Here is a 115,343-nt window from a genome sequence, read left to right on the forward strand (position 1 = left end):
GTTTTAGGCTCAATCGCCAATATCTTTTTTTGATCAATATCGTAAATCGGATGATAATCTATTTTAATCTGTTGTTGGCTAATCGCCAGCTTTAGCTGCTGGTCTAGATCATATTGTTGCTCAGACTGATAGCTGAGTTTACTGTCGAAAATGATATAGCAGCCCTTGCCATTTGATTTAGCTTTATACATGGCTTTGTCAGCATCACGCAATATAGACTCGCTGGTTTCTAACTGGCTGGTATTACTGAACGCAATGCCGATACTGGCACCCGATACAAAGTCTTGATTTGCTAACAAGTATGGTTGACTGATTTGATGTAAAATTCGCTCACTCACTTCTACCGCATCTTGGGTGCCATGAATGGTATCAAGCAATATCACAAACTCATCCCCGCCCATTCGAGCTAAGGTGTCGTTTTCACGGATGCAGCTTTTTAAACGCTTAGCCGTTTCAATTAAAAACCTGTCACCTTCAAGGTGGCCGAAGGTATCATTAATCACTTTAAAGCGGTCTAAATCAATGAACAGTAATGCAAACTGGTCTAAGCCATGGCGTCTCACATGCTTTAATGCCTGTGATAAGCGTTCCATTAGGTAATTACGATTAGGTAACCCCGTTAACCCATCATGCTGCGCATCGTGTACCAGTTGCGCTTCAATTTTACGGCGCTGATTAACTTCTTCTTGTAGGTTGATATTCATTTGCGCCAAAGCTTGGGTACGGGCAGTTACTTTTTCTTCGAGCAATTCATGGCTGCGTTTTAATGAATCAACCGCATGTTTGCGTTCAATCGCATTGGAAATATGTTGTGAAACGAAAGTCAGTAGTTCAAGATCTTTTATTTGGTAATTTTGTTTTTTATCTAAACTGTAAATCGTTAGCGCACCGACAACCTTGCCATTAATAATTAAAGGTATGCCTATCCATTGATGCATTAGTTCTGTTTTATTCAGTGCAGGTGATTGAGCATAAATATCACCATGCTTAATCAAGGTTTTAATATCTTCACTACTGAGTAACCTTGGCTGCTTATGTTGTAAAATATATTCGGTTAAACCATCTTGCATTGGGCGGCTTGCTGGATATTCACTGGCCACTTGCGACACATAAAACGGAAATGACAAAGTATTGTTGTTATCAATGAATGAAATAAAACAATTTTGTGCCGGTAACAGTTGGCTAATAATTTGATGAATACGATTATAAAAATCATGTTGAGCAACATTTGAAGCGGACAAATCAGCTATTTCGAATAATGATTTCTGCAGGTTTTCTGCTTTTACCCGCTCTTTCACTTCTGATTTAAGGCTGTTATACGCTTGGCTTAATTCTCGAGTACGCTCTTCAATCGCTAATTCAAGTTGTTCATTATGCAGCAGGCGCTCCATCACACCAGAAATATGATGGCTAATAAAGCCCATTAATTCGAGTTCAAGTTCACCGTAGTTGATTTTCTCGTTATAACTTTGGACAACTAATACACCGCTGACCATATCTTGATTTTTAATCGGCACCCCAAGCCATTGATGGCATGGAGAACCTAAACCTTGAATTTCCCCTTGAGCGATAAGTTGATCAAATCCAGCATCGTCACACAGTAAAGGTTGACCTGTGCGGAATACATAACCCGTTATGCCGCGCTTTAAAATGGCAGAGATTTCTTCATCAGGGTATAACTCAGTTGGGTGTGGGTCTTTCTCATCGGCAAAAAAAGGCAAGCTCATCATGCCTGTTTTGGGGTTTTGCGATGCGATAAAAAAGTTGTCAGCAGGAATTAAGCGTTGTAAATGTTGATGAACTCCAATGTAGAAGTCATCTAAAGAGGCTGCTTTAGTCGCAATATTAGAAATGCCTAATAAAGCGTTTTGAATGATTTCCGCCCGCTTATATTTAGCGGCCAAACGCCTCAGGCGCATCACACGGCGTTGAAGCAATTCAACGTTATCGGTTAACTTTAAATCATTAACGTCCTTATCTATCATCAGCAGTTGCTTTATCCCATTAAATATAAAAAGAAAACCATTATCTCAACCCATATAATTAACATAGTTTATTATGTGATCCAAGTAATATTATGCTGCGTATAATGATGACAATTACAGCGGATTAGTCAAAAGTTAATCAGTCAGTTAAAAAAAGTGAATCAGGGCTAGACGTGGAGGCAATTTATCCTTAGTATATGCGTCGCTAACCAAGGCGAGCGCCCATAGCTCAGCTGGATAGAGCGTACCCCTCCGGAGGGTAAGGCCGAAGGTTCGAATCCTTCTGGGCGCACCATTCGGTAGTATGTTTTGTCGAATTTGGTTAGTAAGATTGAAAGTCAGTGGTGATTGTAGCTCAGTTGGTAGAGTCCTGGATTGTGATTCCGGTTGTCGTGGGTTCGAACCCCATCAGTCACCCCATTCAATCTAAAAGCGTTGTTGATAACGCAAATTGTTAAATATCTATTTTCGGTGATTAGCGCAGCCCGGTAGCGCATCTCGTTTGGGACGAGAGGGTCAGAGGTTCGAATCCTCTATCACCGACCACATTTCCGCTTTCTTATAGCGAGTTTAACCTCAACGTTAAATAAATATCAGACTTGTATTCAAGTAAAAATCTCGGTGATTAGCGCAGCCTGGTAGCGCATCTCGTTTGGGACGAGAGGGTCAGAGGTTCGAATCCTCTATCACCGACCACATACAGCCAAAAGCCACTCTTATGAGTGGCTTTTTGCTTTTTGCAATAAAATCATCAAATACCTCTTTAATAAGCTTAAATGATTAACCGACTTTAACTGATAGCGGCTTAAGCGATTGTGACTTAATTGATTGTAGCTTTACTGAGTGTGACGGCCATAAAAAATGCCAGCGATTAAGCTGGCATTATTATCGTGATTTAGTGACCGATTAGTCTTCTACGCGAACGCCCCACACATCATGTTCGTCGGCGTGAATAATTTGTACCCAAACTTGGTCGCCTGGTTGTACGTCAAACTCGTCGGTTAAGTACACTTTACCGTCAATTTCTGGCGCGTCCATGTATGAGCGGCCAATTGCGCCTTCGGTGTTCACTTCATCAATTAAGATTAAATACTCTTGGCCAATACGCGCTTGCAGCTTGTCGGCGCTGATTTGTGCCTGTAAAGCCATAAAGCGTTGTAGTCGGTCTTCCATAACATCGTCAGGCACATGGTCTGGTAAGTCGTTGGCTTTAGCGCCTTTTACTGGCGAGTATTTAAAGCAGCCTACGCGATCAAGTTGTGCTTCTTCTAAAAAGTCGAGTAACTCTTCAAACTCTTCTTCGGTTTCACCTGGGAAGCCAACAATAAAGGTTGAACGAATAACTAATTCTGGGCAAATCTCGCGCCATTTAGCAATGCGCTCTAGCACTCTGTCTGAGCTGCCTGGGCGTTTCATTAATTTAAGGATGCGCTTGTTAGCATGCTGAAACGGAATATCTAAATACGGTAAAATGCTGCCTTGTGCCATTAATGGAATAATGTCATCCACATGCGGGTAAGGGTATACATAGTGCAGGCGTACCCACACACCTTGTTTGGCTAATTCTTCACAAAGCTGCTGCATATGGGTTTTGATTGGCATGCCGTCCCAAAATGCGGTCTTGTGTTTTACGTCGACGCCGTAAGCTGAGGTGTCTTGTGAAATAATCAGTAATTCTTTTACACCCGCTTTAACTAAACGCTGGGCTTCACCTAATACATCACCAATGGGGCGAGAGTCTAAGTCACCGCGCATAGAAGGAATAATGCAGAAAGTGCAACGGTGATTACAGCCTTCTGATATTTTCAAATAGGCGTAATGCTTAGGGGTCAGTTTAATACCGTGATCGGGCACTAAATCGATTAATGGATTGTGTTTTGGCTTTTCAACATGTTGATGAACTTGTTTTAGCACTTCATCATAGGCATGTGGGCCCGTTACACCTAAAACGTTAGGGTGTAGCTCAATAATTTCATCTTTCTTAACCCCTAAACAACCGGTTACCAAGACTTTACCATTGGCAGCTAATGCTTCGCCGATAGTGTCTAACGATTCTTGTACGGCACTGTCAATAAAGCCACAGGTATTGACGATAACCATGTCTGCATCAGCATAAGTAGAGACTACGTCATAGCCTTCAGTACGCAGCTGGGTCAGAATACGCTCTGAATCGACAAGGTTTTTTGGGCAACCAAGACTGACAAAACCAATTTTAGCTGCACTAGCTTGCATTGGACTATTTGAGCTTAATGCTGATTTGGCTTGTTCCTCTATGACCTTCTTGGGTGTCGCTAGGGTAGTGGTTTGTTTAGGGTCATAGTGATTAACAGTCATAGTGCCTCTATAAATAGGTATAAAAAACGAGTAGCTAACAGCCAAAATTGGAGTGGCGGAATTATACAGCAGTCTTTTTGCTATTACAGCTAATGAAAGCCACGTGGGGAAGTTTTTATTTAACAGAAATAGAGGTTCGATTGAACCTCTATAGTGGAATGTGAGTTAACGTCGTCTTTTTGTTAACTAAATAACCTGGTATAAGATTTGTTGGCTTTTTTATTTTGACTGCACTTTAGATTGACGTCGTTGCCAATATAAATAGCGTCCAGTGAAGGCCAAAAATACCGGCATCAAGCCTAACAAACGCCAAATTACCCGCTGCAGCCTTCAGAGTTTCTAGCATTGATATAGCGAACATCTTTCACTGTGTCATAGTCGACAGGATCGAGCGTGTTATGCTTTTTGATGAACTGATAAAGCATATCTGCATCAATAAAGCCGGTGTCTCTGGCCTGTTCCTTCAACTTAGGGTATTTGTTACCGCCGGCAGCGTTATAGCTAGGGAGGGTAAATCGATAGTTATCCTCTAGTTTGAAAGGCTTGTTACCCACAGTGCTGATATCAACATCTTTAGCTTTACAGTCAACAGTCATCTTGATGCCGCTGAAGTGGGCAAAGCCGCCAGAGCCTTGAGTCATAAGCGCAACCTTAGACAAATACTTTTTCAGTTCGGCACCATTCATCTCTGTCACAGTCACACTGTTGGAAAAGGGCAGCACCTCAAGCACATCACGATAACGAATCGGGCCTTTCTTTATGCTGGTGCGAATACCGCCAGAGTTCATGATACCAAAATCTGCTGGCGCAGGAAGCTGGGTCTGAGCATGGGCTATCATAATCCCTAGAGGTGTCGCTTGGTAACGAACAGCCTTACGTTCACCAATGAAATCAGCCTTTGCAATGCCAATCTCCTCCCGTAGCTTGACCTGACCATTGCGCTGATATGGACGCAGCAATTCGAGGGTTTCTGGATCTTTGGGGGTGAGCATTGAAGAATGCTGCATGAAACCATACTTGGTTTCAGTGTTCACTGGAACCAGCTCGTAGTTTGCCAGATGAAGCTTACCACCGAAGTATTCAAAGTCAGCACGGCCAACATATTTACCCCACTCGTAGGCCTGCATGATCCAAGTGCCATTTTGACGATCAGGCTTACAAGGCTCATCTCGAGCATATTTTTTTACGTACTCACCAGTATCTCCTTCCATACAGACAGGCAACTGTGAGTGCCCGCCAATGATAGCCTGAACCTGACCAGGTTCAAGGCTGCGAGCCAGCGCTACATCACCAGGAGCATTACTGCCATGTCTACCATTTTCATAGTGACCCATGTGGGTGAGACCAAAGACCAGATCTGGTTTATGCTGCTGTTTAAGCTCTGCCAAAACCGCTTTTGCCTCAGCTTGAGCTGAAGTGAATTTTAGGTTTTCAACATACTCTGGATTGCCTATCTCTGCGGTCTGCTCGGTCGTTAGACCGACTACGGCTAACTTTAAACCTTGAATCTCGAATAGCTTGTAGGGCTCAAAGTAGCGTTGCCATTCACCATCGACTTGGCGATAGATGTTGGCTGATAACCAAGGAAATTTTGACCAGTTCCTTTGCTTATCCATCACAGTCGATGGATTATCAAACTCATGGTTACCCACGGCCATGGCGTCATAACCAAGGTGGTTCATGCCGATAAAATCTGGCTCGGCGTCTTGAAGGTCAGATTCAGGAACGCCAGTATTGATGTCGCCACCGGAGAGCAGTAAAACCTGGCCGCCTTGCTCAATCACTTCTTTGCGGATTTGATCAAGGATGGTTTTACGTGCAGCCATGCCATAACCACCATTTTCACTATGCCAAAAACGGCCATGGTGATCATTGGTATGTAGCAGGGTGAAGCGCTTGCAGTCAGCGCCTGCAGCGATACAGGCGACAGAGGCTGTCACCTTCGGTGCTTTAGGTGCTTCTTCCAGCTTCTTCTTACCACAGCCGCTCAATGTCAACGCAAGTGCGATAGCTGAGCAGGTAACAAGTAGGCTAGAGTGACGGTGTGAAGTATTCATAATAATCCTTCAGAATTAGACTGATAAACCTTGCCACTCGCTTTAGGAACTCGCTTTATCATCATGAGGAAAGGCGCCAATATGAGATATAAGGCAATGGCGGTATCGCTAAAAAAACAGCACCCAGAGCTATCCAGGTGCTGCTTATTATAGGCTTAACAGATGATTAGCTTTGGCGACGACGTAACCACATTAGCGGTAGCAGTAGCGCCATAAAACCACCTAAGCTACCCGCGCCATCAGGCTGAGTCCAACCAGTATCTTCGGTGTTTATCACCTCAATGCTAACAGGCTTACTGAAGCTTTCTTCGTCAACTGTTACCGTAAGCTCAAACACAAGAGCTTGATCGATATTGACGCTAGGCGCTGTAACATCAAGTGTCAGACCTGAAGCCGTAAATACTGCCGAGTCACCAAATACCTGCTTCCAGCTATAGCTAGTCCCTGTTGGCGCATCGGTAACCGTCGCTGTGATGGACGTTTTATCACCTTCGGTCACTTTTGTTGTTCCTGTAAACTCTACATTCAGAGTTAAAGGCACGTTAATCACGTTCAGGCTAACAGCTTGAGTTGTTTCCAACGTACCGTTGCTGATGGTCAAGGTGAAGTGTAACGTCTCATCGGCTTTAATCTTTGGCGCAGTTAGAGACAATATAGCTTGGTCGCCAACGAGGGTCTTCTCTTCAGCAACAATTTGCTCCCATTTATAAGTAAGAGCAACACCTTCGCCAGCGCTGATTGCAGAGGCATCTATAGTATATGCTGCGCCTTCAGTGACACTATCAGGAGTAACAATATCACCTTCGACTGCCAAAACAGGATTTGGATCGTCACCACAGACTGCACCATACACTTCTTTTACTAACTCAGGGCGGTCAATGAAAGGGTTACGGTTACCCTGGTATTTGTATATCTGGTTGTTACGATTTTGCTCGTATGTATCAATAGTATCTAACTGGTTCCATGCATACAGAGTACAAAGTGTACCAATCAGCGGATCGCTATCCTCGGCTGCAGTCGTCAGACGATCTACCACAACGAGATCAGGCATTTGAGTCGTCGCAGTATCTGTTCCTTGATAACGAGTATCCATATACATGATCATACGCGCGACATCGCCTTTCACCTCATCGCGAGGTTCCCAGCAGTCTGTAGTTTTGTCTAGGTAGTTGCCAGTAGCGACACCGTTGAACAGCACCTCTTCGCCTGTATCCTTACATGCACCAAAGTCATTGTTGCTTCGTGCAGAGTTAATACCAGGATCTGATGGGCGTAGGTGATGGGCATCGGTATAACCCCACTGAGACTCGCTTGGGAAGCCATGGCTCTTGGCCCAAACGTGCTCACGGTTCCATTTACCTACACCGCTACCACCACCTAGATTGTCGTACTTAGAAATAGAATTACCTGTATAGATCTCAATAACATTTTTATCGTTAGTGGGATCTTGGTCTGCGTAGGTCAGTGTGCTCCAAACCTGCTTATAGGTCAGTTGTTTATGATTTTTCGCAATGATAGTAGACAGGGCATTCTTCAGCTCATCTGCAGTATTAAACTCGCCACTCAGTACATCTGAGTAATAGATTTCAGCATTGAATGTAGTCGGATCGGCAACCGGAGTCAGCGTCTCGCAACCAGTACAAGGACCTGTTTCTGGCTCTGGTGCTGGCGGGGTGACTGAACCATCACAGATACCCTCACCAGCACAACCTAAGCCATCAGCGGTATCAATATCGAATACGGCCCATTGGTTGTTGGTACCAGGAAAGTCAGCTTCGGCAACAGTATCCCCAGCAGTGACACTGGCTTTACGACGTAGGGTCTTATTTGCAGTGGAGAAATTTGCATCGTTTGGATCAGTCCAAGCAGACCCGGGTCTTCGCCGCGCTTACCGAAGCGATCGATAACCACATCGTCTTTGGTCAATACCAGAGCATCATCACCGTTGAAGAAAGTTACCGTAGAAGCGTTGCCGATTTTAAACGCATCAGCGGCACCAGAATTATGGAATACCAGACTTTTTCCAGGGGCTAAAGTACCTGTTAAGGTCTCAGCATTACCTGGATCCGTACTACCATTTCCAAACAGAGTCAGCTTATAAACATTAGCATCTAGGTCGATGGCGGTGCCACCTAGGTTGGAAATTTCAATCGCTTTGTTGTTACTGCTGCCTTCGATGTATTCGGTTAACAGCAGAACACCAGGTGTCGCTTCAGCACTACAAGTGCCTTCACCTGGGCAGCCAAGGCCATCTGAAGTGTCTGTATCAAACACTATCCACTGATTGACAGCGCCAGGGAAATCAGCCTCGGCCACGGTATCACCCGCAGTGACACTGGCTTTACGGCGCAGTGTTTTATTCGCGGTGGAGAAATTGGCGTCGTTTGCATCAGTCCAAGCAGACCCTGGTCTTCGCCACGCTTACCGAAGCGATCGATAACCGCATCGTCTTTTGTTAATACTAGGGCATCATCACCGTTGAAAAATGTGACGGTTGAAGCGTTGCCGATTTTAAACGGATCAGCTGCACCAGCATTGTGGAAAACGAGGCTCTTTCCTGGCTGTAGAATACCGGTTAAAGTCTCAGTATTACCAGGATCTGTACTGCCATTGCCAAACAAAGTCAGCTTATAAGCGTTAGCATCCAGATCGATGGCACTGCTACCTAGGTTAGATATTTCAATCGCTTTGTTGTTGCTGCTACCTTCAATGTACTCAGTAATCAGTAAGTCAGCATTCGCCGCAGCAGAAAAAGTGCCCAGAACTATGGCCGTTGCGGTGGCAACTGCACTCATTGTAATTCTCATAATGTTATCTCTTTAGAATCTTTGATGAAAAGCGCACTGCCCGAAAGCAGGCGCTTCATTATTGAGATCGACGCTTATTTGCGAAGACGACGGCGAGTTGCTGCCAATCCGAGTAGGGATAGCAAGCTGATGAAGCCAGTGCTGCCTGCACCACCGTCACCACCAGTACCATCGTTCTCTTCTTCTACAATGTCAGCAATCAAGGTGTCGCGGTTAGCTACCTTGGCGAGGAAATTTTGCTGAGATCCTTCAACAAGTTTGCCGTCACGCATTAAGCTTACGGTAACCTTGTAGATAGCTGATGGTGCACCGAATACCTCGAAATTCACCAAAGTTGTCGTGTCATTAGCAAGGACTACATTTGGCTGTACCATTTGGGTCAAATCTAAACGCAGGTCATCATCATAAGGTGTCATATTGACAGTGGCTACATCGCCAACTTGAGCCGCAATACCTGTAGGTATCTGGTAAGGAACCTTGATCAGTTTTCTCAGTTTTGTCAGGTTTAGAGGCACGTTAGCATCCGCATCACCAGGCTTATAGCTAAGGGTAACTAATGCAGGATCGTGATCCGACGCGCGATAGATGTCCGCTTTGTAAAACTTGTGCGCGCCAGTACCGTCGATACTACCTTTAAAGCTGTTTTGGTAGTCATACAAGCCTGTCTCTGCCGCATTAACATGCCAGTCAGTGGCATCAATCACACGATTTTTCAGTGAGGGAGAAATCAAGATGTGATCAAGCGATCCTAATTCGTCACTGAAAGAGTAACTCCAAGGTGTCTTGCCTTTCTCTTTGAACTTTTCACCGACGATATCGATATAGCCATACGTCTTAGTGATAGTGACCGGTGAGCCATCTTGGTTAAACTGCGGCTTAGGTCCAAGGAAAGTATGGCTAGCGGTAACGATAGTCTTATTACGTGGGTTCTGGGTAAGAACCAGCACAGGATCTTCTTTACCATAGGCGTTCAAATCACCAAGGATGATTTTATCCCCAGGAATGTCTGCCATCTCTTCACCTAAGTGCACGGCGCCGGCTACGCGGAACTCAGCACAAGCACCTTGGTAGTCTAGATCGGGTGCTTCACGGTTATTCCAAGTCGTGGCATTGCCAAACTCAACATCTTGCCATTCTTCCCAACAACTAGAGCCTTTTGACTTAAGGTGATTTACAGATAGCGTTAAGCGCTTGCCTGTTTGGTTAATGATAAAGGTTACCACCAAGGCATCGCGGTGGTAGTTTTGACCGTCTTCTAAGATCTCTTGGTTTTGATCTTTGATCACCTCACCTAAGTCGTTGACGATAGTCGGCGCTTTTTGTTGAGGCATTTCGATCACGCGAGTGCGCTCAATGCTCATCTTGCTTGGGCGATACATAATACCTGTAGCAATAGCGTCAGAACCAATGGCGTCTAGGTTATCCAGCATTTGATTACCGTTGTTGTCAAAACCAACAAACACATAACGGTTCTCAGTAGAGTTAGGGCCATTGTAATCCTGGGCGCGCTCATCCACATACTTGATATTAACTTGGTTCACAATTTCAGCAATAGCACTGTCATCGCCAAAACCATTGTTTTCAATCTCCATCAGGGCCATTACATCTGCATCCTGAGCACGAATAATTTCTACCAGCTTGGTTCTCTGGTGAATGTATTCATCGTAGGTCTCTGCACCTCGGCTTTGGCCATAGTTGTTATTGTCCCCACCGAAAGGAGAGTTAAAGAAGTTAAACAGGTTCTGACTGGCAATGCGGATAGCAAAATCATCTTTTGCCACAGTGTCATTCAGATCAGGCTTCTGGGTACGCGGTAGATTGTGAATAAAGTTATCACTTGCCAACTGATTGGTTATCGTCAGGCTGTAGTCCTGATCAAACTTATCAGTGCCTGGAATCAACTCTGTTTCGTATTGGCTAATCACACCTTGTGCATTAACGAGACTATCGTCGATACGGATGTAGTTAGTGTGTGGGTCGCTGTTAAAGCCTGCGTAGTAAGGTAACTCGGTACCGTTTGATTTAGGCGAGCTTTCAATCACTAAACGATAGTCATTGTTTTGCTGATAGGCCGCTTTAGACTCTGGGCTGCCAGCAACATGCAAGTGGTTAGGCTGTAAATTTGGGCGCTTATAAGCCGCCACCATGTTGTTGCGACCGTTAGGAGACGACAGGTAGTTGTAGCTGAAGCTACGAGTGATACGCATATCTTGATCGCCATCAGTCTGAGGATCCAGATCGGTAGGCAAATTAACCAACATACCTTCATAACGCTCTAGGGTCTTATCGAAAGAGCCGTTATCAGCGCTAATCACCTCAATATCTGTCGGGCTGGTTGCTATGTCAGTGTCAGTCACATTCCAGCTAAATGCCGTATCTGCAGACAGTTGAGTTTGACCTTGGTATTCAGCTACTTTACTGCCGATACAGATAGTTTGACCAACCTTCAGATTACCAGCAGCACTAGAGCTAACAAAGATGCCATCTGAAGTCTCTGGATTGTTATCAGAAACAAGATTGCGAAGATAGAAGCCTTCATTAGGGATAGATACCTTAGCTGAGATGATGCCTTCTACGGCAACTATTTCAGCTGATTCGGTTTCACCATCAGCAATCAGAGGCGATGTAAAGCCTGCACCCTGAACTTCGCTAGGAGACATGATTTCACTTTGATTAGTTGGACAAGTGAAAATATCCATGATGTCGGCAGCATCCGCTGCGGGCAGCTCAGATTTACCTAAATCATCAAATCTCATGGGTAAGATGTTCTGCCACTTAGTTGCATCGAACGTACCTGATTGAGCGGGATTGTTGCCGTCAGCAGCTTTTTTGCGACGCAAAGTGGTGTTAGGGGCCCAATTGCTACCGTCATTCACTCGTCCGACGCGATCGATAACGGTATCGCCATTTTTCAGGAAAAAACCGTCATTGCTGGTCATGAACAGGTTGTTATACCTATTACTGGAATCATATGTAGAGATAACAACGGTGCCACCTTGAGTCACAACCGTTTTACGAAACTCTTCACTCGACCTACTATTGACAATAACCATAGACGCGCCGGATGCAAGCGTCTGACCACTCAGCAGCGGCTTAGCATCCGAGTTGAGCAACTCATTGTCATACTTACCGTCAGAGCGTTGGTAAGCTTTAATATCATCGGTAAAGGTAAAGGCATCAGAGCCTGTATTAGTGATTTCAACCGCGCCAACATTGGCATCGGTACTTTGGATCATTTCGGTGATCAGCAGATCTTCAACGCCAGCGAAGGCGCTAAGGCTGATGGTGCTGGCAATGGCCAGCGATAGGAAACTTTTTTTCATAGTAAACTCTATAAAATTGAATTCGTTACAGACTAGAAGTACATACGCGCATAAGCGTAGGCTGCTTCAGGGGCTTCGCCAACTCGGCCTTCTAGGGACAGCACGATGTCACGGGCAGGACGATAGTTGAAACCTAAACTGGCCCAACGACGCTCTTTTCCGTACTCAGGTGGCAGTTCGGTGTAGTCGTAGTTAGGACCAATTAAATCCCAGCCCTCATACTCTTCGTGGTTTGCCGAGCCGATGATTTCCCAGTGTTGATTCAGGTCGTACTTGGCACTGAGCGTTAGCCCTTGGTTGCGGAAAGTTTGGTAATCTAGGTATACATCACCACCCTTACGTGTAGACAAGTCTTCATCTTCTACAAAACCATTCAAACCAAGAGATAAATCTGGCATCAGTTTCAGGCGTGCACCCAAACCTATCTGTTGCTGCTCACCATATTTGCTGACGCCGTTAGAGCCTCCGCGCGTTTCTAGCCCAACAACTACAGAGAGTAAATCAGACATCCATCCCATGTATCCGTTAATAATGTCACCTTGCAGCGCACCACTCTTGTGTTCACCATCGTAAGAGTAAGAAGTACCGAAAATAAGATGTTCAAATTCAGCTTGATACTTAATAGTGTTCTCTTGGTCGCCCGCTTCACCGGTTTCAACGGACTTGTTGAAGGTGAAGTCACCGAAGTGGTCGTAATCGTCGAATGCGGTATCGGTCAAGCCTAGCTCGATCCACTGCTGTTCGGTGAAGGCATAACCTACGTACAACTTGTCGATAGCTAATTCAAACTCACCGTCGCCGCCAAGCCAGTTACGGCGTTGGTAATCGAGCTCAAGACGGTAGGTAAACTGTTGACGTTGCCCCGTTACGCCCATGGTGGCGAAACTATCATCTACATAGCCTTTGGTGTCGTAGAACTCATCGTGGTTGTAATCTGGATGAGTATCAAAATGCCCACCGACACCCACTTCGCCATATAAGCGAATGTGGTCGCCTTGACTTTCACCATCTAGCATTACAGCGCTCACTGAACCAGCACTAAACATAGTGACGATAGCGATTGCAATTATTGATTTATTTAACATTGCTGTTACTTCCGGTTAGTAATTTGTCAGCCTATATTTGAAGGCTAAACTCAAAATTAAAAATATTTATGAATAAATTCGTAAACTGCTAGCGGCTCAGAGAGGTGGAGCATTAGATGGTGAAATCGCCAATACCTTTGTTACATATTTCATATATCGACCCCATTTTTATAATATTATTGTTAATTTTTATTAACCTGGGTTGCGATTGTTACAGAGTTAAGCAACAAAAAAAAGCAGTTATAGTCACATTTTTAATACATAAGTGTTTGTCAAACAAAGAAAAATTGAATATTATTAACCTGTGTGAAGAACAGTGTTGCTCATTTGGTGTTTATGATTCTAAAAATCAACCGCTTAGGGCAGAACGTTGTGGTATGTATTTTGTATGAAATGATGTGGAAATGAAGGGTTTTTTTATGGGCAACGAAATTTAGATCATTAATCTGCTTCTACAAACTAAAAAATAGTCAGTCAGCCTCACTTAAAAGCTTTAGAAATACTTTGATATGGATGAAAAGCGGACGCGAATAACAATTCAATAAAAAAGGATGACATTACGTCATCCTTTTTATTGGGTTGAAATCTAAAAGTTAGTGCTTAAAAAGCTAGTCGATAAGGTCGTACTGGCTTTTTAAAATGTCAATAATGTCGGCTTTGGGGTTAGACGATAAAGTGATTTTTTTACCGGTCACTTTCTCTGCTACGCCAGTGTAGGTTTCTGACACCAACATCATTGCCGCTAACGGTAAATCGTTATCACGAGCTAAGGCTTCGCGCTCAGGCATTCTGTCTTTATTTAATAAAATGTCGGCATCGTCAAAATGGTTTAATAAAAATTGGCGGAAACCTTCTTTTGAGTTTTCGACAATTTTGCCGTCTCGGTAAGCTGGGCCGTCCCAAATACGTGACGAGTCTGGAGTGCCAACCTCATCCATGTAAATCAGTTTTGATTGACCATCTTTACCCGTGACATAACCAAATTCAAACTTGGTATCGACAAAGACTTGATCTAACTTGGCCAGTGCATCTGAAATGACATTGAAGCCTTGCTTAAGCAGGGTTTCATATAAGTCGATGTCTGAAACTTGCTCAAAACCAAATGCCTGATAATTGGCTTCAATATCACTGCGGCTAATATTGACATCATCTTGGGCTGGCACGCCAGGAATGCCGGTTAAAATACCTTTGGTCGACGGGGTAATTAGCAGCTCAGGTAATTTTTGATCTTTGGTTAATCCCTCGGGCAGTGTGATACCACAAAATTCACGCTCACCTTTAGCGTATGCACGCCACATAGAACCAGTGATGTACTGGCGACATATGGCTTCAACTTTAATCGGGCGGGCTTTTTGTACAATCCACACAAATGGATGCGGGATATCTAGAATATGGCTGTCTGCTAAGCCATTTTCAGCAAATAATTTAAACCAGTTATTTGAAATGGCGTTCAGTGCTGCGCCTTTACCGGAATGCCTTGTAAATTACCTTCACCATGAAAAATACAATCAAAAGCGGAAATACGGTCGCTGATCACCATGATAGCAAGTGGGGTATTTTCAGGAACATCATAGCCTTTGTCTTTAATTAAACGACGACTATCAGCTTCAGTTAGCCAGTAAACACTGCGTACTTTACCGCTATGCACGGGTTTGTCTGTGCGAATAGGTAAATCGTTATTAACGGCTAAAACGGAATCGGCAAGACTCATAACGAGTATTCCTCTAATTGAAGGTGTAAGGGCTATTTTTGATGGCGGCTATTTTACCCGTATTCCTCAGTTTTGCCACGTAAAAAGGCTAGGGTTAAATAGGCTTTTTTGATAACAGAACAATCATGAGCATAATTTCGGCACCAATAAGTGATCTTTTGGTGACTGATAATATTAGCTGACAGCTATTCGCATATCAGGCAGTATTCAATTCTTTAAAATAAAGAGTCAATAACGTGAGCAAGGTCCAAGTCGACAATACTGCCAAATTAGGCCTAATTTTTGTTTCTGTTGCGGTCTTTTTTTGGGGTATTTTACCCATAGCACTGAAGTTATCAGGGCAGTTTATAGACCCAGTAACCTTAACCTGGTTTAGATTTGTTATGGCGTTTGTGGTGACATTTTTACTGCAATGGCGACTTGGTAAGCTGAAACAATTTATTGCCTTAGTGAGTAGCGACTGGCTTAAACTAAGTCTTGCTGGCATTTTGTTGATGTTCAATTACGTCTCGTTTGTTTACTCGCTCGACTACCTTGCTCCTGGCACAGCGCAACTTAACTTTCAAACTGCGCCATTCTTCCTTGCTTTTGGTGGGGTGTTATTGTTTAAAGAACGCCTAAATGCGATGCAATTAAGTTGTTTTGCAACGTTAGCTATTGGGATGTTGATGTTTTTCCACCCGAATTTAAACTTGGGCAATAGCGATAATCATCAAATAGTGATAGGGGTAATGATAGTGCAGTTTTCGGTATTGTCGTGGACCAGCTATGCGTTGTTGCAAAAATCATTAGGCAGTAAGTTGTCTCCCAGCAATGTGCTGTTGTTTATTTATGGGTCAGGTATTTTGGCTATGGCACCGTTCAGTGACTTTAATCATTTTGCCCTTATGGAGTCATCTGATTGGACAGTGGTTATTTTTTGCGGCGCTAATACCTTAATAGCCTATGGCTGTTTTGGACAGGCAATGAAGTATTGGCCTACGGCACAGGTTAGTGCCATGTTAGCCTTAACGCCTGTGTTGAGTTTCAGTTCAACTGCGTTAGTGGTCAGCCTTGGCTGGTGGAATGGGGTATTTAGTGCAGATAACTTAGATGCTTTATCGTTAATGGGCATAGCGTTAATTATTGGTTCGGTGTTTGCCGTGCAAATATGGCCGTTGTATTTGAAGCGTAAAGCGGCAAAATTACGATGAAGCTAGCGCTACACCTGCACCTTTAGGCACTGTGTAGCAAGAACACCGAGACGTGCGATTGATGCAGGCGTTGCCTCTTTTTGTCATGGGGGATAGCGCCAATTCAGTGCAGTTTAAAACTTAGGTTTGTACTCAAACTCAGCTTGGGCTTTACTATCAGTAAATATTTCAATAGCCTGTTTTTTGTTAAAAAAGCGATTAACAAGGTTGTTTGGAAATGATTGAATATAAGCGTTGAAATTAGCCACGTTTTGATTGAAAATTCTTACCGCTGCGCCAACATTGTCTTCTTGTTCGGTTACTTCATACATAAATTTAGCAAATGATTCCGATGCCCTTAATTCAGGGTAAGCTTCAACAGCGACATGAATACCTTTGATTAATGCTTGCGATGCTTGATCGACTTTACTTTGTAATTGAGTGTCAATGGTCGAGTCTTGCAAGGCATTAATCCCTTGACGTAAAGCGGTAATCTTAGGCAATAACTCTTTTTCATAATCTTGGTGTTGCTGCAGTACGCGGTCAAGTTCAGGCATGATACGACCACGCTGTCTTTCTTGAGTTAATACATCGGCCCAACCTCGTTGCACCGCGTTGTGCTCTTTGACAATACCATTATAAATACTAAAAATAGCAATGGCTGTGACAACCAGAACCACGATGATAATGAAAGACGATTGCATAATTATTCCTTAATGTAATGGACTAGCGCTATGTTTAATAATTTGATTCACAAAGCCAAAAATACGGTTTACGGTGAATAATGAAGTTTCATTGAGCAACTCTTGTTTAAATTTTTCCGGTGAACTAATGTCATAATCCATGGGTGGATTAAGCAAGTTAGTATTTTTTTGGTTGATCAACATACTGCCATCATAGGCGAATTCAATGGTTAAATCATCGAGCTTATTGGCTAATTGCTCGCAGGCAACCACTACCGCGGGTTCTAAAAACTTCGCTGCATTAAATTCAGAATCCGTTTGCAGGTAAAATTTTTTCTCAAACTCCCTTGAGGCTGGCATAAAGTGTTGCTGCCAATGCTTAGGTAACCTAGTGTTGCTCATCACTAAGTGACTCGTTTGATTGACCGCGGGAAAGATTACTCCTTGGCGGTAGTAGTGATCATAAACGGTGCGAGTGCGCGTTCTGCTTCCGCCTTTACCGTCAGACTCCTGGTAAGTTTCCGTTCTCTTATTCACATAGTGATGATAAACCACAGAAGCACGCATTAAGCCTAATTCAGAATTAAAATCGATTTCTTTGCCCCATTCAATATTTTGAGAATAATTACCGCGGTTAAAGTCGACAAATTTATGCTCGACATGATTCAGAAATGTTGTCCCACAGTCGGTCATGTTGTAGAGATGTTTTAGGGTTTCATCCCTAATTAAGTTAGACAGCATTGCCAATCTTTTTTGACGCTGAAACACAGTAAAAATACAGGAAAAAAGCGTTAACAAACACAAGGCGAAGATAAGTAAGTCACTGTTTGCATAACGGTAAAACTGACCTTGAGTGTCAAGATAGAACCAATAGCCGATACTCGTCACAATCGCGGCTATCATGCCAAGATATAGAGGAGTATGACGGTATTTAAGTTGATGTGGATACGCGATGGCTTTATCTAAGCATTCTGTAACAACCTCTATAGACTTAGAGTTTGACACCTTTGCCTGAAGCTTTTTAATAAACTGAGTTAGTCGTTTGTTATTCATGCTTTTTTTAACTGAACGAGTCTTAAGCTCAGGGCTAGATACTGGCATAGGGAGGAATTAATATACTGTTTAGAGGATACGGATATATTACAACGCATAATCAATCTGTAAAGCGTTAAAGGTTAGAGTATCAGTTGTCGTTATAGTGAATTAGATGGATATAGTGAGGATAATTTATGGTGTTGCAGCGTTGATATATTGTAGTGCTTTTTGCTAGGCAAAAACAAGAATGGAGCCATTTAGGCTCCATTCTTTATGCAGACAATTAAATGTCTTACGCGTGATTAACGGCTAGTGATTAGCCATTGTCACGTGGTTTACGTGGACGACGTTCTGCACTTGCAGGACGGTCACCCGCTGGGCGGTCAGTACGTGGGCGACGGTCACCAGATGGACGGTCACCACGTGGGCGACGAGGTGCTGCTGCACCACGACCAGAGTCAACAAAAACTTCATCACCAGCTTCGCGAATGTTAAGTGGACGACCACAAACACGCACTTTTCTTAAGTGAGTTAATACGTCTTTTGGCATGCCATCTGGCAAATCAACGGTAGTCACTTGATCATATAACTGGATTTGACCAATGTAACGGCTGTCGATGTTAGCTTCGTTAGCAATTGCGCCAACGATGTTACCCACACCTACACCATTCTCACGACCCACATCAATGACATAGCGGTTCATTTTCACATCAGGATTATCTTTCAATCCTTCAGGTTGACCAAATGTAGTTGGTGTTGACGGACGGTTGCTACGCTCACTGCGTTCACGACGTGGGCGATCGCCACCATCACGAGAACCACGGTCATTACGTTCGCTGCGCTCATCACGTGAGTCACGTTGACGTTCTTGGATCGGCGGTAACTGAAGTGGACGCTCTTGCTGCACTTGCTGTAATAACGCAGCAGCTAATAAATCGGTATCGATTTCTAGCTGAGTACATAATTCTGCAACGGCATTTTTCATGAAATCTAAGTCACCGTTTAAGGTTTCTTGAATTTGCTCACCTAAACGAGATAAACGGCGCTCAGCAACCGATTCAGGTGTAGGAATTTTCATTGGTGCAATACGGCTGTTTGTGGCGCGCTCAATGGTGCGAAGCATACGCATTTCACGGCTTGTTACAAACAGAATTGCCATACCTGTACGACCAGCACGGCCAGTACGGCCAATACGGTGAACATAAGCTTCTGTATCATAAGGAATATCGTAGTTAACTACGTGTCCAATACGTTCTACGTCAAGGCCACGGGCCGCAACGTCAGTCGCAATTAGAATATCTAACTTGCCACTTTTTAACTGTTCAACAGCACGTTCACGCGCTTGTTGGTTCATGTCACCGTGTAATGGTGATGAAGCATAACCACGTGCTTCTAATTTTTCTGCTAACTCAACACAGCTATTACGAGTACGGACGAAAATGATCACACCTTCAGTGTTTTCAACTTCTAATACGCGTACTAATGCTTCTAGTTTATTGTGCTGTGATACTTGAACATAGCTTTGCTCAATTGATTCAACTGTTGCTTGGCTAGATGCAATACTGATATTAACTGGGTTGCTTAAATGCTTGCTAGCAACACGTTTAATTTGCTCAGGCATAGTAGCTGAGAATAAAGCAAGTTGGCTGTTAGCTGGCTTATGCTCTAATACCCATTCGATATCATCGATAAAGCCCATTTTTAACATTTCATCAGCTTCATCAAGCACTAAGGCTTTTAATGAGTCTAACTTTAATGTGCCACGACGCATGTGATCCATTACACGACCAGGTGTACCCACAATCACTTGTGGTCCACGCTTAAGGGCGCTTAATTGTTGCTGCATGCTTTGACCACCATAAATAGGCAGTACGTGGAAGCCTTTCATATGTTTGGCATAACTACCAAACGCTTCAGCTACCTGAACCGCTAGTTCGCGGGTTGGTGCTAAGACTAATATTTGTGGAGCATTAAGATTAATATCTACTTTGTTAAGCAGTGGTAATGCAAAAGCACCTGTTTTACCAGTACCTGTTTGCGCTTGACCGATAATATCTTTACCTGCCATAAGCGGGTCGATACTAGCTGCTTGAATAGGTGTTGGGTTCTCATAGCCTAATTCGTCTAGAGCACGCAACAAGTTCTCAGACAGGCCGAGTTCGCGGAAAGTTCTTTCATTGGATGACATTGGGTTGTAGCCTTGTGGATGTGCACGAAATTCGGATGCTCGTGCTAAGTTTCACAGACAGAAAATCAACCCCGTGTCGATTTCCCGCGCCGAAAGGGCGATATTATAGCAACCATTTTTCATTTTGACTATATAAAATATGATAAATAATTCAATGTGGCCTGATTATTGCCTTATTTTAACTTGAGTTATTCAATGGTGACTTACCGTACAAGCGAGGTTATTTCTCTTTTAACTGTATGTTAGTTTGAGTAATAAAGCTAAATGCCATTTCAGTTACACTAGTGAGAAAATCAATGTTTAGCGTGTCTATGGTGTCATCGACCGTGTGATATTTGCTATGTGGCGGCACGCCAAAATATATCCACGCAATACCCGCTCGGTGAAAAGGGTAGTGGTCGGATGCTTTTAACCAGTTCATGCGTTTTATGCCATTAGTGTTTAACTTTGAATAACTTAATCGAATACACACTTGATGCTGTTGGCTTAGCCAGGCTTGTGTTTTTTTGAAATGACTGAAATTTTGCTCACCTTCTATATAGATTGCCCGCGGTCTTGAAGGGTGGCCAATCATGTCTAGGTTCATTGCCAGTTCAACCTGCATTTCCGCTGTTGCCTTAATCTGCTCAACTAATCCATAGCTACCGTAAAGTCCTTGTTCTTCAGCGTCTGTGGCAACCAACATGAGATTAATATCTTTTAAGCCGGTTAATTGCCATTGTTGTGCTATTGCCAATAAGCCCGCTACACCAGAAGCATTGTCGTCAGCACCATGAAAAATACGCTTACCCTGTTGGCCTAAATGATCATAATGGGCGGTAATCACTCGCCAACGGTTTGATGGCGTGCTGCTAGGAATAATACCAATCATATTAACCCCAAGTTGCTGGCTAAATTGATGTTGGTATTTAAACGTCACTTTAAAAGATTGCTGCCAAGGGATTAAACCTATGTCAGTAAAACGTTGTGCTAGGTAGTTTTGTGACAAAACAGAGCCTTGAGTGCCAGTTTTACGGCCGCTAAATTCTGTGGCGGTAAGCGTGCGGATATCTTCAATAATTTGCGTTTTATCGGCCCATTGATGTTGCGGCGGTAAATTACAATCGATTGAAGCGGTATTTACGCAGCCAGTTAGCATTATTAATGCGATACAAGATAACTTAGTTAATGACTTAGCTTGCGCGAGGACCTTGATGTTTTTTGGTAAAAGGCGAGAGTATCCCTTTAACGGAAAGGCAGATTTAAGCGTGCTTGTCATCTGATACTCTCCGTAAAGGGAATAAAGGGATATTTACTATTTAGGCGTACTTTTTTTAGTTTTAGCTTTGCTAATTTTATTACTTGCTGCGCGTTGTTTATGTAATGCCAGCATAGGTTTTAAAAAGCGCGCCGTGTGCGAAGTTGGGTGCTCGGCAACATCTTCTGGGCTGCCAGCCACTAAAATAGTCCCGCCTCCCGAGCCGCCCTCGGGGCCTAAATCGATAATCCAATCCGCCGTTTGAATCACATCTAAGTTATGTTCTATTACCACAATGGTATTGCCGTGGGATTTGAGGCGATGCAATACATCTAACAATAGTTGAATATCAGCAAAATGCAGGCCTGTAGTTGGCTCGTCGAGAATGTATAAGGTTTTGCCAGTGTCGCGTTTAGACAACTCTTTGGCCAGTTTGACACGCTGGGCTTCACCGCCGGATAAGGTGGTTGCGCTTTGCCCTAGGCAAATATACGACAAGCCTACATCCATTAACGTTTGCAGTTTGCGTGCAATGGCTGGAATCGCATCAAAAAACACGCGGGCTTCTTCAATGGTCATTTGCAGCACTTCGTGAATGTTTTTGCCTTTGTATTTTACTTCCAAGGTTTCACGGTTATAACGTTTCGCTTTACACGCATCGCAGGGAACATAGACATCGGGTAAGAAGTGCATTTCGACTTTGATTAAACCATCGCCCTGACACGCTTCACAACGGCCGCCTTTAACGTTAAACGAGAAACGGCCGACTAAATAACCCCGGTGCGGGATTCTTGAGTGGCGGCAAATATTTCTCTTATCGGTGTAAAAATACCGGTATAAGTAGCAGGGTTTGAGCGTGGTGTGCGGCCAATTGGACTTTGATCAATATCGACGACTTTATCGCAGAGCTCCATGCCTTTAATTTCTTTATAAGGCGCGGGCTCATCAACCGTGGCGCCATTAAGCATGCGATGGGCAATTTTGAAGAAAGTATCATTAATTAGGGTCGATTTACCTGAACCTGACACACCGGTTACGCAGGTCAATAGACCTACTGGAATGGTTAAGTCGACATTTTGCAGGTTATTACCGGTAGCGCCAAACAGTTCGATGACGTTACTTGGGTCGATAGGAGTACGCTGGTCACTAATGTGAATTTGTTTTTTGCCCGACAGATACTGACCTGTGACCGACTCTTCACAATTAAGAATATCGTTTAAGGTGCCCTCAGCAATAACCTCTCCGCCATGAACCCGGCACCTGGACCAATATCAATCACGTGGTCAGCCATGCGTATTGCGTCTTCATCGTGTTCAACCACAATAACAGTGTTACCCAGATCGCGAAGGTGCATTAAGGTGTGCAGCAGGCGTTCATTATCACGTTGATGAAGGCCGATTGAAGGTTCATCAAGTACATACATGACCCCAACCAACCCGGCACCAATTTGGCTGGCAAGGCGAATACGCTGTGCTTCACCGCCTGATAAGGTATCGGCTGAGCGTGATAAGCTTAAGTAATTAAGGCCGACGTTGACTAAAAATCCTAAACGCTCACCAATTTCTTTTAAAATTTTATCGGCAATCTGTGCGCGCTGACCATCAAAGGTTAGCTCAGCAAAATAGCTTTTAGCTTCACCAATTGACCAAGTGGTCAGTTGGGGTAGGTTGAGATCACCAATAAATACATTACGGGCTTCTTCACGTAACCGTGAACCGCCACAGCTATTACAAGGCTGCATGTTGATAAATTTAGATAACTCTTCACGTACCGAGTTACTTTCTGTTTCGCGATAGCGGCGATCCATATTGTTAAGAATGCCTTCAAAGGGATGGTTGCGTACCACCACATCACCACGGTCGTTGATATATTTAAAGGCAATGTTTTGTTTGCCTGAGCCATATAACACTAACTTTTTAACTTTATCATTGAGCTGCTCAAAAGGCGTTTCAACATCAAACTTGTAATGTTCAGCTAATGAACTGAGCATTTGGAAATAATAAAAGTTACGACGATCCCAGCCGCGAATTGCTCCGCCAGCTAAAGATAATTCGCTATTGGTAATCACTCTATCAGGATCAAAAAACTGTTGTACGCCTAAGCCATCACAGGTTTGACAAGCTCCAGCTGGATTATTGAATGAAAAAATACGCGGCTCAAGTTCGGTCATCGAATAGCCACATTGGGTACAAGCAAAGTTGGCAGAAAAAATCAGTTCTTCAGTATTGTTATCTTCCATTGAAACAATTTTAGCGATACCACCAGACAGCTCTAATGTGGTTTCAAATGATTCGGCTAAACGTTGTTTTAAGTCAGGACGTACTTTAAAGCGATCGACGACCACTTCAATGGTGTGTTTTACGTGTAAATCAAGGGTGGGTGGATCCGTTAAGTCGCAAACTTCGCCGTCAATTCGCGCGCGGATATAACCTTGGGCAGCTAAGCTTTCTAATAATTTTACGTGCTCACCTTTGCGATCATTAACCACGGGTGCCAATAGCATTTGACGGCTATCTTCAGGTAGCGCCAGTACTTTATCGACCATTTGACTGACGGTTTGAGCCGCTAAGGGCTGCGCATGCGTAGGGCAACGCGGTTCACCTACTCGGGCAAATAATAGTCGCAAATAATCGTAAATCTCGGTGACAGTGCCAACCGTTGATCTTGGGTTGTGCGAGGTCGATTTTTGTTCAATCGAAATTGCTGGGCTTAATCCTTCTATATGATCGACATCAGGCTTTTCCATCAAGCTTAAAAATTGGCGCGCATAAGAGGATAAAGACTCAACATAACGGCGCTGACCTTCTGCATACAAGGTATCGAAGGCTAATGAAGATTTTCCTGAACCAGATAATCCTGTGATAACAATTAGCTTATCTCTAGGGATGGTTAAATTAATGTTTTTAAGGTTGTGGGTTCGGGCACCGCGGATTTCAATATTGTCCATTTACTCGCTCTATGTTCGCTATGGGGCAAAATGGGTTTTAGTATCGCACATTAAGCACAAGCTGTAAGGGGCTGTTAATCTTTCTCGGTGATTTTGACCTTAAAGGTTCAACAGACACAGATTATTTATCATAGTGATATGTGGTCTTTACCTGTACGAATAAAACCCAAAAATAGATTAGTAATATTTTAAATTCAGCTTTAACTCTCAAACTGTGATTTCCTTTTGAGCATGTGATTCAGGCTATGGTAATATGCGCGACTCGTAGAATTGCTAAAAAGGTATTTGAATGGCCAGTAATGGGCTGTCGGGCATGGAAAAAAAGGTCGCGTTTTCGTTAGCCAGTGTATTTGGTTTACGGATGATGGGGCTATTTATGATCATGCCGGTATTTGCGTTATATGGACAACATCTTGAAGGCTTTTCACCGCTTTGGGTTGGTATTGCCATTGGTGCCTATGGACTTACCCAAGCCATGTTACAAATTCCTATGGGTATACTGTCTGATAAGTATGGTCGTAAACCGATTATTATGGCTGGGTTAGTGGTATTTGCCATTGGCAGCTTAATTGCCGCATCATCTGATCATATTTATGGCGTAGTGTTTGGCCGAGCTATTCAAGGAATGGGCGCCATAGCTGCGGCTGTTTTAGCGCTTGCCGCTGACTTAACCCGTGATGAGCAGCGTACCAAAGTGATGGCTGTTATTGGTATGTGTATTGGTTTTTCCTTTGCACTGTCTCTTTTGCTTGGTCCTTTAGTCGCACAACACCTTGGCTTAACGGGTATCTTTTTATTGACGGCAGTATTAGCCGTTGTCGGTATTGTGATTGTGCAATTTTTGGTGCCAAACCCAATAAGTCAGGCACCAAAAGGTGATACTTTAGCGGCACCCGCCAAACTTAAAAAAATGCTGTTAGACCCACAGTTGTTTCGTTTAGATGCAGGTATTTTTATTTTGCATTTGGTGCTAACTGCGGTGTTTGTTGCATTGCCATTAGATTTGGTCGATGCAGGCTTAGTGAAAGAAAAACATTGGATGTTGTACTTTCCCGCGTTTATCGGCGCATTCTTTTTGATGGTGCCATTGATCATCATAGGGGTGAAGAAAAATAATACCAAAACCATGTTTCAAATTTCGCTGTTACTGATGATGGCATCTTTAGGTGCTATGGGTATTTTTGCTGATAATTTATGGGTATTAAGTGGTGCAGTGGTACTATTTTTTACCGGTTTTAACTATCTTGAAGCTTCATTACCTAGCTTGATCGCCAAGTTTTGCCCTGTGGGCGATAAAGGCTCTGCGATGGGGGTGTATTCTACCAGTCAGTTCTTAGGCGCATTTTGTGGTGGTATGTTAGGCGGTGGAGCTTACCAATTAGTCGGTGCCTCTGGGGTATTTTTTGTGGCGTTAGGGCTAATGACATTGTGGCTATTTTTGACTTTAGGTATGGCTAAGCCAGTGCTGCTAAAAAGTTATACCCTTGAAGCAAATATAAAAGATAGACCCCATGCACAAACAATGGCCACACAGTTATCAAACTTGACCGGTGTAGCCGAAGCAATAGTGGTACTTGAGGACAAGGTCGCCTATTTAAAGGTGAATGACGATTTCAATTTAAGCGAAGCCAGAGCTGTGTTAGGCTCTGTCAATTAGATCATTTTGATCAACCGAATACGTATATAGAAAAGATAATCGCAGGAGATTTCGATGGCCAGTCGTGGTGTGAATAAAGTCATTTTAGTGGGTAACTTAGGTAAAGATCCTGAGGTACGTTACATGCCAAATGGTAATGCCGTTGCCAATTTTACTGTCGCGACAAGTGAGTCGTGGAAAGACCAACAAGGTCAACTACAAGAACGAACGGAATGGCATAACATTGTTATGTACCGTCGTTTAGCTGAAGTGGCTGGCGAGTACCTTAAAAAGGGCTCTAAGGTTTACCTTGAAGGAAAATTGCAAACCAGTAAGTGGCAAGACCAAACTACCGGTCAAGACCGTTATAAAACTGAAATCAATGCGATGGAAATGCAGATGCTTGATAGCCGCAATAGCGGTGCAGGCCAAGATAATACTCAATACGATCAAGCGCCACAGCAACGTGCTCCACAAGCACCACGCCCAGCGGCTCAACCTCAGTACAATCAAGCGGGTGCTAACCAAGGTTCAAGCCAGGATAGTCATCAAAGTTCAGCTGGTGGTTACCAACAAGCGCCTGCTCAAGGTGGCTATACTCAGCAAAATAAGCCAGCACCACAGCAAGCTGCTTATGCGCCTAAGCCACAAGCACCGCAAGGTAATTATCAGCCTCAGCAAAATGCAGCACCGGCACAGCGCCCTGCACCGCAACCTGCACAAAACTTTACTCCTGATTTGGATGAAGGTTGGGATGATGATATTCCATTCTAATGCTTATGCTGTTAATGCTTAACGCAAGTTAACTGAACTTTAAGGCCTGCTTGCAGGTCTTTCTCATTTATATGCTTGGTCTGATAAACTCTGTTAAGAGAATTTAGGCAATCTGACAAAGAAGATAATGATGGAAAAAATTCTGTTCATTCGTCATGACAAGATTGGAGATTTTATTCTCACATGGCCTGCTTTTTATATCTTGAAAAAAGCGCTGCCTAATACGCGCATTGAAGTGTTCGTGGCACCAGTGATGAAAAGCTTTGCGCTGACTTGTCCTTATATTGACGATGTGGTGGTAGATACCGGCGATGATGCTCAATTAGTCGAGCAAATTAAGGCGAACAATTATGATGCCGTTATCGTGTCGCATTCTGACTTACGTATTTATCGTTTATTAATCAAAGCGGCTATTCCATACAAAATTGCACCTAATCATGGCTGGTTTCAATACTTTTACCCCCATCGCGCTAACACCCAATATAAAAAAGGGGAGCCTTGTTGGCGTGGTAGCTACATGTTGGCGGAGCAATTTCTAAATAATCATCAAATAGCGATACCTGCGTTACCGGCTCAATTATGGGATGTTAACTCTGAACGTGAGCAGTGGCGAAAGTACTATCAGCAACAAAATGATGAAAAGTTGATCTTCATTCATCCTGGTACTGGTGGATCATCGGGTAGCTTACCGGTTGAGCATTTTGCTCAACTTATCAAACAAATTGATCAGCTTACAAAAACAGACTGCCGATTTGTATTAACTTACAACGGTGATGAGAAAGCACTGGCGCTTAACATTCAATCTATGTTGAGTAAGACTAAAATTAAAGTTGAGCTAGCGACCCCACTGAAAAGTTTGGCTGATTTTGCCCGTTCAATCGTGGCTGCCGATATGTTTATCGCGGGTTCAACTGGGCCACTGCATATTGCTGGGTTGCATAATATTCCGACGGTAGGTTTTTATGCTGGGCGACGATCTCAACCCAAAGTGAAATGGCAAACATTGACAGAGCAAGCTAAAAGGCTGGCATTTACGCCACCTGTTGGCCGCCGTACAGGCCGAAATATGGCCTTAGTTGATATTGATAAAGCGGCTGAAGATATCAGTGAATTTTTAAATCGACATTATGCTAAATAAGCCGAACTCGAATAGTTTGTTTAAACAAAATTAATCCAACTTAGTGGAAGCAAAAATATGATCGTAATTACTGGAGCCGCAGGCTTTATTGGCAGTAACTTAGTTAAGACATTAAATCAATTAGGCAGAACCGATATTATTGCGGTAGACGATTTAACTGATGGCACCCAAATGTTCAATTTGGCAGATTGCGAAATTGCTGACTATTTAGATAAAGATGCCTTTCTTGCTCAAGTAAAATCAGGCCAGTTAGGTTATGAAGTTGAGGTGATTTTTCATCAAGGTGCTTGTTCATCCACCACCGAGTGGAACGGCAAGTTTATGATGGAAAATAACTTCGAATACTCAAAAACCTTACTGCATTTTTGCCAAGCTAATAATGTGCAGTTTATCTATGCATCATCCGCATCGGTATACGGTGGCAGTGAAACTTTTGTTGAAAAACGTGAAGTGGAGAAGCCACTGAATGTGTATGCCTATTCTAAGTTTTTATTTGATCAATATGTCCGTCAGCAAGAGTTAACCACACAAGTGGCGGGATTACGTTACTTCAATGTGTATGGCCCGCGTGAACAACATAAAGGCGGTATGGCCAGTGTGGCATTCCACTTTAATAATCAAATAAAAGCCAATGGTGTGTGTCGTTTATTTGCTGGTGTTGATGGTTACGGCGACGGCCTGCAATTGCGTGATTTTGTGTTTGTTGAAGATGTGGTACAGGTGAATTTGTGGTTATGGAAAAATGCCAAAGTATCAGGTATTTTCAATTGTGGAACCGGTAAAGCCCAAAGTTTTAATGACGTGGCTAATGCGGTAATTGACTACCATGGCAAAGGTAAGATTGAGTACATTCCGTTCCCAGACAAGCTAAAAGGTGCATACCAGAGTTACACTCAAGCTGATTTAACCCAGCTTCGTGCGGTAGGCTGCCAACACCAATTTAAGACAGTAGAACAAGCTGTGCCTGAGTATTTAGATTGGTTGAAATCACAGCACTTTATTGGGCAGTAAATTGTTTTTAATTGTTTGATGTTATCTGGGAAATTAAATGAAAAAGGCTATTTTTACGCTGGCGATTGGTGATAGCAATCCAATGTATAACGCAGCGCTACTTGGGTTTAAACTTTATGCTGAAAAAGTGGGCGCTGATCTGATTGTTTCAGATCAATTTCATTACCCGATCAACATAGAAAACCCTCAGCATACGGCAAGCCCAGCTTGGACCGAAAAGCTCTACATCAAAGAGTTGCTAAAACAATACGATCGAGTTCTGTATGTCGATGCTGATATTATTATCACTCCGCATGCAAAGGATATTTTTGAACAATATGATGACCTCGAAACCATTTATATGTTCAACGAAGGTGCTTTGTTAGAGCGCCAGCCTGTACTCGACAAAATATTTACCATAAAAGGACCCGTCGCTAACTGGCCACAAGTTAATGGCCGTCCAGTATATTTTAACCTGGGCTGCATGTTGATATCGAATCAAAGCAAATTATTCGACATCGCTACTTTAGAGGACTTACAGCAGGTTTGTAACCATATTAAATATTATGAGCAAACTTACATCAATTACCTTATTCAGCGAGACGGGTTAAAGTATCAAAGCATTGATGCAGAATTTAACCGCATGGATGTGCTAGGGCAAGATGGTTATCGCGATGCTAGCTTCATTCATTATGCTGGGCGTGGGTATACTAACTCTTCTTTGAAGCGTGAAGTGCGATTTGTGAATGACTTTTGTGAATTGAATCAAGATCTGATTGCCAGTGAAACATTAGCGCAGATTAAGCAAAGCGGTTGGCAGCTTTTTATAAATAAAGCCCATAAACGCTATAAGCTGCCTAAATTTATAGTGAACTATCTTGCTAAGAAATTTGTCACTATATAGTGTTTTGCAGCGTCCAGCCGCTTGATAGTGGCTAGATTGGCGTTAGTGGTGAGTTGCCTACGTCGAGCCGCTCGACAGTAAATAGCAATAGAGCAATGTATCAGGAGTGGTCAATTTTGCTTAAATATAAAGTCTTTGTCATTAACCTTAATCGCTCGCCAAAGCGGTTAGAGGCCATTTCTGCTCAGTTACACCAGCAAGGCATTCCTTTTGAGCGTATTGAAGGGGTGGATGGTGCCACATTAACTGCTGAACAAATTGAAGCCGTTTCGCCACGCTTATTAGCGCAAAAAAGCTACCACAGAGATTTAGGTAAGGGCGAAATTGGGTGTTCACTGAGTCATAAGCGTGCTTGGCAAAAAATTATCGATGATGATGTTGATTTCGCATTTGTGCTTGAGGATGACATTGGTTTAGAAGACAACTTCGCTGACGTGGTTAATTTAATGGCAAACTTGCCCCATGCTAATTGGGACTTTATTAAATTGTATCCACTACGTCGTGGTGGCGGTAGCAATATTAGAGATTCATTTGATTATCAAGGCCACCAATTTGTAAGCTATCATAAGTTTCCGATAAGCGCGGTTGCGCAGGTGATTAGCAAGCAAGGTGCTAAGTCGCTATTAAAAAATATGCCTTATATTGTTGAACCAGTGGATGGACATATTAAATCGTGGTGGTCATTGGGTATATATCCATTTGGACTCATCCCTTATTGTGTGTCAGTCGACTTAGCAGGGCTTTCAGATATCAACCCTGTGGGTAATTTAGAGAAAATGCCGCAACGTAAGCTCACAAAACTGCGTTTGAATTGGTCTAGAGCCTTTAAACGTATGCTAGTGACACCATCATTAGATAAGCATTTTAACCAGTTTAAAGATAGTTTGAAGTAAGGAATAATGTGAGCGGATTAATCAGCCATCAGCAGCTACTTAATGCTAAAAAAGTGCTTTATATGACCCACTTGGCCATAGGTGATTTTGTCTATCAAGGTGTTTGGTTATCTGCGTTAAAAGCGAAATACCCCCACTTAATCATTGATATTTGGTTTGACGATTGTCGACGTAGTCCACACGAATGGGCGGGTGGGCGTAATCAAATTTTAACCGAGTGGATCAATGCCATTGGTGACTTTGGTGATATATATCCAATTGTGTCCAATATTGCTGAGCGTGAGCAATACATTACCAAAGCTCAGCAACAAGATTATGATGTAATTGTATTTGTGGGTAAAAATCGTTCGACTCAGTATGCTAAGTTAGCGCGCACTATTTCGAAAAAAGCATTCAGTGTTGCGACTACCAGTGGGGCAAACTTTTTCAGTAACTGGTTATATTTCAATAAACTAACTGGGGTGGTTAGTTACGATGACATTGCTGACGCTACCCAACATATTACAGAGTTATATGCTGAGTGTTTCAAGCAGCTTTTAGGGTTAACCACATCTGATTTAGTGTCTGGCTATACCCAGTTAATGATCCAGCCGGAAGATAAATATACCCAGCAAGCTCAGCAACTTATTGATGATTTAACTGGCAAAGATAGTACAAAACTTATTTGTTTTATGAATCACCTATCGACTGCTGATAAGAAAGATTATCCCTGGGAACAACTAAAGACGGTTATGTTGTCATTAGCTCAGCAGTATCCACAAGTGGTATTTATCATTAATACCCCGCCTAATAAGTTAATGTCAGTCCGGCAGGATGTAGAGGCTGATACAGAATTACTAGCGTTAAAAATTCAGGTTTTTACTGCGTTAGAAAACTTTTTTCAATTACCCGCCTTAATGGCAAAATGTGATTTTTGTTTGAGTGTAGATACCGCAACGGCACATTTGGCTGTGAGTATGAAAGTACCCCAAGTGACTATTATGGCGAGTGATTTTAAACTTTGGCAGCCATTAGGTGACAGTCTGATTTTAGAGGGGTCAGGCAAAGCCAGTTCAGTGTCTACTGATGCTGTTATTGATGCCTGTAAGATTCAATTGAATAAGCGTATAAACTAACAATTTTTATATAAAAGAGACTGATGAAATGTTCAAATTGCTATTGAACATTGTTGTTTAAAGTCGATTGATTGTAATCAGAGGTTATCTGGTATTTATCGAGAATTTGTTGATATTCTCCTGTTGTTTTAAGTGTCTTTACACCGAGATCAAACTGGTGCATTTTACTCAGTTTATCCTGATTAAAGGCTACATATAAATTGATTTTTTCAGGCATAGCACCAGCATATTTTATTTGGTCAGACACTGCTAATTGCTTAGCAGTGTATTGAATCACATATCGATTACCAATAATAATCTGATGCCTCCCTCTGAGCATTCTTATAATATTCATCGACAACGGTTTGTCGCCAACAGCCCAATACACTTGTTGATTATTGGATAAATAAGATGCTAATACTTCGCCGTAATCGTACCCCTTAATGACCGCGATAGATTGTGATGAAAGGTCGCTCAATTTTTCGTATATCCAGGGATTATTGTGAACAGTAAAAAAATCATTACTTATCTCACCTACGATGGTTTCCCCTGTTAATAAACTTTGTTCGATTGCGATACTTTTTGATACCGCCAAGACGGCGTCAATATGACCTGCTTGCGCTTCTTTTAATGCACGGTTAAACGGCATGGGCACAAAAATAACGTGTTCACCTTGGGTTTCAAAAGCGCGCTGTACAATTTCAACTAAATAACCTGGTTGAGTGTCACAGATATAAGGACACCACACATCAGAGGCAATATGGATAGTCTTTGCGGAAACTGGAAAACAACATATTATCAATATAAAAGCTGTTCTTAATATAACCGTTATTAACATATAGGCCTCGGTGATGATGGGCGATATTTTAGCCATTTATCATGTTTGATCAAGTTTTTTGCTTGTAAATTAAACAATTTCATCTTTAGCTGTATAAAAATAAGAGAGATGCTATTAATGTTAGTTTCTATTTTCCACATTGTTACTAAATTTTTGCTAGTCGTTAGTGTTTAAATTATAGGATGAGAAAGTATGCTTCAGAATAAAACAATACAGCAGGTGGTATTTGATCAACCCGGTGATGCTCATGTTATGCAGCTGGGAAGCGGTACTCTAGGGCCTTTACTGTCAGGTCAAGTTTGTATAAAAGTACATGCTGCAGGCGTTAATGGCCCCGACATTAAGCAACGTATGGGAGCTTATCCTGCACCTGAAGGGGCAAGTCCTATTCTTGGTTTAGAAGTGGCCGGAGTGATCATTGCCAAAGCAGATGATGTTACCCAGTGGAAGATTGGTGATAGAGTCTGTGCCCTAGTGCCTGGTGGTGGCTATGCAGAACAGGTCAATACCTTTGCTGCACATTGTTTACCTATTCCAACCGACTGGAGTTTTATTCAAGCAGCGGCATTGCCTGAGACATTTTTTACGGTGTGGGGCAATGTGTTTATGCGGGCTGGATTAAAAGCGGGTGAAACAGTGTTAGTACATGGAGGTTCAGGCGGTATTGGTAGCACGGCGATTAAGCTTGCCAGTCAGCTTGGTGCCACTGTTTTTGCCACTTCAGGGACAGATGATAAATGTCAGTTTTGTCTTAGTCAGGGGGCAAAGCATGCGATTAATTATAATAACCAGTCTTTTACTGAGTCCATTCTAGCGCTGACTAACCATCAAGGTATTGATGTCGTCGTCGATATTGCCGGTGGTGATTTTATTAATGAAAATTTAAAAGTCCTCGCAGTGGATGGACGAATGGTATCCATTGCGATGCAAAGAGGGCCTAAAGCAACGGTTGATATTTTCAGGTTAATGGCAAAACGTATTGTATGGACTGGATCAACGTTACGGCCGCAAAGTGTGGGGGCAAAAGCGCAGATTGCAGCAGAGTTAAAGCAGCATGTTTGGCCGCTACTTGACAGTGGTCAACTTATTCCAGCCATTGACAGAGTGTTTGCTTTCAATGAGGTGGTTCAAGCTCATCAGTACATGGAGTCGGGAATGCATAAAGGAAAAATAGTTTTAAGCCTGTGTGATTAAAACTCAGATAAATGTAATAAAAACTTGATGCATGAAAAATTTAGGCTAATCTGCAGTTATCAAATATAAATTGGATAATTTTTAAACGAAAAAAGTGGGTTTATCCGTGTCTAAAGTGAGAGTGTTTGAGCTAAGTAGCCTGACATATACGCAATAAATGCCCTTTTTTTAAGGTGATTACACTGACGAATAGGTATTGGTAAATTATTTTCGGGTATTTTTGCCAAAATTTGAAAATTAACTAAATTAGGCATTGATTCTCTGTATTTTTCTGTTTAAATACCCACATTATTGAAGCTTAATAATATTGAGCCAAGGTTATTAATAGTTCATCGAGCATATCTTTTTGGTATATGTGTTGATTTAAGGGCGTTAGCATATGTATAACACAGTAAAAAAACAATTATGGGTTGGTGAGTTAAGAACCGCTAGAGGGAATACCATTGTTATTCACGACGGCCAATTACCGGAAGCATCCAAAGGACGTATCTATTTATTTAATACTGTACGCAATATTATTATTGAGTATGTAGAAGATATAGTGAAAGTAAACTTGCATGATCTTGATGAGGCACAAACCAAAGCCGCTATGGCTGAGTTTGGTGATGCTTGGCAGGTTGCACGGGCTGAGTTTATGGCCAAACAGCAAACTCGCATTGATTTGTCTAAAGTACCTGACACAGCGCCGCCAAAGAAAGTTAAGCCAGCGCCTGAGCCTGATGAGATTGCCGATGGTGATGATATTGATGACTTTGATGACACAGATGATTCAGATGATGATTTTGACATGGACGACGGTGTTGACGACTAAGTGTTATTGAGTTGTTATTGAGTTGTTATTGAGTTGTTATTGAGTTGTTATTGAGTTGTTATTGAGTTGTTATTGAGTTGTTATTGAGTTGTTTTAGTTAAATAAGCCAATAAAAAACCAGTAGCTCGCTACTGGTTTTTTATTGATGGTACATAATGATAATTAACTAAGCTTGATATCCACAGGTGGGACGATATAGCCTTGGTGTGCATCTAAACGTAAATCATTGAAGCGGCTGAGCTGCTTATTCTCTTGAATACCCGTCACAATAACTTGAATATCTAGCCCTTTAGCCACATTAACTAAAGCACGACACAGTTCACTGTTGTGTTGGTTCTCTTCAATAAAGGCAAAGGATTGATCCAATTTTACATAGCTAGGTCTTAAGTTTTGTAAATAGGCCATGGAACCGAACTGGCGGCCGAAATGGTCAATTCCAAAATGGGCACCACAATCACGAATAATATTACACAAGTGTTCACATGAGCTTAAATCGCTATACACACTTGCTTCAGGGATCTCAAAACAAATACGTTCAGGTGTTTTATGATTTCTAAGAAACTTCTTAATCCAAAGATGAAACTCGCGATCACCAATACTTTGATAAGTTAGGTTGATGGCTACAGGTTCAAAATTACGGTCAAATAAATGATGACTATTAACTGTTTCAATTAAGCAGCGATCTAACATAGTGCCTAGTGATAACATTTCCACAAAAGGCATAAATTGACCTGCATGCAACACATTGTTATCTAATGTGAGTTGGCAATACAATTCGCGCTGACACACTTCATTGTTTTCATTTAGTAATATGGGTTGCCAACGGAATTGGAACTGATTGTTATTGATAGCATGGGTGAGCTTTTGTCGCCACTCATCACGGCTGAATAATTGCTGTTGTGTATTTTCATACCAATGAAAGATTTTATGCTCTTTAATCGATTTTTGTAATGCATTGTCAGCTTGAGCCAGTATGTCCGATACCGTCATTTGACCTAAACGCTCAGCAATACCAATATTGAATTTTTCATTGGGATTGCAGCCTGCTTTCGACACTTCTTTATTAATAGTCCGGATCAAACTCTGTAAATATTTACTGATTTGTTCGTGTTCACTTTCCTCAATTAAGAAGGCGAACTCATATGCTGCTATACGGGCAATGACAGAAGGGCAGATTGGATCCAAATTGAAATGCAATTTGTTGGCAAGTAGCTTAATGGTTTCATCTCTTACTTGATAACCATACTGGCTATGCACATCTTCAAGCCAGTCCATCTTAACTAAGAATAATGCACCTGAACTAGGTTCACTGAGCCAACCATTAATACGGCTTACCATATATTGACGGTTAGGCAGATTAGATACTTGATCAACTAAGTTTTTCTTGCGTAAAGCAGAGACTTCTTCGTCTAGTGAATTAAACACCTGCTTAAGTTGGCTCGACATACTGTTAAATGCTTGAACCAACTCTTTTAACTCTGTGGTTTTAGGCGTTGGCATATCAGGGCCAAATTGGCGATTGGCAATTTTTTGCGCATGCACTGATAACGAGTGTAGTGGTTTTAAGATCATCCCAAGACCAACACGGGCAAAGATAATAGCGATTAAGAATAAAAGTGAAAAAATAATGATGGTATTGGTTATTATCCGCCACATTTCTTGGTAACCAAACCCTGGGTGCGCAGTAATTTCAATTTTAGCGAGCTGTAACCAGCCGGAGGTGATAATACTTTCTTTTGCGATAGGTTTAAAAATTTCAAGGTCAATAAACCATTGGGGCACATTTTGTACGCGAATGGCATTATTCCAAACTTGCTGTTTACCATCGACTAACCAAGTAAGCTTAATTTGTTGATAATACCCACCTTCAAATAAGACATTAACTAAGGTTTCTGTTGTGGCATAGTCACCTGCTTCTAAAGCTGGTACAAGCATTAGCCCTAATGAGTTACTGGTGTTATTCAGGTCTGACTCCATTTGCTTGGCGAGAAAGCTCTGAGTCTCGTTAAATTGCACGTAAGCTAAACTGGCTATTGTGAGCAAGAATAGTACGAAAAGTAACGCATAAATCTGTCGGAACAGGGTCATGTGGTCACTACTCCATTTTAAGTTTAGGTTGACGTAAACGGTCAACACCTAAGCGATGTGTTAAATCATTCCATTTTTTTAGTCGTGATGATGAGCCTGCTAACACCCCTCGACCTTTTTCTTTATTTAGCCATAACTGCTTACCGTTAAAGCTATACACAGGGAGTAGATCGCGTCGCTGTGTGGCAAGTTTAATTTTTTTGTCTAAATTATCTAATACTAATGGTACCGAACTCGGTGTTTCATAGTAGGCGAGTACCATGTGGTATTGATTCATTGAGGTCGCTTTTACCATAGTAATGCGCAGTTTATCTTCTGAGACACCCAACTGAAGTAAGGTAAAATATTTGGCAATAGAGAAGTCTTCACAATCACCACCATTTACACCGATAAACTCCATTGGTGTTGCCCAGTAATTAGAGTCACCCCAAAGTACTTTGTCATCCACAAATCTGAATAAATTAAAAAATTGATTCACTTTTTCTAATTGTTGTTTTTCGGGTAAAGGTTGTGCTTCATCAACCACTTTAAACCAAGCTTTTGCGCGTAAGCCTGCACGTTGGCCATAATTCTGGCTAAGGGTAGAAATAATTTTGTCAGCATTTAGCGTTTGCGTGGGTGCCGCAAAAAGTGTCGAAATAGTCAAAAGGGCTGCCACCATTAAAATGTGACAGCCTCTCTTTGTTATGGACTTATTGCATCTCGATAGAGTCAAACGCTGCTAGCCCTTCTGTTTATTACGACTTTGTTTATCGCTATTCAGTTTGTTGATCAACAGTGTAAATATGCCACTTCAAATTTGGAATCGTATCTTCACTTTGCACTTCAGCAATGACGCGACGATTCACTTTTTCTGCTTCAGCAGTGCCACTTGTGTCTATAAGATGATCAAAACTATAGCCTATAGATTTGAGACGTGATGCTTCAATACCAAAAGTATCTTGCAGTATCGTGGTAACGGCTTTAGCTCTATTTTGTGATAAAGCTAAGTTCAGCTCATAGCTACCGCGATTACTACAATGCCCTTCAATGGTCACGACCGTTGAAGGATACAGTGTCATCAAGCTGGCAACTTTTTCTATCTGTGAGTAATATTGGGGAGCGATATAGTCAGAATTGTTTTCAAATAAAATTTTAAGTTCTTGGCGTTCGTTAATGTTTTTAACTGTGCCGCAACCATAATTATCAACTTCAGATCCTATGATTGTACCCATACAGCGTTCTCTGGCCGCAATAACACCGTCACGATCTTGATCGTTTAGATCAAATTGCTGTTTAGTGGGTTGATCCATAGAAATAGTATCATTCATAGAGCAAGCACTGGTTAAGCTGACCATTAATAATAAAATGAAGTAGCGCATTAGTTTGCTCCTCCTTGGTAATTACGTTCACCAGACCATACATCTGGACGAGTTACTCGTAATGATTCTAATAACCTACCCGTGGAGTTTAGTACGCGGTATTGGGCAATAATTTCATCATATTCAGTCTGTAAATAATCTTTACGTGCTTCAAATAGTTCGTTTTCGGTATCAAGTAAATCCAGTAGGGTGCGTTGACCTAGGTTGAACTGTTGCTCATAAGCGACTTGAGTTTGTTTAGCTGCAACAACATGCTCACGAATGTACATTTTTTGTGGTGATAACATTTCAAAAGCATTCCATGCGAGCGAAGCACCTTCAACAACTTGACGATTTGCGCGCTGTTGAATTTCTTTCGCTTCACTAATTTTGTAGGCTGATTCTCTGTCGCGGGCGATATCTTTGCCGCCAGCAAATAGGTTGTAACGCATTCTTACCATACCAACTAAGTCATTGCTGTAACCATTGACATTTTGATTGGTAATTTGGCTGTAGCCGTCTTCACCGTTAACATCATTATTCCAGTTACCACTTAGCTCAAGATTGAATTTAGGGTAATAGTTCGATTTAACAGAACTGCGTTCCTGTTTCGCTGCATTGATGTCATTTTCTGAAGACTTCAAAATAGGATGACCAGAAGAAGCCAGTTTAATACTTTCAGTTAAACTTTTTGGCAGCATGTCGGTATCAGGTACAGGTAAAATTAAATCATCCAGGGCAACTTCTACAATACGCATATATTGTGCTTTAGCGTCATGGAGATTATTTTTAGCAGACACCACATTGGCATTTGCCCGTGCCAAACGGCCACTGATTTGTGATAAATCTGCTATAGATCCTAAGCCAGAGTCAGTACGCTGCTTAATTTGATCATATATTTCTGCATGGCTTTCTAAGTTTCTCTGAGCAAGGGTCAGGACTTGTTCTGCCCGAATAAAGTATAAATACACTTTAGCCACATCTAATGCCATATCTTCAGCAGCAGCAAATAATGCCCACTGCTCTGCACTGGCTTCAAACGAGTAGCGATCGACTTCGCTACTGGTATAGAAACCATCAAATAACATTTGTTTGATACTGAAGCCTGCTTCACCACGCTCAAGCTCCATAACCCCTTCATCTAAATTATCATTTAGAGGTTGTATTTTTCGACGTGAGGATGGGCTGTCAGTTTGCTCCCAACCATAACCTGCAGTGATATCAACCGTTGGCATATATCCTGATTTGGCTTGGTTAACTTGTTCTTCTCGCGCTTTAAAACGGTTGAATACAATACGTAGCTCTGGATTAGTATCTAATGTATGTGCAACAGCTTGTTCTAGTGTTTGGCTAGATGCTGCAGGTGACATTAATACCGACATGGCCAATGCAAGTGCACTAAACCTTAGTTGTCGATTTGTTGTATTGATCATTTATAAAAAACCCTCCCTGGTTCTTTAGCGCTCTCTCAGCGCAGTATCTTTTGCTCTTAAAATTGGATTTAATATGTACTCAAGTATGGATCTTTTCCCAGTAATTACGTCCACCGAGGTGAGCATACCGGGAATTATTGGCATCTGTGTGCCATCGTCTTTCACTAAATTAGATTCTTCAGTTCTTACTTTGATTGTATAAAAGCTGTTGCCTTCTTCATCTTGCGACGTGTCAGCGCTAATGTGTTCAACTGTGCCTTTTAAACCACCATAACGGGTAAAATCGTAGGCGGTAACTTTTACAATAGCGGGCAAGCCTGGATGTAAAAATGCAATATCTTTAGGGGTGATTTTAGTTTCAATCAATAAGCGGTCTTCTGATGGAACAATTTCAATAATTTCTTGTCCTGGCTGAACAACGCCACCCAATGTATTAATATGAATTGATTTTATTGTCCCAGCCACTGGTGAGGTAATAACTGCTTTGCTGACCTTATCAAACGCGCCAATTTGTGCCTGGTTCATCCTTGAAAGTTTGGTTTGCATCTCATTGAGTTGAGCACGTAAATCCGCCGCATAAATGAATACCGCTTCGCGGCGTTTTAAAATGGCTTCGTCCATTGAAGATTTTACTTTTGGACGCAATAATCGTACCGATCGAAGTTCACCTTGGATATCGTTAACAACACGTTCTAATTTTAACAGCTCAACTTCAGGAACAATTCCTTTTCGTGCTAACGGCTTAGTGAGCTCTAGTTCTCTCGAGATAAGTTGGTAACTTTTGGTTAACGTGGCAATTTTAGACGATAGTTCTTCCGTTTCTTGCTGACGTTGCTGTATTTGACGGACTAATATCTCAAGTTGGTTATTGAGGTTATCTAAACGACCTGAATACTCTTCCTGCTGACGTTTAACCAGTGCAGGCTCTTGTTCAATGAGTTCTGCTGGAAAGATTAAAGACTGCTTGGTTATTTTAACCTGTTGACGCCAGTCAGCTGACATATCTGAAATTACAATACTGTCTAACTCTGCTCGCATACGAATAACATTGGTTTGCAGCCCATATACTTCTTGCTCTTGTTGAGCAAAGTCAGATCGAAAGCGAGTATCATCAATACGTGCTAGTGGTTGATCTTTCTCGACGTGCATGCCTTCCTGAACAAAGATTTCTTGTAAAATACCGCCATCTAAACTTTGGATAAGCTGTACTTGCGATGATGGAATGACTTTACCCATTCCGGTTGTTACTTGATCTAGTTCAGAAAAATATGACCATATGAAAAAACATATCATCATGGCTGCCATAGACCAAATAATCAGTCTATGACCCGATGGTGCATCGGTCATCATGGCGCCATAAACGTCATCGACCATTTCTAAATCTTTAGCGGTTAAGTGTTTACTCATGTAATTTGGCCTCCCGCAAGCAGGCCGTTGTTAAGTTTTTCTAGCACTTCTTTCTTTGGACCATCGGCAATAATATGGCCACGATCTAAGATAATAATGCGATCGACTAAATTAAGTAAATGCATTTTATGGGTAATAAGCAGCAAAGTACGATTTTTACTGACCTGTGCCATTGAGTTGACAAATTGTTTCTCAGCTCGAGCATCTAAGCTTGCAGTTGGCTCATCCATTAGCAAAATTGGAGGGTCATTGAGTGTTGCCCTTGCCAAAGCGACACTTTGACGTTGCCCTCTGCTTAATGATAATCCACCTTCACCCACTTGCTGATCGAGTCCTTCAGACTCTAAGTGAGTAAACTGACTCACACCTGACAATTGCACCGCTCTAATAAGTTGATGTTCACTGACTTGACGGGTGCCAAATAAAATATTGTCTCGAATACTGCCGTGGAAAAGTGTGACATCTTGAGGTAAGTAACCAAAATTACGGCGTAAATCACTGGGATGTATTTGACCTGCGTCGATACCATCATAACGAAGGCTACCTTGTGTCGGCTTGTATAGACCGAGTAACAATTTAGCTAAGGTGCTTTTACCCGATCCATTTCTGCCAATAATAGCCACCTTTTCGCCAGGCTCAATATTTATCGACATCGGGAAAAGGATCGGCTTTTCTGCCGCAGGGAAAGTAAAGCTGACGTTATCAGCGGTTATTCTGCCATTGATACGTTCTTTACTAATGAGCTGACCTTTGTTTTCAAATTCGTCTTCTTGATCCATTATTTGGTTAAGCTGACGTAATGAACTCATGGTGTAATTCCCTCTAGTGATGAGGGAGGCCAATTGTGCCATGGGGGTGACAGCTCGGCTGGATAACATAACTGCAGCAATAATGCCGCCCATAGAAAGCTCATTTTCTGCTAAGCGATATACCCCGAAAATAACCACGCAAATTACGCTAAACTGCACGGAGAAATTGGCAAAATTAGCTAAGTAATTAGCCAGTTTTTTAGTTTTTAATTCCCAATTTGCGGTATGACCAATCATTTGCTGCCAGCTTTTTTGCACGATCCCTTCCGCGCCATTGGCTTTAATCGATTCAATAGCAGTTAAACTTTCGACCAAATGACCATGCTTTAAACTGGAAAAACGATTACTTTCTTCAATTGCCGCTTTAAGTTTAGGTTGAACATATAAGGTTACTGCAATAATCAATAAGCTAGCAATAACGGGGATTGCCGCCAGATCACCGGCAACGATATAAATAATAACTACAAATAGAATTGCAAATGGCAGATCAACGAGTGAGGTAATAGTCGCTGAGGCTAAAAACTCTCGAATACTTTCAAATTCACCTAGTTGCCGAGCCATGCCGCCAACACTAGGAGATCGCTGAGACAATGGAATGCCGATAGCTTTAGCAAATAGCTTTGATGAGACAATAATGTCAACTTTTTTTCCTGCAATATCAATTAAATAACTTCGAAGTTGTCGCATGATGAAGTCAAAAATATATGCAATTGCTGCACCAATAGCAAGTACCCAAAGTGACTCAAATGCTAGATTTGGCACCACTTTATCATAAACATTCATGATAAATAATGGTGACACTAGTGCAAATAAATTCACTAAAACAGATGCTATTAACGCATCTCGATAAATGGGAGCTGAGTCGACAATACTTTGTTTGAGCCAATGTACGCTACTGTCATGAATGTGAACATCAACAGCAGCATCACCACGATAATGTTGTTTTACCAAGAACAGATAACCGACATAAAGAGTTTCCAGTTCTTCCAGAGTAAGGATTTCTTCGCCACCTGTTTCTGGAAGCTGGATAACGGCTTTGTCTTGCTCAATATTGATTTCACGTAAAAGGCAGGCTTTTTTATCTTTGAGTAAAAGTACGCAAGGTAATAAAATCGGTGTTATTTGATTAAGATCTTTTCTTGAAAGCTTTGCAGATAGACCAGCACGTCCAGCCGCCTGTGGCAGTAAATCTGGCGTTAGCACCGCACCAGTTAGCGGAAGTCCTGCCGCAAGTGATTCACTTGAACATGGGCTGCCGAAATGCTCGGTCAATAGGACAAGACAATCCAGAAGTGGGTCGACAGTCACTCTTTGTGAGGCCGAAATAGTCCACTGTTCCTGAATTTTGGAAGCAGTTGCTGGCACTGTGGTGATATCCTTATTATTCTTTTTGTACTTATTCTTATTATTAGTGTTTGGAGCATTTCTACGCCCCCATATTACTATGGGGGGAAATAATTTCCTAAAATTAAGGGATCATTTGTCCATCAGGTTTATCAACAAATGGGTCTATTCCCTGTCCATTAGGCGCCGGTGTTGGGTTGGTATCAACAATTAGTGCACCATCCTTGAGTAACCCATTAATAATAACGCCTTCTACTGAACTGCCATAAATGCCAGCTAAGTCAACACCATCAAGTGTAATCGTTTGTTCGAAAACACCATCGCCGTCGGCATCGATTTCTATAATACTTGAGCCTTTAGCGTTGTAGCTAAAGTTAAGTAAATTCTCAAGATTGTTATATTCCTCATTGATGAGTAAGTCTCTTAGGTCAATCTTATCTTCCAGGCGGTTAAAGTCGGTAATAATATCATTACCAAACTCACCTTTTTGCCAGACGAAAGTATCATTGCCGCTATCGCCGCGTAATACGTCATCGCCTAAGCCACCGATTAGTGTGTCATTACCTGCACCACCTCGCAGACCATCATTATGACTACCACCATCTATATGGTCATTGCCTGTATGGCCATAAAGGATATCTGAACCAGATTGGCCATAGATATAATCGTTACCGCTACCACTATTTACCACGTCAGCTTTTTGTGATGCAACATCATTGGCTAGTAATAAACCATCAAGATCTATCATGCTATCGGCCCCTGATAGGGTACCTGTCATAATATGATGATTTGCAATAGTACTAAGGTTTAATTCTAACTCATCATCTGATTTATACCCAAAGGCGCCAGTTTCACCAGCGTAGATAATATCGCCACCACGACCCGTTTCAATATGATCATTACCAGCGCCACTACTGATGACCTGTGAGCTATCTTTACTATAGCTGGTTAAATTAGCACCTGAAGCTGAAGTAGAATTGTTATTAGAGTCAGTAATTTGCCCTGTTAACCCGCCGCCAAAGTTGACGTTAAGTTGTTTCTGAGTAGTACCATTCTCGCCATTCAACACGATAAAACTGTCGTTAAGGCTTGTGCCCGTAGTGGTGACCTTAGCCGCATCTTCAACAGGGACGTTTTGAGCATTCACTAAGTTTACATTGATAGCCAATGTTGCACTTGAAGTATCACCATCAGCATCCCTAATCGTGTAGGTAAATAAATCTATAGCCCTGGCAGGAATTGATTCTGTAGTACTTGTTAGCTCGTAGGTATAGGTACCATCATTATTGATGATTAATGTACCATATTGTCCTGTGATTATTGCGCTGACATTACCCGTTACGCCTGTGCTGGTTTGATCGCCAGCGGCTACGCCAATCACTAAACTGATATCCGCACCACTAATATCATTATCCATAACGTTCCCTTCCACTGAAGGTAAGTTATAGCCATTGCCTGCGACCATACGAATCACTAAATCGTAACTGGTAGAAGCATTTTCATCGGTATAAATGGATGAAACCACATTACCATTATTATCTCTAAAGCCGATGACTTGAATGGTATAGACATCACCTTCATAGTTGAAGGTCACGTTAGTTTGGCCAATAGTTACAATGTCACGTGGATCTGGACCATTATTAGGGGTTTCGTTATGGCTAAAGTTCAGTTTCAATGTTACTGCTGTAACATTACCAAATGAATCAATTACATTAAATACGACATCCATAGTCGCAGCAGTAATAGAGGAGCCACTGCTAATTGGGTAGTTATAGTGAGTAAATGTACCTAGTACAATATCTTGGTTTAAGGTCACTTCGCCATTGAGTTCAGCATCATTATCCATAAATCCATAGCCAGATTGGGCACCATTGGTGGTTCCCCAGCGTACTTGATCTAATGCTGAATCGTTATCTTCACCACCGCTGCCAACATCACCATCGAATCGTCTAACACCCGTACCACCAGTGACGGTTTTCCATTCCGCTTGCACCCCCCCAATAATAGCAAATGAGTCCTGGATAACGGTCAATGAAACAGTGTCGTTGGTTGCGATAGATGCATCATCATATACAGTTGCATTCAGGGTAGTACTGGCTTGATCACCATCAATATCAAATGCGGTAATTTGGAATGCATCAGTTAATGAGTCTGAATTAGCGCCAGTGTGGTTTTGAGCATTGGTTAACGTATAAGTATATTCCAATACACCATCGTTATACCCCGTAATGGTAAGTTGACCGAACTCCCCAGCAATAACAAGTGGCGATGCCGCAGAAGCTGCAATCAATGCCGCTAATGTCAGTGTGTTAAGGGTACCACCGACTTGAATCTCAAGTCTGTCTAAACCATCTTTGGCACCAATGATCATACTTCCTGAGCTTGCTATATCCGCTGCACTATTTGACCCATTATTGAGCCCCGCTTCATACACAGAAAGAATGTCAGGTGTACTAATAGTGACAATATCGTTCACTGGGGTCACTGTGATGGTCAGTGTTGAGGTGTCCGTCGGGCCTGAGCCATCGGTGACGATATAAGTGATCACCGGCACTGCGCCATTGTAGTTGGCGACCAGGGTAAAGCTGTAGTTACCGTTGGCACTTAAAGTGAAGCTGCCAACACCGGCAATGGTCACAGGCTGCCCTAAGGTAAAGGTGCCCGTTACGCCGGCAATGCTGAAGCTTTCAATACTGACAGGACCATCAACAGAGCTGGTGCCGGCTAAGACGCTACCAGTGGTGGCGCCGCTGTCTTCAGCAACTGAAATCACTTCGTTTGCATCAGTGAAGTTATCGTTCACTGGGGTCACTGTGATGGTCAGTGTTGAGGTGTCAGTCGGGCCTGAGCCATCGGTGACGATATAAGTGATCACCGGCACTGCGCCATTGTAGTTGGCGACCAGGGTAAAGCTGTAGTTACCGTTGGCACTTAAAGTGAAGCTGCCGACACCGGCAATGGTCACAGGCTGCCCTAAGGTAAAGGTGCCCGTTACGCCGGCAATGCTGAAGCTTTCAATACTGACAGGACCATCAACAGAGCTGGTGCCGGTTAAGACGCTACCAGTGGTGGCGCCGCTGTCTTCAGCAACTGAAATCACTTCGTTTGCATCAGTGAAATTATCGTTCACTGGGGTCACTGTGATGGTCAGTGTTGAGGTGTCAGTCGGGCCTGAGCCATCGGTGACGATATAAGTGATCACCGGCACTGCGCCATTGTAGTTGGCGACCAGGGTGAAGCTGTAGTTACCGTTGGCACTTAAAGTGAAGCTGCCGACACCGGCAATGGTCACAGGCTGCCCTAAGGTAAAGGTGCCCGTTACGCCGGCAATGCTGAAGCTTTCAATACTGACAGGGCCATCAACAGAGCTGGTGCCGGTTAAGACGCTACCAGTGGTGGCGCCGCTGTCTTCAGCAACTGAAATCACTTCGTTTGCATCAGTGAAGTTATCGTTCACTGGGGTCACTGTGATGGTCAGTGTTGAGGTGTCAGTCGGGCCTGAGCCATCGGTGACGATATAAGTGATCACCGGCACTGCGCCATTGTAGTTGGCGACCAGGGTAAAGCTGTAGTTACCGTTGGCACTTAAAGTGAAGCTGCCGACACCGGCAATGGTCACAGGCTGCCCTAAGGTAAAGGTGCCCGTTACGCCGGCAATGCTGAAGCTTTCAATACTGACAGGACCATCAACAGAGCTGGTGCCGGTTAAGACGCTACCAGTGGTGGCGCCGCTGTCTTCAGCAACTGAAATCACTTCGTTTGCATCAGTGAAGTTATCGTTCACTGGGGTCACTGTGATGGTCAGTGTTGAGGTGTCAGTCGGGCCTGAGCCATCGGTGACGATATAAGTGATCACCGGCACTGCGCCATTGTAGTTGGCGACCGGGGTAAAGCTGTAGTTACCGTTGGCACTTAAAGTGAAGCTGCCGACACCGGCAATGGTCACAGGCTGCCCTAAGGTAAAGGTGCCCGTTACGCCGGCAATGCTGAAGCTTTCAATACTGACAGGACCATCAACAGAGCTGGTGCCGGTTAAGACGCTACCAGTGGTGGCGCCGCTGTCTTCAGCAACTGAAATCACTTCGTTTGCATCAGTGAAATTATCGTTCACTGGGGTCACTGTGATGGTCAGTGTTGAGGTGTCAGTCGGGCCTGAGCCATCGGTGACGATATAAGTGATCACCGGCACTGCGCCATTGTAGTTGGCGACCAGGGTAAAGCTGTAGTTACCGTTGGCACTTAAGGTGAAGCTGCCGACACCGGCAATGGTCACAGGCTGCCCTAAGGTAAAGGTGCCCGTTACGCCGGCAATGCTGAAGCTTTCAATACTGACAGGGCCATCAACAGAGCTGGTGCCGGTTAAGACGCTACCAGTGGTGGCGCCGCTGTCTTCAGCAACTGAAATCACTTCGTTTGCATCAGTGAAGTTATCGTTCACTGGGGTCACTGTGATGGTCAGTGTTGAGGTGTCAGTCGGGCCTGAGCCATCGGTGACGATATAAGTGATCACCGGCACTGCGCCATTGTAGTTGGCGACCGGGGTAAAGCTGTAGTTACCGTTGGCACTTAAGGTGAAGCTGCCGACACCGGCAATGGTCACAGGCTGCCCTAAGGTAAAGGTGCCCGTTACGCCGGCAATGCTGAAGCTTTCAATACTGACAGGACCATCAACAGAGCTGGTGCCGGCTAAGACGCTACCAGTGGTGGCGCCGCTGTCTTCAGCAACTGAAATCACTTCGTTTGCATCAGTGAAGTTATCGTTCACTGGGGTCACTGTGATGGTCAGTGTTGAGGTGTCAGTCGGGCCTGAGCCATCGGTGACGATATAAGTGATCACCGGCACTGCGCCATTGTAGTTGGCGACCAGGGTAAAGCTGTAGTTACCGTTGGCACTTAAAGTGAAGCTGCCGACACCGGCAATGGTCACAGGCTGCCCTAAGGTAAAGGTGCCCGTTACGCCGGCAATGCTGAAGCTTTCAATACTGACAGGACCATCAACAGAGCTGGTGCCGGTTAAGACGCTACCAGTGGTGGCGCCGCTGTCTTCAGCAACTGAAATCACTTCGTTTGCATCAGTGAAGTTATCGTTCACTGGGGTCACTGTGATGGTCAGTGTTGAGGTGTCAGTCGGGCCTGAGCCATCGGTGACGATATAAGTGATCACCGGCACTGCGCCATTGTAGTTGGCGACCAGGGTAAAGCTGTAGTTACCGTTGGCACTTAAGGTGAAGCTGCCGACACCGGCAATGGTCACAGGCTGCCCTAAGGTAAAGGTGCCCGTTACGCCGGCAATGCTGAAGCTTTCAATACTGACAGGGCCATCAACAGAGCTGGTGCCGGTTAAGACGCTACCAGTGGTGGCGCCGCTGTCTTCAGCAACTGAAATCACTTCGTTTGCATCAGTGAAGTTATCGTTCACTGGGGTCACTGTGATGGTCAGTGTTGAGGTGTCAGTCGGGCCTGAGCCATCGGTGACGATATAAGTGATCACCGGCACTGCGCCATTGTAGTTGGCGACCAGGGTAAAGCTGTAGTTACCGTTGGCACTTAAAGTGAAGCTGCCGACACCGGCAATGGTCACAGGCTGCCCTAAGGTAAAGGTGCCCGTTACGCCGGCAATGCTGAAGCTTTCAATACTGACAGGACCATCAACAGAGCTGGTGCCGGTTAAGACGCTACCAGTGGTGGCGCCGCTGTCTTCAGCAACTGAAATCACTTCGTTTGCATCAGTGAAATTATCGTTCACTGGGGTCACTGTGATGGTCAGTGTTGAGGTGTCAGTCGGGCCTGAGCCATCGGTGACGATATAAGTGATCACCGGCACTGCGCCATTGTAGTTGGCGACCAGGGTAAAGCTGTAGTTACCGTTGGCACTTAAGGTGAAGCTGCCGACACCGGCAATGGTCACAGGCTGCCCTAAGGTAAAGGTGCCCGTTACGCCGGCAATGCTGAAGCTTTCAATACTGACAGGACCATCGACAGAGCTGGTGCCGGTTAAGACGCTACCAGTGGTGGCGCCGCTGTCTTCAGCAACTGAAATCACTTCGTTTGCATCAGTGAAGTTATCGTTCACTGGGGTCACTGTGATGGTCAGTGTTGAGGTGTCAGTCGGGCCTGAGCCATCGGTGACGATATAAGTGATCACCGGCACTGCGCCATTGTAGTTGGCGACCAGGGTAAAGCTGTAGTTACCGTTGGCACTTAAGGTGAAGCTGCCGACACCGGCAATGGTCACAGGCTGCCCTAAGGTAAAGGTGCCCGTTACGCCGGCAATGCTGAAGCTTTCAATACTGACAGGACCATCGACAGAGCTGGTGCCGGTTAAGACGCTACCAGTGGTGGCGCCGCTGTCTTCAGCAACTGAAATCACTTCGTTTGCATCAGTGAAGTTATCGTTCACTGGGGTCACTGTGATGGTCAGTGTTGAGGTGTCAGTCGGGCCTGAGCCATCGGTGACGATATAAGTGATCACCGGCACTGCGCCATTGTAGTTGGCGACCGGGGTAAAGCTGTAGTTACCGTTGGCACTTAAAGTGAAGCTGCCGACACCGGCAATGGTCACAGGCTGCCCTAAGGTAAAGGTGCCCGTTACGCCGGCAATGCTGAAGCTTTCAATACTGACAGGACCATCAACAGAGCTGGTGCCGGTTAAGACGCTACCAGTGGTGGCGCCGCTGTCTTCAGCAACTGAAATCACTTCGTTTGCATCAGTGAAGTTATCGTTCACTGGGGTCACTGTGATGGTCAGTGTTGCAGTGACATCGGTATTGGTTGTATAGGTAATAACAGGGGCAATACCATTCCAGTTTGCATTAGGTGTAAAGGTATAATTACCATCAGCTAATAGCTCAAAAGTGCCCATTGATAGTGTTACTAGAGTGCCTGCAGCGTAGACCGTACTGCTTCCATCAACAGTAAAGCTTGCGATAGATAAAGCAGAATCTATATCAGTATCGTTATCGAGTACATTACCTGTTGCGATATGATCTTCGGCAATAGTGTTAGTGTCATTGACAGCATTGGTCGCATCATCAACATTTGATAATTTGACATTAACTATGGCGGTGTCTGTTCCACCATTTAGATCTGAGACAACAATATCTAAAGCGTAATCACCTAAATCGGCATCATCAATGGTTTGGTTAAGTGTAATTTCACCGGTAAGGACATTAATGGTAAATACACCAAATGTTTGTAAACCATTTGCAAAGCTATAAGTTAATTGATCGCCATCTATATCATCTGCAATAACTTGACCGACGATTGTTCCTGCGGTGCTGCCTTCTGCGATATTGTTAAAATCATAAATGTCATTATTGGCTGGGCCATTAATCGTATCTAGGCCTGAGCGGAATTCAGGACCATCATTTGTTCCGACAATGGTAATGGTCACAGTGTGAGTGGCCGTGCCATCGGCGGAGGTGACGGTGATGTCACGGGTCAGGGTTTGACCGGCCGTTAATGACTGCACATCAATGTGGCTGTTGTTTAGGGTATAGCTCCAGTTACCGCTCGCATCAATCGAGAAGCTACCAAAGTTGCCGTCGGCGACATTGGTTTGCACCTGGAATACCGCTTCGCCGGCATCCACATCGGTGACGGTTAAGGTGCCAGAGACCATTTCAACGGTGGCATTATCTGTATCGGTTGTCCCATCTTCAGTGACGGTACCCGCATCGCTGTCGCCATTACCTAAGTTAACGGTAATGTCAGCGGGGTCGTTGGCGCCGACAATGGTAATGGTCACAGTGTGAGTGGCCGTGCCATCGGCGGAGGTGACGGTGATGTCACGGGTCAGGGTTTGACCGGCCGTTAATGACTGCACATCAATGTGGCTGTTGTTTAGGGTATAGCTCCAGTTACCGCTCGCATCAATCGAGAAGCTACCAAAGTTGCCGTCGGCGACATTGGTTTGCACCTGGAATACCGCTTCACCGGCATCCACATCGGTGACGGTTAAGGTGCCAGAGACCATTTCAACGGTGGCGTTATCAGTATCGGTTGCCCCATCTTCAGTGACGGTACCCGCATCGCTGTCGCCATTACCTAAGTTAACGGTAATGTCAGCGGGGTCGTTGGCGCCGACAATGGTAATAGTCACAGTGTGAGTGGCCGTGCCATCGGCGGAGGTGACGGTGATGTCACGGGTCAGGGTTTGACCGGCCGTTAATGACTGCACATCAATGTGGCTGTTGTTTAGGGTATAGCTCCAGTTACCGCTCGCATCAATCGAGAAGCTACCAAAGTTGCCGTCGGCGACATTGGTTTGCACTTGGAATACCGCTTCACCGGCATCCACATCGGTGACGGTTAAGGTGCCAGAGACCATTTCAACGGTGGCGTTATCAGTATCGGTTGCCCCATCTTCAGTGACGGTACCCGCATCGCTGTCGCCATTACCTAAGTTAACGGTAATGTCAGCGGGGTCGTTGGCGCCGACAATGGTAATAGTCACAGTGTGAGTGGCCGTGCCATCGGCGGAGGTGACGGTGATGTCACGGGTCAGGGTTTGACCGGCCGTTAATGACTGCACATCAATGTGGCTGTTGTTTAGGGTATAGCTCCAGTTACCGCTCGCATCAATCGAGAAGCTACCAAAGTTGCCGTCGGCGACATTGGTTTGCACCTGGAATACCGCTTCACCGGCATCCACATCGGTGACGGTTAAGGTGCCAGAGACCATTTCAACGGTGGCGTTATCAGTATCGGTTGCCCCATCTTCAGTGACGGTACCCGCATCGCTGTCGCCATTACCTAAGTTAACGGTAATGTCAGCGGGGTCGTTGGCGCCGACAATGGTAATAGTCACAGTGTGAGTGGCCGTGCCATCGGCGGAGGTGACGGTGATGTCACGGGTCAGGGTTTGACCGGCCGTTAATGACTGCACATCAATGTGGCTGTTGTTTAGGGTATAGCTCCAGTTACCGCTCGCATCAATCGAGAAGCTACCAAAGTTGCCGTCGGCGACATTGGTTTGCACCTGGAATACCGCTTCACCGGCATCCACATCGGTGACGGTTAAGGTGCCAGAGACCATTTCAACGGTGGCGTTATCAGTATCGGTTGCCCCATCTTCAGTGACGGTACCCGCATCGCTGTCGCCATTACCTAAGTTAACGGTAATGTCAGCGGGGTCGTTGGCGCCGACAATGGTAATAGTCACAGTGTGAGTGGCCGTGCCATCGGCGGAGGTGACGGTGATGTCACGGGTCAGGGTTTGACCGGCCGTTAATGACTGCACATCAATGTGGCTGTTGTTTAGGGTATAGCTCCAGTTACCGCTCGCATCAATCGAGAAGCTACCAAAGTTGCCGTCGGCGACATTGGTTTGCACCTGGAATACCGCTTCACCGGCATCCACATCGGTGACGGTTAAGGTGCCAGAGACCATTTCAACGGTGGCGTTATCAGTATCGGTTGCCCCATCTTCAGTGACGGTACCCGCATCGCTGTCGCCATTACCTAAGTTAACGGTAATGTCAGCGGGGTCGTTGGCGCCGACAATGGTAATAGTCACAGTGTGAGTGGCCGTGCCATCGGCGGAGGTGACGGTGATGTCACGGGTCAGGGTTTGACCGGCCGTTAATGACTGCACATCAATGTGGCTGTTGTTTAGGGTATAGCTCCAGTTACCGCTCGCATCAATCGAGAAGCTACCAAAGTTGCCGTCGGCGACATTGGTTTGCACCTGGAATACCGCTTCACCGGCATCCACATCGGTGACGGTTAAGGTGCCAGAGACCATTTCAACGGTGGCGTTATCAGTATCGGTTGCCCCATCTTCAGTGACGGTACCCGCATCGCTGTCGCCATTACCTAAGTTAACGGTAATGTCAGCGGGGTCGTTGGCGCCGACAATGGTAATAGTCACAGTGTGAGTGGCCGTGCCATCGGCGGAGGTGACGGTGATGTCACGGGTCAGGGTTTGACCGGCCGTTAATGACTGCACATCAATGTGGCTGTTGTTTAGGGTATAGCTCCAGTTACCGCTCGCATCAATCGAGAAGCTACCAAAGTTGCCGTCGGCGACATTGGTTTGCACTTGGAATACCGCTTCACCGGCATCCACATCGGTGACGGTTAAGGTGCCAGAGACCATTTCAACGGTGGCGTTATCAGTATCGGTTGCCCCATCTTCAGTGACGGTACCCGCATCGCTGTCGCCATTACCTAAGTTAACGGTAATGTCAGCGGGGTCGTTGGCGCCGACAATGGTAATAGTCACAGTGTGAGTGGCCGTGCCATCGGCGGAGGTGACGGTGATGTCACGGGTCAGGGTTTGACCGGCCGTTAATGACTGCACATCAATGTGGCTGTTGTTTAGGGTATAGCTCCAGTTACCGCTCGCATCAATCGAGAAGCTACCAAAGTTGCCGTCGGCGACATTGGTTTGCACTTGGAATACCGCTTCACCGGCATCCACATCGGTGACGGTTAAGGTGCCAGAGACCATTTCAACGGTGGCGTTATCAGTATCGGTTGCCCCATCTTCAGTGACGGTACCCGCATCGCTGTCGCCATTACCTAAGTTAACGGTAATGTCAGCGGGGTCGTTGGCGCCGACAATGGTAATAGTCACAGTGTGAGTGGCCGTGCCATCGGCGGAGGTGACGGTGATGTCACGGGTCAGGGTTTGACCGGCCGTTAATGACTGCACATCAATGTGGCTGTTGTTTAGGGTATAGCTCCAGTTACCGCTCGCATCAATCGAGAAGCTACCAAAGTTGCCGTCGGCGACATTGGTTTGCACCTGGAATACCGCTTCACCGGCATCCACATCGGTGACGGTTAAGGTGCCAGAGACCATTTCAACGGTGGCGTTATCAGTATCGGTTGCCCCATCTTCAGTGACGGTACCCGCATCGCTGTCGCCATTACCTAAGTTAACGGTAATGTCAGCGGGGTCGTTGGCGCCGACAATGGTAATAGTCACAGTGTGAGTGGCCGTGCCATCGGCGGAGGTGACGGTGATGTCACGGGTCAGGGTTTGACCGGCCGTTAATGACTGCACATCAATGTGGCTGTTGTTTAGGGTATAGCTCCAGTTACCGCTCGCATCAATCGAGAAGCTACCAAAGTTGCCGTCGGCGACATTGGTTTGCACCTGGAATACCGCTTCGCCGGCATCCACATCGGTGACGGTTAAGGTGCCAGAGACCATTTCAACGGTGGCATTATCTGTATCGGTTGTCCCATCTTCAGTGACGGTACCCGCATCGCTGTCGCCATTACCTAAGTTAACGGTAATGTCAGCGGGGTCGTTGGCGCCGACAATGGTAATGGTCACAGTGTGAGTGGCCGTGCCATCGGCGGAGGTGACGGTGATGTCACGGGTCAGGGTTTGACCGGCCGTTAATGACTGCACATCAATGTGGCTGTTGTTTAGGGTATAGCTCCAGTTACCGCTCGCATCAATCGAGAAGCTACCAAAGTTGCCGTCGGCGACATTGGTTTGCACCTGGAATACCGCTTCACCGGCATCCACATCGGTGACGGTTAAGGTGCCAGAGACCATTTCAACGGTGGCGTTATCAGTATCGGTTGCCCCATCTTCAGTGACGGTACCCGCATCGCTGTCGCCATTACCTAAGTTAACGGTAATGTCAGCGGGGTCGTTGGCGCCGACAATGGTAATAGTCACAGTGTGAGTGGCCGTGCCATCGGCGGAGGTGACGGTGATGTCACGGGTCAGGGTTTGACCGGCCGTTAATGACTGCACATCAATGTGGCTGTTGTTTAGGGTATAGCTCCAGTTACCGCTCGCATCAATCGAGAAGCTACCAAAGTTGCCGTCGGCGACATTGGTTTGCACTTGGAATACCGCTTCACCGGCATCCACATCGGTGACGGTTAAGGTGCCAGAGACCATTTCAACGGTGGCGTTATCAGTATCGGTTGCCCCATCTTCAGTGACGGTACCCGCATCGCTGTCGCCATTACCTAAGTTAACGGTAATGTCAGCGGGGTCGTTGGCGCCGACAATGGTAATAGTCACAGTGTGAGTGGCCGTGCCATCGGCGGAGGTGACGGTGATGTCACGGGTCAGGGTTTGACCGGCCGTTAATGACTGCACATCAATGTGGCTGTTGTTTAGGGTATAGCTCCAGTTACCGCTCGCATCAATCGAGAAGCTACCAAAGTTGCCGTCGGCGACATTGGTTTGCACCTGGAATACCGCTTCACCGGCATCCACATCGGTGACGGTTAAGGTGCCAGAGACCATTTCAACGGTGGCGTTATCAGTATCGGTTGCCCCATCTTCAGTGACGGTACCCGCATCGCTGTCGCCATTACCTAAGTTAACGGTAATGTCAGCGGGGTCGTTGGCGCCGACAATGGTAATAGTCACAGTGTGAGTGGCCGTGCCATCGGCGGAGGTGACGGTGATGTCACGGGTCAGGGTTTGACCGGCCGTTAATGACTGCACATCAATGTGGCTGTTGTTTAGGGTATAGCTCCAGTTACCGCTCGCATCAATCGAGAAGCTACCAAAGTTGCCGTCGGCGACATTGGTTTGCACCTGGAATACCGCTTCACCGGCATCCACATCGGTGACGGTTAAGGTGCCAGAGACCATTTCAACGGTGGCGTTATCAGTATCGGTTGCCCCATCTTCAGTGACGGTACCCGCATCGCTGTCGCCATTACCTAAGTTAACGGTAATGTCAGCGGGGTCGTTGGCGCCGACAATGGTAATAGTCACAGTGTGAGTGGCCGTGCCATCGGCGGAGGTGACGGTGATGTCACGGGTCAGGGTTTGACCGGCCGTTAATGACTGCACATCAATGTGGCTGTTGTTTAGGGTATAGCTCCAGTTACCGCTCGCATCAATCGAGAAGCTACCAAAGTTGCCGTCGGCGACATTGGTTTGCACCTGGAATACCGCTTCACCGGCATCCACATCGGTGACGGTTAAGGTGCCAGAGACCATTTCAACGGTGGCGTTATCAGTATCGGTTGCCCCATCTTCAGTGACGGTACCCGCATCGCTGTCGCCATTACCTAAGTTAACGGTAATGTCAGCGGGGTCGTTGGCGCCGACAATGGTAATAGTCACAGTGTGAGTGGCCGTGCCATCGGCGGAGGTGACGGTGATGTCACGGGTCAGGGTTTGACCGGCCGTTAATGACTGCACATCAATGTGGCTGTTGTTTAGGGTATAGCTCCAGTTACCGCTCGCATCAATCGAGAAGCTACCAAAGTTGCCGTCGGCGACATTGGTTTGCACCTGGAATACCGCTTCACCGGCATCCACATCGGTGACGGTTAAGGTGCCAGAGACCATTTCAACGGTGGCATTATCTGTATCGGTTGCCCCATCTTCAGTGACGGTACCTGCATCGCTGTCGCCATTACCTAAGTTAACGGTAATGTCAGCGGGGTCGTTGGCGCCGACAATGGTAATGGTCACAGTGTGAGTGGCCGTGCCATCGGCGGAGGTGACGGTGATGTCACGGGTCAGGGTTTGACCGGCCGTTAATGACTGCACATCAATGTGGCTGTTGTTTAGGGTATAGCTCCAGTTACCGCTCGCATCAATCGAGAAGCTACCAAAGTTGCCGTCGGCGACATTGGTTTGCACCTGGAATACCGCTTCACCGGCATCCACATCGGTGACGGTTAAGGTGCCAGAGACCATTTCAACGGTGGCATTATCAGTATCGGTTGCCCCATCTTCAGTGACGGTACCTTGATCATTTACCGGAGTAATAGTTGCTTGATCTGGTTCAGGGGTAACAGTAATGGTCAGTGTCGCGGTGACACCTGTATTGGTTGTATAGGTGATAACAGGAACTTGCCCATTCCAATCAGCGTTGGGTGTGAATGAATATGACCCATCTGAATTTAGGGTTAATACACCTTCTAATAAAGCAACACTACTACCTGCTTGGTAGATTGTTTGATCACCAGCTAGAGTGTAACTTTGAACGGTTAACGTTGAATCAATATCAGTATCATTATCGAGAACATTACCTACCGCAACAGTATCTTCTTTTACAGAAATAATATCATTAACTGCTGTTGTAGGATCATTTTCAGGGGTAACTGAAATTGTTAATGTAGCAGTTGCACCTGTATTGGTTGTATAAGTAATTATCGGCAGCGTGCCATTCCAATTTGTTGCAGGAGTGAAGCTATAACTGCCATCTGCATTTAGCTGTAAAGTGCCATTTTCTACAGTGACAGATTCACCCGCGGCATAAGTCGTGCTATCACCTTCAATAGAGAAGCTTATTACAGTTAATGTCGAGTCTGGATCGCTATCATTTAACAATACATTACCCGTTGCAATAACGTCTTCTTCAACAGAATTTGTGTCATTTAAAGCAATGGTTGGATCATCAACAGGTACAACATTGATTGTTAATGTTGCAGTATCACCTGTATTTGTAGTGTAAGTGACAATAGGAAGCTGACCATTCCAGTTCTCATTTGGTGTAAAGCTGTAACTGCCATCTACATTTATAATTAATGTGCCACCAATCACTGTAGCTTGCTGACCTGCATTATAGATTTGGCCATCAACTTCAAAGCTTGTAACTTCAAGTGTAGAGTCAATATCTTGATCGTTATCAAGTACATTACCTGTCGCAATAGTATCTTCGGCCACGGTATTGGTATCATTCGATAATACGGCGTCATTATCGACAGGAGTCACGTTAATCGTTAATGTTGCCGTTGCACCTGTGTTTGTGGTGTAAGTGATTGTTGGTACTTGACCATTCCAACTTGAATTAGGTGTAAAACTATATGTGCCATCTTCATTGATAATTAATACGCCACCATCAATATTGACAGCTGAACCAGGGGCATAAGTACTGCCCTCAATTTCAAAGCTGGTAACAGTAAGAGTTGAGTCAACATCAGTATCATTGTCTAGTACATTTCCTGTGGCTGTCTGCCCCTCAGATATGGTGTTAGTATCGTTTACTGCACTTGAAGGGTCGTCAACCGGTGTAATTTCAATGGTTAATGTTGCGGTTGCGCCAGTATTGGTGGTGTAGGTGATAACCGGTACTTGACCGTTCCAATTGTCATTTGGGGTGAAAGTATAAGAACCATCAGCATTGATGATTAATACACCGCCCTCGAGAACGACTTCAGTACCAGTTGGATAGGTCTCACCGTTAATGTCAAAACTGACCACAGTAAGATCAGAATCTGGATCGTTGTCGTTATCTAATACATTACCTGATACTGGTGTATCTTCAGCAGCGACAACAGCATCATTTTCGGTCACCGTAGGATCGTCAACCGGTGTAATTTCAATGGTTAATGTTGCGGTTGCGCCAGTATTGGTGGTGTAGGTAATAACCGGAACTTGACCGTTCCAATTGTCATTTGGGGTGAAAGTATAAGAACCATCAGCATTGATGATTAATACGCCGCCCTCAAGAACGACTTCAGTACCAGCTGGATAGGTTTCACCGTTAATGTCAAAACTGACCACAGTAAGATCAGAATCTGGATCGTAGTCGTTATCTAATACATTACCTGACACTGGTGTATCTTCAGCAGCGACAACTGCATCATTTTCGGTCACCGTAGGATCGTCAACCGGTGTAATTTCAATGGTTAATGTTGCGGTTGCGCCAGTATTGGTGGTGTAGGTGATAACCGGTACTTGACCGTTCCAATTGTCATTTGGGGTGAAAGTATAAGAACCATCAGCATTGATGATTAATACACCGCCCTCGAGAACGACTTCAGTACCAGTTGGATAGGTCTCACCGTTAATGTCAAAACTGACCACAGTAAGATCAGAATCTGGATCGTTGTCGTTATCTAATACATTACCTGATACTGGTGTATCTTCAGCAGCGACAACAGCATCATTTTCGGTCACCGTAGGATCGTCAACCGGTGTAATTTCAATGGTTAATGTTGCGGTTGCGCCAGTATTGGTGGTGTAGGTAATAATCGGTACTTCACCGTTCCAATTGTCATTTGGGGTGAAAGTATAAGAACCATCAGCATTGATGATTAATACGCCGCCCTCAAGAACGACTTCAGTACCAGCTGGATAGGTCTCACCATCAATGTCAAAGGAAACGATTGATAATTCCGTGTCAGGATCGATATCATTTTCGAGTAGGTTACCAGCTACAATTTGGCCTTCAGCAACGATTTGGGTGTCGTTAACTAATACAGAAGGTATATCTTCTGGTGTAATGGTTCTTTCTTCAATAATTGAAGGAGGAGTAGCGGGTTGGGCCGCTGTATTAAAGCTAGAATTCGCGATGGTTTCATCAGCAGAACGATCTACTCTGATAAAACTACCGCCTTCATTACCTGTCGGTGTACCAGCGGCCGTTTCAGGAAGGTCGACAGTTGGATCTTCACCCGATGCTATCAAAGCTTGTAATGCTTCTATTTCATCCAGTGCTGCAAGGTTAGTGATGTCATCATTTAACTCGGGTTGAGCTGTAGAAATACCATCTTGAGAGAAAACGGTGTCATCATCAAAGGTAATAACAAAACGTGCGTTGTCATCAAAAATTAATAAACTCGCTTCGGGAATTGTTTGCCGGGCTGTAAAATGGTTAATTGATTACCTGCAGATACACTGATTTGGCTTTGCGTTTCAGTTAATATACCTGCTTTCGGTGTTGTTATTGTACCCATTAATTAGCTCCCAACAGCTATTCCTGACTCGGAATTATTCAATACATTATAGACTTAGCATAACAGTGTAATATTTTTGTACTTTTACAACATTGCACACTAACCCAGATTTAACAATTCTAACCCAAAAATACTCGGAATGTCAATTTTTTGACGTTGGCGAGATGAACTTAACTTACTGAAATATTTTTGAAAAGAGGAAAGAACTGTCCATATATCATTCAAAGACGTATTTAAAAATGATATAAAGTAAGGGTTAAAGGCTGATATCGTTTTATGAATAATGTACGGTAAATTCAACATGATGTTGCATAAAGCTGTTATTAGAATCACAGTCTAATTTGCTAAGTGTTTGGCAATAAGTTATCAAAGTTTAGTTTACTTTAGTGTGACTAGAGCGAAACAATACAAAAAAGCCTGCAAGTTTATGCAGGCTTTATGGCAAATATAATAATCTAAGTTGCTGGTTGCTGGTTGCTGGTTGCTGGTTGCTAGTGACTAGAGTTTACCGCATGACGATAGCTTTGCATTGCCATGGTATTATCACCCAGTTGCTCTTGCACTTGCGCTAAAGCTAACCATCTAGCGCGACTAGGTGCAATTTGACAGGCATTGTACCAATGTATTTTGGCTTGTTTAAAATCACGAGTTTGTAAGGCTAATTTTGCTAAGCATTCTTGGTAACCGACAAGGTTTTCATGGGTTTGTTCAAATTTGCTGAGTAATTTTCGAATATCACTATCATGCGCTGTGGCTATTTCAGCAACAGCCTCGAATAAGGGCTCAACAGGATTAGACTTTAATTGTTTTGATAATAGCTTTAATGCTTCATCTCTACGTTGTAACTTACATAATCCATAAAGGTATGCAATTAAGGTCTGAGTCTGATTTCGCTCAGATTTACTTAACCACCCCCAACATTTATCGAGCTCGCTCGCCGTTTTATCAGCAGCTTGATTAATTAAGTTAACATTAGCTTGAGTCGTTATTTCGATGATTTCTTCATCAGAATAGACATGTCGTTTCGCTAAAGTAGGCATGATTAATTTCAGCGCAGCCCAATCTTGCTGAGCTAGATATAAATCTGCTGCCAGTTTTATCACCGAGTCTTTGCTTTTGCTTGTAGGCTCAAGTTCATTGAGCAGAGTGCGGGCTTGAGTTAATTCACCTTGTTTCAATAAATAGCGTGTACGAGTTGTTAATGCAGCCGTTTTGGCTAAAGGATCCAATTGTGCTTTAGCAAGGTAATCATCGCGTTCGGTGATTTTATGTTGATGTTGCGCAGCTCGTGCTGCTGCAAAATAATTAAGTGCTGGTAGTTCGCCATTTTCAGCACCTTTGATCATCGCTTTTTCGGCGGTTGGCCAATCTTCTTCTGCTAAGGCCAATGCACCCATTAAGGTTTGCTTTTTGGCTTTTTTACTACGCCAACGTTCAGGTAAATAGCGACTGCTTAACACTAAAGTTAATAGCAATACTAAGACTCTTTTAGTCAACGCAAGGCCAATATAAAAAGCGATTAATGCAAATAAGCCAAAAGCTAAACTGGTTTCTATTTGATAGTCCCATATTGCAATATAGATATAGCCTTTGGTTTCTAAAAGATACGGCGTGACACACAAACCTAACAGAATGATAATCACATAAGCCAACATTTTTATCATAGTGCTGGCTCCTCTTCAGGCATCATTTTTCCGTAAGTCATTAACTGTTGTAACAGCGGTGTAGATTTAAACTGATAAGCATTAACAGATTCAATAGAAAGCTGTGATAACTCTTCAAGCTCAGCAAGCGTATTTTGGGTTCGACGATCTTTGTTATCAAAATACTGTTTTACCCAACGATGAGCATAATCAATAGCACTGTGATAACCCTGTTGATCATAGTTGTGCAACGAAAACTGAGCTTGTAACAATTTTAGGCGTACATTTTCGACTAAATACCATTGTTGCTCTAATGGTAGTAGTGGCTCTAAGTCAGTCGTGCGCTCGCGAATAGTAATAAAACCTGCAATAAATTGCTTAAATGACTTAGATAAATTCGTTTGCCAGTCATCAATGGAATCAGATAGCGGTTCAGCTAATTGATCCACAGTTAAATCTGTGTCAGCTTGATTTAAGGGGAGGTTAGCCACTTGGTCTATTACGGCATCAATGGCATAAACTGACCCTGCGACATCGGTTGCTTTAATCGAACGAGTTGCGGCAATATCCAGTGCAATGGCTTTACGAAGTTGATGTAATGCGGGATCTTTCATTGCTTCAATGCGGTTATCAGCCGACTGCAATAAGCTAGCAGCCGTTTGAGGATCTTTTTCAAGCCAGAGTTTTCTACTTGCCATACGCACTAGATAATCAGCTTCAGACGCCATCCAATGGTTTGGGCTACGTTGGGCGACGACTGCCACTCGCTCTTGTAGTTGTTTCTGAGCCTGTTGTAGCACAGCCAGCTGCTGATAAGCTTTAGCATCATTAGTTTGTTGCTGTTCTAATTGGGCAATACGCTGGCTTGGCCCGGAGAGTGACTGCAGCAACTCTTGCTTTAGTTTTTGATTGTTTGTTTCAAGCACAGTTAATTCAACGGCTAGCTCTTGTTGCTGGTCTTGTTGTGAGTTGAGCTGTAAATAAAGCCAATAACAACCTGCAATAGCAGTACCTGCAGCAAGCCAACTAATAAAAATACTTAATCGAATCCACCATGAGCTGCGTAATTTTCGGTGGCGACTTGAAGGACCAGGTTGACGCTTTAGCGCAGGAGAGGCAGCTTTTGCTGCTTGAGGTGAGTCGCCCTTTGCCTGAGGTTTAGATACTAGATCATGAGTATCAACGTCAGTGGATTCGAGTTTGTTATTTTCCATGAACAGTCCTTGAAAGCAAAATACGACAAATTGACGGTGAGAGTCTCACTATCATTAAACAGTGTTAACGGGTGAAATTACGCTGTTAAACCTAATGCAGCAAGTGTTGCTTGAGTATTTGCTCCATTTGCATTAGTTACTCTGTGTAAACCTAGTGCATTTGCCTGTAATTTCACACGATTACTTGGCACTATGATATGACATGAATCTAACCATGCAAATAACTCTTTTGGAATTAATGCAATTAAATTGGTTAATATCTCACCGCTAGTGACCACAATTGTGTCGATACCGAAATCTACCCACTGTGGAAAAACCTGTAGATTATCGAATGTTGGACATGAACGTTGGTATACATCCCAATAGCTGACATCAGCCCCACGTAGTGCAAGTTGTTCAGCGATTGTTTCACGTCCACCAGAGCCGCGACAAATAATAATAGATTGTTTATTAATATGTTGCAGTTGCGGCAGCGACAAAAGGCCTTCACTGTCTTGGCTATTTTCTGGGGCAGAAAATACTGGCAAATTATACTGTTTTAATGTATCGGCTGTGGCTTGACCTACGGCAAAGTAATGGCATTGAGTGGGCAATACGTGATGACATTTTTCTACGGTAAATTTGACTGCATTAGTGCTAATAAAAATTAGCTTATCAGCGTTATTAAAAAAATCTGGAGGCGGGAGATTAGTCGCTTCTACGCTTAAAAGGGGAGTGACTATATGAGCAACTTGATAGTAATCAAGTTGCTCGATCATATCTTGATTACGACCTTCTGGACGCGTCAGCAAGACTTTCATATTTTAGCCGCTACTGGGCGTAAACAGCATCAAGAATGGCTTTAGCACCACGGCTTAATAAGTCATCAGCGAGCGCCTGGCCAAGCTCGGTAGCGTGTGTTTTATCACCTACAACCTGACCAGTAATCACCTGACTTCCATCAGGATTACCGACTAAACCACGCAGCGTTAAAGTATCGCCGACAATTTCGGCATAGGCACCAATAGGCACCTGGCAACCCCCTTCTAAGCGTGTATTCATTGCGCGTTCTGCTAGTACGCGATAACGGGTTTCTAAATGCTCAAGTGGCGCTAACAAGTTTGTCACGCGCTCGTCATTAGTGCGACACTCAATCCCCACAGCACCTTGGCCGTTTGCTGGTAATGACTCTTCAGCAGAAATAAAACTTGCGATACGTTGTGCCAATTTAAGGCGGATTAAACCTGCTGCAGCAAGAATAATAGCATCATAGTCACCACTATCTAGTTTAGCCAAACGGGTACCGACATTACCGCGTAAATCTTTGATAACTAAATCAGGGCGAGCAGCACGAATTTGGCACTGACGACGCAAGCTGGATGTACCAACTACTGCACCTTGGGGTAATTGTTGAATTGTTTTGTAGCTATTAGACACAAAGGCGTCACGTGGGTCTTCACGTTCGCAAATAACCTGTAAACCTAGACCTTCGGGAAAATCAACAGGTACGTCTTTCATTGAATGGACTGCAATATCGGCACGGCCTTCCATAATGGCAACTTCAAGTTCTTTTACAAACAGCCCTTTACCTCCTACTTTAGCCAATGGCGTGTCTAACATAACATCGCCTTTAGTGCTCATTGGAAGCAGCTCAACAATTAAACTAGGGTGTATGCGCTCTAACTCAGCTTTAACAAACTCAGCTTGCCACATTGCCAGTGGGCTTTTACGGGTTGCGATACGAATAGTGTTTTCAGACATAGCCATATTTATCCATCAACTAACAGTAATTGCGCTAATGCTAACATTGGATTAAGGAGTTTGTCATAACTGTGTTGAAATTGTTTGAAGTTGCGCGATGATCTCGTCATTTAGTCTTGATCTGCTTGATATTAGGGGAACGATAAAACAGCAGTAGTACCAAAGCTATTTAAAGAAGATGAAATTGTTAGGCGAGGTTAAGCTTGATTTAGCACTACATGTGGTATGGTGTGCGGTTAATGGTTGTTTGATCACCAGTAGCATTGATTATGCCTTTGATTTTTTGTATACGACCTTTGGGCAGATTGCCAAAATTGAATTTAATGTTAACCTTGTCGCATATAAATAGATTATTAGATATAGCCCACCCCAGTGCATCAAAATGAGTTACAGACTATGGTGTTGAACGATGGCGTCGCGAAGATGGGGGATTTAAGGTTGAAATCTTTGCACAGTTCCCCCCATTTAAATACTGACAATACTAGCGCAATTTATCGTGCTGAAAAATTGAATTCGTTGAGGTTACAACGGGTTAAGTTAACTTTGCCCCAACAACAGTATCAGTTGTTCTTACTCATACCTTACCTTTTACAGATTAATCATATTCAATTGCGGGTTTTATCGATGCTGCAACACCATCGGGAGTTTTTGGTTTCAACTTTTCATCTGCGCTCGAGCAAGCATGTATAATCATCGGCATTCCTTATATATCAGCAACTTCTGAGCAACCTGATGCATTTGAAGGCATTTACGCCATGGGAAGCTCATCCAGTTTTGGCCAAAACGTCAATAGTGATGTCGACATCTGGTTAGTGCATAACAGAACCTTGAGTCAGGTAGGTATAAATTTACTCCATAGAAAAGCTGTTCAATTAACAACTTGGTTTGCTCAATTTGATTTTGAAGTGAATTTTTACTTTATTCATCCTAATCAATTCCGCGAATGCAGTTTGTATGAGAACTGCCAACCATTAGGAGAAGAGCACAGTGGTTCTGTGCAGCATTGGCTGTTATTGGAAGAATTTTATCGCACCCATATTCGATTAGCAGGTAAACATGTGGCTTGGTGGCCTGAAGCAAGTGGTGATGAATTACTGTTTTTGGGAGACTTGAAAAATTTACCTGCTAGTGAGTATTTTGGTGCATCTTTATGGCAGTTATATAAAGGTCTCAATAAGCCGCATAAAGCGTTACTCAAGGTATTGTTGCTTGAGGTTTACGCTAGCGAATATCCGCAAAATCACATGGCTACAGAAAAAGTTTGGCAATATTGTTTAAATGATAATTTTTCTGAAGATAATGATGCTTACCTTATTCTATATCAGCGTATAGAACATTATTTATTCTCCCGCCGAGAAGTTAAAAGGCTTGAAATTGTACGACGTTGTTTTTACCTTAAATGCGGCATCGCATTATCTGAACCACAACAAACACAGCGTGATTGGCGTTATCAAAAATTAACGGATATGGTCACCAATTGGCGTTGGCCCTATAGTCTATTAGTCACCTTAGACAATGCAAAAAACTGGCATTCTGGTCAATTACAATGGTTTAACCAGCAGTTAAATGAGTTGTTGCTTGCTAGCTATAAAAACCTGCTGCAGTTTGCTTCTAAGCATGAACTTAGCGATCGCATGAGAGTTGAGGAGCTTGGCCTATTAGCGCGTAAGCTACATGGTTCTTTCAGTGATGACCCTCATACTTTACCACCACTGAATCCACTGTGGAGTCTAAATGTAAGTGAACCAGAACTTGCGGTATGGTTTTCAAAAAAGAAGACTCAATATCAATTGTTTAGAGGTGCCAGTGTCGCGGACAAACTAATCGGACAGCAAGCATTGTTTGTCGGAAAAACAGACGTAGATGTAGTCGCTTGGGCAGTGATGAATGGGTTGGTTACCGATAAAACATATTGGTATAGCATAGGACGAGATAAAGCTTACGCCACCAAATTAGCACGTCTAGCGAAAAGGTTAATGCCAAATGTTAATCATAACATTGAAGTGACCAAACGCCATTTATGCCAACCTTGGTTTTATCAGCATGTGATTGTTATCGCCAATATGAATAATGATGTTACTGAGCAATGGCTAGGGCAAGAGATCATGGTCGATTATATGAATGGTGATATTTTGTCTTTAGGTCGTGATAAGCAAAATATGGTGTCGAGTATTGATGTTATCAGCCTAAACAGTTGGGGTGAATGGCACAGTCATCGCTTTGAAGGTGAAGTTGCTGTATTAGAGGCACTGTCTTTTTTAGTACTAGGATTGAAACGTGCCAATGCACAAAGTCAGGTATCGGTATTATCCTGTTCAGCTAAGTTGGTCAAACAAATCCAGGACCAACTGACTCAACTATTGAGACTATGCCATCAAACCATTCAAAACGTCAGTGACAGCCAAACATTGCTAATTGAACTCAATATTGGCAGTCAAAAATACGGTCTACATTTCAACTCCTTGGGTATGGTTTATAAAGAGTTAACTAGCGCTAGCACTCTGTTTCACTATAACAGGCCCCGCCTAGTGACTCATTTACCTCGCCCAGAGCTTAATAATGAACCATTTTCTACGGTACCAGCAATTATTCAACGTTATGTAGCTCAAGGTGCAAAACAGTTTTTTTTGCGTCCATTGGGTCATAAATTGGAAGTTATTTTAGTCGATGAAACGAATGTATTGACGCATAGCGTGCTCGACAATATGACGATCGGCCAGTTAGTGAGTCAACAGAGTTTAAGTTTTCTGAAAGACAGCCATAGTGATCAGCAGGCATTTTTTAATATGCCGCAATTTTTTCGATTAGTGAGAAAAGAGGGCGTATTGCAGGTAGAGCCTTTTGGCGTAACGGAAGATGAAATGGGCTCAACTTTCTAGTTAAGCCCATTAACAATGGTAGCTGTGATTAAATTGTAATCACTATGCCACCTTGTTTTGCAATTGAATCAAGCACAAATGGTACAAAATCAATGTTATTACGGGTGTCTAACCATTTACCATTTTGGTAAGCAAAGTGATATCCACCTGTTTTGGTCGCTAACCAGATCTCATGCAAAGGTTCTTGCTTGTTGATCACAATTTGCGAACCATCTTCAAAGGTCAATTGCACTACATTACCGCTATAGTCGATATCCACATCCGCGTCTTGCTCGTCAATTGCGGTTTCAATAGCACTATCGATTGCGCTGAATATTTCATCAGCTAATTGGTGAAACTCTGTATCTGTCATAGCCATGCATTTCTATCCTTTGCTTTCTGCGTGATGAATGCGATTATAAGGCCTTTATTGATTAGATGCACAGATGTTGAGAAAAATGAGACTGCTTTTATTACTTTTGCTTGCTAGCCTAGTGCTAAGTGCCTGTGGTCAGAAAGGGCCTTTATATAAAACTCCCGCACCGGAAGACAATAAAACTTCCGCAGCGCCAGTGACGACTGACATAAAAGCATCACCGGCAGAAGCACCAACAGAAGCAGAATCAATAGCTGATAAGCAGCAATAATATAGGGAACGCATTGTGGATTTTTTTACTTATCAAAACAATAATTTATTTGCCGAAGGTTGTGACGTCAGTGGATTAGCCAAAAAATATGGTACGCCACTGTATATTTATTCCCGTGCAACACTAGAGCGCCATTGGCATGCTTTTGATAAGGCTGTCGCTAATCATCCTCATTTGGTTTGTTATGCGGTAAAAGCGAATTCTAACTTAGGTGTACTCAACGCCTTAGCCCGCCTTGGTAGTGGTTTCGATATTGTATCTGGCGGTGAATTGTCACGAGTGTTACAAGCCGGTGGTGACCCTAAAAAAGTGGTTTTTTCCGGTGTAGGTAAAACCGTCATTGAAATGGAGCAGGCATTACAGATCGGTATTTATTGTTTTAATGTTGAATCAAGTGCCGAACTTGAACTGTTAAATGAGGTCGCTGGCCGTTTAGGTAAAATCGCGCCGGTATCATTACGGGTTAATCCTGATGTAGATGCAGGAACGCACCCTTATATTTCTACCGGCTTAAAAGAAAATAAGTTTGGCATTGCGATGGAAGAGGCTGAACAGGTTTTTGCCCGTGCAGCTGAATTACCTCATTTACATGTTAAAGGGGTAGATTGCCATATTGGCTCGCAGTTAACTGAATTAAAACCTTTTTTAGATGCTATGGATCGTATGCTGTCTTTAATAGACCGTTTAGCTGAACAAGGTATTGTGATTGAGCATTTTGATGTAGGCGGCGGGTTAGGTGTGCCTTACAATAATGAAACACCTCCTCATCCAGATGCCTACGCCGCAGCGTTACTTGAACGCTTAGGGCAAAGACCTATCAAGCTGATTTTTGAACCAGGACGAGCTATTGCTGCCAATGCGGGTATTTTTGTTACTGAAGTCTTGTTCCTCAAAGAAAACAGCGACAAACGCTTTGCAATTGTGGATGGAGCAATGAACGACTTAATCCGCCCATCCCTTTACAGTGCATGGCAGAATATTATCCCCGTAATAAAAACAACCGCACCAACTCAGGCTTATGATGTCGTTGGCCCTGTATGTGAAACCGGTGATTTTTTAGGTAAAGACAGACAATTAGCGGTTAAAGCAGGCGACTTGTTAGCAGTACGTTCAAGTGGTGCATATGGCTTTGTGATGTCATCCAATTATAACTCTCGCCCACGGGTGGCTGAAGTGATGGTTGATGGTGAACAGGATATACTGGTGCGTGAGCGTGAAACCGTGGCGCAACTTTGGCAAGGTGAACACCTGCTACCTTAATGAGTAAATGGAAAAGGAAACACCTTTGATTCAATTCACTAAAATGCATGGGCTAGGTAACGACTTTATGGTTGTTGATGGTATTACCCAGAATGTATTTTTTTCGCCAGAGCAAATACGTCGATTAGCTAATCGAAATTTTGGGATTGGTTTTGATCAATTATTATTGGTCGAACCTCCCTATGATCCTGATTTAGATTTTCATTACCGTATTTTTAATGCCGATGGTAGCGAAGTTGAGCAATGTGGTAATGGCGCGCGATGCTTCGCTCGTTTTGTGCGTAATAAAGGCTTAACCAACAAGAATAAAATTCGCGTCAGCACCAGTTCGGGTAAAATAACTCTGCGTATTGAACGGGATGGCTTAGTGACGGTGAATATGGGCGTACCTGTAACAGACCCTAATCACATTCCGTTTAAAGCTAAAAAGAGTGAAAAAACCTATCTACTGCAAACACCGATGCAGACTTTCTTATGTGGTGCCGTTTCCATGGGGAATCCACATTGTGTATTAGAAGTGGAAGACGTAGAAAATGCAGCGGTTGCGGAAATAGGTGCCATGCTAACCAACCACGAACGATTCCCTAAAGGGGTGAATGTGGGCTTTATGCAAGTGATAAGCTCAGGTCATATTAAGCTTAGGGTTTATGAGCGTGGCGCTGCCGAAACGCTTGCTTGTGGCACTGGAGCCTGTGCTGCTGTTGCGGTAGGTATACTACAAGATAAGTTAGATAAAGAAGTTCGAGTGGACTTACCGGGTGGTTCATTGACCATTAATTGGGAAGGTGAAGGCAAGTCGTTGTGGATGACAGGTCCAGCTGAACATGTATATGATGGTCAAATACAGTTGTAATATTTAGGTAGATTAATTTTTTATGAGTGAGATAACGTCAACTGCTGATGTGGCATCAAACCAAGATACATTATCAAACGCACCATCAGATATTGATGCAATTGGTCAAGATTTGAGCGCTGAAATGTTGGCGAATTTTCGTAACCAAGTGTTAGATGAAAATCTAGTGCGTGAATATTTACTCGATAACCCTGAGTTTTTCAATCGTCACCCTGAGTTATTGATCGCGCTAAAGTTGAATCATCATCAGCGTGGGGTAGTGTCACTGGTTGAGCGAAGGCAAGAAATGCTGCGCAGTAAGGTGACTCAGCTTGAAGAAGAAATTACCGCACTAATGAATGTGGCAAAGCAGAATGAGCGCATTTTTTTGTTCAATAATGAATTGTCATTTCAATTACTGGCTTGCAAAGAGCTAAGTGAACTTAGGCAAACATTGTTTGAAGGATTAAAGGCTGAATTTGGTTTCACCCATGTGCGTTTAATTACCGTTCATGATATTGACAGTGAATTAGCTAATATTTGGCGTCATCGCATTCACAATAATTATTATTTTGGCCGATTAACCCAGTCAGAATCAAAACGTTTATTTGGTAGTGAAGTTGGTTCTGTTGCATTAACCAGATTATCTGCTGAAAATGGTCAGGTCATATTTGCCATAGCGAGCGCAGACGCTGCTCATTTTTACCCTAATATGGATTCGTTATTATTTAGCCAATTACGTCGCTTGCTGAGCCATTTATTAGCGACATTTTGACCTAGTGATTGGTAACTGATTCGTGCATGGTCTAGTCTTGGTGTAGTGTTCAAACAATATGATATTCAAGGTTATGGCGTTCAAGATGCGGCTGCGTGCACACATTAAGCAGGAATTGCAGTGATAACACAAACCGACTGGCAGGCTCAATATCGCCAATACCTGACCTTTGAACGTCAGTTATCGGCTTACACTATTCGCAATTATTTTTTTGAGCTCAATCGTGCTCAATCCTTACTGGGCGAAGATGTTTATTTGCACATGGCTACCCGCGAGCAGTTACAAAGTGTGCTAGCCAAATTGCATCGACAAGGATTAAGTCCGCGCTCCATTGCATTAAGTTTGTCGGCACAAAAACAATTTTATGCGTTTTTACTGCGTGAGAATGTTGTGGCAATAAATCCTGCTAAAACCCTCAGCGCACCCAAGCAAAATAAACCACTGCCTAAAAATATGGATGTTGATGCAGTTAGTCATTTACTGGATATTGACGCTAATGATCCGCTGGCTACTCGTGATAAAGCTATTATGGAGTTATTTTATTCTAGCGGGCTACGTTTAGCTGAACTCGCAGCCTTAAATTATGATGATATTCAGTTTGATAATGCTGAAGTTAAAGTCATGGGTAAAGGCAGTAAACAACGAATTGTGCCAGTAGGAAAGATGGCTATGGAGGCGTTAGCCTCATGGCTTGAACGTCGTGCAGACATGCCAACTCAAGATGCCGGTAATGCCTTGTTTGTCAGTAACCAAGGCAAGCGACTATCGCACCGTAGCATTCAAGCAAGAATGAATAAGTGGGGCCAAGAGCAAGCATTATCGATCAAAGTGCATCCACATAAATTACGTCATTCTTTTGCGACACATATGCTTGAATCCAGTGCTGATTTACGTGCAGTACAAGAGTTACTGGGTCACGCCAATCTTTCTACTACTCAAATTTATACCAGTTTAGACTTTCAGCATCTGGCTAAGGTCTACGATGGTGCTCATCCTAGAGCGAAAAAAAAATAAGGGGAACTCATAATGGTGCATACCTTAGCGCAGCAAACCCAAGCTGATATAGTTCAATATCAACGGCTTCAGCCTTTTAAAGCTATTAGTTTTGACTTAGATGACACCTTATATGATAACAAACCTATCATCAGCAAGGCTGTTGCGGAGTCATTTAGCCTGTTACACAGTAAGTACCCTAAATCTAGCCGTTGGACGGCGACTGACTGGCAACATTGTAAACTTGCACTGCAAACGCAACAGCCGGAATTAGTGCATGATACCTCCGCAGCGCGCTACGCCATGCTACGTCAAGGGTTAATGCAGTTAGGTTATAGTGAAATGGACGCCAGCCATGGGGCGCAAGCCGAGTTAGATTGTTTTCAGCACTATCGCAGTGATTTCACTATCGCTCAAGATATACTTATTACGCTTAATACATTAAAACAACACTTTACTTTAGTGGGTATTACTAATGGTAATGTGGACGCGAGTCGTATTGGTTTAGATGCGGTAATGCAGTTTGTTTTGCATCCAGGCTATGGGGTTAAAATGAAGCCAGCTGCTGATATGTTTGATTTAGCCTGTAAACAGTTAGCGATCAAGCCGTCAGAATTACTGCATGTAGGCGATCACCCTAACTCAGACATTGTCGGGGCTAAAACGGCTGGATGCCAGACCGTTTGGCTAAACCCTTGTCAGCAAAAAAAGCATAAAAGCCCTGCAAGTTTATTACCCCATATCGCGATAAATCAGTTGTCGTCACTGGTTAGCTTGATTTAGGTTTTAGCACCACACCCGCACGTTGTTTCATTTGATCAACCTGCTCATGGCTGGCGTGCATGTCGGCATCATCTACGCGAAAATAACTACCACCGTAGGGATCAGTGCCGATATAAATAGGCCTAAGTTTGGGGTCAACCGCAGGCACATGGATTCGAATCAACTTCTTACCCATAATTTCAATAATTTGTACGTCGGTAGGCGATAGAATATTGTGGCTGATTTTTTGTGGATTATTGAGAATTTGCCAAATTTCACTGAGCATAGGCATAGGATTAACAATACCCTCAATACTAAATTCACCGTGGTCTTCTTTCACGCCTAGAATGATTTCCCCTCCTAAGGTATTCGCAAAGGCGCTATAGGTTTCCCACATTACTTCTGGCAACTGGCCGTTGCCATCCCGCCCGCCTGCTAATTTAAATTCAACCTGAACAGATTCATGCAAGTTAGCAATGTCATCTAAAGCAAAGGTTGGATAACAATGAGTCTTCATAGGGGCTACCAATAATTGATATTCTCATTTTAGCTTATGAATAAATGACTAGAAAAGAAAGCCTAAAGTGGATACCAGCAAATAAATGTCATTCAGGTAATGACGAACCAAGTGGAGAAGAAGAAGTTTGCAGTTCGCTTTTATAATGCCAATGCTTTTGGAAAAAGCAGATGGTTCTCAAGATGGATATGCATTTGTAAGTCCGCATCGAACTCTGCCAAGGTTTTGTAGCAGGTACGCCATGTGTTACAAACGCCTTCTGGCACCTGATAGTTATGCGTAATCTGTCTCAGTTTCACCAAGATCTCAGCGGCATTATCATGCTCATGTACCATCACATTAATGGGATTACCTATGTGAGCAAAACAACCATTGACTGCTTGCCCTAAACTTAATGAGCGTATAGCAGGAAATAAAATGCGTTCTTCTTTCATTAAATGCGGCATTAACTCAGCCACTAATGCATTTACCCATTGAGCTAAAGGCAATATTTCATCATGGTCATCACCATGGGCATTGACCATTCTTGCGCTATATTCTTGCAATAACGGTGCAGTGTCACGCACGTACTTATGGTGGGTAGCCTCAATATGATCAACTAACTCAATCAATGACAATTTATCTAATTCAGCCAGTTGTGCTTGGTGTTCAGGTGCGCATGATTCAAAGGTAAACATTGCAATTCCAGAGAGGCAAATAGTAAAGTAGGATTTTAAATGCATCTTTTGACGGTGCAAGCGAATCCTCACTGTTCTGTTAGGCTAATCACAATTTTTGACCTGTAACTGTGCAGAAATTTATTTTTTGGGGCACTGGTCAGTAAGCTAGGCATAACCTGTAGTGTTGTGATTTAACGTTGCTCGTCAAGGTGTGGCTTGCTCATTCAAGGCACTGCATCTAAGGTTTAACCCCCTTACCCATGCGAATTTCTATTCTCGATTGAAAAGACGATTTAAATGCAGATACAGGATCTTGTTCGACAATAATATACCAATCGTATCCTTGCTTTTCGGTCAGTATTGCTGCATGTGCCAAAGCATTTTTGGGGACGAGAACTTTATTTTTTCCTACTACACTGATAATAAAATAATTATCAGTAATTCGATGCTCAGTATAGCGATATCCATCAGCTTGATGGAACGACTGAGGCTTAGTGTGACTAGTACACCCACTGAGTAACATAAGGATGAAAACAGCTAAAAACGCGATCTTATTACACATGCATAAACCTCTGATACAAAATGATGTACCCAATAGTGCGGGATAAAAATATTAGCCCGCATTGCGATTATTGAGTGTTTTTATTGGCTAACGTGCTCAGGACTTGATGCTCCTGTGTGGGTGTCAGTGGCGCGCCAACCATTAGAGTATCTAATACAGTATCAATAGCTGAGCCGCCGCTGGCTGTTTGATATTCAGCTTGAGAGACGGGGTCGAGAGTATATTCAACCTTAGCCATTTGTTGCCATTGACCTTGTTGCTGACAGGCGACATTTTCGCTGAAAAGCTGTTGTTTTTGCTTATTATACTGTCGACAAAATTCACCTTGCTGATTATAAAAGCTTAGTTGAATAGACAGAGTGCTGTCGTCATCTAGCTGTGCTGCCACTCCACTAGGTAAGTGGGTGAGTTGCTCGGTAATTGCGGTATTTAAACCGGCAATATCAGGTTCGATTTGAGTTTGAGTGTCTAATTGAGACACACCATAACCTACTAATAAAGCAATCACGGCAACCGCTGCCGCATATTGCTGCACTTGTTGTTGTGCTTTGCGCCACCAAGGAAAAACAATTACGTTAGTCGCTGCTGAAGTCGATTCCTCAAGCAGGGTCATGGTGGCTTCGGGGATCGGTTGTTGATCGATAGCTTGATAGTAGTTTGTTACCATAGGATCTATCATGGCGAGATCTGCTAAGCGTTCAGCAATCATGTCATTGTCTATCAGCGCGAGCCTAACACGCTCCATTTCTGCTTCGGGTAATTCAGCATCTAAAAATGCCGATAAAGTTTCATCACTTAAGTTCATGCCATGCTCCCGTTAGGTTGCTTAAAATAATTGACCATATTGACTCTCGCTCTCGCTAAACGGCTCATGATCGTGCCTGCTGGAATAGCCAGAATATCAGCGGCTTCACTGTAGCTCAGACCTTGAACAGCAATAAGCGATAGAACTTCACGTTGTTCGTCCGATAAGCTGTTCATTGCTAGATTCACTTCATCTAAGGTAATATCGTTAATGACATCGGCTTCACCATCGCTGTAATTTTCAGCTTGTAACTCAGGTTTTGCGGTGGCTAGCGTGCGCACTTTTTGTGAGCGATAGTCATCAATCCATTGATTCCGGCATATTTTAAAAGCCCACTTAGCTAACAGGACATCTTCCGGTGGCGGCGACTTAAGGATCCGCAATAAAGTGTTTTGCACTAAATCATCGGCATCGTGCATTGAGCCTGTTAATGAGTAGGCAAAGCGTCTTAATGCCGGCAGTAGTGTGGTTAATTCTGTCTTCATATTTTAAGATATACTCCTCTTCGTCCCAAAGTCGGTTTACCATTGTTAACGGTCCAATGGGGAAGTTTATTCCAGCAGGGAGGGAATTTTTGTTGTTGTCAGACGTTTTCATCTTACAGACTATAGGCAAAATTAGGTTAATCAATGAGAACAATAAAAAAATATAAACTGACGTTATTAGTACTTGCACTTGGGTTGACGTCATTATTGGCATTTGTGCCAGTGATTGCTTCGGCACAACTGCTTCCCATAACAACCCTACCTAACACAGTGGTCGATAATTTGGACCGCACTATGAATCGTAATGCTGAGCGTATGCAGCAACTTCAACAACAAAGGTTAATTGAACAACAGCTACAGCAATCCATTGTCACCAAAGCGCAACTGCTAGACCCTCTATTACAGTTACCGGCAGTTGTCCCCATTATTGATAACCATGGCAAGCTACTTTGGAATGATGTTCAGGTAGAATTAGGCTTGCGAGCCATTGAGAGAGAATGGTTACTGTTGGTATCACCAAGCCAATGGCAGGAGTTGGTGGCTACGGTTCCCGCGTTAAGCAAGCTGGTGCAAACTCGCAAAAACCTAGACAGTTTAGGGTTGCAATTAATCAAGATTAAAGTGCCTGAGTCATTAGATAATATGACCATGTTGCGTCAGCAGTTACCTGAACTTCTGGCACCTTATCTCAGTCGTAATTTTCTCTACCAGCCTCAAACTTCTGAAGATATTCCCCAAGCGTCAAACGAGCTGATGTCGACCGCTGTCGAGACTAAATTGGCGGCAATGTGTGAGTTACCCATTACACTCGGTATGGTAGATACCGCCATTTTGGTTGATCATGCAGCTTGGCCTACTGAGGTTAATCGCTTTCGACTAATACAGCGTCATTTTTTGCCAGAGGCAATACCAAAATCATACAGTCATGGTACCGCCGTTGCCGGCGTTTTAGCGGGTGATAACACTGACTTAAGCCCACTCTTACCATCATTGACTTTATACAGTGCAGGGGCGTTTTATGCCCAAAATGATTATCAGCAAGGGGCGACACTGGACAGTATTTTGCAAGCACTCAACTGGTTAGTCGAACAACAAAGTAGAGTGATTAACATGAGTCTAACGGGGCCGGATAATGCAGTGTTGAGCCAAGTGGTGACACGTCTAGTGGCAAAAAATATTATTCTAGTTGCCGCGGTAGGTAATGGAGGCCTGGCTGCAGTGCCTTTATATCCTGCCGCTTACGATGGTGTGATTGCGGTGACTGCAGTTGATGATACTCAGGTGTTGTATCGCTGGGCTAACCAAGGGGAGTATATCGATTTTGCAGCATTGGGAGTTAAGGTATTAACCACTCGCGCTGATGGAAGCATCGGGCGCGAGAGTGGTACTTCAATAGCAGCTCCATTGGTCAGCGCTAAAGTTGCTTGTCTGCTTGCTAGTATGCCAGAGCTAACGTTAGTACAGGTTGTTACGCAATTACAGCAACAGGCGCTAGACCTAGGTGTGCCAGGCAAAGACAATCAGTATGGTTATGGCTTACTCACTCGACCGTTAAAAACTGGCCTGTAACATTAATCCAGCTCGAGTGTCATCATAATTTGCACTGCTTAGTGTTGACTGAAAATCACCATACTCGATTGAGGTTAATACAGCCCAATGCTGACCAAAGTTAACTTCCCATTTCGCATCATACTGCTGCTGTACATCATCTCGGTCATTGCCGTCGTTTTGGGTCTGATAGCCACGTTGAGTTAACTTAACGCCGAATTGAAGTTTATGTTGCAACTGCCACAGTGAAAACTGATTGGATACCCGAGCAGTCATTCCCGGTGCAGTATAACTAAATTCAGGGCTCTGGGTCTTTTCATCCTCATAGGTCACCCCAAGTGAAATAAAACGCTGACCTTGATTAAAGAACCAAAATGAATCCAAACCAGCGGTATAGTTTTTAGCATCGCGCGCTGCAAATTGGCTAAACTGTTTATCTGCGACCATCACACTAGGGCGAAGAAACCAACTGTCGTTTAGCGTGTGCATGCTATACACGCTAGCTTGGTTTAAGGTTAAAAAGTCGCTGTTATCTAAATCTGCTTGAGCGTGGTAAACACTTGCACCTATAGTGGTTGTCGATATTGCGTAGCTCATGTCCACAAAAGCCAATTGTAAGCGCGAGTCGTAATCGCTGGCAGTTTGATAACGTTTTTCATTAATGCTGTAGCCGCTGTCTAGGCGGACCTTGTTGCTAATTTGCCAACCTAAGTCCACTTGGGCATCAAGTACTACGGCGGTGTCAGACTCGCCACTCGCTTGCTCAAGTTCACTGATGTTAACGTTAGATTGATATTCCATCCCTGCTTTTACTTTACCGCTGAGTGACAAGTCATCTGAGCTTGCTTTAGCGTATGTTGAAGAAGAGCCAATTGCGATAACTATGGCGGTTGAAATAGCGGCGTAACGATAAGATAAGGCCATCATCTTGGCTCCAATTAGAATTGATAGAAATGGTTGAAAATAAGCCGGCATAACTGCCGGCATAGATTGCGAGAGATTAACGGATACCCATAGTGAGCTTATAAACCACTCGATAAGCGAATAGTGTTTTGGATAGTGTTATTGACTTCAGCGCTCACGGTTTGACTTACGGCTTGGGTCACTTGCTCACGCGCATTTTGTTGCACTAGCTCGCTGGCATTGGCTTGTAATTGTTGTTGAACGGCATTCAATGCGTTTGCATTGACAGCCGCTGATGTCGCGCTAGATACCGCAGAGTTTGTTGCAGCCGATACTGCGTTGCTGGTGGCAAGGAGTGTATCGGCATTGATGTTGGCTTGCAGTTGTTGAGCGCTATTGACGGCACCTTTTACTGAAGTTGTGACTGCATTGTTATTTGCTGCAGTATCTACAGCACTTGTTGACGCCATAGCCACAGTACCTTCAGTCGTATCAGCTAATGCCAATTCAGCTGAGTTACCAAAAGATGATGCACCACTTAAAGAGCTTGACGCTAAATTAGCCGTTGTACCTGTAGACGCCGCTAATGCAGCTGAGCCCGATGCCTGCATTGTTGATGAGAGTGCTTCAGTCGATGCAGAGAGTTGGTTGGCAAAGTTGTTAGTGACTACCGTACCGTCAGTGGCCAGAGTGGTTAATTGATTTGTGGTAAATAAACTTACAGAGTCTGCGGTTGCCATTGAGGCATCAACAGATGAGGTTAAAGTGGTTACGGCTTCAGCCGTTGGGGCTGAGGCTAAAAATTGGCTGCCTGATGCAGTTGCTGATCCAACAGACATTGATGCGGAATTATTTTTTTCTGCAGCCTCAGTTGCTTCAGCGTCAGTTGCTTTAGAGTCATTTACGACAGTTTGATCAGTACTTGCTAGGTTTGAATTCGACTCGCTTGCAGTTGAACTGCTAATCGCTGAGCTGCTTGTGTCAGAGCGGTTCGATGTTGATGTGCTATTGGTATTTTGCACATTAGCATTGGCACGATTGTTTTGTGCTTGCCCCTGACTATATTGAACATCTGTTTGAGCAGATAGTGATGTCGACGCGGTCATTTCAGCACTCATTGCCATTGATGAAAAACAAGCTAGTGCGATCAGAGTTGGTTTAAATAATGTTTTCATGGTAATTCCCTCGTAATGTCGTTATTGACACTGTGATAACGAGACAACTACAGGTTCTATTCCATTTATTTTGAAAATAATTTTTTTATGAGTTCATTATTGTTATTTTTTACCCTTTTAAAGGGAGTTTTCTGCCAATAAACATACCGACTAGCATAGCGATGACAAACCCAATAAATTTACCGTCTAAATTGGCTAAGTTAACAATAGCAGGCCCTGGACAAATACCCACTAATCCCCAGCCTAAGCCAAATAAGCATGCGCCGATTAATAACTTTCTATCGATATGTTTTTTGGTAGGTAAAAAGAATTGATTGTCTAATAGCGGTTTACTTTTCGGTTTGACTAACAGCATATAACCGATACTGAATACACTTAGTCCTGCAGCCATCACAATCGCAAGACTTGGGTCCCATTGGCCAAAAACGTCTAAAAAATTAAGTACTTTATTAGCATCAACCATTTGGGTAACAGTTAAGCCCAGTCCAAATAAACTGCCAGCAATAAACGCGACTAGTGCACGTATAAGAGAAGGTGAATGACGGTATTGGCTCATTTATCCTCCTACAACATGACGGTTGATAAACACCACAATTGCAGCGACCAACATAAATACTATCGTTGCGACTATGGAGCGTACGGACATTCTACCTATGCCGCAAATACCATGGCCACTTGTACAGCCTCCGCCTAAATAAGCTCCAAACCCCACAACAAATCCGCCACAAATGGTTAATCCCCAGCTGGCATCTAATGTGGTAGGTAAAGTCAGACTAGCAAAAGGAGCGAGTAACCCACTGGCAATTAATCCCCCTAAAAAAGCCCAGCGCCAGCTCGTATGAGGGGTGTTGAATTGTAAAGCGCCACTTAAAATGCCAGATATTCCAGCAATGCGCCCATTAACTACCAACAACAGTAATGCGCCAAAACCAAGAAGTGCGCCACCTATTAACGCGCTGATGGGGGTGAATTCAGTCATGTTTATTTCACTTAATGAGATAAAAATAACAGTTTATCATATGGCAAAAATTAACCTAGTATGGTTAATGAGTGATTCACATTAAGCAGGTATAATGGCGCTATTATTGAAAGTTAAGAGCCATATAGATGAAATTAAGGCATGTAGATAAACCGCAGTATCGCAAGATGACTAATCAAGTCCAATTTGGCGTGATAGCCATTTTAGCGATTTCGTCATTAGTGTTTGGTCAAATGTTAATTGCACTATTAGGGTCTACCACAGTGGTATCTGGCCAACCAACGGGAAACTTCTATTTTAACTTTGGCGGCGTAATTATGGGGCTTATGCTATGCACTTTAGTGGTAAAGCATGGCCGTAAAAAACCACAATATGCTGACGTCTATTACGTTTGGCAGCTGAAGCAATTACAAAATAAAATTTACCGAAAATTGAATGCGGTTCAACAAGCTGCCGCTGATAATAATGTAAATGCACTAATCGTATTATGTTTTTATTATAAAAGTTTAGCGATTGTTTATGAGTTAGATAACAATACTTTGACCATGGAAGAAGTCAATCGACAAGTCAGTCTGGTAGAGCAAAAAATTCAAGATAGTAACTTAAACTGTAATGCAGATGATTTCAGCGTTGAACTGTTAAGTGATTTTTAAAGTATGATTTAACCGTAATTGATTTTATATCACTGTCTAATTAGTCAATTAACACAAAAAAGCCAAGGTGGAAACCTTGGCTTTTTGTTAGAACAAATTCAATCATATTTAACGTACTTAAACCGTTAGATAGCAATGCTGTTAACCGTTAGCTTCACATCAATATTACCGCGAACCGCATTCGAATATGGACACACTTGGTGAGCAGCCTGAACTAGCTTAACCGCATCATCTTGCGCTAAATCTAATTCAACCGCTAATGCGACAGTAAGCGCAAACCCCTTATTATCATTCGGACCTATACCCACAGTAGCGGTTGTTGGCGCAGCTTTAATAGCGACTTTCATTTCACGTGCTACATGTAAAATGGCGTTCGAGAAACAGGCTGCATAGCCCGCGGCAAATAACTGCTCAGGGTTAGTGTGCTCGCCAGTGCCTCCCATTTCTTTTGGATAGCTCAAGCCGACATCGAGTTTTTTATCATCTGTAGTCACTTGACCATTACGACCTGCTAACGCTGTTGCTGAAGTTGTGTATAAAGTTGTCATAGAAATACCTCAAAAATAAGTAATATTAAGTTGTGCGCAATTAAGTTGTATTCACTATAGGTTATGTTTTTTCAATTTGCAATTAAATTGCGCGCAATTTAATTTGTGTTAATCATCAACCCAACTGTTTTATTAATATAACCTCATACGTAAAGGCGAGTTTTCAGCCCAATCAAGCTCGATATCTCAGCCCAGTTCATCGTCATATATCAACCTTTGTGATGACATTTGTGGCTCAAAATTTAACTAAAGTTGGATGATAAAGCCATTGTGTAATGATTTTGTCATTTGATTGTCATTCTGTATTAGCACAATAGCCGAACTTGTCTGACCTGTTGAGGTGGTTAGCATGCAGACATCATCATGAGTTCAATAAGGAATATCGAATGAAAACAGGGTTAAGTCGTCGCGATTTTTTAGCTATGTCAGCCAAAGGAGTTAGTGCGGTCGTTGTGTCATATGGATTAATGGGCTGTAACAGCGATGATGAAGCCATCTACTCTGGCCAATTTTTGCAGGGTATTGCCAGTGGCGACCCAGCCAAAGATGCTGTGATCTTATGGACCAGAGTTACTCCAGACGTTGAAGCTGATATCACAGTGTCATGGGAAGTGGCCCGAGATGCTAATTTTAGCCAAATAGTCACTAACGGCGTAATGAAAACCAATGCTAAACGTGACTATACGGTGAAAATTGATGCGGTTGGCCTTGACGCTGGCAAAGGATACTTTTATCGCTTTAAATCGGGTAAATATATTTCAGACGTTGGCATGACTAAAACCTTACCAGAAGGCACTGTTGATTCAGTTAAATTGGCTGTGATGTCATGTGCAAACTATCCAGCAGGATATTTCAATGTATACGCATTGGCGGCTCAGCGCGATGATTTGGATGCGGTTATTCATCTGGGAGATTACTTGTATGAATACGGTCGTGGCGGGTATGCCAGTGAAGATGCGGCGGCTTTAGGTCGTGAAGTATTACCTGCGGGGGAGTTATTATTACTTAATGATTATCGCACGCGTTACGCCCAATACCGTAGTGATATGAGTTTGCAAAAACTGCATGCAAAAGTCGCTTTTATCACGGTATGGGACGATCACGAAGTGGCTAATGACACCTGGCGAGAGGGTGCTGAAAATCACAATGACAATGAAGGGGATTTTGATTTACGTAAGCAAGCGGCACTGCAAGCGTATTTTGAATGGCTGCCCATTCGTCCTTGGAGTGAAGGTAACCATCAAGAGATTTATCGTAGCTTTAACTATGGTGATTTAGTGGATTTACATATGCTAGATACTCGATTGCTGGGGCGAGACAAACAGCTAGACTATGCTAACTACATGGACCCGGCAACAAAGGCATTTAATAGCGCCGCCTTTTTAGGTGATGTAACGGATGTTAATCGCACCATGCTAGGCCAATCTCAATTATTATGGTTACAGCAAACATTACTTGAATCCACAGCTAAGTGGCAGGTGCTAGGACAGCAAGTGTTGATGGGCAAAATGTTGCTACCAGCGGCGATAGCGACGCAACAAATGAGTATTCCTCAATTTGCTCAGCTGACGACGTTAGCTCAATTAGCCGCGCGTGCGCAGGCGGGCGATCCGACATTATCTGCGCAAGAGTTAGCGTATTTACAAGCAAATCAAAGCCAGCTGACCCCTGAGGTGATAACCTTACTTCAATTGCCATCAATTCCTTATAATTTAGATGCTTGGGATGGCTATGCCTATGAGCGTGAAGTTATTTTAGCGACGGCAAAATCGATGCAACATAATCTTGTGGTTGTGGCGGGTGACACTCACAATGCTTGGGCCAGTGAACTTGTTGACAATCAGGGAGATACGGTTGGGGTTGAGTTTGCAACTAGCTCAGTGTCTTCACCAGGGTTGGAATATTATTTGGGTCTATCAGATGATGAAATGCCGGCAACGGAAGCAGCAATTGTTAATCTTGTTACTGATTTAAAATATGCTAATTTAAAAGATCGTGGTTACTTATTACTGACATTTAATGCCGAAGAAGCAAGTAGCGAGTGGCTGTATGTAAACACTATTAAAGATAAGTCATTCACGACAGTAGTTGAGCGTTCTGCATCCGCAACCGTTAAAGCCCAACAACCCAAAATTATTATTAGTTAATAATCTCACTCTTAAGCCAATATGAGTGGTGATATTGGCTTAAGTGTTCATTGCCTGAGGTGATAAATGGCTAGTTTAGTCTATGGTGAGCGCGACAATTTTTAGTGGGTGGTTGTCATCAAAAGAAGGGAAGTCCTGGTGACAATTCAGCCATTCAATATTAAGAATATTTCGACCTTGCTTTTCAACGCAGCGAATTAAACTGTCCAACCATGCTTGACGTTCCACTTTAGCCACATTATTACAGCACACTATAGTGCCGCCCGCTTTAGTGGTTAGCATGGCGGGTTTAAATAAACCCTGGTAATCGTTAATTAAATCCACCACCCCAAAGACACTTTTGGCAAAACGTGGCGGGTCTAAAAACACTAAATCGAAACTGGTTTTAGCCAGCTTAGGAAACTTTGGCAGTTTTTGATTGCGACGTCCGCCAACGGGTAAACCGGCTAGTTGACGCAAGGCTGGAAACGCATCGCTTTGTATGAACTCACATACAGATTCCACTTTATTCAGCGTGGCATTTTTCTGGCCTGCTGCTAATGCAAAAGATGAAAAATCGACATTCATTACCCGTTTGGCACCGCCAACGGCGGCCGCAGTACCAATACCGCACGTATATGAAAATAGATTCAACACTGTTTTATTTTGACTGTGCTTATACATGTATTCACGGCCAATACGCATGTCTAAAAACAGTAATGGATCTTGGCCTTCATGGCGTAACTTAGTGGTAAAGGCGATACCGTTTTCATGCATCACTTGTTCCGACATAGCATAGTCTTGTGCTTCGTTGACTAAGTTGTTTGCTACGCGAGAGTTCTTATGTGAGCGGTCGTTGTAAACCACAAAAAAATCGCCATGTAGCGATAAAACATCAGTAATTTTTTTAAGTTGCACATCACTCAACGTGTCATGAAAAGACTGCACCAACCAGGCATCGCCATAGCGGTCGATGTTTAAGCCGTTAGCGCCTTCAACTGTGCCATGAAATACCCGGTAGCAGTCAGTGTTATTTAGCTTAGCTTGAGCAAAAAAGGCTTGGCGCTTTAGCATGGCATCAGCGAGCACTTTACTAAAATCTATTTCATCTGATGGTATTAATGAAGGGGTAGAAGGCGTTTGAGTGGTCATAAGAGAAGCCGCTTGAATATGGTTGCAAGCCGACTATTATATCAGAGAATTTTATGTGGTTTCGAATAACGACAAGGTTTATTTAAGCGATTAATTATCTGACACTGGGTGAACCTTAAATGTTTTGTCAGCAACAATTTTATCGTTCAGTTCTAGCGTCATCCGCCAATCTCCGGTTTTATTGCTAACCGGCGCCCAGATACAATCACCTAAATAAAATTGCCAATCGTTTTGTTTAATAAAAACTTCACCGTCAAAAGGCGGACGAATATTGCCCTCAGCATCCGGTATATTGGGGTGATAAATGCAATAACGTAGCCGCTGGTTTTTAGCTTTGCGAATACGAACGATAAAGCCAAATTCGATATCTAGCGTGGCAGGAACATGCACTGTTGCCTGTAAAAATTGTGGCAACTTTTCACTTTTGCTGTCCCATTGACTAAAAATGCCGCTGTAAACAATGCTGACATTGGGCTTAAGTTTACTCACGAACAACACCTTTACTATCTTAAATTACTCATCGCCAGATGCTAGCGGCGAAACATACTGCTTAAAACTAATGCTGCGCATTATTATCTTGTAGGTGTTTCAGTGCAGCTTGCAGGGCAAACTGATAACCCTGTGCGCCTAAGCCACAAATAACGCCAATGGCTTTATCAGAAAAATACGAGTGATGTCTAAATGGCTCTCGGGCATGAACATTGGATAAATGCACTTCAATAAACGGAATAGCAACGCCCAAGATAGCATCGCGTATGGCTACGCTGGTATGGGTAAATGCCGCCGGATTAATAATAATAAACTGTGCGTCGGTTGCATGAATCGCATCAATAATTTCATGTTCCGCATTAGATTGAATATGGTCGAGTACTACACCCGCAGCACTGGCAGGTCCTTGCAATTCAGACACTATGGCCGCCAAGTTTTGTGTGCCGTAATGGCCTGGCTCACGACGTCCCAGTAAATTTAAATTAGGGCCATTAACTAATAAAATTTTTGCGGTTTGGCTCATGATAATCCTTTGGCAATCACACTAGGAGAGGTTATTTATTATTTCAGTTAGCTTGTTTTTAACCCAAGTTAGCTATTCAGTAAACTTAAATTTATTCAAGCAAGTCAATTAATCAAACTTTGGCTTACCCTGGCGCAATGCTTTAGTGGCGCCGCGTTGTTTTTTGGTTTCAATACGCCGTTTTTGACTGCCTTTAGTCGCTTTGGTTGCAATACGCTTTTTGGCGACAATGGTGGCGCTTTTTACCAGCAAAATAAATTGCTCTAATGCCTGCTGTCGGTTGAAATCTTGACTGCGAGATTGCTGGCACTTAATAATGATTTTACCGCTTTGGGTAATACGGTGATCAGCTTTAGTTAACAGCTTTTGTTTATAAAAGTCAGGTAACGACGATTGATTGATGTCGAAGATCAGTTGTGCAGCGGTAGACACTTTATTGATATGTTGCCCACCCGCACCGCTTGAGCGCACAAATTGCCACTCAATTTCTTTGTCTTCGATGGTTACGCTATTAGTAATATTTATCATACTGTAAAGGGTATCACTTTTTAGATTAAAAATAGTTATATATTGGCGACAGTAATATTTGTTATGATTCGCGTCATTGAAGTGAATGTCTGGTAGACCAATTTTATGGCTACTTAGCCATGACACCGGAGCTGTTTATGTTATGCCAAATTTCTGATATCGCCAAAGGCGTTATTAGCCTGTTTGTAAGCGGGCGTTTGTCTGCCAAAGATTATCGCGCATGTTTACAACCCGCGATTAAATCTTACCGCAAAGACTGGGGTCAAGTGTGCTTGTATATTGAAGCCGATGTGCTGTTAGAGGGGTGGGAGTTTGGCTCGTTAACCGGCAGTGGTGAAGTACAGTTGCCTGAGTTTGATGCATTAGTGTTTGTTGGCGGCCCTGACTGGGTGGGTAACTCTGTTAGATTAATGGGACCGTTTATGCAAGGTGAAGTAGCCTGGTTTCCATTAGCGCAAAAGCAAGATGCCATTAATTGGATTACCAAACGATCACAGCACAAAGCTTAATTGTGACAGCTTAATCATGACAAAAAATTTGTATTATAAGAATTAAGGCAACTTGTCTAATTCAGTGTTAACACATCAAGGAAATACTATGTTATTCAAAAAATTATTAGCATTATCGGCAGTGGGTATTTTCACCTTAGGCTTAGCAGCATGTACGCCTGAAGTGGGTAGTGATGCCTGGTGTAAGCAAATGAAAGATAAAAAGAGTGGTGATTGGTCAGCCAATGAAGCGGCCGATTATGCTAAACACTGCGTATTTAAATAAACGCCGTTTTAGATGATTTACATGAGCCACCTTAATTCGTTTTCAATGATGCAATCAATCAAGTTTTTGGTTGTGGTTATTGTGCTGCAGTTTACCGGCGCGAATTTGGGTGGCCATCAATTACATATTGGCAATAGTACTGAAGAGCAAGCTAATCACGAGCATATTCAGTTTAGCGCTAATGTGGATATGACAGCCTTGGTTGTGCTGGCTGAATGTATTCAGTGCAGTTGTGCTGCCGATGGTGCCCGCGAACATGCTCCTACCGATGATCATTCTCACCCAGCACCAACAGACAAAATGGTTGATTTATGCCTAGACTGCCAATGTCATGGCGGTTTAGTGGCCATTGTTATTCCTGATAATGTTGACGCCGCAACACAAATTACTCAACAACCGCTACAAATGACACCTTCATATTTAGCACCTGCTTTAGGTGCATCGTACCGCCCTCCAATAGCGTAAATCCTGTTTAATTCACTTTATGGTCAGTTTGCCGTGACAACACGCAAGCTTGAATCTTTTTAGTAGCTGAATTAGTACTTTTTTGCCTTTAAAGCTGCTTAGCTTTAAGTCATAGCAGCAAGAGTGCTCACTTCAGTTATGTTTGAATTCTAGGATTTATCATGACATTTTTATCTACTTTACTGCCGACCTTTATGTCTGCAACTGGGTTATTTAATACTTCTGCTTATTGTAAAAGTAACCTCTATTACCGTGCTGTTTTAATGGCAATCCCGTTGCTTTTATTACCTTGCCAATTAATTGCGGGCGAAAATCATGCGCAAGCGGAAGCGTTAACTCAGTCTGATTTAACTAATGCTGATTTAAATAAGGCTGAGCAAGAACATGCAGCTGCATTGATTATTACGCCATCACAGCGTCAACTTGCTAATATTCAAGTAGAAACGCTGACATTTAGTCCATTTGATTTAACCTCAGTCGCCACTGCCCAGCTGGTGGTCGATAAAGATAAAACCGTGACCATAGCGCCGCAACTGGCGATGCAAGTATTAAAACGCCATGTGGTGCCGGGTCAGCAAGTGGTTAAAGGCCAGGCGCTGTTAACCTTAGGTGGCACCGAAATAGCCCAGGCACAGGCTGACTATATTAATGCCGCCACAGAATGGCAGCGGGTAAGTCGAATGAGTAAAGGGACCATTAGTGCCAGTGAGAAAATGCGCACCGAGGTTAATGCAGAACTAAAGCGGGCGGTATTAAACGCCACCATGATGACTAATAAGCAAATATTGACCTTAACCACTTCACCTCAATCTATTGGTCAGTTTCAGCTTTTAGCGCCAATCAGTGGCCGAGTACAACAAGATGAAGCCATGTTAGGTCAAGTATTAGAGGCGGGGACGCCGTTAATGCAGTTAACCGACGAGTCATTTTTATGGGTAGAAGCGCAGCTAACACCAAGGCAATCGGAACGAGTCGATATTGGGCAATCGGCTCTGGTGCGTGTTGGCCAACGTAATGTCACTGGTGTAGTGATTGGTCGCTCCCATGAGCTAAATGCGATTACCCGTACCGAGCAAGTGTGGATCAGTATGGCTAATCCGCAGCACGTTTTACATGCGGGTGAATTTGCAGAGTTGTACTTTCAGCAAAGTGATCCAAAGGGCGATAAATCAGCACAAACCACTGCATTATCTTCACTAAACGGCATTATTGTCCCCGACAGCGCATTAACCCGCAGCAGTGATGGTGACTGGCAAATCTTTGTTGAAAATAAAGAGGGTTTTGAAGCGGTTGAAATTGAAGTGCTACAAAGTCAACGCGGGCTGAATTTAATTACTGGTATAGAAAGTGGGTCGCAAGTGGTGGTATCAGGGGCCTTCTTTTTGGCGTCTGAATTGGCTAAATCTGGCTTTGATATTCACAACCACTAGGAGGCTGCTATGTTAGCTAAATTAATCCGTTCAACCATTGAGCAGCGACTGCTAGTGATATTGGCCTTATTCGCCGCCATGCTTGGCAGTATTGCGATACTGCCAAAGTTAAATTTAGATGCATTTCCCGACGTGACCAATGTGCAGGTCACCATTAATACTGCCGCTGAAGGCTTAGCCGCCGAAGAAGTTGAAAAGCTGATAAGTTATCCGGTTGAATCAGCTATGTATGCTTTACCAGCGGTAACCGAAGTGCGATCGCTATCGCGTACTGGCCTGTCTATTGTCACAGTGGTGTTTGCCGAAGGCACTGATATTTACTTTGCACGCCAACAAGTATTTGAGCAGTTACAAGCGGCAAAAGAGTCGATTCCTGCAGGTGTTGGCACCCCTGAAATCGGCCCCAATACCTCAGGGCTTGGGCAAATATATCAATACATTTTACGGGCCACACCAGAATCTGGTGTGGCCGCAGCCGAGCTTCGCAGCATTAATGATTACCTGGTTAAGCTGATATTGATGCCCGTTAGTGGCGTGACTGAAGTATTGTCGTTTGGTGGCGAAGTACTACAATACCAAGTGCAAATTGACTTAAATAAGCTGCGCAGTTACTCACTCACCATGGAGCAAGTGATTGAAGCTCTTGAAAGCAATAACCGTAATGCGGGCGGCTGGTTTATGGACCAGGGGCAATCGCAATTAGTGGTGCGCGGCTATGGTTTATTACCACCAGGTGATGAAGGGATAGCAGCCATTAAGCACATTCCGCTAACCGAGTTTAATGGCACGCCAATCAGAGTGATGGACATTGCTAATGTCGATTACGGCAGTGAAATTCGTGTTGGCGCCGTCACCATGACTCGCCGAGATGATAATGGTGAAGCGAAACAGTTAGGTGAAGTGGTTGCCGGTGTGGTGTTAAAACGTATGGGCGCTAACACTAAGCAAACCATTGACGACATTGAAGCGCGAATTAGCTTAATTGAGCAAGCCTTACCTAAAGGGGTGACGTTTGAGGTGTTTTACGATCAAGCCGATTTAGTCAAACAGGCGGTCGATACCGTGCGTGATGCGCTATTAATGGCCTTTGTATTTATTGTGGTGATTTTAGCGTTATTTTTAGTCAATATCCCTGCAACCTTATTGGTGTTGTTATCTATCCCTATTTCAATAGGGCTGGCCTTAATGGTGATGGCTTACTTTGGTATGTCGGCAAATTTAATGTCTTTGGGCGGTTTGGCTGTTGCGATTGGCATGTTGGTCGATGGCTCTGTGGTGATGGTTGAAAATATCTTCAAACATTTAAGCCAGCATAAGACTCAAACTGATGTTGTTAATGTTGATAGTAAACTTGGTGCGCACGATAACTCTAGTGCTGACGTCAGTATTAATATCAGCATTAGCAGCAAAGTCTGGCAAGCGGCTAAAGAAGTCTGTAGTCCGATTTTTTTTGCTACGGCCATTATTATTGTGGTGTTTGCGCCGTTATTTGCCTTAGAAGGTGTGGAAGGTAAGTTGTTTCAGCCTATGGCAACCAGCATTATTTTAGCCATGATAGCCGCGTTAATTGTGGCGTTATTTGCTGTGCCAGCACTTGCTGTTTACGCCTTTAAACGCGGGGTAGTAATCAGAAAAAGTTGGCTACTGATACCAGTTGAACGGCTTTATCGTCAATTGCTTAGCATGACGTTAGCACATCCTAAAACGGTGATGTTAATTGCATCGCTCATGTTTGTGAGTAGCATGGCATTACTACCGCGTTTAGGCACGGAGTTTGTACCAGAACTCGAAGAGGGCACCTTAAATTTGCGTGTCACGCTTGCGCCTACCGCCAGTTTATTAACCTCGACTGACATTGCACCCAAGCTTGAAAAAATGTTACTGGAGTTTCCTGAAGTGGAGTACGCCCTTAGCCGTATTGGCGCGCCAGAATTAGGCGGCGACCCAGAACCCGTGAGTAACATTGAGATTTACATAGGCTTGAAACCCGTTGAGCAGTGGCAAAGTGCCAGTGACCGTTTTGAATTACAACGCTTAATGGAACAAAAGCTAAGTGTATTCCCTGGTTTATTACTGACGTTTTCACAACCGATAGCCACCCGAGTTGATGAGTTATTGTCAGGGGTGAAAGCACAGTTAGCCATTAAGATATTTGGCCCTGATTTACAGGTGTTATCAGCCAAGGGGCAGGTATTGTCAGAGTGGGTGCAACAAATTGATGGCGCGGTAGATGTGTCGCTTGAACAGGTGAGTGGAGAGGCGCAATTAGTGATTCGCCCTAAACGTGAATTACTGGCACGCTATGGTATCAGTGTCGATCAAGTGATGAGTTTAGTCAGTCAAGGTATAGGTGGTGTTAGCGCCAGGCAAGTCATAGATGGCAATGCCAGATATGATATTAATGTCAGATTAATGCCATCACAGCGCAGCTCGCCGGACGTATTGCGTGACTTATTACTCACCGGCGTGAGCGGTGCAACCGTGCGTTTAGGGGAAGTTGCCGATGTGGAAGTGGAAATGGCTCCGCCCAATATTCGCCGCGACGATGTACAGCGCCGCGTAGTGGTGCAAGCTAACGTATCGGGTCGCGATATGGGTTCTGTGGTGAATGATATTTATGCCATTATCCCGCAAGCCGAATTGCCCGCAGGCTACACAGTGGTGGTTGGCGGCCAGTATGAAAATCAACAGCGAGCGCAGAAAAAACTGATGTTAGTGGTGCCTATTTCAATCACCCTTATCGCGTTATTACTGTACTTCTCATTTGGCTCAATCAAACAAGTTTGTTTGATCATGGCCAACGTACCGCTAGCATTAATCGGTGGCGTAATTGCTTTGTATGCCACAGGCACATATTTGTCGGTGCCTAGCTCAATTGGGTTTATCACCTTGTTTGGTGTGGCGGTACTTAATGGTGTGGTGCTGGTGGACTCGATTAATCAACGCAGACAAGCCGGTGCCGATAACCAGTCGGCTGAAACCCTATATGACAGCGTGTTTGAAGGTACGGTTGGCCGCTTGCGTCCGGTATTAATGACCGCGCTGACCTCTGCCTTAGGCTTGATCCCTATCTTGTTATCAACTGGTGTTGGCAGCGAAATTCAGCAGCCGTTAGCGGTAGTGATTATTGGCGGTTTATTCAGTTCAACCGCACTGACCTTATTAGTATTACCCACGGTTTATCAATGGTTGTATAAAGGAAAGTAACACTTGTTTAAGTGGATGACACCAAGCCCAATCTTTTGATTGGGCTTTTTTATTACTTCAATCATTCCTAAGAAAAAGATCAAATAACTGCTTGCTTATTTTAGATTACAGTTGTAATTTAAATAAACAGATTACAATTGTAATCTAACTTTGAAAACGATAAATGATTAAGTGGCTAAGCATGAAAGAAATCAGTAACAGTGAATTATTAGTATTACAGCAGCTTTGGTTGCGGTCGCCGCTTAGCGCTAATGAGGTGGTTGATGCGTTAGAGCAAAGTCATGATATGCACGAAAAAACAGTCAAAACCTTGTTAAATAGATTAATTAAAAAAAATGCAGTGAGCTTTGAAAAACAAGGTCGTACATATCATTACTCACCGTTAATTGCTGAGCAAGAATACACATTGAAAGAGTCGGTCTCTTTTGTGGATAGATTGTTTGCCGGCAAGTTAACTCCGTTAGTGGCAGGTTTTGCTGAAAAAAATAAACTGTCGGCCGAGGATGTTGCCGAGCTGCAAACCTTGCTCGATGATTGGCAAAAGGAGCAAAAGTAATGTTCAGTTGGTTGATGGAACAAACCCTATTACTTAGCTTAGTGTGTTCACTATTGTTAATTTCACATCGTTTTCTATTGTCACAAATAGGGGCGCATTATACCTATAGCCTTTGGGCAATCGTGCCATTATTGCCGCTGGCAGATGTACTGCAAACCTTGTTACCACAGTATTTTACTTGGTTAAGTCCCAATCAAGCGTTGGGCGTTATTCAACAATATTATGTATTGGCCACTGACACAGCATCGATGTCTAGCAGCGTGTTTAAGTTTCTCTATTTACCTTACCTGTATGCTGCAGTGCTGTTGGCGCTAGTGGTTCATTTAGTGTCAGTCTCAATTCACCTGCAACGGCTTACCTGGCGCGCAAAACCTTTGGCTATTGAGTCAGGTAAACTTAATGTGCTTATTCATCCCAGTATTCAGTCACCTATGTTAGTCGGGCTAATTGTGCCTAAAATATTGGTGCCAAACAGTTTTGCCTTACTTGATAGTCATCAGAGACAGGCCATTATTCAGCACGAACTTTATCATTATCAACGCGGTGACTTATGGGCAAATGTGCTGGCTTATAGTTTAACCATGATGTTTTGGTTTAACCCGCTGATGTGGCTTGCTTACCGTCGTTTTAGACAAGATCAAGAGCTGTCATGCGATGCACAAGTGACTGCCACTATGGAAACAGATTCTAAAATTGCCTATAGCAAAGCGCTATTGGCTTACTCGCAGCATGCACCTTTAAGCATGTTACACACTCACTATGGAGACAAAACCATACTCAAAGAAAGGATCTTACAAATGAAAAAACAACATGGTAAAAATACCTTGGTATTAATGGGGGTGACACTGTTATTAAGTGTTAGTGCACTCACCTTGAACCAGCAAGCACAAGCTGGCGACAGTCAAAACCATACCCAAGCTAAAGCTGATGGTATATATCCTACAATCCGTATTGAACCGACTTATCCTATTGAGGCGGCGAAAGAAGGGGTTAATGGTTATGTGCAATTATCGTTTGATATCAATCCAACCGGCAAGGTATCAAATGTAATAGTCACCAAGTCATCTCCAGCTGGGGTATTTGATGACTCAGCGTTGGCTGCACTTAAGCAGTGGGAATATCAACGTTCGGCTAAGGGCCAGAAAGGGGCGCAGGTTCAATTAGACTTTGTGATCCATCTGCCAGATGAATCAGTCGAAAGAATACAGGTTCGTTAACAGCAGTGGGCTAAGTTAGCGACAAACACTGCCACTAAAACGAGTCTCTGAAATTAGCCACTTAAGTGAGTTGATTAGATCAGTAGATTAACGACAAGGCTGGATTGTCAGCTTGTGTTCTAGTGTCGTTTTACCGCGGTACGAGAGCCTGTAAATAATAGTGCGCTTGGTATTCACATTACACTAGCGTTTATTTAGGTTTGGCTTGATCAACTAAACCTTATACTTAATCAATATTGATATCCCTTTTTGAGCGTTATTTGTCAGTCAAATGCACAGATGCTTGCTTGGCGTATTACCTCCTTAATGATTACTTTTCTGGCTAATAAGCTTGAATTTATCAAAATGCGATACATTTACGACATTTTTGTGAAAAAAATAATTCCCTTCAAACATACTCAAAGCTGCATTGCCACAGGGTTTACATAATTCTGTCATGTTACGGAAATGTTAGTGTCATTTTTAAGCAGTCTTTTTGTCATTTTTACTCGTTAGTTTTATGCACCAGCAAATGCGTATGCCTGTGGCGCGCACTAAACCCTAACTAACTTGAAATGCAATCCGTCTTCGGAGATGACAATGGAACTGAAAAACCTTTTTAAACTTACGGCGCTTTCTACTGCTTTAGCAGCAACTTTAGGGCTTGCAGGTTGTGGTGGTGATATTAATATCAACACAGGTAGCGATACCGTTACACCAACCACACCCACAACCCCAACAACGCCTACAGAAACGGCTCAACAAAAATCCTATAGTGGCTTTGCAACTAAAAGCACGACTTTTGCGTCAGTTAACGGCAAAGAAGTGTGGGAATTAAAAGGCACATTAGCTCCGTCTACAGCGGCATCCACTATTTCTACCGGTGGTCAAAACGGCGACAAGATTGTGCTTGGCAACGACGTTGTATGGTTGCTAAACGGTGCAGTGATTGCGGGTGGCGACAATGAAAAATCAGTTGAGTTATCGATTCTGCCTGGTACTAAAATTTTAGGCGGCAGTGATTCATACTTAGTCATTAGTCGTGGTTCAAAAATTATGGCCGAAGGTTCGGCTACCGCACCTATCGTATTCACTTCAGCTGAAACAGCATTAGGTCAACCAGGCAAAGCGGGTCAATGGGGCGGCTTAGTATTGCTGGGTAATGCACCCGTTAACACTTGTCCTGATTTAGCCAATTGTGATGCGTCATTTGAAGTGGGTAACCACAGTTATGGCGGTGATAATACCCAAGACAATTCAGGGGTGATCAAGTACGTTCGCGTGGAGTTTGGCGGCTTTAAAATTAACGATACCCAAGAAATGAATGGCATCAGCTTTGCCGGTGTGGGGAGTGGCACTCAAGTTGACCACATTCAAGTGCATTTAAATAATGATGACGGCGTAGAATTTTGGGGCGGTAACGTGTCAATTTCAAACGTAGTACTCACCGAAAACTTTGATGACTCGTTAGATTGGACTAACGGTTGGCAAGGTAGCGCGCAGCATGTGTATATTCGCCAAGCTGATAATGGTTCAAACCGTGGTATCGAAGCTGACAGTAATAAAAGCGCTAGCGCCACACCAATGTCTAAACCAACACTCGCTAACATTACCATGCAAGTGGCTAATGGTACTCACGCTGGTGGCGACGACGCTGAAGGTATTTTGTTCCGCGTTGGTACAGGCGTAACAGCCTATAACCTATTAGTGAAAGGCGATGTTGATTCAGGCGAATGTCTAGAAGTTAACGATGACAACACGGTTAACAATGCTAATACGGGTGAATTAACCGTTGAAAATAGCTTAATCGATTGTGTTGAGCCATTTAAGAATGCTAAGCCTGATGCTGCTGAAGGTCGTACGTTAGCGTTAGATGTGAAAGCCTGGTACCAAGGTCAAAGTGGTAACTTAGTGGGCGCATCTGACCTAACGGGTTATATGCCTAACTCGTCATCTGTTGCGTTAACTGGTGGTAAAGCCGATTTAAGTAACCTTGATGATCGCTTAGTCGATGCTCCTTATATTGGTGCATTTGACGGTAAAAAAGATTGGACATTAGGTTGGACAACGGCAATTCACGGTGACACAGCGCCAGCGCCAACCGAGCTACCTACGCTAACCTCTTGTCCACTTGGTACTACAGCTGACACAGTGGTTGCTGGTTTATACAAAGATGACACAGTCACATTAGTGTGTACTTTAAAAGGTAACGTGCTTAGCAATACTACACTGCTTGCCGGTCAAAACGTGATGTACAAAATTGACGGCGGCGCGGTAGTGGTTGGTGGTGATAAGACCAACTCTGCTACCTTAGCCATTCAAGCGGGCACTAAGTTGTTTGCTACAGATAACAGCTATATCGCAGTTAGCCGTGGTTCAAAAATTATGGCTCAGGGCAGTGCAGCACACCCAATTGAAATGACTTCACAACAAGACGTTATTGCTGGTGCAACTGGCGAGCGCGGTCAATGGGGAGGCCTAGTGATTTTAGGTAAGGGCTTAACCAATACTTGTCCTGATAAAAACGCCTGTGATGCATCATTTGAAGTCGGTGATTTCCCATATGGCGGTAACGACAACACTGATAACAGCGGTCAAATCAGCTATGTAGTGATTAAGTATGCTGGCTTTAAAGTGAATGACACCCAAGAAATGAACGGTATTTCGTTTGCTGCTGTAGGCAGCGGTACTCAGGTAGATCACATTCAAGTGCATGCTAATGGCGATGACGGTGTCGAGTTTTGGGGAGGGGCGGTTAACTTGAAATACGTTTACCTCACACATAACTTTGACGACAGCCTAGATTGGACTAACGGTTGGACCGGTAAAGCACAGTTTGTTTACATTACCCATGAAGATGGCAATGCCAACCGCGGTATCGAAGGTGACAGCCATAAAGGCGCAACAGATACACCAGTATCTAAGCCAAAACTGGCTAACTTCACTATCTTACCCGGTACAGATATTGAAAATGCTAGCGGTGATAAAGGTGAAGGTATTTTACTTCGCGTAGCCACAGCAGGTGAGCTTTATAACGTGTTAGTGCAAGGTCGTAAAGGTAGCACTAGTACCACTGAATCGGGTGAGTGTTTAGAGCTAGATGGCAGCTATGCTGGCTTAGTCGACAACGTTAATAACAATACTTTAACTATGTCTCACTCAATTATCGACTGTAACGAACCATTCAAATACAGCTCTGATAATGCAGCTACTGCTAATGCGGTTAATGTTGAAACCTGGTTTATGGGTCAAGAAGGTAACGCAACAACAGCGGTTACCCTAACTGATGGCATGCCAGCAGCAACAGATGCAGCACTTATTGGAACAGGTAAAGACTTAAGTACAGATGACAGCTTCTTCGAGTCAACCAACTTTATTGGTGCATTCGATGGTCAGAACGATTGGCGTCAAGGTTGGGCTTACTTTCCACAGTAATCCTCATCTAATTGTAAATTAAGTTTATAGCCGCTTGCTAATACGCAATGTTAGCAGCGGCTATCTCTGAACCGCATACAGGACTGTTAACGTATGAAAACCAAGCCGAGTTTTACCGCCAACAAATTAACCCTCGCCATTATATCGGTACTTTCTGTTAGCTCATTTGCCGCACCGGTTTTAGCTCAAGATGACACAGCTAATCTACCGCAAGCACAAAGCAATGAAGCGTCGACAAACAAGGCTGGAGAATCTTTTCCCATAGAACCGATTGAGGTAATTTCTGTTACTGGGCGCTTACGTACCTCTGCCTCGGCCGCGACAGAAGAGCGTCGCGAACAAATTGCTGTAGCCGATATTATGGGCTCAGAACAAATTTCTAGAACCGGTGATGGTGATGCTGCAGCAGCGCTGCGCCGTGTGACCGGCTTAACTTTAAAAGATGGTAAATTTATTTATGTTCGTGGTTTAGGTGAGCGTTATTCAAGCACCTCACTAAACGGGGCAACTGTGCCATCACCTGATCCAACCCGCAATGTGGTGCCATTAGATATGTTTCCGGCATCAATTATTGAATCTTTATCAGTGCAAAAGTCAGCTTCGGCAGAAAAGCCTGCCGCATTTGGCGGTGGTCATGTTGATATCCGCACTAAAGCGATTCCAGCTAACTTCTTCTTCAAAGCTTCTGCTGGCGGACGTTTCAATACTAACGACAGTAATGACACCTATACCTACAATGGTGGCGGTGATGATTGGACCGGTAAAGATGACGACACCCGTGCCATGCCATCAAGTATTAATAACACCATTAATCAATATGGCGGCATTAGCCCAATCGACATCGTCAGTGGCTCAAACGGGGCAATAAATTACCCTGCTGCGCAAAAATTGAATCGTGAGTTAGCCTTAGATATGTACCGCGACATGGCGGTAAAAACCGAAAGCTCCGACCCTGGTTTTAGAGGTGATATTGCTCTAGGTGATCGCTGGGACTTTTCTGACGATATCGTTTTTGGGGCACTGGCGGCTTATTCATATAAACAGCAAGCTGAAAACTACACTAAATATGAAGTCGAGTTAGATGGCGACAGCGAGCAAACCCAAATTGAAAATCAAAAAGACGTTATGGGCACAGATTCAATTGTGCAAATGTCTACCATGGTTAATCTTGGGTTAGAAATTGGCTACAACCATAAAATTGAAACCTTCACTACTTACTTGCGTGACACCTCTGATGACGTATCGGTAGGCATTGAAGAAACCATAGACACCTTAGGTGAGCCTAATGCATTACAAGTGTATGAGATTGACTATGAAGAAAGATCGTTAATCAGTAACCAAATTAAAGGCCACCATTTTATTGAAGCATTAAATGATGCCGAATTTAACTGGATGTTCTCTGACGCTAAGTCAGAACGTAATGCCCCTAACGAATTATCATACACTTATAACGTTATTTTAGATGAAGCCAATATTCCCGTTTCACGTAACTTGAATACCCAGGATGCACCAAAATACGTGTACTCAAACCTACAGGACGAAAGTCAAAACTACGGTTGGGACTTTGCCTACCTGGTGCAGTTTGATGATGCGTTAATGAAAGTGAAAGTGGGTTATCAATATTACGAACGCACTCGAGAAAGCTATGCAACACGTTTAGGATTAGATGTAGACTTAAGCCCGACAGATCCAAACGGCACTATTTTAGCGCAAGAATTTGATGATATTTTCTCTAATGACAATATCAATAATGACACCCTAGGGCTTGAGTTAAAAGATGCCTCAACCGACGCCGAAGACTATGTAGCTGCAGAGATAAATGATGCCGCCTTTATCAGTTTTGATGTCGACTTTGATGATGTATGGCGTGTTTATGCGGGCCTGCGATATGAAGATTTTCGCCGCGTGACCTTGCCAATCACCCCAGAGGGTGAAATATCTGACGAGGGTGGCCGCTACGACTTAAGCGATTATGCTATTGCTGAGGACGGTTGGTTTCCATCAATGTCACTCACCTGGAAGCAAACAGACACCACCCAATGGCGTTTAGGCGCAAGTAAAACCATAGTGCGCCCAGATTTACGTGAAGTGTCACCGGTACGATTCCAAGATCCAGTCACAGGTTTTGATTTCTTTGGTAATCCAGAGCTTAAAAGCTCAGACATGTATAACCTAGATTTACGCTGGGAATACTATTCAGAAGCCGGTGATAACTACAGCTTAGGCGGGTTTTATAAAGATGTTGATGCGCCTATCGAGCCAATACAACGTATTTCAGAAGCCGGTCGTCAGCTTAAGTTTTATAACGCAGAGTCGGGTTATGTTTACGGTATTGAAGCTGAGTTTTTACAAACGCTAGATTTCATCAGCGAAGGCAGCATGTGGGAAGACTTCTTTGTTGCTGGTAACGTGACCTTAGGTGATTCAGAAATTAGTATCGCACCCAATGGTGAAATTGACCCAACTAACAAAACGCGGCGCATGACAGGGCATTCAGCCTGGGTTGCTAACGTACAGTTAAGTTATGATTCATCAAACAGTTACCACAGTGCCACATTAGTTTATAACGTGTTTGGTGAGCGTATCGCCTACGGTGGACGTGGTGGCCTAGATGATGTGTATGAAAAGCCGTTTCACAGCTTAGACTTTACTTATAGTTTTTTCCCCACCACCAGTTTGGCGATTAAACTAAAAGCGAAAAATCTATTGGGTGAAGTGACCGAGTATGATCAACAAGATATTCAAGTGTATGCCAAAGATCCCGGCACAGAATACACACTGCAGTTCAGTTACGAGTATTAATACTCTTAGCCATTGCTTAGCGAGTCGTTTAGCGAATAGCTAAGTGCTAACGAAAAAGCATGAACGCAGTAACACCAAGTACTGATTTTTAGCTGCTTTTACTCATCATTTCAGCAGCTAAAAATGTATATGGCCACTTTCTTTGGAACGAGAAAGTGGCCTTTTTCTTTTTTGTGTTCTTTTTGTTTGATAAGGGGCGATATAGTTGCATCAAAGGTATTTTTGCTGGATTATGCGTCGCTGCTGAGTGTTATTGCCAATATCTATTCCCCTAATCCTTGAGTGAATAACCACTATGTTTAACCGTGTTACATGTGTGCTGTATACCCTATTGGCGCTATCGACCAGTGCCTGCGCTATGCCTACGGGAGTCACCCAAAGCGGTAGCATTACCGCACCATTAATTGATGAAGCCAGCGGCCTAGCAGTATCACGTTTAAATGATCAAATATTTTGGACCCATAACGACAGTGGCGACAGCGCAAGGTTATTTGCAATAGACAATCGTGGTAATCAGTTGGTCACACTGAATATCAGCGGGGTAAGAAATACCGATTGGGAAGATATTGCCTCGTTTGTTTACCAGGGTGAGCCGTACTTATTGATAGCCGATATTGGTGATAACCAAGCGCAGCGATCGCAATATCAATTACATTTGATCAAAGAACCTGATTTAAGTCAGTTCAATGGGCAAAAAGAATTGTCAGTGAAACCGATTTGGAGCATGAGTTTTACTTACCCTGATGGCGCCCACGATAGCGAGGCTGTGGCGGTTGATGTCGCGGGGCAAAAAATATTATTACTGACTAAACGCGATACTGTACCCATATTATATGAGCTACCATTAATCAGCCCCGTATCAGAGCAGGGGCAAGTTAAGTCCGCGCTAATCATTAACAAACAAGCCAAAAGATTAGGTGAAATTGCACCATTACCCACAGCGATACTTGATTATGCCAGTGTTTATACCTGGATTGGTTTTGCCGGAAAACCCACCGCAATGGACATATCGGCAGATGGTTTATCCGCCGTGGTTTTAACCTATACCCATGCTTTTTATTATACCCAAACTCAGTCCGGTGATTGGTTAGCTTTGTTTTCCTCAACGCCAAAGCAGATAAATTTGCCCAGTATTATACAAGCTGAAGCGATAGGCTTTAGCCAAGATGGTCAAAGTGTTTATATCACTTCAGAGCGTTTGCCTGCACCATTGTATAAAGTGGATTTAAACGTTTATCGGGCTCAATAATAGCCTGCTATTTTTATGCTGAACCCTTGTAAGGGTTAGGCCCAGCATAAAAATAATGGCTCGGTTTGCTTAGATTGAAGCATGGGCTGTACGTTTGAGTGTTTAACTGCGACTTTGCCTAAAATAATTAACACCTAGTGATGCAATAGGGTAAAGGGATTTCATTTTTTTCCTATATTTGGCAAAAATTATCGTGGCTAAGGTGACGCCAATGGTTGTTCCAAAAGGGTGCTTCTGGGTTTGTTTTTTGACTGAATAAAGTAATAAGTTTAGCGATAACTCACACTGTCTAACAGAGTCTTTACCTTGCATACGTTGTAGCTTAATCGAATGATTTAGATGCTTTAGAGATGACATCTATGCCCTCCTTTAATTGAGAGATAGTGTCTTTAAAACCGAAAAAGCGTAGCAGGTACTTTTGCCAATAAATTAACCCGACTAAAACCGAACTCATTACCAGTAAAAAAGCACCGACGCCGATAAGCATATTTTGTGTGAGGCTATAGGAAACAATGCCTACACAGACACATAAACTGAAGATAAAAAGTATCAGTAAGGGAATAAACAACAGCTGGCAAACAAAGAACTGTTTTGCCGCAGCAACATTGCGCAATACCTCAGTAAAGAAAAGTTGCACAGTAGCCTCAGACCACTTGCCAACCTCTTGGGTCATACTTGATATCTTATTAAATATATCCGCAATATCGTCAACATTGGTATTAATTTCTGGTGACTTTAATAAAGGTTCAGGCTGTGCACCGTCAGAGATTTTATCCTTACTCGACACTGTTTTTGTGTTTTCCACAATAAAACCTCTCCGGTAGCGTGATTACTTTAGAATTTTAGAAATAGCCCAACCAGCTAAGAATGCACATCCTACGCTTAATAACGGATGTTCCTTTATCATATTTTCAGCTTGATGAGTTGCAGACTTAACTTTTTCAGTCCCTTCGCTTAGTGATTCTTTAGCTTGATCTTTTAAAGAATTAACCATCTCTGAAGTAGCCTCTTCAGCTAAATGGTAAGCCTCTTCAATTTTTTGTTGCGGTTCTGCCGTTTTTGCCTTTGTTGTAGCCATTTTCAATCTCCTTGAATACAGAATCTATAGCGCTATTTCACGCTGAAAATAAGTAAGGGCAATAAAACTGTCAAATAATCAGACTATTACTTAATAATGACACTATTACTTAAAGTACAGTGGGTCAATCGATACAATATTAATTTAAATATACACGGCTAAATATTGATCATTCACTATTGGTATTGCCAAGGGCGTGCCATATTTCAATGTATGCAGTGTAAGTTGTTAGTAACTGATATATCTGGTTTTTATTTTAAAGCCTAATAAGGTAACAATAAAAGCTATAAACATGTTTGTAGTTTTTACAGATAATGCCCAGTAACAGTGTAAAAATTACCCAATTAGCTGAATCATAGTTTTGATGCGACTTACACACTCGTTTAGTCATTCATCCTATTATTGGTGTTCGTGGTACTGTTTTTACTTCATTGGCTGACGGGTTAACTAATGGCAATATTGCTACAACAGCTGGGTCTAAAAGTGTTGAAGTAAAAAGTAAGGTGCGAAATTTATGCTGGCAATAGGCTTATATACACCCAAAAGAGTCAGTAATTGATAAAACCCATTCTATTAGATAATAGTAATTTGCAATCGACTGGGTAAAATAAACAATAAGTATTTTTAGGTAGAATCGAAATTATTATTTAGCAGGGATAGCGAATGAACAATCGTTTAAAGTGGCCTCGTCGTGTCATATTACTGGTTTTTTTAGCACTTGCTTACCCTATTCTAAGTCATGGAGTTGATATGTTTGGTTGGTTTAAAAAAAGGAAGTGTTTTTAAGCTCAGAAGTTAATGGCATTATTACTAAAAATGGTACCCCAGTGGCTAATTTAGAGGTGACGCGTTCATTAATATATATTGATGAAAAAGATCATCTTGATGTGGCTATTACCGATAGTAAGGGGCATTTCTATTTTCCTCAAAAAAGCATTCGTTCATCGATTCCCAATAGACTTTTCTCTGAAGATAGAGTGTCGCAACAGATTACCGTAGTTGACGATAATGAGCTGCTACCAATATGGTCTGCCAACCATATTGGTATTACTGAGGTTCCAGAATTTTCTAAAAAGCTATCATCTATGGCTTGTGAATTAACTGATAAGCGAGTGACTTTTCAATTTAAAAATACGAATAATGAGCATCTTGATCATATGGCTTCAAGTATTTGCCGTTGGGATGAGGATTACACCCTGGTATTAATTTATGATGGTGATAAGCAATATATTGTTGAAGATGGTGATTTTAATAAACTAACGGATCGTTTCACCGGCAAGGAAGTCGAATTATGAGTAATACAATTTCACCTAGCACAGCAGCTAGTATAGCTTCAAGAGTATACGACACTAGGAAAAGCAAAAGTTTTCAGAGTGACTTTCATATTGATTTTATTAAAAATTTTGAAATAACCAATAGTCAAATTCAAGGCGTTAGTGGTGGCTTATTTAACCAACTATTAAATCGCAGTACAGGCTTTGCATTAACGGCACAAGGGATCTCGCCACAATTTAAACAGCACCATATTATTGGTGTTCGTGGCGTTGTTGCCTAAATAGGGAACTTTGGAAAGTTTCCTATTTAGGCAACAACGCCTTAAGCATAACGTCAAAGGAGGGGGGTTATTATGTTGAAGGATCAATCGTATCGAAAATTACTTTTTCCTATCAGCTTATTTATTCTGTGTTTTACCCTTATAGCTCTATTTATTTACTCTATGGAGAGTCAAGCCATGTTTGGTTTTTTTAAACGTCATACGGTAGAAATGTCCCCTGAAGTACGTGGTCGTATTACCGACGGTGGTAAACCTGTCGTGGGGATGCAAGTAGCGCGCAGCCTTTCGTATGAAGGATATGAAAAAGGTAAAGAACAACTAGAGCATACGTTTACTAATGAAAATGGTGAATTTACCTTTCAACCTATGATCGTTAAATCACGTATGCCTGGTGATATTTTTGGACAAAATATGCGAGTCATGCAAATTGTATATGTAGAGCGTGGCGATAAACTATATAGGCTATGGCTTGCTAGGAAAACTTGGGATCCAATAAAACCTATGTCTGAGTTCCTGTTGCAACTAAATGGTGATTTACAAAATAAAGAAGTACAGCATCAAATAGATACAACCCAATTTGGTGGTTTACCTGCACAAATAGTTAACTCTATTTGCCATTGGCAGGGCGAGCTTATTTCGACCTATTACAATAATGAGTTAATTTCATCATATGATGAAATTAACTCCGTTAACATTATTCCCACTTCTTTTTAAATTTATTTATATACCCAAATGTAAGGAAACATTATGGCAGCAATATCACCACGTGTGGCGTCTGATCTCGCATTAGCATCATATGAGATAAAAGGCTCTTTAATCAAAGGGGCAACATTACAACTAAATGAAGAAACAAAAAGCAATTTTAAATTTAACTTATCTAAAAATGTTCATAAAGGTACCTCAGGTGGTTTTTTTTGGCGTCAAGAAACGGGGTTTGCTTTAATTGGTCAAGGGCATAGCAAACTGCACAAACAAGATCATGTTGTCGCTTTTCGAGGTACAGACTCTTTAGCGGATGCACTGACAGATATTACTTGTCATAGTACTAATAGCGATAATGGTCAGGCAGTACATACAGGGTTTCAGCGCAGTTTTGCCTCGTTAAGACCTTCTCTTTATGACTACTTTAATCAACCCGAAGTCAGAAAGCAGCAAGGCATTGTGCATTGTGTGGGGCATAGTTTAGGTGGCGGTTTAGCCACATTGGCCGCAGATTGGATAAAAACAGAATTTAAGAAAACAGTTTATTTGTACACTTTTGGCGCGCCGCGCGTAGGTAAAAAAGACTTTGTCATACACCACAGTGCTTGTGTTGATAAAATATTTAGATGTGTACACGGAGCCGATCCCGTACCTAAAGTACCGCTGTGGCCATTTTATCATGCGCCATTAAATGGTAATGAATATGTATTATCACGCGCTCAAGGTATCGACACTTCAGCTCATTCAATGATAAAAGGACCTGCCTATATCAAAACGGCGAACCATAGTAGTTGGGAAGGCTTATACCGCCAATCTGCTACATCGGTTAGCCAACGGGTAAGACTTAATTATAATAATCGTTTGCATACTACATACTCTACTCATTGGGCTGATAAAATAGCAGCAGCGATAATGACGGTAATGATAGACGGTGGCGCTACCGGTGTTATTGCCAGCCTACAAGTTGCTGGTACCAATATTGGCACTGTTTACGATGTTATGGCACGTACTCTCGCGGATATTGCAAAAATAAAAACAGAGCAAACAGAGCCATTAAGAGGGTTGCTGGCGTGCATGTTAGCTTTTGCAGGCAAGGGTGTCAGTATACCTATTGAGTTCACCGAAAAATTTATTCGATGGGTGTTTAGTGTTACTATCGGCCGTTTACAAAAAGCAGCAAGACAAGCAATCAAGCAGAATTAACTGGAAACCTATCAAATAAGGTTATCAAGGACATGGGCACAAAACCTCTTTTAGGTCATATATTAGGAAATTACCATGCCACCCATTGTTAATTTTTGACTAAGTTTTTAATTTCTGCAGATTAAGATAATGTCACAAAGGTGAATCATGATGATTTGCGAGACGACCGTCCGCCCCATGGACGGGGCGGCCGAGCTACATGGATGTACTTGTGCGTGTCGGTGAGTGAATGTCATGGTTTGCCAGTAAAGTGAACTTAGATGGTTCTACTTTGATGTTGCCGTAGAGCAAACGCCTGGATCCCCGATAACAGCACTCGAGGATGACGGTGTAGAGCTGGATTCCTCCCGGTAACGTCCTTGAACCGGGATCTTAGCATTGCCGGAATGACTAAATCAGGGAATGATTGTTGAAATTTAACCGTGCCACCCATTGTTAATTTTGACTGAGTTTTTAATTTCTGCAGATTAAGATAATGCCGAGAAGGTTAATCATGATGATTTGCGAAACGACCGTCCGCCCCATGGCCGCTCTTTGGCATCCATGTCATCGCGGCATTTGTGAATTCCTTCACATCAGACAGTCTTTCTATCTACTCTTCTTGGCTCAAGATAAAATTGCTAATCGCTTTTGAAATCATGTCTTTCTTCATCGTGGTGCGTGATACGCGCTGATCAAACCAAAAACTCATGGGTTGGTCGAAGCCGATGCCGTGCATGTAGTTGTAAAGTGCTTTACGTAACCCTTCGCCTAGCATGTCGTGATCTGTGCCGGTTGGGTCGGTAAAATCAACATCGTTTTCAGCAAAAAATACCTCTGGGCGTGGGTCAAGGGTGATGCCAAACTGTTCTGGATTCATGCCGATTGGGCTGTGGGCGGTGGCAACAAAACGGTGCCAGTAGGCCGACTGGAAACAACCTTGTTGCATCAACTGGCGGACCATTTCTAATGCATCAATGGTTTCTTGTTCAGTTTGAGTCGGGAAGCCATACATCAAATAAGCGTGTACCAAAATACCCGCGTCACTAAACGCTTTGGTGACCTGGGCGACGCGCTCAACACTGACGCCTTTTTTCATCAGTTTTAATAATCTGTCTGACGCCACTTCAAGGCCGCCGCTGACCGCGATACAACCTGAGTCTGCCAATAGCTGGCAACGTGCTGGGCTAAAGGTGCGTTCAAAACGAATATTGCCCCACCAGCTGATCACCACGTTACGTTCAATAAGGCGTTTGGCGAATGCGAATAAGGTTTTGGGTGGTAATGCTTCATCGACAAAATGAAAACCGGTTTGGCCTGTTTCGGCGACAAGCGCTTCGATGCGGTCGACCAGAATATCTGCGCCAGCGGTATCGTAGCGGTCGATATAATCTAAGCTGACATCGCAAAAGCTGCATTTACGCCAATAGCATCCGTGGGCGATGGTTAATTTGTTCCAGCGGCCGTCACTCCAAATGCGGTGCATTGGGTTGAGCATTTCACATAATGACAGGTATTCGGTTAATGGCAGGCCATCGTATATTGGTGCACCGACCTCAGATTGGGGAATATCGTGTAGCTCAGTATTTTGATTAAGATGAACGTAAGGTTGACCGTTTTCATCTTCTGCCAAAAAGTAAGTGCGGACTAACTCTTCGATGCCGCGCTTGCCTTCAAAGTATTCTAGCAATGTAATTAGCGGACGTTCGCCGTCATCGAGACAGATATAGTCGACAAATTCGAATACCCGTGGGTCTTTTAATGCCCTAAGCTCGGTATTGACAAAGCCGCCGCCCATCACGATAGGGAGCTCAGGATTGATAGCTTTACAGGTTTGTGCAATGCGTAAGGCGCCAAGCATATTACCAGGAAACGGCACAGTTAATGCGACCACGCTAGGCTGGGTGTCTTCTAAATATTGCTCAACGAGCTGTTCTAAAATGTCTGAGCTGAAGCTAGGTTCGCCCATTAAGGTGTCGTATAGATTATCAAAACTTGGGTTGGCAGCGGCTAAGCGTTCACCATAACGGCTGACTTCAAAATAAGGGTCAACGCCTTGGGTTATCACGTTCGACAGATCGTTAATGAATAACGTGGCGAGGAACTTAGCTTTATCTTGCACGCCAAGGTTACCAAAGGCTGCTTGCAGTACGTCGCCCGACACGGCTTCCATTTGCGCGATAGCTTCAAATGCAGGGCCTTCGGGTAAAAAGCGACGGGTGTTAATTCGCATGGCTAGGCTTGGGTCTTTGCCTTGTAAAAAGCGAATAGCAGACTCAACGGTAAGATGGTAACGATCAAACTCAGCCAGAAAATCAAACACCGCATCAGGTAATTCATCGTCTTCAAAGTGTTCGAAGTTTTCTTCTACATGTTGACGAATGACCTCAAGTGCCGGCGCGGTCATCATTTCAAGAAACAACTCAATAGCAGGATCTCGCTGTACCGCTTCATAGCCCCGTGAACGTAAAAAACCCGTTAAATACGCCGTTGCTGGGTACGGCGTATTAAGTTGGGTCATTGGTGGAGTCATTAGAAGAACGGTCATAGCCTGCCTTTAAATAGTAAAACCTGAATGCTTGATGCTAAACAGAATAATGGCAGCAAATGTTGCTGCCATAAAATAATAATGAATTCTAACAAATGGCTTGTAAAAAAGCCCCGTTAAATTAAAGAATAGCCTCTAGATAACCACTACCAAGCTGTTTCATTTGTCGCTCAACCCAAACCACTCTTTGGCTAAGATAAGGCGTTAAATTGTTAGGATTACGTTTGCGGGGGCTTGGCAGTAGCACGGCTAATCGAGCCGCTTCATTTTTGCTAAGATAACGCGCTGATTTATTGAAATAATGCTGACTTGCGGCTTCTACGCCGTAAATCCCTTGACCAAACTCAGCCACGTTTAAATACACTTCTAGAATGCGTTTTTTACCCCAAATGACTTCAAGGCTAATGGCTAATGCGGCTTCTAGACCTTTGCGAACAAAGCTTCGCCCTGGCCATAATAGAAGGTTTTTGGCGGTTTGTTGGGTGAGGGTGCTAGCGCCCCTAAGTCCTTTGCCATCGTCGTGTTGGTCAAGGGCTTTAGTGATGGCGCTAAAATCGACTCCAAAGTGCTGGGTAAATAGCTGATCTTCTGAGGCCACCATAGCCAGTGGAATATGTGACGGTAATGTATCAATACTTACCCACTGATAGCTAACAGGGTAAGGGCTTTGCAACATAAATGACGTAGTGGGCGGTGCGATAAATCTTAATGTTAGTAACAATAGTGCCAATAGCAGCATTAACCGCCACATGACATACCATGTCCAACCGAAAAGTCCCCGTGTACGATTTTGCATTAACGCCTCTTTGTTATGTTTAGCCCGCTTTTGGGCTAGTCGCCATCGACGCGCAAGAGTATAGGATATGTGCATTAAGACCAAATGCTAATCAATCTAGTTTAGAATTTATTTTTAAGGCTAGCAGGGCTTATTATAGATGTATCGCCTTATTTTGCTTTAATTAACATCTGACATTGGTTTTATTTCTGTTCATGTCAATACTGCATGTCCTGCGTTAACGCTCATTAGCTGAGTCATTCATCTTGTCATATTAATTCGCTATTTTTGTCATATTCACTGCGTAAGCTAGTACTGACAATAAGTTAACTCAACGTATATGACTGCAAAGATGCATCACCACAGGCATGACTGTTTGATAATATGGAGCAATAAGATGATAGGGCAAAAAAACCTAACACTGGGAATTATTTCTTTTTTGACCAGTATGTTATGGATCTCAGGCTGTAACAGTAATGATAATAATGACACCAACTCAGCAAATATAGATCAAATTAATCTAGATAAAAGTGTCAGTGCACAAGTGGGTCTTAGACCACTATTTTTAGTGGATCAAATGCAAGACAGTGAGTTAAAAACTCAATTGGCACAATGCGAGTCAGGGCCTTTTTATCGCACTGATTTTTCCATTGGGCATCGCGGCGCGTCAATGCAGTTTCCTGAGCACACTAAAGAAGCGTATCAGGCGGCAATTAGCTCAGGTGCCGGCATTGTTGAGTGTGATGTCACTTTTACCGCTGACAAAGCCCTTGTGTGCCGCCACTCGCAATGTGACTTAGCTACCACCACCAATATTTTGGCTATTCCCGCGCTTGCCAATAAATGTTCAGTGCCGTTTTCTCCAGCCGATGCTGCCAATGGTGTTAGCGCGACAGCAACTTGTTGCACAAGCGATATTAGCTTGGCTGAATTTAAAACCTTAAAAGGCAAAATGGACGGCTTTAATCCTAAAGCGACCACGGTTGCAGAATTTATGGATGGCACCCCAAATTGGCGCACTGACTTATATGCAGTTAATGGCACGCTAATGACTCACGCTGAAAGCATTGAATTGTTTAAAGCAGCTGGGGTGAAGATGACGCCAGAGCTTAAATCGGCCAGTGTGAGCATGCCCTATGATGGCTTTACTCAACAAGATTATGCCCAAAAAATGCTAGATGAATATGTCGCCGCAGGGGTTGATGCTTCGCAGGTGTTCCCGCAATCATTTAATTTAGATGACGTTAAATACTGGATAGCCAATGCTCCAGAATTTGCCGAACAAGCCGTGTATTTGGATGATCGCAATGATTTTATCAGTGGTTTTGATCCACAAAATAGCGCGACCTGGTCACCGAGTATGGATACCTTAGCAGCAGATGGGATAAAAATTATCGCACCGCCATTATGGATGTTAGTCACTTTAGATAATAACAAGGCGATTATTCCTTCTGAATACGCCAAAGCGGCAAAAGCCGCTGGATTGAAAATTATTGCCTGGTCACTTGAGCGTTCAGGCCAACTCAGTCAAGGTGGTGGCGGTTGGTATTATCAAAGTATTGCCGATGCCATTGATAATGAAGGCGACACCTTTGAACTACTAGATGTGTTAGCAAAAGATGTTGGGGTAATAGGCGTATTTTCAGACTGGCCAGCCACCGTGACTTACTATGCTAACTGTATCGATAAGTAAGCTATAGCTAGTCTTGTCGGCTCAGTCACGTGGCCAGTTTATCGAGTTAATTATGCGTACCTGAGTATGTAATTGATTGGTATGTAAGATATTGGTAGTTGGTAAATAGTCGATTGGCTGATTTAACATAGCTAAAAGCGGGATAATCATCCCGCTTTTTTATGGCTATTTGTTAGCTTTTGTAGGCAAAACTGCCACTTTAAGTATTGCCCCTCTCAATTGGCATCAGGGAGCAAAGCACTAAGCGGGCTTATTTATATTTTTGTTTTACGGTTTCAATCAAAGCTTGCCACTGCGGATACTCTTCGAAACTTTTTTGTAAGTCTCCCCATGGCGATAAAGTGTCATTAATGTCCACCTGTTTACCTTGCTGCGTGGCTAGATAAAGGTAATAAAACGCCGAGGCGCGATAGTTTGCCGCGCAGTGGACAACCACAGGTTGGTTATTATTGGCTTTCATTAATGCAAAAAATTGCTCAACGTTTTCAAGTGTCGGTTGTTGCCAGTCAACGTTGATGTTGTGGTATTGCATGCCAAGGTCGGTAACAATTTTCTGCTCATTTTTAAGCGCATTGGGATTGTCGTTGGGAATTAAGTTAATTACATTTTTAACCCCAGCTTGTTGTAATAATAAAAATTGTTCTGCCGTAGGTAAACCTGCGGTAATAACTTGATTTTGATTAAATTTAACCGCTTTTATTTCAGTTAGCTTGCTGGTGTTTAATTGATCTGCCGCCATGCTATTTCCGCCCGCCAGAAGTAGTAGGATGACTAAGTGGGTCATCATAATGATTTTTAAGTATTTCATTTTTATCCTTGCTGCTGATCATTTCCATTGGTGCAAATTAGCTGGGCTCAAGTTCACGTCTAGTGAACTGGGCTTAACTTAATTGAACTGAACTGAATTTAGCAAAGCAGCGCTATTATTCATACTGGTTTTAATCGTAGGTTTACTTACCTATGTCGTTAATCTGAGAACAAATTCTGCCAGTTGTTGGATATGTCATTAGCTGTTAGCATCATTCCCATGATAATAAACAAGTAGTTAAATTTTTAATCTGCATGATAAATATAACTCAAGGAGTGAGTGTTTCGTGATAATTGCAACCCATGAAGAAAAAGCTAAGTGGCCAATACTCATCATAGTCGGCCTCAATTTGATTTTTACCCTAGTAGATAATCCCAGCAACGTTTTTGGTATTGTGCCAAACATACTTATTATTGCTATCGCTTTTGGCTATCAACATAGGTTGATATTCAATAAGGCCGACGGGGTGGTTGAATACTTTCACGGTATCAAATTATTCAATAGAGGTATTTTTAAGCTTAAAAACGAGTCGATGGATTTTCATTTTGTTGACAAGGTAAAGCTACAAACTATTTTTGGTCGTCACTGTATTGAGGTTTTGTCTAAAACGCCGCAAAGCGGAGCTAGTCGATTTCAAGTCAAACTGGGCACTAAAAAGAGTAAAGTAGTTGAAAAAGAACGCCATATCAAAACTGAACTGGTTAAATTAGGCCTTAACAGTGCTGGTGGTTTTAATGGTGTTGATGAACAAGTGGTACCTGAAAATGGAAAGATGCCGCTGGACGAAAATTCAGTAGCAACATTCAAGCAGCCGTTATCGGCCGCGTTTAGTAAAATAAGCTCTCAAAAGTCGAGTTTTAAAATTGCTAAATGGCTATTACCTTTACCCGTTAATTTTTATCATAAACAGCGAGCGCCGCTATATTTCGCGGTATTTATTGGCGTAGCCATTGGTGTTTCTACCCAGCAATGGTCAGCAGTGGGTGTGTGCATTATTGTTGGGATAGTAGTTTCGCTTATTTCACATATGATTTTAGCTAATCAGTATTATCATGTCCTGGCACAAACCTGTTACGACATTGAAATAACCGCTAAGCAAATTTTTATTCCGGCGTTATTTTTTGATAATCGCCAACCCCGCACGCTACTTTTAGAGCAACTAGATCAAATTGATGTGCAATGGAATTGGTTGCATGTTGGCCATTCTAATGGGCGCTCGCGCGCCCCTAAACCTTACATTTTCGATCTCAACTTTAGCTTACATAATGGCGAGAGGCTGACGATTCCAGGACGGGTATTCGACAGTAATGCCTTTGTGTGTCAGCTAGAGTTTTTTGATTATAAGACCCATATTAATCAGGTCGATACCATACCGCTAAACTGGCGTAAGTATATCTGGATCCCATTAATCATTTTGGGCGTCGTCGCACTGAGTTTTTCACTGTATGCCCTGTGGAACCTCTATTAACGTTATCACTAACATTAGGCGACCAGCATTGGTTTTAATAAAGCCACCGTGCTAATAGGCCAATATATTGATATCGGTATTATCAGATTACGTGCTAGCTCTGAATAAGACACTTAATCTGTTCTAAGCTGGTTTCATAATGCTGGTAATCTAGTTTGATTGGGTAAAACTGCTGATTATGCAGTAACACTAATGACGGAAATCCTTGAATAGGCAGTTGCCTTGCTTGAGTGATTTCAGCGATTAATTGTTGCTCCACTTCCTCGCTTTGCACCTGTTGCTCAAAATGGTTTTTATCCATACCTATGCTGATAGCCAGTTCAGATAACACTGCAATATCAGATGGATTTCTGGCTTGTAAATAATAGGCTTGTTGAATGGCATTAATCATTTGCGATTCTAAGCCCGATGCTCTTGCCACCAAAGCCGCACGGCAACTTGGGTAAGTTGAGCGTCTTGGCTGGCACTGTGTCCAAAAGTCATGGTTAAACTCTGTACCAAGTTGCTGGTGAATGTTATGCCATGTCTGCTGTAAAAATTGTTGCATGTCCAAAGGCATAGGGGCGTTACTGTCGGGCGCCAATCCACCCACTTTTAATGCAATAGCTAACTTATCGGTTAAATGTGCTAACTGGTTTTGCAGTTTTGTCCACGTTGGTTGATAACCCCAGCACCAACTGCACATTGGGTCGTAAACATAATATAGAATCGCTTTATTCATGGTTATTTTACTAATCATCTAACACTTAACAACATAATGGCATATTTTACGTGTCTTTTAAGGATTGTTTAAAATAGTGCGGGCAGGTGGTAAAAAAGTAACTATTTTTCAAAGAACTAAATAAACAACGTAAAACTTGAGAAGCCCTTAACACTCGTTATAATAATGATCCTGATCACAGAAAGGAGAGACGTATGTTCGTAATGGGCTTGTCCAATGATGTCACTGATTCAACTGACGCAACCATTCAAAAAGGCGCTTTTCGTGCCGAAGGTACGTTATGGATTGAGGAAGAGTATTTGCATTTTGAACCTTTCAATCAAGACTTAGCTTACGGCCCTTATGCAATAGAGTTAGATAATATTAAGTCGGTAACGGCTTGTTGGAGCCGTGGTACAGGGGTTATTCCTGTTGATGCTGATTCTATTCAGGTTATTACGCTCGATAGTCAAAAGTTTCGCTTTATTTTGGATTCACCTAAAGAGTGGGCGGAAAAGATTTTGTCTTTGCTAACGCCTAAATTATCACTTAAATCATCACCTAAACCTTCGTCTAAATCATCAGCGAAAAATGCTTAATATGGGCAGTGAACCATTACGTTTAGCGCCAATAACTGAGGCAGATTTACCGACCTTGTTTGCGTTTGAAAGTGATCCTGTAGCCAGCCAAATGGCGGACTTTCCTTCCCGTGATGAAGTGGTTTTTTATCAGCATTGGCAACAAAATGTCATTGGTGTGCCTGAGGCGATAGCGCAAGGTATTTGGTTACAAGATAAGCTTATTGGCAGTATGCTAAGTTGGTACGACCCTAAAGATAGACTAATTGAAAATAGCCGATTAATTGGTTACTGGATTGGCCGTGAATATTGGGGGCAAGGCATCGCGACACAAGCTTTAGCACTGTTTCTACCTTTATTGCCCAAAGAGCCGTTATTTGCCTATGTAGCAGCGCATAATATCGGCTCATTAAAAGTGATTAAGCGCTATGGATTTATCCCCGCGGCATTAACGGCTGAGCAAGCAGCAAGCTTACCTGAGGGATTAGGCTTGTATAAACAGTCGATTAATAAAAGTGCTTAGTGACAGTGGTGGCAAGCGCATTTTTATCGGCGAATAGCGAAAGAGCATTTATGATTTAACCTGCCAATGCTAAAATCTTGCCTTCATTTTGGGAGAACCACATGTCTTTTAGCGCACTTTCATTACATCCGCAGTTATTGTCACGTTTAAGCGCGCTTAAATTTACCCAACCAACGGCGATTCAAGCCGAAACCATACCGGTTATTTTAGCGGGTAAAGATGTGATGGCGGGCGCCCAAACTGGCACAGGAAAAACCGCTGCGTTTTGTCTGCCGATTCTGCATCAATTATTGACTCTGCAAGATAGCCAAATCGCTCAAATTAATGACAACCAAGCTAATGCACAGTTAACCGCTACAA

85 protein-coding genes, 4 tRNA genes and 3 pseudogenes (2 of these 92 cut by a window edge) are annotated in these 115,343 nt (G+C 43.2%); 43 read left to right on the top strand and 49 right to left on the bottom strand.

The window, feature by feature from the left end:
* Window positions 1–1,985: the 5' portion of a sensor domain-containing diguanylate cyclase gene (locus L0B17_RS04030; RefSeq protein WP_235087766.1), read on the bottom strand. It extends 610 nt beyond the left edge of the window; 1,985 of the gene's 2,595 nt are visible here — the first part of the coding sequence; its start codon is at window positions 1,983–1,985; its stop codon lies beyond the left edge, outside the window.
* Between the two features lie 218 nt (window positions 1,986–2,203).
* Between L0B17_RS04030 and L0B17_RS04035 the strand changes: the two genes are divergently transcribed.
* The 4 genes from L0B17_RS04035 to L0B17_RS04050 all read left to right on the top strand — a co-directional run bounded on the left by L0B17_RS04035 (window position 2,204) and on the right by L0B17_RS04050 (window position 2,681).
* Window positions 2,204–2,280 (top strand) — tRNA-Arg (locus L0B17_RS04035).
* Between the two features lie 49 nt (window positions 2,281–2,329).
* Window positions 2,330–2,405, top strand: a tRNA-His gene (locus L0B17_RS04040).
* A gap of 49 nt (window positions 2,406–2,454) precedes the next feature.
* Window positions 2,455–2,531, top strand: a tRNA-Pro gene (locus L0B17_RS04045).
* Window positions 2,532–2,604: 73 nt separating this feature from the next.
* Window positions 2,605–2,681 (top strand) — tRNA-Pro (locus tag L0B17_RS04050).
* Window positions 2,682–2,891: 210 nt separating this feature from the next.
* Here L0B17_RS04050 and rimO read toward each other — a convergent pair.
* The 8 genes and pseudogenes from rimO to L0B17_RS04090 all read right to left on the bottom strand — a co-directional run bounded on the left by rimO (window position 2,892) and on the right by L0B17_RS04090 (window position 15,302).
* The gene (gene rimO, locus L0B17_RS04055) at window positions 2,892–4,319 is read right to left on the bottom strand and encodes a 30S ribosomal protein S12 methylthiotransferase RimO (protein ID WP_235087768.1); all 1,428 of its coding nucleotides are present in this window, start codon (window positions 4,317–4,319) and stop codon (window positions 2,892–2,894) included.
* Window positions 4,320–4,633: 314 nt separating this feature from the next.
* A complete protein-coding gene (gene ushA / locus L0B17_RS04060; protein WP_235087770.1) occupies window positions 4,634–6,376 on the bottom strand; it encodes a bifunctional UDP-sugar hydrolase/5'-nucleotidase UshA in 1,743 nt (580 codons plus the stop codon).
* A gap of 166 nt (window positions 6,377–6,542) precedes the next feature.
* Window positions 6,543–8,108, bottom strand: coding sequence for an endonuclease I family protein (locus L0B17_RS04065; protein WP_336246499.1), 1,566 nt, complete (start codon window positions 8,106–8,108; stop codon window positions 6,543–6,545).
* Window positions 8,087–8,692 carry a lamin tail domain-containing protein gene (locus L0B17_RS04070; RefSeq protein WP_235087772.1) on the bottom strand — a complete coding sequence of 202 codons (606 nt, stop codon included), beginning with the start codon at window positions 8,690–8,692 and terminating at the stop codon, window positions 8,087–8,089. The genes L0B17_RS04065 and L0B17_RS04070 overlap by 22 nt, the downstream gene beginning before the upstream one ends.
* Window positions 8,650–9,183 carry a lamin tail domain-containing protein gene (locus L0B17_RS04075; protein ID WP_235087773.1) on the bottom strand — a complete coding sequence of 178 codons (534 nt, stop codon included), beginning with the start codon at window positions 9,181–9,183 and terminating at the stop codon, window positions 8,650–8,652. The genes L0B17_RS04070 and L0B17_RS04075 overlap by 43 nt, the downstream gene beginning before the upstream one ends.
* Window positions 9,184–9,257: 74 nt before the next feature.
* Window positions 9,258–12,506 carry an ExeM/NucH family extracellular endonuclease gene (locus tag L0B17_RS04080; RefSeq protein WP_235087775.1) on the bottom strand — a complete coding sequence of 1,083 codons (3,249 nt, stop codon included), beginning with the start codon at window positions 12,504–12,506 and terminating at the stop codon, window positions 9,258–9,260.
* Between the two features lie 32 nt (window positions 12,507–12,538).
* Complete coding sequence (locus L0B17_RS04085; protein ID WP_235087777.1) at window positions 12,539–13,591, bottom strand: porin; 1,053 nt, start codon at window positions 13,589–13,591, stop codon at window positions 12,539–12,541.
* A 608-nt stretch (window positions 13,592–14,199) separates the two neighbouring features.
* A pseudogene (locus tag L0B17_RS04090) lies at window positions 14,200–15,302 on the bottom strand (phosphoribosylaminoimidazolesuccinocarboxamide synthase).
* Window positions 15,303–15,538: 236 nt separating this feature from the next.
* On the opposite strand from L0B17_RS04090, the gene L0B17_RS04095 reads away from it, so the two are divergent.
* Window positions 15,539–16,495: a DMT family transporter gene (locus L0B17_RS04095; protein WP_235087778.1), complete on the top strand. Its 957-nt coding sequence runs from the start codon at window positions 15,539–15,541 to the stop codon at window positions 16,493–16,495.
* 113 nt (window positions 16,496–16,608) lie between these two features.
* Here the strand turns inward: L0B17_RS04095 and L0B17_RS04100 are convergent, their stop codons facing one another.
* From L0B17_RS04100 to uvrA, 5 genes and pseudogenes are all read right to left on the bottom strand, one after another.
* Window positions 16,609–17,178, bottom strand: a complete 570-nt coding sequence (locus L0B17_RS04100; RefSeq protein ID WP_235087780.1) for a LemA family protein — start codon at window positions 17,176–17,178, stop codon at window positions 16,609–16,611.
* Between the two features lie 9 nt (window positions 17,179–17,187).
* The gene (locus L0B17_RS04105) at window positions 17,188–18,210 is read right to left on the bottom strand and encodes a hypothetical protein (RefSeq protein ID WP_235087782.1); all 1,023 of its coding nucleotides are present in this window, start codon (window positions 18,208–18,210) and stop codon (window positions 17,188–17,190) included.
* Between the two features lie 298 nt (window positions 18,211–18,508).
* Window positions 18,509–20,380: a DEAD/DEAH box helicase gene (locus tag L0B17_RS04110; RefSeq protein WP_235087783.1), complete on the bottom strand. Its 1,872-nt coding sequence runs from the start codon at window positions 20,378–20,380 to the stop codon at window positions 18,509–18,511.
* A gap of 220 nt (window positions 20,381–20,600) precedes the next feature.
* Entirely contained in the window at window positions 20,601–21,638 is a 1,038-nt protein-coding gene (locus L0B17_RS04115; RefSeq protein ID WP_235087785.1) for a M20/M25/M40 family metallo-hydrolase, read from the bottom strand.
* Between the two features lie 36 nt (window positions 21,639–21,674).
* Window positions 21,675–24,564: pseudogene (gene uvrA / locus L0B17_RS04120) on the bottom strand (excinuclease ABC subunit UvrA).
* Window positions 24,565–24,853: 289 nt separating this feature from the next.
* Here uvrA and L0B17_RS04125 point away from each other — a divergent pair.
* The 7 genes from L0B17_RS04125 to L0B17_RS04155 all read left to right on the top strand — a co-directional run bounded on the left by L0B17_RS04125 (window position 24,854) and on the right by L0B17_RS04155 (window position 32,014).
* Window positions 24,854–26,221 carry an MFS transporter gene (locus tag L0B17_RS04125; RefSeq protein ID WP_235087786.1) on the top strand — a complete coding sequence of 456 codons (1,368 nt, stop codon included), beginning with the start codon at window positions 24,854–24,856 and terminating at the stop codon, window positions 26,219–26,221.
* A 54-nt stretch (window positions 26,222–26,275) separates the two neighbouring features.
* Complete coding sequence (locus tag L0B17_RS04130; protein ID WP_235087788.1) at window positions 26,276–26,974, top strand: single-stranded DNA-binding protein; 699 nt, start codon at window positions 26,276–26,278, stop codon at window positions 26,972–26,974.
* A 127-nt stretch (window positions 26,975–27,101) separates the two neighbouring features.
* Window positions 27,102–28,112 carry a glycosyltransferase family 9 protein gene (locus L0B17_RS04135; protein ID WP_235087790.1) on the top strand — a complete coding sequence of 337 codons (1,011 nt, stop codon included), beginning with the start codon at window positions 27,102–27,104 and terminating at the stop codon, window positions 28,110–28,112.
* A 57-nt stretch (window positions 28,113–28,169) separates the two neighbouring features.
* Window positions 28,170–29,123, top strand: a complete 954-nt coding sequence (gene rfaD / locus L0B17_RS04140) for an ADP-glyceromanno-heptose 6-epimerase (protein ID WP_235087791.1) — start codon at window positions 28,170–28,172, stop codon at window positions 29,121–29,123.
* A gap of 37 nt (window positions 29,124–29,160) precedes the next feature.
* A complete protein-coding gene (locus L0B17_RS04145) occupies window positions 29,161–30,006 on the top strand; it encodes a glycosyltransferase (protein ID WP_235087793.1) in 846 nt (281 codons plus the stop codon).
* A 116-nt stretch (window positions 30,007–30,122) separates the two neighbouring features.
* Window positions 30,123–30,899: a glycosyltransferase family 25 protein gene (locus L0B17_RS04150; RefSeq protein ID WP_235087795.1), complete on the top strand. Its 777-nt coding sequence runs from the start codon at window positions 30,123–30,125 to the stop codon at window positions 30,897–30,899.
* Window positions 30,900–30,907: 8 nt separating this feature from the next.
* Window positions 30,908–32,014, top strand: coding sequence for a glycosyltransferase family 9 protein (locus L0B17_RS04155; protein WP_235087797.1), 1,107 nt, complete (start codon window positions 30,908–30,910; stop codon window positions 32,012–32,014).
* 40 nt (window positions 32,015–32,054) lie between these two features.
* Here L0B17_RS04155 and L0B17_RS04160 read toward each other — a convergent pair whose 3' ends face one another.
* Window positions 32,055–32,867, bottom strand: a complete 813-nt coding sequence (locus tag L0B17_RS04160) for a substrate-binding periplasmic protein (RefSeq protein ID WP_235087798.1) — start codon at window positions 32,865–32,867, stop codon at window positions 32,055–32,057.
* Window positions 32,868–33,023: 156 nt separating this feature from the next.
* Here L0B17_RS04160 and L0B17_RS04165 point away from each other — a divergent pair, with 156 nt between their 5' ends.
* Together L0B17_RS04165 and L0B17_RS04170 are read left to right on the top strand one after the other, a co-directional pair.
* Entirely contained in the window at window positions 33,024–34,025 is a 1,002-nt protein-coding gene (locus L0B17_RS04165) for an NAD(P)H-quinone oxidoreductase (protein WP_443019922.1), read from the top strand.
* 379 nt (window positions 34,026–34,404) lie between these two features.
* Window positions 34,405–34,836 (top strand): hypothetical protein, encoded by a 432-nt coding sequence (locus L0B17_RS04170; RefSeq protein ID WP_235087800.1) that lies wholly within the window; start codon window positions 34,405–34,407, stop codon window positions 34,834–34,836.
* A 162-nt stretch (window positions 34,837–34,998) separates the two neighbouring features.
* Here the strand turns inward: L0B17_RS04170 and L0B17_RS04175 are convergent, their stop codons facing one another.
* From L0B17_RS04175 to hemC, 12 genes are all read right to left on the bottom strand, one after another.
* Window positions 34,999–36,924 carry a bifunctional diguanylate cyclase/phosphodiesterase gene (locus L0B17_RS04175; RefSeq protein WP_235087802.1) on the bottom strand — a complete coding sequence of 642 codons (1,926 nt, stop codon included), beginning with the start codon at window positions 36,922–36,924 and terminating at the stop codon, window positions 34,999–35,001.
* 7 nt (window positions 36,925–36,931) lie between these two features.
* Window positions 36,932–37,585 carry a transglutaminase-like cysteine peptidase gene (locus L0B17_RS04180; RefSeq protein ID WP_235087804.1) on the bottom strand — a complete coding sequence of 218 codons (654 nt, stop codon included), beginning with the start codon at window positions 37,583–37,585 and terminating at the stop codon, window positions 36,932–36,934.
* Between the two features lie 94 nt (window positions 37,586–37,679).
* Window positions 37,680–38,285, bottom strand: a complete 606-nt coding sequence (locus L0B17_RS04185; RefSeq protein WP_235087805.1) for an OmpA family protein — start codon at window positions 38,283–38,285, stop codon at window positions 37,680–37,682.
* Window positions 38,285–39,646, bottom strand: a complete 1,362-nt coding sequence (locus tag L0B17_RS04190; protein ID WP_443019935.1) for a TolC family outer membrane protein — start codon at window positions 39,644–39,646, stop codon at window positions 38,285–38,287. Before L0B17_RS04190 ends, L0B17_RS04185 begins: the two co-directional genes overlap by 1 nt.
* A 75-nt stretch (window positions 39,647–39,721) precedes the next feature.
* Complete coding sequence (locus L0B17_RS04195) at window positions 39,722–41,104, bottom strand: HlyD family type I secretion periplasmic adaptor subunit (RefSeq protein WP_235087809.1); 1,383 nt, start codon at window positions 41,102–41,104, stop codon at window positions 39,722–39,724.
* Window positions 41,101–43,278: a type I secretion system permease/ATPase gene (locus L0B17_RS04200; RefSeq protein ID WP_235087811.1), complete on the bottom strand. Its 2,178-nt coding sequence runs from the start codon at window positions 43,276–43,278 to the stop codon at window positions 41,101–41,103. The genes L0B17_RS04195 and L0B17_RS04200 overlap by 4 nt, the downstream gene beginning before the upstream one ends.
* 103 nt (window positions 43,279–43,381) lie before the next feature.
* Window positions 43,382–59,614, bottom strand: a complete 16,233-nt coding sequence (locus L0B17_RS04205) for a VCBS domain-containing protein (RefSeq protein WP_235087812.1) — start codon at window positions 59,612–59,614, stop codon at window positions 43,382–43,384.
* Between the two features lie 143 nt (window positions 59,615–59,757).
* Window positions 59,758–59,883, bottom strand: a complete 126-nt coding sequence (locus tag L0B17_RS18075; protein ID WP_268834030.1) for a hypothetical protein — start codon at window positions 59,881–59,883, stop codon at window positions 59,758–59,760.
* A gap of 491 nt (window positions 59,884–60,374) precedes the next feature.
* The gene (locus tag L0B17_RS04210; RefSeq protein ID WP_235087814.1) at window positions 60,375–61,547 is read right to left on the bottom strand and encodes a heme biosynthesis HemY N-terminal domain-containing protein; all 1,173 of its coding nucleotides are present in this window, start codon (window positions 61,545–61,547) and stop codon (window positions 60,375–60,377) included.
* The gene (locus L0B17_RS04215; RefSeq protein ID WP_235087816.1) at window positions 61,544–62,740 is read right to left on the bottom strand and encodes a uroporphyrinogen-III C-methyltransferase; all 1,197 of its coding nucleotides are present in this window, start codon (window positions 62,738–62,740) and stop codon (window positions 61,544–61,546) included. The genes L0B17_RS04210 and L0B17_RS04215 overlap by 4 nt, the downstream gene beginning before the upstream one ends.
* Window positions 62,741–62,817: 77 nt before the next feature.
* The gene (locus L0B17_RS04220) at window positions 62,818–63,540 is read right to left on the bottom strand and encodes a uroporphyrinogen-III synthase (RefSeq protein ID WP_235087817.1); all 723 of its coding nucleotides are present in this window, start codon (window positions 63,538–63,540) and stop codon (window positions 62,818–62,820) included.
* 10 nt (window positions 63,541–63,550) lie between these two features.
* The gene (hemC, locus tag L0B17_RS04225) at window positions 63,551–64,480 is read right to left on the bottom strand and encodes a hydroxymethylbilane synthase (protein ID WP_235089558.1); all 930 of its coding nucleotides are present in this window, start codon (window positions 64,478–64,480) and stop codon (window positions 63,551–63,553) included.
* A gap of 620 nt (window positions 64,481–65,100) precedes the next feature.
* Between hemC and L0B17_RS04230 the strand changes: the two genes are divergently transcribed.
* Entirely contained in the window at window positions 65,101–67,359 is a 2,259-nt protein-coding gene (locus tag L0B17_RS04230; RefSeq protein ID WP_443019936.1) for a class I adenylate cyclase, read from the top strand.
* Between the two features lie 28 nt (window positions 67,360–67,387).
* Here the strand turns inward: L0B17_RS04230 and cyaY are convergent, their stop codons facing one another.
* Window positions 67,388–67,717 carry an iron donor protein CyaY gene (cyaY, locus tag L0B17_RS04235; RefSeq protein ID WP_235087819.1) on the bottom strand — a complete coding sequence of 110 codons (330 nt, stop codon included), beginning with the start codon at window positions 67,715–67,717 and terminating at the stop codon, window positions 67,388–67,390.
* Window positions 67,718–67,796: 79 nt separating this feature from the next.
* On the opposite strand from cyaY, the gene lptM reads away from it, so the two are divergent.
* The 6 genes from lptM to L0B17_RS04265 all read left to right on the top strand — a co-directional run bounded on the left by lptM (window position 67,797) and on the right by L0B17_RS04265 (window position 72,628).
* Window positions 67,797–67,985 carry an LPS translocon maturation chaperone LptM gene (gene lptM, locus L0B17_RS04240; protein ID WP_235087821.1) on the top strand — a complete coding sequence of 63 codons (189 nt, stop codon included), beginning with the start codon at window positions 67,797–67,799 and terminating at the stop codon, window positions 67,983–67,985.
* A gap of 15 nt (window positions 67,986–68,000) precedes the next feature.
* Entirely contained in the window at window positions 68,001–69,245 is a 1,245-nt protein-coding gene (lysA, locus tag L0B17_RS04245) for a diaminopimelate decarboxylase (protein ID WP_235087822.1), read from the top strand.
* A 25-nt stretch (window positions 69,246–69,270) separates the two neighbouring features.
* Entirely contained in the window at window positions 69,271–70,098 is an 828-nt protein-coding gene (gene dapF / locus L0B17_RS04250; RefSeq protein ID WP_235087824.1) for a diaminopimelate epimerase, read from the top strand.
* A 124-nt stretch (window positions 70,099–70,222) separates the two neighbouring features.
* The gene (locus L0B17_RS04255) at window positions 70,223–70,852 is read left to right on the top strand and encodes a DUF484 family protein (protein ID WP_235089567.1); all 630 of its coding nucleotides are present in this window, start codon (window positions 70,223–70,225) and stop codon (window positions 70,850–70,852) included.
* A 123-nt stretch (window positions 70,853–70,975) separates the two neighbouring features.
* Window positions 70,976–71,866: a tyrosine recombinase XerC gene (xerC, locus tag L0B17_RS04260; RefSeq protein WP_235089570.1), complete on the top strand. Its 891-nt coding sequence runs from the start codon at window positions 70,976–70,978 to the stop codon at window positions 71,864–71,866.
* 12 nt (window positions 71,867–71,878) lie between these two features.
* Window positions 71,879–72,628, top strand: coding sequence for an HAD-IA family hydrolase (locus tag L0B17_RS04265; protein ID WP_235087826.1), 750 nt, complete (start codon window positions 71,879–71,881; stop codon window positions 72,626–72,628).
* Here the strand turns inward: L0B17_RS04265 and L0B17_RS04270 are convergent.
* The 5 genes and pseudogenes from L0B17_RS04270 to L0B17_RS04290 all read right to left on the bottom strand — a co-directional run bounded on the left by L0B17_RS04270 (window position 72,615) and on the right by L0B17_RS04290 (window position 75,635).
* A complete protein-coding gene (locus L0B17_RS04270) occupies window positions 72,615–73,124 on the bottom strand; it encodes an AlbA family DNA-binding domain-containing protein (RefSeq protein ID WP_235087828.1) in 510 nt (169 codons plus the stop codon). The two genes, L0B17_RS04265 and L0B17_RS04270, sit on opposite strands and share 14 nt — an antisense overlap.
* A gap of 140 nt (window positions 73,125–73,264) precedes the next feature.
* Window positions 73,265–73,753 (bottom strand): annotated as a pseudogene (locus tag L0B17_RS04275) (hemerythrin domain-containing protein); the annotation flags it as partial.
* A 268-nt stretch (window positions 73,754–74,021) separates the two neighbouring features.
* Entirely contained in the window at window positions 74,022–74,345 is a 324-nt protein-coding gene (locus tag L0B17_RS04280; protein ID WP_235087829.1) for a CC0125/CC1285 family lipoprotein, read from the bottom strand.
* Window positions 74,346–74,412: 67 nt separating this feature from the next.
* The gene (locus tag L0B17_RS04285; protein WP_235087831.1) at window positions 74,413–75,150 is read right to left on the bottom strand and encodes a hypothetical protein; all 738 of its coding nucleotides are present in this window, start codon (window positions 75,148–75,150) and stop codon (window positions 74,413–74,415) included.
* Entirely contained in the window at window positions 75,147–75,635 is a 489-nt protein-coding gene (locus L0B17_RS04290) for an RNA polymerase sigma factor (RefSeq protein WP_235087832.1), read from the bottom strand. The genes L0B17_RS04285 and L0B17_RS04290 overlap by 4 nt, the downstream gene beginning before the upstream one ends.
* A 144-nt stretch (window positions 75,636–75,779) precedes the next feature.
* Here L0B17_RS04290 and L0B17_RS04295 point away from each other — a divergent pair, with 144 nt between their 5' ends.
* Window positions 75,780–77,204, top strand: a complete 1,425-nt coding sequence (locus L0B17_RS04295) for a S8 family serine peptidase (protein ID WP_235087834.1) — start codon at window positions 75,780–75,782, stop codon at window positions 77,202–77,204.
* Here L0B17_RS04295 and L0B17_RS04300 read toward each other — a convergent pair.
* The 4 genes from L0B17_RS04300 to L0B17_RS04315 all read right to left on the bottom strand — a co-directional run bounded on the left by L0B17_RS04300 (window position 77,187) and on the right by L0B17_RS04315 (window position 80,240).
* Entirely contained in the window at window positions 77,187–78,110 is a 924-nt protein-coding gene (locus L0B17_RS04300) for a surface lipoprotein assembly modifier (protein WP_235087836.1), read from the bottom strand. The genes L0B17_RS04295 and L0B17_RS04300 overlap by 18 nt on opposite strands.
* Before the next feature lie 95 nt (window positions 78,111–78,205).
* Entirely contained in the window at window positions 78,206–79,261 is a 1,056-nt protein-coding gene (locus L0B17_RS04305) for a hypothetical protein (protein WP_235087837.1), read from the bottom strand.
* A 109-nt stretch (window positions 79,262–79,370) separates the two neighbouring features.
* Window positions 79,371–79,817 (bottom strand): YeeE/YedE family protein, encoded by a 447-nt coding sequence (locus tag L0B17_RS04310; protein WP_235087839.1) that lies wholly within the window; start codon window positions 79,815–79,817, stop codon window positions 79,371–79,373.
* Window positions 79,818–80,240 (bottom strand): YeeE/YedE family protein, encoded by a 423-nt coding sequence (locus L0B17_RS04315; protein ID WP_235087840.1) that lies wholly within the window; start codon window positions 80,238–80,240, stop codon window positions 79,818–79,820.
* A gap of 128 nt (window positions 80,241–80,368) precedes the next feature.
* On the opposite strand from L0B17_RS04315, the gene L0B17_RS04320 reads away from it, so the two are divergent.
* Window positions 80,369–80,893 carry a DUF3087 family protein gene (locus L0B17_RS04320; protein WP_235087842.1) on the top strand — a complete coding sequence of 175 codons (525 nt, stop codon included), beginning with the start codon at window positions 80,369–80,371 and terminating at the stop codon, window positions 80,891–80,893.
* Between the two features lie 125 nt (window positions 80,894–81,018).
* Here the strand turns inward: L0B17_RS04320 and L0B17_RS04325 are convergent, their stop codons facing one another.
* The gene (locus L0B17_RS04325) at window positions 81,019–81,441 is read right to left on the bottom strand and encodes an organic hydroperoxide resistance protein (RefSeq protein ID WP_235087843.1); all 423 of its coding nucleotides are present in this window, start codon (window positions 81,439–81,441) and stop codon (window positions 81,019–81,021) included.
* Between the two features lie 386 nt (window positions 81,442–81,827).
* On the opposite strand from L0B17_RS04325, the gene L0B17_RS04330 reads away from it, so the two are divergent.
* Window positions 81,828–83,588, top strand: a complete 1,761-nt coding sequence (locus L0B17_RS04330) for an alkaline phosphatase D family protein (protein WP_235087845.1) — start codon at window positions 81,828–81,830, stop codon at window positions 83,586–83,588.
* Window positions 83,589–83,663: 75 nt separating this feature from the next.
* Here L0B17_RS04330 and L0B17_RS04335 read toward each other — a convergent pair whose 3' ends face one another.
* The 4 genes from L0B17_RS04335 to arfB all read right to left on the bottom strand — a co-directional run bounded on the left by L0B17_RS04335 (window position 83,664) and on the right by arfB (window position 86,259).
* Complete coding sequence (locus tag L0B17_RS04335; RefSeq protein WP_235089580.1) at window positions 83,664–84,641, bottom strand: class I SAM-dependent rRNA methyltransferase; 978 nt, start codon at window positions 84,639–84,641, stop codon at window positions 83,664–83,666.
* A 168-nt stretch (window positions 84,642–84,809) separates the two neighbouring features.
* Window positions 84,810–85,208 carry a DUF3859 domain-containing protein gene (locus L0B17_RS04340; protein WP_235087846.1) on the bottom strand — a complete coding sequence of 133 codons (399 nt, stop codon included), beginning with the start codon at window positions 85,206–85,208 and terminating at the stop codon, window positions 84,810–84,812.
* A 67-nt stretch (window positions 85,209–85,275) separates the two neighbouring features.
* The gene (gene aroQ / locus L0B17_RS04345; protein ID WP_235087848.1) at window positions 85,276–85,731 is read right to left on the bottom strand and encodes a type II 3-dehydroquinate dehydratase; all 456 of its coding nucleotides are present in this window, start codon (window positions 85,729–85,731) and stop codon (window positions 85,276–85,278) included.
* Window positions 85,732–85,839: 108 nt separating this feature from the next.
* Complete coding sequence (gene arfB / locus L0B17_RS04350) at window positions 85,840–86,259, bottom strand: alternative ribosome rescue aminoacyl-tRNA hydrolase ArfB (RefSeq protein WP_235087850.1); 420 nt, start codon at window positions 86,257–86,259, stop codon at window positions 85,840–85,842.
* 137 nt (window positions 86,260–86,396) lie between these two features.
* Here arfB and L0B17_RS04355 point away from each other — a divergent pair, with 137 nt between their 5' ends.
* The 10 genes from L0B17_RS04355 to L0B17_RS04400 all read left to right on the top strand — a co-directional run bounded on the left by L0B17_RS04355 (window position 86,397) and on the right by L0B17_RS04400 (window position 101,373).
* Window positions 86,397–86,768: an STAS/SEC14 domain-containing protein gene (locus L0B17_RS04355; RefSeq protein ID WP_235087851.1), complete on the top strand. Its 372-nt coding sequence runs from the start codon at window positions 86,397–86,399 to the stop codon at window positions 86,766–86,768.
* Between the two features lie 88 nt (window positions 86,769–86,856).
* Window positions 86,857–87,033: a DUF3012 domain-containing protein gene (locus L0B17_RS04360; RefSeq protein WP_235087853.1), complete on the top strand. Its 177-nt coding sequence runs from the start codon at window positions 86,857–86,859 to the stop codon at window positions 87,031–87,033.
* A gap of 21 nt (window positions 87,034–87,054) precedes the next feature.
* Window positions 87,055–87,498, top strand: a complete 444-nt coding sequence (locus L0B17_RS04365; protein ID WP_235087855.1) for a hypothetical protein — start codon at window positions 87,055–87,057, stop codon at window positions 87,496–87,498.
* 161 nt (window positions 87,499–87,659) lie between these two features.
* A complete protein-coding gene (locus L0B17_RS04370; protein ID WP_235087857.1) occupies window positions 87,660–88,928 on the top strand; it encodes an efflux RND transporter periplasmic adaptor subunit in 1,269 nt (422 codons plus the stop codon).
* 9 nt (window positions 88,929–88,937) lie between these two features.
* Window positions 88,938–92,135, top strand: coding sequence for an efflux RND transporter permease subunit (locus L0B17_RS04375; protein ID WP_235087859.1), 3,198 nt, complete (start codon window positions 88,938–88,940; stop codon window positions 92,133–92,135).
* 181 nt (window positions 92,136–92,316) lie between these two features.
* Window positions 92,317–92,691, top strand: a complete 375-nt coding sequence (locus L0B17_RS04380) for a BlaI/MecI/CopY family transcriptional regulator (protein ID WP_235087860.1) — start codon at window positions 92,317–92,319, stop codon at window positions 92,689–92,691.
* Entirely contained in the window at window positions 92,691–93,908 is a 1,218-nt protein-coding gene (locus L0B17_RS04385) for a M56 family metallopeptidase (RefSeq protein WP_235087862.1), read from the top strand. Before L0B17_RS04380 ends, L0B17_RS04385 begins: the two co-directional genes overlap by 1 nt.
* Window positions 93,909–94,487: 579 nt before the next feature.
* A complete protein-coding gene (locus L0B17_RS04390; RefSeq protein WP_235087864.1) occupies window positions 94,488–97,322 on the top strand; it encodes a hypothetical protein in 2,835 nt (944 codons plus the stop codon).
* Window positions 97,323–97,415: 93 nt separating this feature from the next.
* Window positions 97,416–100,124, top strand: a complete 2,709-nt coding sequence (locus L0B17_RS04395) for a TonB-dependent receptor plug domain-containing protein (protein WP_235087866.1) — start codon at window positions 97,416–97,418, stop codon at window positions 100,122–100,124.
* Window positions 100,125–100,419: 295 nt separating this feature from the next.
* Window positions 100,420–101,373 carry a hypothetical protein gene (locus L0B17_RS04400; RefSeq protein ID WP_235087867.1) on the top strand — a complete coding sequence of 318 codons (954 nt, stop codon included), beginning with the start codon at window positions 100,420–100,422 and terminating at the stop codon, window positions 101,371–101,373.
* Between the two features lie 102 nt (window positions 101,374–101,475).
* On the opposite strand, the gene L0B17_RS04405 is transcribed toward L0B17_RS04400, so the two are convergent.
* Genes L0B17_RS04405 through L0B17_RS04415 form a run of 3 tightly spaced genes read right to left on the bottom strand, consistent with a single transcriptional unit; the run spans window position 101,476 to window position 102,451 of the window.
* On the bottom strand, window positions 101,476–101,730 hold the full coding sequence (locus tag L0B17_RS04405; RefSeq protein WP_235087869.1) for a hypothetical protein: 255 nt from the start codon (window positions 101,728–101,730) through the stop codon (window positions 101,476–101,478).
* Entirely contained in the window at window positions 101,696–102,178 is a 483-nt protein-coding gene (locus tag L0B17_RS04410; RefSeq protein ID WP_235087870.1) for a hypothetical protein, read from the bottom strand. The genes L0B17_RS04405 and L0B17_RS04410 overlap by 35 nt, the downstream gene beginning before the upstream one ends.
* Before the next feature lie 24 nt (window positions 102,179–102,202).
* The gene (locus L0B17_RS04415) at window positions 102,203–102,451 is read right to left on the bottom strand and encodes a hypothetical protein (protein ID WP_235087872.1); all 249 of its coding nucleotides are present in this window, start codon (window positions 102,449–102,451) and stop codon (window positions 102,203–102,205) included.
* Window positions 102,452–103,227: 776 nt separating this feature from the next.
* Here L0B17_RS04415 and L0B17_RS04420 point away from each other — a divergent pair.
* From L0B17_RS04420 to L0B17_RS04435, 4 genes are all read left to right on the top strand, one after another.
* A complete protein-coding gene (locus tag L0B17_RS04420; RefSeq protein ID WP_235087873.1) occupies window positions 103,228–103,746 on the top strand; it encodes a DUF6795 domain-containing protein in 519 nt (172 codons plus the stop codon).
* Window positions 103,743–104,006, top strand: a complete 264-nt coding sequence (locus tag L0B17_RS04425; protein ID WP_235087875.1) for a hypothetical protein — start codon at window positions 103,743–103,745, stop codon at window positions 104,004–104,006. The genes L0B17_RS04420 and L0B17_RS04425 overlap by 4 nt, the downstream gene beginning before the upstream one ends.
* A 177-nt stretch (window positions 104,007–104,183) precedes the next feature.
* Window positions 104,184–104,720 carry a DUF6795 domain-containing protein gene (locus tag L0B17_RS04430; RefSeq protein WP_235087877.1) on the top strand — a complete coding sequence of 179 codons (537 nt, stop codon included), beginning with the start codon at window positions 104,184–104,186 and terminating at the stop codon, window positions 104,718–104,720.
* A 33-nt stretch (window positions 104,721–104,753) separates the two neighbouring features.
* The gene (locus L0B17_RS04435; protein ID WP_235087879.1) at window positions 104,754–105,911 is read left to right on the top strand and encodes a lipase family protein; all 1,158 of its coding nucleotides are present in this window, start codon (window positions 104,754–104,756) and stop codon (window positions 105,909–105,911) included.
* A gap of 592 nt (window positions 105,912–106,503) precedes the next feature.
* Here the strand turns inward: L0B17_RS04435 and L0B17_RS04440 are convergent.
* The gene (locus tag L0B17_RS04440; protein ID WP_235087880.1) at window positions 106,504–108,438 is read right to left on the bottom strand and encodes a B12-binding domain-containing radical SAM protein; all 1,935 of its coding nucleotides are present in this window, start codon (window positions 108,436–108,438) and stop codon (window positions 106,504–106,506) included.
* Window positions 108,439–108,559: 121 nt separating this feature from the next.
* Entirely contained in the window at window positions 108,560–109,234 is a 675-nt protein-coding gene (gene mtgA / locus L0B17_RS04445) for a monofunctional biosynthetic peptidoglycan transglycosylase (protein ID WP_235087882.1), read from the bottom strand.
* Window positions 109,235–109,661: 427 nt separating this feature from the next.
* Here mtgA and L0B17_RS04450 point away from each other — a divergent pair, with 427 nt between their 5' ends.
* Entirely contained in the window at window positions 109,662–110,906 is a 1,245-nt protein-coding gene (locus L0B17_RS04450; protein WP_443019937.1) for a glycerophosphodiester phosphodiesterase family protein, read from the top strand.
* A 250-nt stretch (window positions 110,907–111,156) separates the two neighbouring features.
* Here L0B17_RS04450 and L0B17_RS04455 read toward each other — a convergent pair whose 3' ends face one another.
* Entirely contained in the window at window positions 111,157–111,714 is a 558-nt protein-coding gene (locus L0B17_RS04455) for a protein tyrosine phosphatase family protein (protein ID WP_235087885.1), read from the bottom strand.
* Between the two features lie 286 nt (window positions 111,715–112,000).
* On the opposite strand from L0B17_RS04455, the gene L0B17_RS04460 reads away from it, so the two are divergent.
* The gene (locus L0B17_RS04460; protein WP_235087887.1) at window positions 112,001–113,182 is read left to right on the top strand and encodes a hypothetical protein; all 1,182 of its coding nucleotides are present in this window, start codon (window positions 112,001–112,003) and stop codon (window positions 113,180–113,182) included.
* A gap of 94 nt (window positions 113,183–113,276) precedes the next feature.
* On the opposite strand, the gene L0B17_RS04465 is transcribed toward L0B17_RS04460, so the two are convergent.
* Window positions 113,277–113,903, bottom strand: coding sequence for a DsbA family protein (locus L0B17_RS04465; protein ID WP_235087889.1), 627 nt, complete (start codon window positions 113,901–113,903; stop codon window positions 113,277–113,279).
* 194 nt (window positions 113,904–114,097) lie between these two features.
* On the opposite strand from L0B17_RS04465, the gene L0B17_RS04470 reads away from it, so the two are divergent.
* The 3 genes from L0B17_RS04470 to L0B17_RS04480 form a co-directional block, all read left to right on the top strand.
* Window positions 114,098–114,481 carry a hypothetical protein gene (locus tag L0B17_RS04470; protein ID WP_235087891.1) on the top strand — a complete coding sequence of 128 codons (384 nt, stop codon included), beginning with the start codon at window positions 114,098–114,100 and terminating at the stop codon, window positions 114,479–114,481.
* A 1-nt stretch (window position 114,482) separates the two neighbouring features.
* Entirely contained in the window at window positions 114,483–114,983 is a 501-nt protein-coding gene (locus L0B17_RS04475) for a GNAT family N-acetyltransferase (RefSeq protein WP_235087893.1), read from the top strand.
* A gap of 101 nt (window positions 114,984–115,084) precedes the next feature.
* Window positions 115,085–115,343: the beginning of a DEAD/DEAH box helicase gene (locus tag L0B17_RS04480; protein WP_235087895.1), read on the top strand. The gene runs 1,049 nt beyond the window's last position; only the first 259 of its 1,308 coding nucleotides appear in the window; its start codon is at window positions 115,085–115,087; its stop codon lies off the right edge, out of view.

This window comes from Shewanella sp. OMA3-2 (assembly GCF_021513195.1).
Classification (GTDB): Bacteria; Pseudomonadota; Gammaproteobacteria; order Enterobacterales; family Shewanellaceae; genus Shewanella.

Bases quoted from the DNA above. Each gene is read 5' to 3' on its own strand.
- rimO (WP_235087768.1), bottom strand. From the start codon at position 4,319: ATGACTGTTAATCACTATGACCCTAAACAAACCACTACCCTAGCGACA.
- ushA (WP_235087770.1), bottom strand. From the start codon at position 6,376: ATGAATACTTCACACCGTCACTCTAGCCTACTTGTTACCTGCTCAGCT.
- L0B17_RS04075 (WP_235087773.1), bottom strand. From the start codon at position 9,183: ATGAGAATTACAATGAGTGCAGTTGCCACCGCAACGGCCATAGTTCTG.
- L0B17_RS04080 (WP_235087775.1), bottom strand. From the start codon at position 12,506: ATGAAAAAAAGTTTCCTATCGCTGGCCATTGCCAGCACCATCAGCCTT.
- L0B17_RS04085 (WP_235087777.1), bottom strand. From the start codon at position 13,591: ATGTTAAATAAATCAATAATTGCAATCGCTATCGTCACTATGTTTAGT.
- L0B17_RS04100 (WP_235087780.1), bottom strand. From the start codon at position 17,178: ATGCAATCGTCTTTCATTATCATCGTGGTTCTGGTTGTCACAGCCATT.
- L0B17_RS04105 (WP_235087782.1), bottom strand. From the start codon at position 18,210: ATGAATAACAAACGACTAACTCAGTTTATTAAAAAGCTTCAGGCAAAG.
- L0B17_RS04110 (WP_235087783.1), bottom strand. From the start codon at position 20,380: ATGTCATCCAATGAAAGAACTTTCCGCGAACTCGGCCTGTCTGAGAAC.
- L0B17_RS04115 (WP_235087785.1), bottom strand. From the start codon at position 21,638: ATGACAAGCACGCTTAAATCTGCCTTTCCGTTAAAGGGATACTCTCGC.
- L0B17_RS04125 (WP_235087786.1), top strand. From the start codon at position 24,854: ATGGCCAGTAATGGGCTGTCGGGCATGGAAAAAAAGGTCGCGTTTTCG.
- L0B17_RS04130 (WP_235087788.1), top strand. From the start codon at position 26,276: ATGGCCAGTCGTGGTGTGAATAAAGTCATTTTAGTGGGTAACTTAGGT.
- L0B17_RS04135 (WP_235087790.1), top strand. From the start codon at position 27,102: ATGATGGAAAAAATTCTGTTCATTCGTCATGACAAGATTGGAGATTTT.
- rfaD (WP_235087791.1), top strand. From the start codon at position 28,170: ATGATCGTAATTACTGGAGCCGCAGGCTTTATTGGCAGTAACTTAGTT.
- L0B17_RS04145 (WP_235087793.1), top strand. From the start codon at position 29,161: ATGAAAAAGGCTATTTTTACGCTGGCGATTGGTGATAGCAATCCAATG.
- L0B17_RS04160 (WP_235087798.1), bottom strand. From the start codon at position 32,867: ATGGCTAAAATATCGCCCATCATCACCGAGGCCTATATGTTAATAACG.
- L0B17_RS04165 (WP_443019922.1), top strand. From the start codon at position 33,024: ATGCTTCAGAATAAAACAATACAGCAGGTGGTATTTGATCAACCCGGT.
- L0B17_RS04170 (WP_235087800.1), top strand. From the start codon at position 34,405: ATGTATAACACAGTAAAAAAACAATTATGGGTTGGTGAGTTAAGAACC.
- L0B17_RS04175 (WP_235087802.1), bottom strand. From the start codon at position 36,924: ATGACCCTGTTCCGACAGATTTATGCGTTACTTTTCGTACTATTCTTG.
- L0B17_RS04180 (WP_235087804.1), bottom strand. From the start codon at position 37,585: ATGGTGGCAGCCCTTTTGACTATTTCGACACTTTTTGCGGCACCCACG.
- L0B17_RS04185 (WP_235087805.1), bottom strand. From the start codon at position 38,285: ATGCGCTACTTCATTTTATTATTAATGGTCAGCTTAACCAGTGCTTGC.
- L0B17_RS04190 (WP_443019935.1), bottom strand. From the start codon at position 39,646: ATGTCGGTATTAATGTCACCTGCAGCATCTAGCCAAACACTAGAACAA.
- L0B17_RS04195 (WP_235087809.1), bottom strand. From the start codon at position 41,104: ATGAGTAAACACTTAACCGCTAAAGATTTAGAAATGGTCGATGACGTT.
- L0B17_RS18075 (WP_268834030.1), bottom strand. From the start codon at position 59,883: ATGGGTACAATAACAACACCGAAAGCAGGTATATTAACTGAAACGCAA.
- L0B17_RS04210 (WP_235087814.1), bottom strand. From the start codon at position 61,547: ATGATAAAAATGTTGGCTTATGTGATTATCATTCTGTTAGGTTTGTGT.
- L0B17_RS04215 (WP_235087816.1), bottom strand. From the start codon at position 62,740: ATGGAAAATAACAAACTCGAATCCACTGACGTTGATACTCATGATCTA.
- L0B17_RS04220 (WP_235087817.1), bottom strand. From the start codon at position 63,540: ATGAAAGTCTTGCTGACGCGTCCAGAAGGTCGTAATCAAGATATGATC.
- hemC (WP_235089558.1), bottom strand. From the start codon at position 64,480: ATGTCTGAAAACACTATTCGTATCGCAACCCGTAAAAGCCCACTGGCA.
- cyaY (WP_235087819.1), bottom strand. From the start codon at position 67,717: ATGGCTATGACAGATACAGAGTTTCACCAATTAGCTGATGAAATATTC.
- lptM (WP_235087821.1), top strand. From the start codon at position 67,797: ATGAGACTGCTTTTATTACTTTTGCTTGCTAGCCTAGTGCTAAGTGCC.
- L0B17_RS04255 (WP_235089567.1), top strand. From the start codon at position 70,223: ATGTTGGCGAATTTTCGTAACCAAGTGTTAGATGAAAATCTAGTGCGT.
- L0B17_RS04265 (WP_235087826.1), top strand. From the start codon at position 71,879: ATGGTGCATACCTTAGCGCAGCAAACCCAAGCTGATATAGTTCAATAT.
- L0B17_RS04270 (WP_235087828.1), bottom strand. From the start codon at position 73,124: ATGAAGACTCATTGTTATCCAACCTTTGCTTTAGATGACATTGCTAAC.
- L0B17_RS04280 (WP_235087829.1), bottom strand. From the start codon at position 74,345: ATGTGTAATAAGATCGCGTTTTTAGCTGTTTTCATCCTTATGTTACTC.
- L0B17_RS04285 (WP_235087831.1), bottom strand. From the start codon at position 75,150: ATGAACTTAAGTGATGAAACTTTATCGGCATTTTTAGATGCTGAATTA.
- L0B17_RS04290 (WP_235087832.1), bottom strand. From the start codon at position 75,635: ATGAAGACAGAATTAACCACACTACTGCCGGCATTAAGACGCTTTGCC.
- L0B17_RS04295 (WP_235087834.1), top strand. From the start codon at position 75,780: ATGAGAACAATAAAAAAATATAAACTGACGTTATTAGTACTTGCACTT.
- L0B17_RS04300 (WP_235087836.1), bottom strand. From the start codon at position 78,110: ATGATGGCCTTATCTTATCGTTACGCCGCTATTTCAACCGCCATAGTT.
- L0B17_RS04305 (WP_235087837.1), bottom strand. From the start codon at position 79,261: ATGAAAACATTATTTAAACCAACTCTGATCGCACTAGCTTGTTTTTCA.
- L0B17_RS04310 (WP_235087839.1), bottom strand. From the start codon at position 79,817: ATGAGCCAATACCGTCATTCACCTTCTCTTATACGTGCACTAGTCGCG.
- L0B17_RS04315 (WP_235087840.1), bottom strand. From the start codon at position 80,240: ATGACTGAATTCACCCCCATCAGCGCGTTAATAGGTGGCGCACTTCTT.
- L0B17_RS04320 (WP_235087842.1), top strand. From the start codon at position 80,369: ATGAAATTAAGGCATGTAGATAAACCGCAGTATCGCAAGATGACTAAT.
- L0B17_RS04325 (WP_235087843.1), bottom strand. From the start codon at position 81,441: ATGACAACTTTATACACAACTTCAGCAACAGCGTTAGCAGGTCGTAAT.
- L0B17_RS04330 (WP_235087845.1), top strand. From the start codon at position 81,828: ATGAAAACAGGGTTAAGTCGTCGCGATTTTTTAGCTATGTCAGCCAAA.
- L0B17_RS04335 (WP_235089580.1), bottom strand. From the start codon at position 84,641: ATGCTAAAGCGCCAAGCCTTTTTTGCTCAAGCTAAGCTAAATAACACT.
- aroQ (WP_235087848.1), bottom strand. From the start codon at position 85,731: ATGAGCCAAACCGCAAAAATTTTATTAGTTAATGGCCCTAATTTAAAT.
- arfB (WP_235087850.1), bottom strand. From the start codon at position 86,259: ATGATAAATATTACTAATAGCGTAACCATCGAAGACAAAGAAATTGAG.
- L0B17_RS04355 (WP_235087851.1), top strand. From the start codon at position 86,397: ATGTTATGCCAAATTTCTGATATCGCCAAAGGCGTTATTAGCCTGTTT.
- L0B17_RS04360 (WP_235087853.1), top strand. From the start codon at position 86,857: ATGTTATTCAAAAAATTATTAGCATTATCGGCAGTGGGTATTTTCACC.
- L0B17_RS04365 (WP_235087855.1), top strand. From the start codon at position 87,055: ATGAGCCACCTTAATTCGTTTTCAATGATGCAATCAATCAAGTTTTTG.
- L0B17_RS04370 (WP_235087857.1), top strand. From the start codon at position 87,660: ATGACATTTTTATCTACTTTACTGCCGACCTTTATGTCTGCAACTGGG.
- L0B17_RS04375 (WP_235087859.1), top strand. From the start codon at position 88,938: ATGTTAGCTAAATTAATCCGTTCAACCATTGAGCAGCGACTGCTAGTG.
- L0B17_RS04380 (WP_235087860.1), top strand. From the start codon at position 92,317: ATGAAAGAAATCAGTAACAGTGAATTATTAGTATTACAGCAGCTTTGG.
- L0B17_RS04385 (WP_235087862.1), top strand. From the start codon at position 92,691: ATGTTCAGTTGGTTGATGGAACAAACCCTATTACTTAGCTTAGTGTGT.
- L0B17_RS04390 (WP_235087864.1), top strand. From the start codon at position 94,488: ATGGAACTGAAAAACCTTTTTAAACTTACGGCGCTTTCTACTGCTTTA.
- L0B17_RS04395 (WP_235087866.1), top strand. From the start codon at position 97,416: ATGAAAACCAAGCCGAGTTTTACCGCCAACAAATTAACCCTCGCCATT.
- L0B17_RS04400 (WP_235087867.1), top strand. From the start codon at position 100,420: ATGTTTAACCGTGTTACATGTGTGCTGTATACCCTATTGGCGCTATCG.
- L0B17_RS04405 (WP_235087869.1), bottom strand. From the start codon at position 101,730: ATGTCATCTCTAAAGCATCTAAATCATTCGATTAAGCTACAACGTATG.
- L0B17_RS04415 (WP_235087872.1), bottom strand. From the start codon at position 102,451: ATGGCTACAACAAAGGCAAAAACGGCAGAACCGCAACAAAAAATTGAA.
- L0B17_RS04425 (WP_235087875.1), top strand. From the start codon at position 103,743: ATGAGTAATACAATTTCACCTAGCACAGCAGCTAGTATAGCTTCAAGA.
- L0B17_RS04430 (WP_235087877.1), top strand. From the start codon at position 104,184: ATGTTTGGTTTTTTTAAACGTCATACGGTAGAAATGTCCCCTGAAGTA.
- L0B17_RS04435 (WP_235087879.1), top strand. From the start codon at position 104,754: ATGGCAGCAATATCACCACGTGTGGCGTCTGATCTCGCATTAGCATCA.
- L0B17_RS04440 (WP_235087880.1), bottom strand. From the start codon at position 108,438: ATGACCGTTCTTCTAATGACTCCACCAATGACCCAACTTAATACGCCG.
- mtgA (WP_235087882.1), bottom strand. From the start codon at position 109,234: ATGCAAAATCGTACACGGGGACTTTTCGGTTGGACATGGTATGTCATG.
- L0B17_RS04450 (WP_443019937.1), top strand. From the start codon at position 109,662: ATGTTATGGATCTCAGGCTGTAACAGTAATGATAATAATGACACCAAC.
- L0B17_RS04455 (WP_235087885.1), bottom strand. From the start codon at position 111,714: ATGAAATACTTAAAAATCATTATGATGACCCACTTAGTCATCCTACTA.
- L0B17_RS04465 (WP_235087889.1), bottom strand. From the start codon at position 113,903: ATGAATAAAGCGATTCTATATTATGTTTACGACCCAATGTGCAGTTGG.
- L0B17_RS04470 (WP_235087891.1), top strand. From the start codon at position 114,098: ATGTTCGTAATGGGCTTGTCCAATGATGTCACTGATTCAACTGACGCA.
- L0B17_RS04475 (WP_235087893.1), top strand. From the start codon at position 114,483: ATGGGCAGTGAACCATTACGTTTAGCGCCAATAACTGAGGCAGATTTA.